Below are 112,655 nucleotides of genomic sequence, written 5' to 3'. Positions count from 1 at the left end.
GCCGCAAGCTTGCCGGCAATGTCGCCACCATTGGCGGCGTCGCGGCCATCGCCGGCCTCGGTTATCTCGCCTACAAGAACTACAAATCCGGACAGACGCCGGAAGCCGCGCCGAAACCCGAGCCGGAGCTTCTTGCCCCGCCCGCCGATTCCGCCTTTCACCCGCAGTCGCCGGCCCTTTCCAACGATTTCGCGCTGAAGCTCATCCAGGCCATGATCGCCGCCGCCAAGGCAGATGGTCATATCGATGAGAAGGAGCGCGCCAACATCATGGAAAAGGTGCAGGTCTCCGGTCTCGACACGGAGGCCGAACGTTTCCTTGAAAAGGAACTGGCCGATCCGCTCGACATCGACGCGCTGGTGGCTGCCGCCCGGACGGAAGAGCAGAAGGTGGAAATCTACACCGCCTCGCGGCTTGCCATCGAGGCCGATTCACGCGCGGAACGCGGTTATCTCGACCTTCTCGCCGGGCGTCTTGGGCTGCCGGATGCGCTGGTCGATCATATCGAGACGACAGTGGTGGCGGCGAAGGTTTGAGGTTGGAGGCGGAGGGCGTGGCTTCACCCCCTCTGCCCTGCCGGGCATCTCCCCCACAAGGGGGGAGATCGACAAGCGGTTAGGTCTCGCCCATCTCAACCTTTGCGAATGAAGTGGTGGTAGCGCCTCCTGCTGATCTCCCCCCTTGTGGGGGAGATGCCCGGCAGGGCAGAGGGGGGTGAGCGCCACCCGACAAGCTCACCGCATCGCCCCCCACATCCACTGTTGTCATCCCGCCCCGCTTGCCCTAATCCTTCTCCCAGCAAATGGGGAAGAGAATGCGTGATCTGAGTGATTTCAAGGGATGCCCGGCGCCGCAGCCGGTGGTGCTGAAGGGTCGTTATGTGACGGCCGAGCCGTTTGATCGCGCAAAACATCTCGCAAAGCTCTGGGCCGCACTGGGCGGCGAGGGCGTGAATGCGCTTCTCAAATATTTCCCGCAAAGCGCCTTTCCTGGTGCCGATGCCTTTGGCGACTGGCTCATCGGCGCGGGTGAGAAGCTCAACTGGGTCACGCTCATCTTTATCGAAAACACCACCGGCGACGTCGTCGGCATGGCGAGCTACATGCGGCCCGATCCCGCCAATGGCGTGGTCGAGGTCGGTTCCGTCGCCCATGGCGCGAAGATGAAGCGCTCGCCCCTTGCGACGGAAGCCCATTACCTGATGGCGAAACATGTGTTCGAGGATCTGGGGTATCGCCGCTACGAGTGGAAGTGCCACAACGAAAACGAACCTTCCAAGATCACCGCGAAACGTTACGGCTTCAGCTTCGAGGGCGTTTTCCGCCAGCATATGATCTCGAAGGGTGAGAACCGCGATACGGCGTGGTTTTCGATGATCGACGGCGAATGGCCGCTGATCGGCAAGGCCTTCGAGGCCTGGCTTTCGCCGGAGAATTTTGCGGCCGATGGCACGCAGAAGCGCAAGCTCGAGGATATTCGCGCGGAGCTTGCTCATGCCGGGAAATGAGAAGCAAACGCCAGCGAAGAAGGATCGGTCGCCGGCCATTGCCGCCGCCGCCATCATCATCGGCTTCGGGCTGATATTCTTCATCATGCCGAAAATCATGCTGTGGCTGGGTGAATATTCGCCCTGGCTGGCGGCGGCCTTCGGCACGGTGGCGGTGCTGTGTTTCTTCCTGCTGTTCTGGCTGCGCGCGCGTTATCAGCGCCGCCGCGACGGTCAGGACTGAAGCGACGCGCCGAGCAGCATCAGGCCCATCAACAGCACGAACAGCGCGCCGGCGATTTCGATCGCGTGGCTGATGCTGGCTGCCTTGCGGCTGCCGGGGCCAGCGAAACGCACGGCGAGGCCCTTGGCCGACACGGCCATGGTGGCGAGCAGCGACACCGTGATGGCGGTGCCGAGCGACATGGCAAGCACGGAGAGCACGCCGCCGAGAAAAAGCCCGTTCAAAAGCGCGAAGCTCATGACGATGATTGCGCCCGAACAGGGGCGGAGCCCTACGGCGATGATGGCCGACCAGGCTTCCTGCAGGCTGAAATTCCGGCCCTTCAACAGCATGGGATCGGGCGCATGGGATTTGCCGCAGGCCGCGCAGAGATCACCGGTGCCGTCATGGTCGTGATCGGCAAAAACCGGTTTTCCCTGAAATCTGAGCCCCGTGCCCATGCCGGTGGTTCTGCCGGCCGGGGTTTCGCCCGCCGTGGCGAAGACGGCGACGGGTTCGCGCCGGATGCGCAGCGACCAGAGTTTTCGCACCAGAAGCCAGGCGCCGAACAGGGCGACCATGGCGAAACTGGCGATTTCCATCGCCTGCGTCGCTTTCGTCATGGTGATGGAGGTGCCGCGCAGCACGAGCCATGCGGCACCGACGAGGCCGATGGCGACGGCGCCCTGAATGAGCGCCGAGACGAAGGAAATGAGAATGCCGCGTTTCAGCTGCGTTTCATTGGCGATCATATATGACGAGATGACCGCCTTGCCGTGGCCGGGGCCGGCGGCATGGAAAACGCCATAGGCAAAAGAAAGGCCGATCAGCGAACCCAGCGCCCAGCCATCCTCACGCATGGCCTTCAACGCGCCGGTCAATGCGCGATAAAACATCTGCTGGTGCACATTGATCCATTGCATCAGCGGTCCAAACGGCCCGCCGACGGAAAAGGACGGCTCGGCCGAGCCGATGCCGAGCGGTGACTGCGCATGGGCGGCGCCGGCTGCCGCAAGCAGGCCGATGGCGACGGCGAAGAGGCTTGCCGTCAGGCCCGCCCTGCGGCTCAGCATGTCACCTCCAGCCGGGTGGCGAAGAGCTTGGTCATGTCGGTGCCGGTCGGGTCGTTGAAGAAGGCATCGGTGAGCGTGCCCTGGTTCTGCGAAATCACCTCGTCGGGATCGGGCCGGACGATATGGTGTTTGCAGGCATTGAGGTCCTTGCCTTCGGTGGCGATATCACCGTCCTTGGCGAAGTCGATCGCCGTATACATGGTCGGATCCCAGGCGCCGAAACTCAGCTTGCCCTTGATGGCGAGAGGTTTGTTCGGCTTCACGGAAAAGAACATCAGGATCTGCTGATCCTTGTAATCGACGTGAATGGCGTCGGGTTTTCCGAACTCCACCGGTTTTCCATTGGCGGTGATGAAGGTGTAATAGGAATATTCGGCAAGCGATTCCAGAACCGTATTGCCGATATCGGCGAGCTCGTCCTTGTCCAGCTTCAGATCGCTGTTCTTGTCGTAATCCATCACCACGCTTGCCGAGAACATCTCGTCGAAACGCCAGATGTTGCGCACTTCCTGAACGGTGCCGTTCGGTCCCTCGACAATTTCCATGCGCGCTTCGGCAAAGATATGCGGATGCGCGGAGGCCGCGACGGGAATGCAGGCAAGGCCGGCCGCGAGGAGCAAAAATCGTCTGTTCATTATCCGGTCTGTCCTGCCTTCGAATCTCGACGGCCCGACTGTAACAGAAAATGGGACCGAATTTCGACCTGCCGTGCCGTTTGATGCGTCGCGCGGGCGGGGCGGTCTATCTCAGAAGGTGCCGCTGAAACGGGAGGTGATGCTGGAGCCGCTATAGGAGAAGTCGGTGTCCCGCTCGCCATGCAGAAGACGGTTGAATTCCACTTCCAGCTTGCTGTTCTTACCGGTGTCGAAAGACAGCGTGGCGACCAATCGGCGCTCGCTGCTGTCATAGTTATAATAGATCCAGTCCTTGTGGACACGGTGCAGGGCAAGATCGAGCCCCACTTTCTCGGAAAGCCTGCTTTTTACGACGAATTGCCAGCGGCGGTGAAATTCGGCAATGGGATCATCCGGATCGAAAAGCGCGTAATCCTGCGAAAAGCCGACGCCGAAGGCGATGCGGTCGGTGGCCTTCATCTCCGCTTCCGCCCTGAGATAGGGCCGCGAGCGTTTCACCTTGTCGCTGATCTCGTCACCGGCGATGGTCGTCAGGCCCGCTTCGGCCAGAACCGCGAAACGGTCGGAGAACCTGTAGCCATAGGCCAAAGAACCGCGCAGCGTATTGGCCTGGAACCGCTCATATTTCTCCCGCTGCCCTTGCGGCACGAGAATGCGGTCATAGGCAATCGTCAATCCGGCTTCGCCGCCGGTCAGCGGCCGCTCATATTCGGCCTTGAGGGACAGAAGCGCCTCGTTGGCCTCCAGCCGCGTGGGCTCGAAATAGGCCGGGCGGAAACGCGCCTTGCCCTTCATCAGGCTGGCAAGGCTCGCCGTCAGCGTGGTCTTGCCGCCAAGCGCAAGCAGGCCGAGCCGGGAAGAGGCCTCCAGCTTGTGATCCAGCTGCCGGTAGCCGATGTCTTCCTCGGGCAGATGCAGGAATATATCGCCGGCATCGCTGCGGGTGCCGCGCAGTTCCACGGCCCATTCCAGCTTTTCGGAGAAGCGTTTCGTCAGCCCCAGCGAGGCGATGGTATTATGTTCGTTGGCGAAACGGTAGCGGGGCAGGCGGACTTCCTCCTGTTCCAGCGAATAACGCAGCTCCGCCCCCTCCAATGCGATCTTGCCGTTGAGCCCAAAGCCGGCGCGCAGCGAAATTGCGCTCAACCGGTTGGTGTCGGCGAAATAATTGGTGTCATAGACGATACCGGATTTATAGGTGATGTTGTGCTCATCGGCCTTTTCACCCGCCCGCGCGCCGCAGGCGCAGGCAAGCCAAAGAACAAGCGCGATGTATCCCCCCAGCCGCATTCGCATCTCCGGTCTCTAATTAAGCAATATCTTATATTTGGATGGTTAATAAAGTTTCGCTGCGCCACTTTACTGTCGCGGCACGGGTGGTGACTGGAAATGTGCGGAAAGGGAGGGAAGATGCGGATGGATGGACTTTAAAATTTAATTAAAATTACAAGTATTAGTGTTAATCGTTTATTGTAATATTAGCCTTTGCTTGAATTAGAATCCTCTAAATATACAGTTCAGTTACGCCAGATGGCGTGATCAAACATAGAGGAGAGAGAAATGATTGCTAAATTTGCTTGTGTCGCCGCTATTCTTACTGTCGCTTCCGTTGGTCAGGCCAATGCGGGCGGTCTTCTGGGTGGCATCCTGTCCGGAAACAGCAACAAGGGCGGCGCACTTGTCGTCGTCTCGCCGAGCATCGATCTCGGTGTCAGCGGTATCCTGTCCAATAACGGGATTCTGAATGGCAACAAAACCGGTATCCTGAACGGTGTGCTGAACGGCAACAAGACCTCCGTTGATGTCATCGACAACAAGAATGACGGCGGCAAGAAGCGCCGGCACTAAGGGACGAAGAACGGGATGGCGAAACCGCTGGGCATTTCGCCATCCTGCTCCCATGGGGCAATTCGAAAACCGACAGGGGTTTTCGACGGAAACGATGCGCGTAGCGCATAAGCCGGAACACTCCCCGAGTTGCGTGTGTATGGCGCAGGGCGTGGCCGGCAAGAACAAACGGCGCATCGCATGACTGGAAGGGAGCCCCCCGAGGCTCCCTTTTTTTCGGCGTGGCCCGCCAGCGCGGTGCAACGACAGGCATGCATGCCGCGCCTGCCGGTCCGAGCGAGGGCGGGGATTGATCTGTCGGGAAATACGTATCGACAATTACTAATTTATTGCTTTATAAACTTAATAATATTTCGGATATTCAAGCCTTTATTTTTAAATACTTCAAATTTTCTGTTTTTGTTACTTGCTTTTAACCTTTGAATGTTTCCATTGCTACGTGCCTCCGACTCGCCATTTGCGATTGTGCTTTCGGTGGTGGGTTCGTTTGCGGCCCGCGTTTTGTCGGGCAAGGAAATTTTGAAGGAGTTATTTCATGTTGAAACAGTCATTTCTTGCACTTGCCGTGCTCGGCATTCTTTCCAGCGCGGCTGTTGCCGCTGATGCCGTGAGCGATGTTCCGGCGGCGCCGGTCGTCGATGATGGTGCGCCCTCCTTCTCCTGGGATGGTTTTTATGCCGGTGTTTCCGGAGGTTATGGCTGGAATCGGTTGAAGTCGACCGAAGGCGGCGATACCGCAAAGCATAGTTTCGACGGCGGACGTTTTGCAGGTTTCGCCGGTTATAATGCCGAGGTTGCACCGTCGGTCATTCTCGGCGTTGAGGGCGATCTCGGTTACGCCTGGGGCAAGAAGACCATCGAGCTCAGCAAGGTTTCCGCAGGCCTGAACGGCTCTGCCCGCCTGCGCGCCGGTTACGCCATGGACCGCGCGCTCATCTACACCGCCGGCGGTTACACCGCGACGGACAGCGAGATCAAGACACCCATCGGCAATGCCAGCAAGGTGCTGAATGGCTGGACGATCGGCGCGGGCATTGATTACGCTTTCACCGACAATGTCTTCGGCCGTCTCGAATATCGTTACAACGATTTCGGTAAGGAAACCTACACGGTCCAGGGCATTTCCGCCGATGGAAAGCTTAGCGACCACGTCGTTAATGTCGGCCTCGGCGTGAAGTTCTGATCCACGGCACGTCGGTCCCGCAGCAGGTGTCTGTCGCCACGGCGCCTGCACGGGGGCAGTCTCGCCGCAACATTGATTCCCCCGCTCGCCCGGTGGAAACCATCCTCCGGGCGGGCGGGGCCTCTGGTCCGCGTCGCGCCTGAAAGGTGACGTCTGGCCGTCAGTGAATGGCGGTTTGGTTTCATCCGGACACGAAACTGCGCCGCGTCCCTTCAGGCGGCCTTGAACAGCAGGCTGTTTTGGTGTGATGTTGGGCTTCAACCCACTGCCGTCTCCAGTCGATTCCCATGCTACAGAGAAGTACTTCGCCCGGCGCTTTTGATCGTCAGGCCTATATGATCGCGTTGCTGGTTTTCGTTGCCGGCAGCACCAATGCGGCCATCGTGCCGTTTATCGGTTTTTATATCATTCAGGTGCTTGGCCACCCGCCTGCTACGCTCGGTCTTTACAGCGTGACGGCGATGGTAGCGTCCATTGTGGCCAGTCGCCTTTATGGCGAAAGGGTGGATGCCGGGGTGCGGGTGCGGCCGCTGCTGTTGCTTTCCGCGCTCGGCGCCTTCGTTGCGGCGGCGGCTGCCAGTTTCGGGCATCTGGCGCTGCTGGTGGCGGTAACGGCGACGGGCATGGGGCTTTCCAACGCCGCCAGCACCCTCGTCTTCAGCTACGGGCGCTATCACGGGCGGGTGAAGGCACTCGATACGGCCTCCTATAACGCCTTCCTGCGGATGATGGTGTCGCTGGCTTGGATGCTGTTTCCGGCCGCCGCCTTTCTGATCGTCGATCTTGCCGGGGCGAAGGCCGTCTTCGCCAATGCCATGCTGATGACGGCGATCTGGGCCGGGCTGGCGCTTGCCATCGTGCCGCGCGGCCAGACCTGCCCGATGGAGCGGCGCGAGGACGGCGGAGCCGATGCCGGGCGTAACCTGCCGCTGTTGATGGCGGCGACGGCGAGTTTTTGCATGTCCTTCGCCCATGCGCTCTGCGCTTCGGCGCTGCCGGTGTTTCTGGTGCGCGAGGTCGGCCTGCCGGATTACGCGCCGGGCCTGTCGCTCAGCGTCAAATGTGCCATGGAGGTGTTGTTGATCCTGCTTGCGCCGCGGATGATGCGCCGGGTCAGCGCCCGGCTGCTTCTGTGCGTTGCGGCGGTGATGGCCATCATCGCCTTCAATGTCATCGCTTCGGTAACGACATTGCCGGCCATGCTGGTCGGTGCGGCCATGGAAGGGGCCTATTACGGCCTTTGCGCCGGCGCATCGCTGACCTTCGTGCAGGGCTTCGCGCGTGGCCGCATGGCGCGCGCAACGGCGCTCTACATGAATTCCATCTTCCTCGCCGCGCTTTTTGCGGTGCCGCTGATGGGCTTCGTGGCGCAATATGCAAGCTTCGGCGCGGCGATCCGGCTGGCTTCCGTCGGGGCCGGCGCGGCATTGCTGCTCTTGTTCCTGACGCGGCGGCAGGTGGCGGAATAGGGCAATCGCGCGGCTGTTTCGGCGCAATAATTGCGTCCAGGTAAGCACATAAATGCCGTTGCACGGGTTCTCTCACCGCATACGACGTAAAGATCTCGCTGCCGGTACGTCCTTGCTTCCGTCATGTCAGTCTTCAGCCGGCATGCAGCCGGTGCGGGTCTGCGCGGCGCGAAAAATCCTTTTCAGCCCAAGGACTTGGGCTGGCCGGATTCCGGCTCTAGGCCGGAATGACGGGCGCTTCCGTGCCTCACGCCGAAATATCGATAATTCCGCAATCGCCCGCTTCCGAGGCAAAGGCCAGAAGCTTGCCGGTGGCGCTCCAGTCCATGGCCGTGATGGCGCCCTTGCCGGGGCGGCGCAGCAGGGCTTCCTTGCCGTCGGCGAGCCGCACGCCGAGGATCATGCCGTCGATGAAACCGATGGCGAGCACGTCTTCCACCGGGTGGAAGGCGACATTGGTGACCATGATATTGGCGCGGCTGCCGAGTTCTTCCGGTGCCTTGCCCATCGGGCCGTCCTTGCCGGCAAACGGCCAGACGATGGCGGCCGGCGCGCCGGAGGAGGCGAGCCATTTGCCCTTTGCCGACCAGGACACGGATTTGACCTTGGCGGGGTAACCCGTCATGCGCATGTGGCGGGCTTCCATGCCGCCCTTGGTGGCTTCCATTTTCCAGCCATGCAGGGCGTTTTCCTGCATGGTGGTGACGAGGAACTTGCCGTCGGGCGAGAAGGTGACGCCGGTATGGGCCCCCTTCCATTCCAGATCGACGGGATCGCCGGCGGTCGCCACCCAGTGCAGCGTCACGCCGTTATAACGGGCAACGGCAATGCGCAGGCCCTTCGGCGCAAAGGCGATTGCCTCCACCGTGCGTTCTTCCTTGAATTCCTTGACCGTGCCATCCGAAAGCCGCACGAAGCTGGACTTGCCGACGCCATAAGCGACCGCCTTCTGCGGTCCGCCGGCAACGACACCCACCCATTTGCGCGGCACATTGGCAATTTCGCTGATGCTGCCATCATGGCCGATGCGCAGCACGCGCCCGTCTTCACCGCCGGAAAGCAGTGTGGCGCTGTAGGGATCGCGTACGCAGGTCAAAAGCCCGTCATGCGCCTGCGTCACCTTCTCGCCGCCATCCAGCCGGTGAATGGTGCCGGCGGCGGTGGCAAACAGCGGAATGTCGCCGAGAAAATGGGTCGAGACCACGTGGCCTTCGATATCAAGCGGGGCAACAGTCGGCATGGGGCATCGGTCTTTCGTATCTGTGTCTGATGGGACGACATCGTGTCGGCCCGGCGGTCGCCATAGTTCTATGAGGATTGTTTGCGTCCGTCGAGTCGTAAGTCTTATCCGTCATTCCGGTGATCGGCCAGAAGCCGAAACGATCAAGTCATTGATTAGGAAAGGCTTATCACTCGTGGCACGGATGCGCCGCGGCGAAACCCCGGCTCAAGGCCGGGGTGACGGAGGCGAAAGTATCAGGCCGTCGCGAGGCAGGCGTTGAAGCTCTTTTCCAGCTTCTCGCGGTCCAGCTCGCGGCCGATGAAGACGAGGCGGCTTTCGCGCTTTTCATCTTCCTTCCACGGGCGCTGGTGATCGCCCTCGATGATCATGTGCACACCCTGCACCACGTAACGTTCCGCATCACCCTTGAAGGCGATGATGCCCTTGAGGCGCAGGATGTTCGGGCCATCGGTCTGGGTGACCTTCTGGATCCACGGGAAGAACCGCTCGGGGTTCATCTCGCCGCCGCGCAGCGAAACCGACTGCACCGTCACATCATGGATCGGGGAGGCCGCGCCGTGGTGGTGATCGTGGCCATGGTCGTGATCATGGTGATGATGCCCGTGATCATGGTCGTGGTCGTGATGATGATTGTGGTCATGGTCGTGGTGATGATGATCGCAATCGGGGCCACAGGCATGATCCTCATGTCCGTGCTCGAGGAAATGCGGATCGTTTTCCAGCGCGCGTTCCAGATTGAAGGCACCCTGGTCGAGAACCCGGGCGAGATCGACGCCGGAACGGGTGGTCTTGTAGATGCGGGCGGAAGGATTGATGGCGCGGACGATATCCTCGATGCGGGCCACTTCCTCCGGCGAAACGAGGTCGGTCTTGTTGACGACGACGACATCGGCAAAGGCGATCTGGTCTTCGGCCTCGCGGCTGTCCTTCAGGCGCAGCGGCAGGTGCTTGGCGTCAACGAGGGCAACGACGGCATCAAGCTCGGTCTTGGCGCGCACATCGTCATCCATGAAGAAGGTCTGGGCAACGGGCACCGGATCGGCAAGGCCTGTCGTCTCGACGATAATGCCGTCGAAGCGGCCCGGACGGCGCATCAGGCCTTCCACGACGCGGATCAGGTCGCCGCGCACGGTGCAGCACACGCAGCCATTGTTCATTTCGTAGATTTCTTCATCAGACTCGACGATCAGATCGTTGTCGATGCCGATCTCGCCGAATTCATTGACGATGACAGCGTATTTCTTGCCGTGGTTCTCGGAGAGGATACGGTTGAGAAGCGTCGTCTTGCCGGCGCCGAGATATCCCGTCAGGACGGTGACTGGAATGGGCTTGGCTATAGCTGTTTCGGTCATGGAAAACCCCGCGTGGAGAGAGGCCGGCAGGCCTCAGGAAGATGTGTCGTCGTCCATATAGGCGCGACGTCCGGGCAGTTCAAAGAGATTTTGGCCGAATTCGGCCATCGCACTCAAATTTTGTTATGAAATAACGTTATGTCAAAAGCGTGGACATCTTCAAGCAGTTCGAGAAGGCCGTTGACGGCATGGGAAATGAGCCTTTCGCCCTTTTCCGCAGTAGCGGCGGCGGCGTTTCCGGCAACGCCATCTGCGTTGAGATCGCTCATCAGCCAGCCGAAGGCATGCGGGCCATAGGCGCGCAGATGGCTGAAGCGCTTTGCGAAATCGCTCTGGCGCGAAGGGAAATTCGCGGCCTTTGCCATCGCCACACGTTCGGGATGAAGCGCCAGCATGACGGATGTTTCTATATCGCCGCCATGGATATCGACCGCCTTGTCCTCCGGCCTCACGATATCGGCCGGCACACCGAAGCGGGTCCAGCTGGTGGCGACCGCCAGCATGCCGAAACGGGCACGGGCTTCGGTGGCGACGATGGTCATCAGCGGTGAATTGCCGCCATGGGCGTTCAGCATCACGAATTTGCGCACGCCTTTTTCATATTCGGCCTTCGCAATGCCGAGCCAGCGCTCGATGGCTTCGTCGTAACGCAGCGTCTTCGTGCCCGGCACATCCATGTGCTCGATTGAATAACCGACGGGCTCCACCGGCAGGAAGGAAACCGGAAGATGAGTCGGCAAAACGGCGGCGAGGCGGGAGACGATGCCCGCCGCAATCAGCGTATCGGTCTCGAAGGGCAGGTGCGGGCCATGCTGTTCGTGTGCGCCGAGCGGCAGGACGGAAATTGCAGCTGTTGCGCGAAGATGAGGGTCTGTTACGTTTTCGTCGTGATAATGCGTGTATGAGTTTGGCATCTGGCAGTCCGCGCGTGCATTCGGTAAGGATTTCCAGCAACATATATCGGTTCCGCCACAGGGTAAAAGGCACTCGCATATGAGCAAGGACAAATCCGGGCATAAGGACAAAGGCGCCAAGAAGGAAAAGGGCAGCAAGAAGGTAAAGGACGCCAAAAAAAGGGATGAGAATTTCAACCCCGAGGAACTGGCGCAATCCATCACCCAGGCCGCCCGCTCCATGCGCACGGCGCTGAGCCACAGCCTTTCCGAAAGCGGGCTTTATGCCGGGCAGGACGGCGTTATCCTGGCGCTGGCGCAGGAAGGCAGCCTGACACCGGGGCAGATCGCCCAGAAACTCGGTGTCAAGGCACCGACCATGACGCGCACCATCGGCCGCATGGAAGCCCAGGGTTTCGTGGAACGCAGCGGTGACGACGAGGACGGTCGTGTGACGCTGGTGAAGCTGACGGAGGCCGGGCTGAAGAGCGTCGACCACATCAACACGTCCATTGCGGATTGCGGGGCAAGGGCCATAGAGGGACTTTCGGCCAAGGATATTCGCAACGTCGTTAAACTTCTCAAGGCAATCGACGCCAATCTTCAATAATTTGTTGAAATTTTTAAATGTGCCCTCTGTTTTTATGGGTATTCCTTAAACGGGTTGCGGATTTTGTTTAAATTGTTTAATTGCGATTTAAACAGGGACATCCGTCGCTGACATGCGTTTGGGGAGGAATGCCATGGCACAAAAGGTTAAACTGTCGACGATTGCTGAAAGCCTCGGTCTTTCGACCGCCACGATTTCGCTGGCATTGCGCGACAGTCCGCTGGTTGCTTCCGATACGCGCGACAAGATCAAGGAACAGGCGCGGGCGCTGGGTTATATCTACAACCGCCGCGCCGCCAGCCTGCGCACCTCGCGCTCCGGCATTGTCGGCGTGGTGTTCCATGATGTGATGAACCCGTTCTATGGCGAAATCCTGAAAGCCATCGAAAGCGAGCTGGACCGCAGCCGCCAGACCTTCATTCTTTCCAACCATTATGATTCGGTGGAAAAACAGCGCACCTTCATTGAAACGCTGCTGCAGCTCGGCTCCGACGGCATCATCATGTCGCCGGCTATCGGCACGCCGATAGAGGACATGACGCTTGCCGAAGAAAACGGCATGCCGGCCATCCTCGTGGCACGCTCCCTGGATGGTGTCGACATGCCCACCTACCGCGGCGACGACAGCTACGGCATTTCGCTCGCCACCAACCATCTTATCAGCCTTGGCCATCGCACCATCGCCATGGTGGGCGGCACCGACCAGACATCGACCGGGCGTGACCGTTACCAGGGTTATGTCAACGCATTGCGCAAGGCCGGCATCGAGGTCGATCCCAATCTGCGCATTCCCGGCCCGCGTTCCAAGCAGGGTGGCTTTGAAGCGGCAGTGCATTTCCTCTCCCTGCCTCAGAAGCCCACGGCTGCCGTCTGCTGGAACGATCTCGTCGCCATCGGTCTCATGAACGGTATTTCCCGCGCCGGTCTGGTGCCGGGCGTCGATATTTCCGTCACCGGCTATGACGATCTGGAGGAGGCGGCAATCGCCACTCCCGCGCTGACCACCGTTTCCAACGGCCAGGCCGAGGTCGGGCGCTTGGCGGCGCGTGCGCTGCTGGACCGGCTGGCGGGCAGCCATGAGCCGGATGGCATTCACCTCATCAAGCCGGAAATGCGTATCCGGCAATCGACCGGGCCGGTGCGGCCGCGGGTGTGAGTATATCGCTCCGGGGCATGGATGCGGCAGGCTGCATGTTCCTGATCGTTCACGATGTTTCCTCCTTCCGTCATTCCGGCCTTGAGCCGGAATCCAGCCACCGCGTGTCTACGCGGTGAAAAGACCTCTCAGCCCAAGGACTTGGGCTGGCTGGATGCCGGTTCGGGTCCGGCATGACGGCCTTGCAAGTGCCGCAAAAAAATCGGCATGACGGTAGCGGACGCGTCAAAAAAATCGGCATGAAACTTCGATCTGCCCCCATAACATCCCCTTATTGCCCTTTTCACGGCCGCCGTTGTTTGAAAAGATCGCCGCCCAGAGGAGCGGTTCGCCTGCAACCCGCTCCGGCTATCGGAATGTTATCTGGAGGAATATCCACCCATGTCTGACAAAAAGGCCGTCGTTCTCGTTCCCGGCAAGATAAACCCGCGCGTTCTCGAACGCCTCGAAGGCAAGGTCGAGATCGTTGCCGTGCCTGCCGGTGCCGAGCCGGTTCTGCCCGAGGGTGCGGCCGCGCGCATCAATGCCATCGCCGTTTCCGGCGTGGTCAATGCCAAATGGATCGATGCGCTGCCGAAGCTCGAGATCATCGCCAATTTCGGCGTGGGTTATGACGGCGTTGACGCCAAACACGCCGCCACACGCGGCATCGTGGTGACGAATACGCCCGATGTGCTGAACGACGAAGTGGCCGATACGACGATTGCGCTGTTGATCAACACCGTGCGCCGGCTCTATCAGGCCGAGACCTGGCTGCGCGATGGCAAATGGGTTGGCGAAGGGCCGTTTGCGCTCTCGCCATTCTCGCTGCGCGGCCGCAAGGTCGGCCTCTTCGGCATGGGCCGCATCGGCCAGGAAATCGCCAAGCGGCTCGAGCCTTTCAAGGTGGAGATCGGTTATCACACCCGCAGCAAGCGTGAGGAACTCTCCTACACCTATTACAGCTCGCTGAAGGAGATGGCTGAGGCCGTCGATACGCTGATCTGCATCGTGCCCGGCACGCCGGAAACGCACAAGGCGATCAATGCCGAAATCCTGACGGCGCTCGGGCCTGAGGGCGTGTTCATCAATGTCGGCCGAGGTTCCAGCGTCGATGAGGATGCGCTTCTGCAGGCGCTTAAGAGCGGCGTTTTGGGTGCTGCCGGTCTCGATGTGTTCTATGCCGAGCCGAAGGTGCCGGAAGCGTTTCTTGCGTTGCCGAATGTCTCCCTGCTGCCGCATGTCGCCTCCGCCTCGATCCCGACGCGCAACGCCATGGCCGATCTGGTGGCGGATAATATTCTCGGCTGGTTCAGGGACGGCACGGTGCTGACACCGGTGCCGGAAACGCCGGTCAAGGGGTGAGGCTTTTGGCAAGCCCTGACCCATCACCCTTTGGTGAGGCGAATGGCTTTGCCCGCTCACAAACCCCGCGCACCGTCACCCCGGACTTGATCCTGGGTCCAGCGCGATCAAGTCCTTGATCGCCAAAGACTCTGTTCACGGCGCAGACGCGCCGTGGCTGGATGCCGGATCAAGTCCGGCATGACGGAAGGGAGGTTTGTGATGACGGCGGCTAACTCCGCGCGGCATCCGCGCCTATTCCGCAACCTCCTCTGTCCCCACCCAGCGCCCTTCGGCAAACGACCGGGCCATGGCGTGAATGCTGCGCTCGATCTTCAGCCCTTCCTCGAAGTCGATGATATGGGCCTTCTTGCCCTCAATCGCCGCAATCAGCTCCCGGCATTCGATGACCTTCAGGTCGTTGAAGCCGAGGCCGTGGCCGGGGGCGGGGATGAAGCGGTCATAGGGCTTGTGATGGGGGGCGGTGAGGATGGTTCGGAAACCCTGTTCTTCCGGGCGTCCATCCGTGGTGTAAAGCTGGAACTCGTTCATCCGCTCCTGATCGAACAGAATCGAGCCTGTTGAGCCATAGATCTGGATGGCGATGCGGCCCTTGCGGCCCCAGGCGGAGCGGTTGGCGATGAGCACGGCGGAAATGCCGCCTTCAAGCTTCAGGAGAACGCTGGCGAGATCATGTGTCTCGACCGCGCGCTCGCCACCGCCGGCAAGCGGGCGGGTCTTGTAAGGTTTCACCATGTCCGTGATGGCGCTTTGTGCGTGACCGAAGAGGGCATAGAGCAATGACAGCGGGTGCACGGCAAAATCATCCAGCGCGCCGTAACCGGAGGACGCTTCGCTCTTCCAGTAGAAAGGCTGGGTGGCATCGGCCATGAAGTCCTCGTCCATTTCGGCGCGGACGTGATAGACGTTGCCGATCGCGCCTTCGTCGATCAGGCGGCGGATATGGCGGATGACGGGGTTCTGAATGTAGTTGTAACCCATCGCCGCTGCCTTGCCGGACCGGCGGGCCGCATCGCGCATCTTCACCGCATCGGCAAAGGCGGGCGCCATCGGTTTTTCGCACCAGACATGTTTGCCGGCCTCAAGGGCGGCAATGGCCATTTCCGGGTGGAAGGCGTTCGGCGTGGTGACCGAGATGACGTCGATCTCGGGATCGGAAAGCAGGTCGCGCCAGTTGCCTGTCGAGCGGGCAAAACCGAACTCGGCGGCTTTCTTGGCCGCCAGCTCCGGGTTGACTTCCGCGAGCGTCACGAGGCGGGGGCGTTCCACATCGCCGAAGACGCTCGTGACGTTGTTCCACGCCAGCGCGTGGCATTTGCCCATGTAACCGGTGCCGATAAGGCCCACGCCAAGAGCGGCCATGGTATTCTCCTCCCGAGAATTTTAGAATGAAATCAATATTTTGAGCATTTTCTTAAATGCGGCGCGCGAAACAAAATCCCGCGTCCCTCATCCCTATGCTTGTCACAGGGGACCAGCCAGCCCAAGTCCTTGGGCTGGGTAGACTCTCCCCACCAACAGACACGCGCAGGTTGGATTCCTGTGACAAGCACAGGAATGAGGGAAGTGGATGCCTTACGGGTTATCCCGCTTGAAAATCCAGTCATGATCCGGGTGGTTCTTGAAACGCCATTTGCGCATCGGCCCCGCCATCACGTTCAGATAATACATCTCATAACCATAGGGCGCGCCGCAGGGGTGGTGGCCTTTGGGCACCAGCACGACATCGCCATCCGACACCGCCATCGTCTCATCAAGCGAGCCGTCCTCGGTGAAAACGCGCTGGAAACCGAAACCCTGCGCCGGGTTGAGGCGGTGATAATAGGTCTCTTCCAGATAGGTCATGTCGGGGTAGTTATCCTCGTCATGCCGGTGCGGCGGATAGGAGGACCAGTTGCCCGATGGCGTGAAGACTTCCGTTACCAGCAGGCTGTCGGCCACGTCGCGCTCCTCCATGGCGATGGGGAAGATGTAACGCGTATTGGCGCCCTTGCCGCGTTCCGTCAGTTGCACGCCATTGGGGCCGATCTGCTGTGCCTCGCGGCTGCCTTTTTCGCCGGGTGCGGTGCAGACGCCGACGGTGCAATCACTCGTGGCCGTCAGCGACCATTCGGAACCGGCCGGAACATAAACGCAATGTGGCGGCTTGCGCTCGAACACGTTCATGCGGTCGCCGAGTTCACCGAAATCCTTGCCGCCTGCGGAAATCGTCGCCTTGCCTTCGACCAGCACGAGGATGACTTCGGTATCGCCGGTGTTTTCCGCCGCCGTCTCGCCCGGTTTCAGGCGGTAGAGGCCGAAACCGACATAACCCCAATCCGCGCTTTGGGGCGTGATATCGTGCACCTTGCCGCTGGTCGCGACCGGCTTGCGCAGAAGTGAGGTCATGGTGGTGTTCCTTTTTGTAGGTAACGCAGACATGTCATTCAGTGGTTTTGCGTATTTCCGTCACCCCGGGGCTAGATCCGGGGTCCAGCCGACGCGCGTCTGCGCGGCGGAGAGGTTTTCAGCCCAGAGACTTGGGCAGGATGAATTCCGGCTCAAGGCCGGATGACGGGCGCGGGAAGGCCGCGTCCCGTTCGTCAGCTCAACTCAAGCAGCCTGAGCCTTGTCCAGCCCCGCCTCGCGTGCAAAAGCCTTCAGCGATTTCAGGCCCAGGCTCTGATATTCGAACGGATTGCGCACGTCCGGATCCTGCTCGGCCTCGATCACCAGCCAGCCGCTGTAACCATGCTCGGCCGCCACTTTCAGCACCGGCGGGAAGTTCACGCCGCCTTCGCTGTCGCCCGGCACGGTGAACACGCCGCGGCGAACGCCTTCGAGGAAGGAGAGCCGCTCGTTGCGTACCTGATCGGCAATGACCGGACGCACGTTCTTGGCATGGATATGGCCGACGCGACCCATATATTTCTGTGCGACGCGCACGGGATCGCCGCCACCGAACAGGCAATGGCCGGTATCGAGCAGCAGATGCGTCTTCGGGCCGGTGTGCTTCATCAGAAGGTCGATTTCCTCTTCGCTCTCCACCACCGTGCCCATGTGGTGGTGATAAACGAGGGTGATGCCCTGTTCGGCGGCAAAGGCGGCCAGTGCCTCGACGCCCGCACCGAACTTCGCCCAGTCCTCGGCCGCAAGGCGCGGACGGTCGACCAGCGCCGTGTCGTCAGCGCCGTGAATGGCGTTGGAGGTTTCGCAGACGATGATGACCTTCGAGCCCATGGCCTTCAAGAGATCAAGCGCTGGCTGCATGGCCTTCTTCTCGGATTCGATGTCGTCGGTCAGAAGGTTCAGTGAATGCCAGCCGGAGACGAAGGAGAGGCCGCGCGGCGAAAGCACGCCCTTCAGGCCTTCCGGCTCCGTCGGGAACTTGTGACCCTTCTCGATACCGTCGAAACCGATCTTGGCGGTTTCATCAAGGCATTGCTCCAGGCTGATATGGGCGCCGAGCGTGCGGTCATCGTCGTTGGACCAGGCAATCGGGTTGGTACCGTAACGGATCATCTTATTGTCTTTCCTTGACATGGTTTTCATAACGGGCGCGGGCCGGGCCGATTTCGGCGCGGTCGGATACTTCAGGCACCGCGACATCCCACCAGTGGCCGCCGGCGCGCGGCGTCGGGTAAGGGTCGGTATCGATGACGATGACGGTGGTGCGGCTGGAGGCACGGGCGGCAGCGAGCGCCTCTTCCAGCTCGGTTATGGTGGAGACCTTGCGTGCATCCGCCCCCATCGAGCCGGCATGGGCCACGAAATCGATGGCTATCGGGTTGACGTTGGTGTGGGCGTAGAGGTTGTTGAACTCCGCGCCGCCGGTTTCCATCTGCAGGCGGTTGATGCAGCCGTAACCGCGATTGTCGGTGATGACGAGTGTGATTTTCACGCCCATGGCGACCGATGTCGCAAGCTCCGAATTCATCATCATGTAGGAGCCGTCGCCGACCATGACGATCACATCCCGGTCCGGTTCCGCCATCTTGATGCCGAGGCCGCCGGCCACCTCATAACCCATGCAGGAGAAGCCATATTCCATGTGATAGGAGAGCGGCAGCTTGGATTTCCACAGCTGGTGAAGCTCGCCCGGCATGGTGCCCGCCGCGCACATGACGACGGTGTTGTCCCGCGACTGGCGCTGCACCGCGCCGATGACCTGCATGTCTGTCGGCAGGCTGTTCACATGCTCCTCGCCCGGTGCCGCCGTATCGGCATCGGCCTTTTCGAACCATGCCGCCTTGAGCTTGGCATCCGGGGCCGCATAACGGTGGCTGCCGAGGGCGGCGGAGAGCTTTTCAAGCCCGATCTTTGCATCCGCCGTCAGGCTGATCGCATCGTGCTTTGCGCTGTCATAGGGCTGCACGTTGAGCGCCAGGATCTTGCGGTTCGGGTTCTTGAACAGCGCCCAGGAGCCGGTGGTGAAATCCTGAAAACGGGTGCCGACACCGAAGACCAGATCGGCCTTTTCGCTGATGATATTGGCGCTTTCCGCACCGGTAACGCCGACGGGACCGAAATTCAGATCATGGTCCCAGGCGAGCGCCGATTTGCCGGCCTGCGTTTCAACGACGGGAATGGAATGGGTTTCGGCAAAACGTTTCAGCGTCTCGGTTGCGCCGGCAAAATGCACGCCGCCGCCGGCGACGATGATCGGGTTCTTCGCAGCCTTCAGTGCTGCAACCGCTTCTTCGAACTCGACCACATCAGGTTCCGGGCGGCGTTGGCGCCAAACGCGTTTTTCGAAGAAGCTTTCGGGGTAATCATAGGCTTCCGCCTGCACATCCTGGCAGAAGGCGAGCGTGACGGGGCCGCAATCGGCCGGGTCCGTCATGGTGCGCATGGCGCGGGGAAGGGCCGTCAGCAACTGTTCCGGCCGCATGATACGGTCGAAATACCGGCTGACCGGGCGGAAGCAGTCATTCACCGTCATGGTGCCGTCGCCGAAATCTTCGAGTTGCTGCAGCACCGGGTCCGGGCCGCGATTGGCGAAGACATCGCCGGGGATCAACAGAACCGGCAGGCGGTTGACATGCGCCAGCGCTGCCGCCGTCACCATGTTTGCCGCACCGGGGCCGATGGAGGAGGTGACCGCCATGGCGCGTCTGCGGCGCAGCTGCTTGGAATAAGCGATAGCCGCATGGGCCATGGACTGCTCGTTCTGGCCGCGATAGGTCGGCAGTTCGTCGCGGATGCCATAAAGCGCTTCGCCGATGCCGGCGACATTGCCATGGCCGAAAATGGCCCACACGCCGGCGATATAGGTTTCGCCGTGCTCATTCATCTGCGCTGCCAGGTAACGAACCATGGCCTGCGCAGCCGTCAATCTGATTGTCTTCACGCTGCCTCTCCCTTTTTGGCGCGCGCCTCATCCCAAATGCGGCACAGGCTGGTGTAACGCTGCGCCATATCCTTCACCGCTTCCTCGTCGGTTATCTTGCCCGAAAGCCAGCCGCGGGCGGCTTCTGCAAAGATCGTACGGCCAACGGCGAAACCTTTGACCAGATCGAAACCGGCGGCAAGGCGGAAGCTTTCCTCCAGCTCGCTTTGCGGTGCGTCGAGACCGAGAACGACGATGCCCCGCACGTAAGGATCGTTGCGATTGACGGCGTCGCAGGCATTTTTCCACGCGGCGCGGGTCTTCATCGGCTCCAGCTTCCACCAGTCGGGGTAAACGCCGATCTCGTAAAAGCGCTCGATGATGCGGGCGGCGGTCAAATCGTCGGTCGGGCCGACCTTGGAGGGAATGATCTCCAGCAGCATTTCCAGCCGGTTGCGCCGTGCCGCCTCGAACAGGCGCGTCACGGTCTCTTCCTGCGCAGCGCGCATCTCGTCCGTGTCATCGGGGTGATAGAAGCACAGAACCTTGACGACGTTTTCAAGCGGCCATTCCGAAAGTCCGCCGAAATCCTTGCCGAGATCGGGTTCCAGCGTCAGCGGGCGTGAGCCCGGCCATTCCACCGGACGGCCGATCCAGAGGCCGGAGCCGCTGGCGGCAAACAGCGCATCGCGGCCAAGGCGGCCGTCGCAGAGTATGCCGTAACCCGCCTCGCCACCGGAAACTTTCTGCGCGGCCTGAAGGCAGAGCTTCTTGAAAGCGCCGATTTGCTCATGCTTGATGCCAAGTTCGTCGGCGATGGCCTCCAGCTGCATGCGGTGGTCGAAAGCGAAGACGCGCATCGTCTCCCAGTCGCCCTTGCGGTTGGTGGACCAATGCACCTGCTCCAGCGCCTCGTCCTTGCGCAGCGCCTTGTTGCGGATGCCGGCCTTGAAGAAATATTGCAGCTCTTCCCAGCTTGGATAGGCCGGTGTGCAGCCATGGCGGGAAACGGCGAAGGCGCCACAGGCATTGGCGTATTTCAGCGTCGTCGGCCAGTCTTCGCCGCGCAGCCAGCCGCGGAAGAGGCCGGCCATGAAGCCGTCACCCGCACCGAGAACGTTGAAGACCTCGATCGGGAAACCTTCGCCGGTCTCACCCTCGTCGAGGCTGGCAGGAATATCGCCGGCGAAAACCGAAGCGCCCATGGGCCCGCGCTTGCACACCAGCGTCGCGTTCGAAACCTTACGCACGGCATTCAGTGCGGTCAGCGTATCGGTCGAGCCGCCGGCAATGTGGAATTCTTCCTCGGTGCCGACGATAAGATCGAACAGGTGTAGTGTGGATTGCAGCTTGGCGGTGACCTTCTGCGATTCGACGAAACGGCTTTCGCCATCGCCATGGCCGGCCACACCCCAGAGATTGGGGCGGTAATCGATATCGAGCGCGGTCTTCGCGCCATTCTCGCGGGCGAGTTTCAGCGCCTTCAGCACGGCCGCTTCCGTTTTCGGATGCGACAGATGCGTGCCGGTGGCGCAGACGCAGCCGGCGTCGGCAATGAAGGCGGGATCGATGTCGTCTTCGCTGAGCGCCATGTCGGCACAGTTTTCGCGATAGAAGATCAGCGGGAATTGGTTCTGGTCGCGAATGCCGAGCAGCACCAGCGCGGTCAGCCGCTCGGGGTCTGTCTTCACGCCGCGCACGTCGACGCCTTCGCGCACCAGCTGTTCGCGGATGAAACGGCCCATATGTTCATCGCCCACACGGGTGATGACGGCGCTGTTCAATCCAAGGCGGGCGGCACCGGCGGCGATATTGGTGGGGGAGCCGCCAATATATTTGGCAAAGGAGGCCATGTCCTCCAGACGGCCGCCGACCTGCGAACCGTAAAGGTCGACAGACGAGCGCCCGATCGTGATAAGATCAAGTTTTTTCAAAAGGTTCCTCCTTAGCACCGCACGCTGGCGCGGTCTGCCTCATGTGTGTCGAGCGGATCAGGCAACCATGCCGCCAGCTATCGCCATCCCGCTCCGGTGAGCCTCCTCCGCTCACTTGTCCCGTCACGAGACGGACAGTCGTGGAATGCCCGTTTCATGGATTTGGATCATAAATTCTATTTTTCTCGTTTTCAATAAAAATATTCAGGCCGTCTTGCGTGTTCCCACAGCAACCGCCAGCGTGATGGCGAGACAGAGCGTGGCCGAAAGCGAGCGGAATGCGCCGAAATCGATTTCCGTCACCGTCAGAAGCGTCGCGCCGGACTTCCGGAGCGGATTGACCGCAGAATCGGAAAGCGCCACGACCGGAATGCCGTTGGCGCGGGCGTTTTCCGCCAGTTCCAGCGTCTCAGTGGAATAGGGGGAGAAAGTGATGGCGATCAGCGCGTCTTCGCGGGAGATGGCGCTGATATTGCCGAGCCCGCCAACGGCGCTGTGCAGCACGGCCGGCACCTTCATCTTCTCGAAGGCATAGGCCAGATAGCTGGCGATGGGGAATGAGCGGCGCAGGCCCATGATATGCACGGTTCGCGCCTTTGAGAGCGCCGAAACCGCCTCGTCAAGCTGCTTGGTATCGACCGATTTCAGCAGCATTTCGAGCGAAGAACGGCCGGCTTCGACGAATTCCGCCAGCAGGCCGGAGGCGCTTTCATCGCCTTTTTCGCGCAGATGGTCGAGCCGCGTGGCATAATCCGGCCAGCCGCCGACATAGGAATCACGGAACAGGCGCTGCATTTCCGAAAAGCCGGAAAAGCCCATGATCTGACAGAAGCGCATGAAGGCCGAGGGTTGCACGCCAGCCCCTTCCGCCATTTCGGCGACGGTGGAAACGGCGATGCGATCCTGATTGGAGGCGACATAATCGGCGCATTGCCGCAACCGCTTCGGCAGGCCCTCCGCCACCTGGAGCAATCGCTCCTCAAAAGCCTTTACCGAATCTGGCGCCTCGATTGCCGTCATTGTCATTCCTTTGTGCAGACTGAAATTATGTGCACATTAGCTGCAATGGAATTTTTATTCCATTGGGTTTTTTGAGGGGCTGGGGAATGAGGGCGGCTGGCTTATCTCATCCTTGTGCTGGTCACAGGGATCCAGCGTGATCAAGGGCTTGATCACAAGAGGGCCCTTTCACGGCGCCGACGTGCCATGGCAGGATTCGGCGACATCCTAAGCCGCCGCCGCGCGCATATCGCGCCGGAAATCGGATGGCGACATGCCGGCGATCTGGCGAAAGGCCTTGTTGAAGGCGCTGACCGACCCGAAGCCGCTTTCCATGGCGATCTGCAGGATGTTGTCCTTGCCGGTCATCAGCATCGCCTGCGCGCGGGAAAGCCGGAGCAGGGTCAGATATTTGATCAGCGTCATGCCGGTGGATTTGCGGAACAGGTTCATCGCATATTTCGGATGCAGCGAGGCGGCGCGGGCGATGTCGGTCGCGTCGATATCATCGAGGAAATTGGCGGCGATAAAATCGCACATGCGCACGACGCCGATGGAGGGCGCCATGCCTTCCTCATCCTCTTTGCTTTTTCCATCGGTCGCCGATGAGATGACGGAATAGGGTTCGAGAAACATCCGCTCCACCCTGAGCAGCAATTCCTCCACCGCATGCTGGGCTTTCGCCGGATCACCGGAGGTAACATAACGGAACCATCGGCCGAAATTTTCCGCATCGGCCCTGTCTGTCTCGGCGCTCACCATGGTTGCGCCGCCCATCAGCTGGCTGGAGACGGCGGCCGGCAGGCGCATGCGGAAGAAATGCACGAGCGGCAGATGCGCGCCGGCATAAAAGGAATCGTCGGAGGATTGGTCCATCTGGTGCGGCTGGCCGCCCCAGAAAATGCACATCTGGCCGGCATGGAGTGTCAGCTCATGATCGCCCATGCGGTAATGCACCGATCCCGACATCACATAATTCACCTCCACCTGCGCGTGCCAATGGGGGCGGAGCATGATGGGCGGGTGGTTATGGAAAAGCTGAAGCGTGGTCGGCATGCCTTCGATGCTGCTCGCACCCGGCTGGTAAAAGGCTCTTTCGGCAATCTTACTTTCCGCCAAATCGATGTTCCCTTTTTACGAGACAGATTTCCTGCCGCCGCTAATGTGCCCATGTTCGCTGAAGAACGGCAATTGAAAAAGGGAGGTTTTCAATGTGCTTGAAATTTCTTGGTGCGTCTACGGCTCTGCTGCTTCTCGCAGCCCCCGCTTTCGCGCAAACCGAGACCGTTACCATCTGGAGCTGGAATGTCGCCGCCTCGGCGCTGAAATCCACGGTCGAGGGTTTCAACAAGCAGAATCCTGACATCAAGATCGTCGTGGAAGACCTTGGAAACGGTCAGGTTTTTGACAAGACCCTGGCCGCCTGCGCAGCCGGTGGCGATGGGCTTCCGGATATCGTGACCATCGAGAATTTCGAGGCGGAACTGTTCTGGAGCCGCTTTCCGGATTGTTTCGCCAATCTGACCGAGCTTGGCTATACCCCTGAGAAACAGGCGCTTTTCCCGGATTTCAAACGCACCGAACTGGAGGTTGATGGCGTTGCCTATGCCGTGCCGTGGGATTCCGGCCCGGTGGCGGTGTTTTATCGCCGCGACTTCTATGAAAAGGCGGGCGTTGACCCGGCTACCATAAAGAGCTGGGACGATTTCATAGTCGCCGGCAAGAAGGTCATGGCCGCCAATCCCGGCACCGTCATGGCGCAGGCCGATTTCAACGGCGACAGCGAATGGTTTCGCATGATCGCCAATGAGCAGGGATGCGGTTACTTTTCGACCGACGGCCAAAGCATCACCATCAACAAGCCGGCCTGTGTGGCGACCCTTGAAAAGATCAAGGAAATGAAGGGTGCGGGCATCATCACGGCCGCGATCTGGGATGAGAAGATCCAGGCCAACACGGCCGGCAAGGCCGCAAGCCAGATGTATGGCGCCTGGTATGAGGGCACGGTCCGTTCCGGCTCTCCCGATCTTTCCGGCAAATGGGGCGTCTATCTGATGCCGAGCCTGACGTCGGATGGCCCGCATGCGGCCAATCTCGGCGGCTCTTCGCTGGCAGTCAGCTCCACGTCCCAGCACAAGGAAGCCGCGTGGAAATATATCGATTATGCGCTGACCACCAATGAAGGTCAGGTGACGATGCTGAAGTCCTTCGGCCTCGTTCCTTCGCTGCTCTCCGCCATCGACGATCCTTTCGTCAAGGAAAAGCAGCCCTATTGGGGCGGGCAAGCGGTGTGGACCGATATTCTCGCCACCCTGCCGAAGATCGTGCCGAGCCGTGGCACGGCGTTCCAGTCGGATGCGGATGCGATCTACAAGGCGACGCAGACGAAATATTTCGCGGGCGGATATCCCGATGCGAAAGCGGCGCTCGATGATGCCGCCAAGCAGATCGAGACGGCGACGGGGCTCCCGGCCTCGGAGTAATCGGGCGGCTGTTTTATGGACCGAGAGGGTGCCGCACGTTTCTTCTCCCCGAGGGGGGAGAAGTCCGCGGCAGCGGGATGAGGGGGCGACGTCAGCGATGGACCGAGAGCTTGCCCCCTCATCCGGCCCTTCGAGCCACCTTCTCCCCCTCGGGGAGAAGAAATACGCCGTGCCGTCTTGCGATGGCCTCGTCCTCAAACGGGGGCAGGCCTCTTCCAAGCTTTTCCATTTATCCGGCCGAACCGCCGGCATCTGGAGGTCGTCATGCCGTCAAGGAACAGGATCGCTTATGCGTTCCTTGCGCCCTATCTCCTGATTTTCGCCACCTTCTGGGTCTGGCCGATCATCAGTTCGTTCATGCTGTCGTTCCAGAATACGCGCATCAATCCGTGGCGGTTCGCGCCCTCCGTGAACTGGGGGCGGCTCGTTTCCGATCCAGCCTTTTATAATGCGCTCTACAACACACTGATCATTCTGGTCATTCAGGTGCCGGTGATGATTGCGCTCGCCACCATCATGGCGGTGCTGCTGAATTCGCCGCTCTTAAAGGCACGACCGCTCTACCGCTTCGCCTTCTTCGCGCCTGTTGTCGTTGGAGAGGTCGCCTATGCGGCGGTGTTCCGGCTGATGTTCAGCGTCGATTTCGGCATCATCAACAAGCTCATCACCGCCGTTGGCCTTTCGCCGGTCTCGTGGTTCGACAATGCCAATGCGGCCATGGCACTCGTCATCATCGCCGTCACCTGGCGCTGGGCGGGGTATAACGCCATCATCATTTTGGCCGGGCTGCAATCCATTCCGGGTGATGTCTACGAGGCGGCGACGCTGGACAAGGTGAGCAAGCGCCAGCAATTTTTCCACATCACGTTGCCGCTCCTCAAACCCATCATCCTCTTCTGCGTCGTCCTGTCGGTCATCGGCACCATGCAGCTGTTTGCCGAACCGTTCCTCATCACCAATCGCGGCGGGCCGGGTGGCGGCACGGAAACGCTGGGGCTGTTCCTCTATCGGCAGGGCTTTACCTCGCTCAATTTCGGTTACGCTTCGGCCATTGCCTACACCATGGCGGCGCTCGCCATCGCCATTTCACTTCTCAATCTCTGGGTCGGGAGGGAGCCGAAATGAGGTCGAAATCCAGATCGCTTTTCTGGCAGAAGATCGCGCTGCATGCGGCGCTGACGCCGCTCGCCATCATCTGGCTGTTTCCGCTGTGGATGATGTTCGTATTTTCGACCATGCCGGATTACGGCATTTTCAGCCCGGATATCGTGCTGGTGCCGTCCACCAACTTCATTGAGAATTTCAACAATCTACAGGCGGACACCAATTTCCTGCGGGCCATGTTCATCTCGATCACCGTCGCCGTTATCTACACGGTTCTTTCGGTGTTCCTGACGTCGATGGCGGGCTGGGCGCTGGCGCGTTACCGCTTTGCAGGACGCGGGGTGGTGATCGCCATCATTTTGGGCACCATCACCCTGCCTTTCGCGGTCGTTGTCATTCCACAATTCATCATGGTGGCGCGGGAATTCAAGCTGGCCAATAGCTGGATCGCGCTCATCGTGCCGCCGCTGTTCAATTCGCTCGGCGTGCTGTTCATGCGGCAATCCTTCTCGATGATGCCGACCGAGCTTTTCGATGCGGCACGGGTGGAAGGCGTGAAGGAATGGCAGATATTCCTGCGCATCGCCTTGCCGCTGGCGCGTCCCACGATGGCGGCGCTGTCGATCATTCTCTTCCTGGCCTCGTGGAACAATTACCTCTGGCCGCTTCTCATCAATTCCCGCCCAGGAATGATGACCGCACCCGTGGCGCTTGGCACCCTCATCGGGCTCACCAAGGTGTCATGGGGCGGCATCATGGCCGGCGCGGTGCTGCTCACCGCACCCATCCTCGTGGTTTTCGTGGCTCTGCAGCGTCACTTCATCGCCGGCATTTCCGCCGGGGCAGTCAAGTAAGGGAGGCTACATGGCGGAACTTTCGCTCAGGAACGTGCTCAAGCGTTATGGCGCGCTCGAAGTCATCCATGGCGCAAATCTGGAGGTGGAAGACGGGGAGTTCGTCGTTTTTGTCGGCCCGTCCGGCTGCGGCAAATCCACGCTTCTCAGAATGATCGCCGGGCTGGAAGATATCTCCGGCGGCGATATCGTGATCGGCGGCAGAACGGTGAGCGATGCCGATCCGGCCGATCGCGGCATCGCGATGGTGTTCCAGTCCTACGCGCTTTATCCGCATATGACTGTCGCCGAAAACCTGTCCTTCGGCCTTCGAATGAACGGCAACCCCAAAGCAGATACGCAGAAGCGTGTCAGCCGTGCCGCAGAAATCCTGCAGATCAACGAATTGATGGAACGCCGCCCGAAACAGCTTTCCGGTGGCCAGCGCCAGCGTGTGGCCATCGGCCGCGCCATCGTACGCGAACCGCAGGTCTTCCTGTTCGATGAGCCGCTGTCCAACCTCGATGCTGAACTGCGGGTACAGATGCGCGTGGAAATATCGCGGCTGCACAAGCAGCTTGGCACCACGATGATCTATGTGACCCATGACCAGACCGAGGCGATGACGCTCGCCGACAAGATCGTGGTTTTGCGGGCGGGCAATATCGAACAGGTCGGCGCGCCGCTCGATCTTTATGACGATCCCGCCAATCGTTTCGTCGCCGGTTTCGTCGGCTCGCCGAAGATGAATTTTCTCGACGCCACCATCATCGGCAGCGGTGCGGAAAGCGTCACGCTCTCGCTCGACAGCGATCCTGCGGTGCGGCTGACCCTGCCGGTCAAGGCCCGTTTGAACGACGGCGCCAGGGTTTCGCTCGGCATCCGGCCCGAACATTTCGCCGATGCGGGGCAAGGCGATGCCGATCTCACCGTTCATGTCGATGTCGCTGAACATCTCGGCAATACCAGCTATGTCTATGCCCGCGCGCAAGGCGGCGAACAGCTCATCATCGAGCGGCCGGAATCGCGTGATGTCGGCAATCGCGACCGGCTGACGGTCGGTCTTTCCGCCCCCAAGGCTTTCCTTTTCGACAGCAAGGGCGAACGCCTGCGCTGAACCCTTTCCCAAGCACCCAATGTAAGACGAGGATTTCATGACGACCGAACAACCGATCCGCTGGGGCATCATCGGCCCGGGCACCATCGCCAAAACATTCGCGGACGGCATTGCCCATTCCCGCACCGGCAGGTTAGAGGCCATCGCCACCCGCAATCCGGACAAGCCCGGCCTTGCCGAAGCTTTTGCCGGCGCGCGCATCATCCATGGTTACGACGCGCTGCTTGCCGATCCCGATATCGACGCGGTTTACATTGCCACCCCCCACACCGGCCATGCCGAATGGGCGATCAAGGCGATCCGCGCCGGCAAGAACGTGCTGGTGGAAAAACCCATCGCGCTTTCCGCCTATGACGCCGATGCCATTTTCCACGAGGCGAAAAAGGCAGGCGTCTTTGCCGGCGAGGCCTATATGTATCGCCTGCACCCGCAGACGGCGAAACTGCTGGAACTGGTGAAAGCCCGCGCCGTCGGCGATATCCGCATCATCCGTTCCAGCTTCGGTTTCAACATGGGCTCCTTCCGGGCCGATCACCGGCTCTTTGCCAATGAAATGGCGGGCGGCGGCATTCTCGATGTCGGCGGTTATCCGGTCTCCATGGTGCGCATGATTGCCGGTGCGGTAGACGGAAAATCCTTCGCCGAGCCGGAAAAGGTGGCGGGTGCCGCCCATCTCGGCCAGTCGGGCGTCGATGAATGGGCCTCGGCGGTGCTGAAATTCCCCAATGGCATCGTCGCCGAAGTCTCATGCTCGATCATGGCGGGGCAGGACAATGTGCTGCGCATCATCGGCTCGGAAGGTCGCATCGAAGTCAAGGATTTCTGGTTCGCCGCTGGCCACAAGGGCGGCACCGGGCGGATCGACATCATTCGCGGCGACAAGGTGGAAACCATCGAAGTGCCGGAAGATCGCTGGCTTTATTCCTTCGAGGTCGATGCGGCCGGCGAGGCTATCCGGCAGGGCAAAAAGGAATTCGATGCACCCGGCATGGGCTGGGCCGACAGCCTCGGCAATTTGCGGGTCATGGATCAGTGGCGCGCTTCCGTCGGGCTGGAATACAGCATTGAGAAGGCAACGTCGCGCGTTGCGAATATTGCCGGCGGCAAGGTGGTGGCCGGAAACGCGGTTCCGAAGCGGCAGATACCGGGCATTGCCAAGCCGGCTTCCGTGGTCGCGCTCGGTTTCGAATTTTTCCCCAATTTCGCCTCCGCATCGCTGACGCTCGATGCGTTTTATGAAGCGGGCGGCAATCTCTTCGATACGGCCTATGTCTATGGCGGCGGCAAGACGGAGGCGATTTTTGGTGACTGGCATAGGAGCCGCAATGTGCCGCGCGAGGAGATCGTGCTGATCGGCAAGGGCGCGCATTCGCCGCTCTGCTATCCCGACATGATCGCCAGGCAGCTCGATCAGTCGCTGGAGCGATTGAAGACGGATTATGTCGATGCCTATTTCATGCATCGCGATAATCTGGACGTTCCGGTCGCCGAATTCGTCGATGCCATGGATGCCGAAGTCCGGCGCGGGCGCATTCGCGGCATTTTCGGCGGTTCCAACTGGACACGGGAACGCATGGATGAAGCTGCCGCCTATGCTGGGAAGAACGGCAAGCAGGCCCCGGGCGCGCTTTCCAACAATTTCTCGCTCGCCGAAATGCTCGATCCCATCTGGGCGGGCTGTGTCGCTGCGTCGGATGACGAGTGGAAGGAATGGCTGAGATCCCGCCAGATCCCCAACTTCGCCTGGTCGAGCCAGGGGCGGGGTTTCTTCACCGATCGGGCAGGGCGGAACAAGCATGATGACGAGGAGATCGTCCGTGTCTGGTATTCCGACCGCAACTTCGTTCGCCGCGATCGGGCAATCGAGCTTGCACAGAAACTCGGGCGGCACCCGATCCATATCGCGCTTGCTTATGTCATCGCCCAGCCTTTCCCGGTCATTCCGCTGATCGGGCCGCGCACCATCGCCGAGCTGGAGGATAGTCTTTCGGCGCTGGATATTGCGCTGACGGGCGAGCAGGTGAAGTGGCTGGAGGCGTACGGCCGGTCAGGAAGGCGGCGGATAAGTCCGCCGCCATTCGGATAGGACGAAGCGCTGCGGCATATTTCTTCTCCCCGCCGGGGAGAAGATGCCCCGAAGGGGCAGATGAGGTGGCAAACTCTCCGAATATCTCTGCCGCCGCCCCCTCATCCGGCGCTGCGCCACCTTCTCCCCCGGCGGGGAGAAGAAACAGGCGGCACCCGCTTATTCCATGGCGATCCTGCGGAGGGCGCTATCTTTCATCTTCTTTCCTTTTCCGGTGACTGCTAAAGCCTAGGTTCATAGACGCGTCGCGAAACAATCACCGGAGTTCCCATGGGCGATATCGACCGAAACCGTGCGCATGAGCTGATGCGGGAGGCGGATATCGACGCGCTGGTGCTGTTCCAGCCCGAAGCCTTCCGTTATGCGGTCGGCGCTCACGCCGGCGTGGCGACCATGTGGGGCAGGGCGGGCTCGGCGATTGCGCTGGTGCCGGCCGATGTGGGGGCGAGACTTGCCGCCGTCGTCAGTGATCATGCCGCCCCGCTCGTCAGACGGGCCGCACCGGACGTTGAACTGTGCTGCCATCGCATCTGGATCGACATGGTCGATCTTTCGGGTGTGGAAACCGTCGCGCAGGTGGATGACGCCTATCGCCGTAGTGCTTCCGGCGGGTCGAGACCGGAGACATTCGATCGTGCCGTCTGTTTCGGCCTGTTGGCTGACTTGCTGCGGGAGCGCGGGCTGTCTGCGGCGCGCATCGGCGCCGATCTCGAATTCATGCCGGCCGCCGATTTTCTGGCCCTGCGTCAGGCCCTTCCCGATGTGAACTGGATCGATGGCTCGGCCGTGTTGCGGCGTCTGCGCGCGGTGAAATCCGAACGCGAGATCGAGCTTCTGCGGCGCGCGGCAGCGGCGGCTGAGGCGGGGCTGGTCGCGATGGCGGCGGCCGTCAGGCCGGGGGCGGCGCTCGGCGGGCTTTCCGCCGCCTGGAAGGCCGGCGCGCAGGCGCATGCCGCGACATCCGGTTTTTCACTGAGCGGGCACTGGGATTACATATCCGTCGGGCCCGCCCTGTCGGATATGGCGGCCGTGGTGACGCCGGGTGCGCTCATCAAGGCTGATGTCGGCACGCTGGTCGATGGTTATTCTTCCGATGGTGCAAGAACCTTCTCATGGGGGCCGGTCTCGCCTCTGGCAGCGGATATCTTCAAGGCGCTGGAAGCGGCTTTTGCCGCCGGGCTTGAATCGATCCGTCCGGGCAACAGCTTCGGCGCGGTGCACGCCGCCATGCTGGCCTCGATGCGCAGGGACGGTTTCGGCGAATATTATCGCGGCCATTTCGGCCATTCCGTCGGGGGCGGCGTCGGCATCGAGGAATGGCCATTCTTTTCCCATGACAATCCGGAAATCATTCTTCCCGGCATGGTGGTCGCGCTCGAAGCGCCTTTTTACGGCGAGGGGCTGGGTGCCTTGATGATCGAGGACCAGTTCCTCGTCACATCGTCAGGCGCGGAGTGCATGAACACGCTGCCCCGCACTCTGAGAGATTTATTCAGAAGCTGAGTGCCGTCTCAGAGGAAATCGTCGCGGCGCGGGGTGAAGCAGTCGATCAGCTCGCCCTCTTCCAGACACAGGCAACCGTGTTCGATATGGCCGGGCACCACAAGGCTGTCGCCTTTCTCAAGGTCATAGGCTTCGCCATCGCGGTAGAAACGGAAACTGCCGCTGGCGACATAGGTGGATTGCACATGCGGATGGCTGTGCAGCTTGCCTTCCGCGCCGGTCTTGAAACGGAAAGACACCACCATCAGCTCGGGTGCTTCGGAAAGCACGGTGCGTTCCACGCCATCGTCGGGCGAAACGGTGGGGAATTTGGGAAGCTGCTGCATGGGTTTCTCCTCGGTCTTGTAATGCGCTTCAGGGCGGTTCAGGCGGGCAATTTCAGCGTGGTGCGCGCAACATGGCGCGGTAACGCGTCTGGCTGCTTTTCAGGTGCTGGCGCATGGCGCTTCGCGCCGCATCCTCGTCGCCATCCTGAATGGCGATCAGGATTGCCTCGTGCTCGCCGACCAGCCGTTCGAGATCGGCAGGCGAAAGCACCGTTTCCGTGCCGTTGTCAGTCACGGCACGGCGCGGAATGACGGTCGGGCCAAGCACCTGAAGGAACTCGCTGAAACGGGGATTGTTGGTCGCTTCGGCCACGGCCAGATGAAAGGCGAAATCGGCCTCGGCCGTCGGGATACCCCGGGCGGCGCTGGCGCGGAAGGCATCAAAGGCCTCGATGATCTTTTCTTCCTGCGCCGGCGAGCGGCGAATGGCGGCAAGGCCGGCGGCATCACCTTCCACGGCGGTGCGCAACTCCAGCATCTCGATCAGCGAGGACACACGCGCGAGATCGACATTGTGAAATGGCCGCCGCTCCACGGGCGCGGGCTCCAGCACGAAGACGCCGGCGCCCTGACGCGGCTCGACCAGACCATCGGAGCGCAATGAGGCGATCGCCTCGCGCACCACGGTGCGGCTCACGCCGAATTCTTGCGTCAGCTGCGCTTCGGAGGGCAGGCGGTCGCCGGTCTTGTAACGGCCCTTGGCGATCTGGCTGCGCAGTTCCTCCGAAACCTTCACCACAAGCGTTCTGCCCTGGGGCGCTGCCGGTTCCGAGCTCGTCGCTTTTGTCATTTTCATCGCCGTTCTAAAAATTCGGTTGCATGCGTGTTCCTCGATACGTCATTCGCGGCCCCGCTTGCAATCCCGCCGCTTGGGCGGGCGTTTCGTCTGGCAGCTCACGTCGCCTTGAAGATCGGGTTGTCGACGAAGACTCCGCCCTGAAAACGGACAAGTGCATCGTCGGGGTCTGGCGTCGGGCTGGTCTGCGCGATCTGTTCGCGGAAGGCTTCGGCATTGTCCCTGGGTTTCCAGCCGAGGTAACCGAGATGGGAATTGTCCCACCAGCCGGCATCATTGGCCGAAGCGCCCCAGACGACCGGGCAGCCGAGCACCGGCGCACGAAACACCGCCATAATCAGCGACACGAAATCATCCTGCGAGAACCAGGTAGATAACATGCGGTAATTGGTGGGTTCCGGCGTGCAGGAGCCGATGCGCACCAGCGCCGTCTCCTGTCCGAATTTCTCGAAATACATGCGGGCGAGGTTTTCGCCGAAACATTTGGAGACGCCGTAAAGCCCGTCCGGGCGGACGGGAACATCGGGGCCGAGACGCTCGGTCTGGGGATAATAACCGATCGTATGGTTGGAACTCGCAAAAACGATGCGTGGCTGCCCATGGGCGCGGGCGGCCTCGTAGAGATTATAAAGCCCGATGATATTGCCCTGCAAAATCTGCTCGAAGGGCCGCTCCACCGATATGCCGCCGAGATGCACGATGCCATCGCAACCGGCAACCATGGCGTCCACGGCGGCCGCATCGGCAAGGTCGCATTGCACACATTCCTCGTTCGGCCCGGCCGGATCGAGCGGGGAGAGGTCGGCAAGGCGCACTATCTCGGCCATCGGTGCAAGGCGTGCGCGCATGACACGGCCAAGTTGGCCCGCCGCACCGGTAACAAGAAGCCGTTTCATCGCCATTCTCCCAAGTCATTTCTGCATCCGCGCTGTGGTCAGAAGTGTCGCCACCTCTTGACCTTGTCATACAGATCGTACAAAAAGCGGATAACATATATTATGTGCCATACGCAACAATCATGAAGGATGAGTTTGATGTTGACCGTCGAAACCAGGCAGGCCGTGAACCCGGACTATGCAAAAACGCTGGATACCGAGGGGCTTCGCCGGCATTTCCTTGCGAACGACATGTTCCGGTCGGGTGAAATCAGGCTGATCTATACCCACTATGACCGCTTCGTCATGGGCGGCGCGGTGCCGAATGGCGCGCCGCTGACGCTGGACAAGGTGGAAGAAACCAGGACCCCGTCCTTCCTCGACCGGCGTGAAATGGGCATCGTCAATATCGGCGAAACCGGCACCGTCAGCGCCGGCGGCGAAACCTATACGCTCAATCGCGGCGACGTGCTTTATCTCGGTGCCGGCAGCGGCGCGGTGACCTTTGATGGCGCGGGGCGATTCTACATCACTTCCTGCCCGGCCCATCGCAGCCTGCCGGCAAAGCTCGTCAGCCTTGCTGACAGCAAGGAGGTCAAGCTTGGCGCGGCCGAGACCTCCAACAAGCGCACCATCAACCAGTTCATCCATCCGCTCGTCATGGAAAGCTGCCAGCTGGTGCTGGGTTATACAACGCTTGAGGATGGCTCCGTCTGGAACACCATTCCCTCGCATATCCACGACCGCCGCATGGAGGCCTATCTCTATTTCGGCATGGATGAGAAGTCGCGCGTGCTGCACCTGATGGGTGAGCCGCAGGAAACCCGGCATCTGTTCATTTCCAACGAAGAAGGCGCCATTTCGCCGCCCTGGTCGATCCATTCCGGCGCGGGTATCGGCTCTTATACCTTCATCTGGGCCATGGCCGGCGACAATGTCGACTATACCGATATGGACTTCATCCAGCCGGGGGATCTGAAATGAAAAATCCCTTCTCTCTCGAGGGCCGCAAGGCGCTCGTAACCGGCGCGAATACGGGTCTCGGCCAAGCCATTGCGGTGGGTCTTGCTGCCGCCGGTGCGGAGGTGGTCTGCGCCGCGCGCCGCGCGCCGGATGAGACGCTTGATATCATCGCGAAGGAGGGCGGCAAGGCCAGCGCACTGTCGATCGATTTTTCCGATCCACTGGCGGCGAAGGACAGTTTTACCGAGGCCGGTTTCGACATTCTCGTCAACAATGCCGGCATCATCCGTCGCGCCGATTCCGTCGAGTTTTCCGAACTCGACTGGGATGAGGTGATGGACGTCAATCTCAAGGCGCTGTTTTTCACCACACAGGCCTTTGCGAAGGAGCTGCTGGCGAAAGGCAGGTCCGGCAAGGTGGTCAATATCGCTTCGCTCCTGTCCTTCCAGGGCGGCATTCGCGTGCCATCCTATACGGCCGCGAAACATGGTGTCGCCGGCCTCACCAAACTCCTCGCGAATGAGTGGGCGGCAAAGGGCATCAATGTGAACGCCATTGCCCCCGGTTATATCGAAACCAACAATACCGAGGCCCTGCGCGCCGATGCAGCCCGCAACAAGGCCATTCTGGAGCGCATTCCGGCCGGCCGCTGGGGGCACTCGGAAGATATCGCCGGGGCGGCGGTTTTCCTGTCATCTGCGGCTGCGGATTATGTGCATGGCGCCATTCTCAACGTCGATGGCGGCTGGCTGGCGCGCTGATTTGCGCCAGTTCTGAAAATTCATCATATAACTTGTATGATGACTTGTTGACAAATATGAGGCGAGCGGTTTAGGTGGCTTTCAGTCAATGAACCTGCAGAGGAATTTCGGTCATGAACCCTGAACAAATCAAGACGGCGCTTGGCTCCGGCCTGTTGTCCTTCCCGGTCACCCATTTCGATTCCGAGGGCCGTTTCGCCGCCGATAGCTACAGGGCGCATGTGGAGTGGCTCGCCGGTTACAAGGCGCCGGTGCTGTTTGCCGCCGGCGGCACGGGTGAGTTCTTCTCGCTGAAGCCGGATGAAATCCCGACCATCGTTTCGGCCGCCAAGGAAGTGGCCGGCGAAACGGCCATCGTTTCCGGTTGTGGTTACGGCACCGAGATCGCCGTCGATATTGCCCGCTCCGTGGAAAAAGTCGGTGCCGATGGCATCCTGCTCCTGCCGCATTATCTCATCGATGCGCCGCAGGAAGGGCTTTACGCCCACATCAAGAAGGTATGCCAGTCGGTCGGCATCGGCGTCATGGTCTATAACCGCGACAATTCCGTGCTGCAGGCCGATACGCTGGCGCGTCTCTGTGACGAATGCCCGAACCTCGTCGGCTTCAAGGACGGCACGGGCGATATCGGCCTCGTGCGTCAGATCACCGCCAAGATGGGCGACCGCCTGATGTATCTCGGCGGCATGCCGACGGCGGAACTGTTTGCCGAAGCCTATCTCGGTGCCGGTTTCACCACCTATTCCTCGGCCGTCTTCAACTTCGTGCCGGGTCTCGCCAATGAATTCTACGCGGCCCTGCGTGCCGGCGAGCGCGCCACCTGCGAACGCATCCTGACGGAGTTCTTCTATCCGTTCATGGCGATCCGCAACCGCGCCAAGGGTTACGCCGTCTCCGCCGTCAAGGCCGGTGTTCGTCTGCAGGGCTTTAATGCCGGTCCGGTGCGCGCGCCGCTGAAGGATCTGACCAATGAGGAAATCGGCATGCTCGATGCCCTGATCGGCACACATAAGCGCAAAGCCTGATTAGGGGGCTGATCGGGACAAACGGGAGGGGAGCCATGAAAATCACGGCGGTGCGCACGCATCTGCTCGAACACCGGCTGGACACGCCATTTGAAAGCGCATCCATGCGCTTTGATCGGCGGGCCCATGTTCTGGTGGAGATCGAATGCGACGACGGTACCGTCGGCTGGGGTGAATGCCTCGGCCCGGCAAGACCCAACGCGGCCGTGGTTCAGGCTTACTCGGGCTGGCTGATCGGCCAGGACCCGCGCCAGACCGAAAAGATCTGGGCCGTGCTTTATAATGCCCTGCGCGATCAGGGCCAGCGCGGCCTCAGCCTCACCGCCTTGTCCGGCATCGATATCGCGCTCTGGGATATCAAGGGCAAGCATTACGGCGCTTCCGTCTCCATGCTGCTTGGCGGGCGCTGGCGCGAAAGCGTGCGGGCCTATGCCACCGGCAGCTTCAAGCGCGATGGCGTTGACCGCGTCTCCGACAATGCCTCCGAGATGGCCGAGCGCCGGGCGGAGGGTTTTCACGCCTGCAAGATCAAGATCGGTTTCGGCATCGAGGAAGACCTCCGGGTCATCGCTGCGGTGCGTGACGCGATCGGGCCGGATATGCGGCTGATGATAGACGCCAATCATGGTTATACCGTCACCGAAGCCATCACGCTCGGCAATCGCGCGGCCGAATTCGGCATCGACTGGTTCGAGGAGCCGGTGGTTCCGGAACAGCTTGATGCCTATGCCCGGGTGCGGGCCGGCCAGCCGATCCCGGTTGCGGGCGGCGAGACCTGGCATGGGCGTTATGGCATGTGGCAGGCGCTTTCCGCCGGTGCCGTGGATATTCTCCAGCCTGATCTCTGCGGCTGCGGCGGTTTTTCCGAAACCCAGAAGATCGCCACGCTCGCCACGCTGCACGGCGTGCGCATCGTGCCGCATGTCTGGGGCACCGGCGTGCAGATCGCCGCCGCGCTGCAATTCATGGCGGCGATGGTGCCCGACCCGGTTCGCGTCAATCCCATCGAGCCGATCATGGAATTTGACCGCACCCATAATCCGTTCCGTCAGGCCGTGTTGCGCCAGCCTCTCGAGGCGGTGAACGGCGTTGTCGCCATCCCCGATGGTCCCGGTCTCGGCATCGAGATCAACCGTGACGCATTGACCGAATTCAGGATGCCAGACCCGTGAGCGAACTCGTCAGAAAACTGAGCGGCACGGCGCCGAACCCCGCTTTCCCAAAAGGGGCGGTCGATACGCAGATGCATATGTATCTGCCCGGTTATCCCGCCTTGCCGGGTGGTCCCGGCCTGCCGCCGGGCACCCTGCCGGGACCGGAGGATTATCGCCGCCTGATGTTATGGCTCGGCATAGACCGGGTCATCATCACGCAGGGTAACGCCCATCAGCGCGATAATGGCAACACGCTTGCCTGCGTTGCCGAGATGGGCGAGGCGGCCCGCGCCGTGGTCATCATCGATGCGACAACGACCGAAAAGGACATGGAAAAGCTCACCGCTGCCGGTGCGGTTGGCGCGCGCATCATGGATCTGCCGGGCGGTGCGGTGAACCTTTCCGAGCTGGAAGTGGTGGACGAGCGGGCACATGCGGCCGACTGGATGGTGGCGGTGCAGTTCGACGGCAATGGTCTTCTTGATCATCTGCCGCGGCTTCAGAAAATCCGCGCCCGCTGGGTGTTCGATCATCATGGCAAGTTCTTCAAGGGCATCAGGACGGATGGGCCGGAAATGGCAGCACTTCTGAAGCTCATCGATCGCGGCAATCTCTGGTTCAAATTCGCCGGCGTTTATGAAAGCGCCCGTGAAAGCTGGCCCTATGCGGACGTCGCCGCCTTTTCGCGGGTGATCGCCGCCCATGCGCCGGAGCGCATCGTCTGGGGCACTAACTGGCCGCATAATTCGGTGCGCGAAACGGTCGCCTATCCCGATGATGCCCGTCTTGCGGAACTGACGCTCGGCTGGTTGCCGGACGAGGCGGCGCGCCATCGGGCGCTGGTCGAAAACCCGGAAGCTCTGTTCAAGCTGTCGCCGGTCAAGGTGGCCTAGTTTTATCCGGGATGGTTGGGGAAGGGAGGCCCCGTCATCCTTTTCAACTGAAAGGACTTTGCATGCCGGCCCGGATGGGCGTCAAAAAAATCGGCCCGATAGCCTTGGAGGGGCTGGGCCGTTTCAACAATGGAGGAGGAAAGCATGAAAAAGATTGCAAGCATGATGTGCGTCGCGATGGGGATCGCGCTGTCAGGTGTTTCCGCCAGCGCGCAGGAAATCACCCTGCGCTCCGCCGATATCCACCCGGATGGTTATCCGACCGTCGAGGCCGTGAAATATATGGGTGAGCTGCTGGCAGAGCGCAGCAAGGGCCGCATCAAGATCCAGGTGATGAACAATTCCGTTCTCGGCGGCGAGAAGGACACCATCGAGCAGACCCGCTTCGGCGTCATCGACATGAACCGCGTCAACGCCGCCCCCTTCAACAATCTGGTCAAGGAAACCACCGTTCTCGGCCTGCCTTTCCTGTTCCGCTCGACGGAGCACATGCACAATACGGTCGACGGCCCGATCGGTGATGAGGTTCTGGCGGCCTTCGAACCGCATGGCCTCGTCGGTCTTGCCTTTTACGATTCCGGCGCGCGTTCCTTCTACACCACCAAAAAGCCCATCGAAAAACTGGCGGACCTGAAGGGTCTTAAAATCCGCGTGCAGCAGTCGGACCTGTGGATTTCGATGATGCAGGCCTTTGGCGCCAACCCGACGCCGATGCCGATGGGCGAAGTTTATTCCTCGCTTGAGACCGGTGTGGTCGACGGTGCCGAAAACAACTGGCCGTCCTACGAATCCGCCCGCCACTATGAAGTCGCGAAGAACTACTCGCTGACGGAACATTCCCTCAACCCGGAAATCCTCGTCATTTCCAAGATCTCCTATGACAAGCTCTCGCCGGAAGACCAGAAGCTGCTGCGCCAGGCGGCCAAGGATTCGGTCGGCAAGATGCGCGAACTCTGGAGCGCCCGCGAAAAGGCGTCCGAAGAAAAGGTTCGCGCCGGTGGCGTCAACGTCATCAAGGTCAACAAGGAGGAATTCGCCGCGGCGATGGGTCCGGTCTACGACAAGTTCGTCACCGATCCGAAGATGAAAGACCTTCTGGAGCGTGTGAAAGCGGTCAAGTAACGCGCGAAAACCGGCCTTGGAAACAGGGCCGGTTTTCTTTTGTCGCCGTTGACGCGGGAGGAACAGACAATGCGAAATTTCATGCGGGCAATCCGCCCCTTTCTCGGCGCGCTCAGCCACGCGTCGCTTTATATTGCCGGTATCGGCATGATCGCCATGACGCTTATCGTCGGCTGGCAGGTCTTTGCGCGGTATATCCTCAATGATTCACCCAGCTGGTCGGAGCCGCTGTCGCTGCATCTCATGTCGTGGTTCATCATGCTGGGGGCAGCCGTCGGCGTGCGCGAAAGCGTGCATCTGGGGCTCGACATCCTGCGTTACATGATGCCGCCGCGCGTGCAGAAGGGCATGGACCTGACGAGCCTTGCGCTCATCTTCTTCTTCGGCGTCGGCATGGCCTGGTATGGCACCTCGCTTTCCATGGGCACCTGGACAGCGACGATACCCGTTCTCGGCTGGCCGGGCGGCACGGATTTCTTTCCGCTGATCGGCGGCGGTTTCCTCATCGCGCTGTTTTCCGCAGAACGTTTCATCGATCTTGCCATCGGTGAGGACATCGCGGCTGACGTCATCGCGCAGGAGGCCGCATAATGGCTTACACCATTCTTTTCGGGGTCTTTACCCTGCTGATGCTGATCGGCACGCCGATCGCCTTTTGCCTCGGCATCGCTTCCTTCGCCACGGTTCTTTATCTCGGCCTGCCACCCATCGTGGTGTTCCAGCAGATGAATTCCGGCATGAATGTCTTCGCGATGATGGCGATCCCGTTCTTCATCTTCGCGGGGGACCTGATGGTGCGCGGTGGCATTGCCCATCGCCTCATCCGGTTTGCCGCCGGTCTCGTCGGGCACCTGCGTGGTGGCCTCGGCCAGGTCAATATCGTCGCGTCCACGTTGTTCGGTGGCATTTCCGGCTCGGCCGTCGCCGATGCCTCGGCCGTCGGCGGGTTGATGATCCCGCAAATGGCCAAGCGCGGTTATGACAGGGACTATGCCGTCAATGTCACCGTCAATGCCGCCATCATCGCCCTGATGATCCCGCCCTCGCATAACATGATCCTCTATTCGATCGCGGCGGGTGGCAATGTCTCGGTGGCCGATCTCTTCACCGCGGGCATCATTCCGGGCCTGCTTCTGGCCGCAGCGCTGATGGTGACGGCCTATATCGTTGCCCGGCGCAAGGGTTATCCATCCGAGCCGTTTCCGGGTTTCTCCAAGCTGATGTATTATCTGCTGGCCTCATTCCCCGGCATCCTGCTGATCGGCATCATCTTTGGTGGCGTGCGGTCGGGCATCTTCACAGCGACGGAAAGCTCGTGCATCGCCGTGCTTTATGCATTCCTTGTCGCCATGCTGGTCTATCGCGAGCTCAACTGGGACGGTTTTGTGGAAGCGGTCATGGGGGCCGTCCGCACCACGGCCATGGTTCTGCTCGTCATCGGCACGGCGGCATCCTTCGGCTGGCTGATGGCCTTCCTGCAGGTGCAGACGCTGATGATTGCGGCAATCAGCGCGATTTCGGACAATCCGATCATCGTGCTGCTCGTCATCAACGTCATCCTGCTGCTGCTCGGCACCTTCATGGACATGGCGCCGATGGTCATCATCTCAACACCGGTGCTTCTGCCTGTCGTGAAGGCCTTCGGCATCGATCCCGTGCATTTCGGCGTGGTGATGATCCTGAACGCCGGGATCGGCCTCAACACGCCGCCGGTCGGAACGGTGCTCTTCGTCGGCTGCGCGGTGGGCGGCATATCTATCAGGGAAGCGATGCGGACGATCTGGCCGTTCTTCGGCGCCAGCATCGCCGTGCTGCTCGCCGTCACCTATATTCCTTCGCTTTCCCTGTGGTTGCCATCGCTTTTCCGGTGACTTCCACAACTTCCGCAAGAGGAGGCCCCGCTATGCCGGGGCCTTTTCCGTTTCGGTGGCAAGCAGCCTCTGCTGTTCGTGTTCATCAAAGGCCATCAGATTGCCATGCCGGCTGCGGCGTATCCGGTTCATATGGTCACGCGGACTAAGTCCCAGTGTCCGTTTGAACATGCGCGAGAAATAATACGGGTCGCCATACCCCACTTCGGCTGCCGCTGCCGAAACCGAAAGCCCAGCCTCAAGAAAATGCATGGCGCGTTCCATGCGCTTGAACTCCTGATATTTCCGCGGTGTCCGTCCCACGCGCTTCTGGAACTCCCGCAGGAAATAATCGCGATTATAGGGCGCCGCATCGGTCGCCCGGCCGGCAATATCGGGGTCGAGTGGATTGGCCGAAATCATGGTGATCGCCTTCATCACCGCAAGGTCCAGCGCCTCCGCCCCCTCGGGCTGGAAACTTGGGCGGTCCACCCATCCAAGAAAGGCGTCATCGATGAAAGCGATCAGAAGCACCATGAAGAGATGGTGCTGGCCGAGTGTCACGGAGGAGGGCGGGGCGCTCTGCCGGTAGTGGCGCACCAGCGGTTCCAAAAGCGGCCAGCGGCTTAGCCGCAGTTTGGGCTTCAGGTCCATCTGCGCGATAAGGTTGTGGCGGCCATAAATATCCAGCGTGAAATGCTGCGCCACGCCGCGATAGGTCACGGCCTGCTCGTTCCAGCCGACAAAACGCTGCCCTCTCAAAATCAGCATCGCGTCACCGGGGTCCAGTACCCGAGCCTCGCCATCGACGAGATAATGCCCGCGCCCTTCAAGGCAGATAACGAGATCATCCACCTGGTTGGATTTGTCGATCTGCCAGGTGCGCGAATGCTCCATCTTGATCGTTGCGCGTGTCAGGTTGAGGTTGAGCGCCGCAGGCGGAACGGAAGACAGAATGCCACCTTCGATTTCGTCCATCTTTTTCCTCGTCTTTGTTAATTCACCTTGGCGCGGAAATTTGGTTTTGTCACCGCATAAATCGCTTTTACGCGCCGCATCAATGAGGGAGGAGATCGGCCGCGGTGAGAAATTGCGCCATCACGCGCCCGCCGCCCGCCGTTCCGGGAGAATCACTTGTACGAAATTGTATTCTGTCATTCGCGTTCCGCCGGGGCGCGGGGAGGAGCATCATGAAATCTCAGCGCTTCCTCGGGCTGGGATATCTGACGCCTTACATCATCGGGCTTTTGGTCTTCACGGCTATCCCGTTCCTCGGCTCACTCTATCTCAGCTTCACCCGTTACGACCTGATGAGCGATCCAAGCTGGGCGGGGCTTGCGAATTACGAGCGGCTGTTCACCCGCGACCGCACCTTCATGAAATCGCTGAACGTCACCCTGTTCTACGTGTTTCTGACGGTGCCGCTGAAGCTTGCCTTTGCGCTGTTCATTGCGGCGATACTCAATTACAAGCTGCAATTCATCAACTTCTTCCGCACCGCATTTTACGTGCCGTCCATCCTCGGCGGCTCGATCGCGATAGCGGTTCTGTGGCGTTATATCTTCGCAAGCGAGGGGCTCGCCAATATGGCGCTGGCCGCCGTGGGCCTTTCGCCCGTAGACTGGTTCGGTGATCCCGGCAATGCGCTTTTCACTATAACGCTGCTGCGCTGCTGGCAGTTCGGTTCGGCCATGGTGATCTTTCTCGCCGCGCTGCAATCCATCGACAAGTCGCTTTACGAGGCCGCAGCCATCGATGGCGCAGGCAAGGTGAGGACCTTCTTCTTCATCACGCTGCCGCTTCTGACGCCTGTGATCTTTTTCAACCTCATCATGCAGATGGTGCAGGCGTTTCAGGAGTTCAACGGCCCTTACATCATCACCCAGGGTGGGCCGCTGAAGTCCACTTACCTCTTGCCTCTCTACATCTACGACGAGGCCTTCAAGAAGTTCAACATGGGCTATGCCTCCGCGATTGCCTGGGTGCTCTTCACCATCATCACCGTGCTGACCCTCGTGGCCTTCTGGTCGTCGAAGAAGTGGGTCTATTACGCCGGCGACAAGCGGAACTGATGCCATGACCGATATCGCAACCCTAAACGACATGCAGGCGGCCCGCCGGGCGCGGCTGAGGCTGCTCTCCACCTCCGTGCGTTACGTCCTTCTCTTCGCGGTCGGCCTCGTCATGCTTTATCCGCTGGTCTGGCTGGTGGGCGCTAGCTTCAAGACCAATTCGGAAATCTTCTCCGGCGCCGGCTTCATCCCCGACAACCCGACGCTGGACGGCTATATCCGCGGCTGGGAAACCTCGACGCCCTATACGTTCGGCCGGTTCTTCTGGAATTCGTTCCTGATCATCCTGCCGAAGGTCATCGGCACGGCGATTTCCTGCACCATGGCGGCCTATGCCTTTGCCCGCTTCGATTTTCCGCTGAAGAAAATCCTGTTCGGCTCGGTCATCGCCATCCTGCTTCTGCCGAATGTCGTTACCCGCATTCCGCAATATATCCTGTTTCGCGATCTCGGCTGGCTGGACAGTTTCCTGCCGCTCTGGGTGCCCTCGGCTTTCGCCGGCGATGCCTTCTTCGTCTTCATGCTGGTGCAGTTCCTGCGCTCGCTGCCATCGGACATGGAAGAGGCCGCCCGGGTGGATGGTGCCAACAGCCTGCAGACGCTGATTTACATCGTCGTGCCGATGCTGGCGCCGGCGCTGATCTCGGTCTGCCTGTTCCAGTTCATGTGGACGATGAACGACTTTCTCGGGCCGCTGATTTACCTGTCCTCGGTCGATAAATATCCGGTGAGCCTTGCGCTCAAACTCTCCATCGACACCACCGAAGCCTTTGAATGGAACCGCATCCTGGCGATGTCGGTGTTGACGATCGCGCCTGCGCTGATCGTGTTCTTCGCGGCGCAACGGTATTTCATTGAAGGGATCTCGTCTGGCGGGGTCAAGGGCTGAAAATGGCTAGCGTTCAACTTAAAAATCTCGAAAAAATCTATGGCGGCAGCTTCAAGGCCGTGCATGGCATCAATCTCGATGTCGAGGATGGTGAGTTCATGGTGTTCGTCGGCCCTTCCGGCTGCGCCAAATCCACGACGCTGCGCATGGTGGCGGGGCTGGAGGAAATCACCGGCGGTGAAATCCTGATCGGCGACCAGCGCGTCAACGACCTGCCGCCCGGCAAGCGCTCCATCGCCATGGTGTTTCAGAATTATGCGCTTTATCCGCATATGAAGGTGCGTGGCAATCTCGCCTTTGGCCTGAAGATCGCCGGTGTCGCCAAGCCCGAGATCGAAAAGGCCATAGACAATGTCGCGCGCATTCTCGAAATCGAGCCGCTGCTCGACCGGCTGCCGAAGCAGCTTTCCGGCGGGCAGGCGCAGCGTGTGGCGCTTGGCCGCGCGCTCATCAAGAAGCCCGGCGTGTTCCTGTTCGATGAGCCGCTGTCCAATCTCGACGCCAAGCTGCGGGCCTCCATGCGGGTGCGCATTACCGATCTGCATCGCCAGCTGAAGGCGGAGGGCCTGTCCTCGACGGTCATTTACGTCACTCATGACCAGACGGAGGCCATGACCATGGGCGACCGCATCTGCGTCATGCAGGCGGGGCGCATCATGCAGGTCGCGACGCCGAAGGAGCTTTATAACCATCCCGCCAATCTCTTTGTCGCCGGTTTCATCGGTACGCCGGAAATGAACCTGGTGGATGTGACAATCGACAGCGCCGAGTTCGTCATCGCCGGCCAGCGCCTGCCGATCGGCGCCCATCTGGAACAGCGGCTTTCGGCCAGACCCGCAGATGCCGTCATCGGCATCCGCCCGCAGCATCTTTCGCTCGCGGTGGCGACGGATGGCCCGGCGTTGCAGGCGAAACTCACCAATGCGGAGTTCATGGGCCACGAGGTCTATCTGCACGCCGATCTTGGCGGCCAGAAGGTCGTCAGCGTCGTCGGCGCAGCGGAATTCGAGGCGCTCGGGCGCGACGGCATCCTGCGGCTGAAACCGGATCCGGAGAAGCTGCATATTTTCGACAAGGCCGATGGTCGCAACGTCTCGCTGTGAGGAGGGGACGGGCGTGCCTGATTTTTTGAGGAGGAGAAGAAAAATGAAGACGATGACAAGAATGATGGCGATGCTTGCCGGTGCCGCTTATGTGGCGATGGCAACCGCCCCGGCGGCAGGTGCTGCGGAACTGCGCATGTCATGGTGGGGCGGCGAAAGCCGCCACGTCGCCACCCAGAAGGCCATTGCCGCCTGCGGCGAGAAATATGGCCACACGGTGAAGGGCGAATTTACCGGCTTCGATGGCTATCTGGAAAAGCTCACCACGCAGATGGCCGGCAAGACCGAAGCCGATATCGTTCAGGTCAACTGGCCTTGGCTGCCGCTCTTCTCCAGGAACGGCGAGGGCTTTGCGGATCTGCGCCAGCTGAAGCCGCTCGATCTTTCGCAATGGGCCGAGAGCGATCTGGGCGCAGGCTCGATGAACGGCGTGCTGCAGGGGCTTTCCGTCTCCACCACCGGCCGTGTTTTTTTCTTCAACGCCACCACTTTCGAAAAGGCCGGCGTGGAAATCCCGAAGAGCTGGGATGAGTTTTTCGCGGCAACCAAGACCATCAAGGAAAAGCTCGGCAAGGGCTATTACACCTTCAATGCCGTGAAGGAGACTGCCCAGCTTCTGGTGACGCTGGCTGTCGTGCAGAAGACCGGCAAGGATCTGGTCGATCCCAAGACCAACCGCGTGGCCTGGACGCCGGAGGAGCTGGCCGAGGGTATCTCTTTCGTCGGCAAGCTGGTCGAAACCGGCTCCATCCGCTCCCAGAAAGAGGAAGCGGCCGATGGCAACGTCAATCTTTATGAAAAGCCGTCCTGGTCGGAAGGCCGGATTGCCGGCTCCTATGAATGGGATTCGACCTATTCGAAATATGCCGATCCGCTCAAGGAAGGGCAGGTTTTGAAACCCGTGCCGATGCTGAAGCGTGCCGATGCCGTGACAGAGGGCGTCTATCGCAAACCTTCCATGGTGTTTTCCATCTCGAAAAACTCCAGGAACCCGGAAGCGGCCGCGCAAATCCTGAACTGCCTGCTGAACGAACCTGAGGGCATCGATGCGCTCGGCACCTCGCGCGGCCTGCCCGCCTCGAAGGCCGCGGCTGCACGTCTGGGCGACAAGGGCGAGCCGGAGGTGCGGGCCGCCAACGCCATCGTCATGGCGGCATCGGGGCCGGTGGTGTCACCCTTCAACGAACATCCTGAAATCCGCTCGGGCTTCATCGATACGCTTGAGGAATATGCTTATGGCCAGTTGACGGCGGAAGAGGCGGCCGAGCAGATCATCGATACGACCAACGATGTTCTTGCCAAGTTCGATTGACGACAATCGCCCGCCGCCTCCATGGCGGCGGGCTCGCTAACCGACTACCGGAAGATGTGAGGCATGTCCGCCAAGGCCGGATAGGCACGAAAGACGAGAAAAGAACATGAACGAACCCATCATCATCGCGTCTTCGGCGCGAACGGCAGCGCTTTGCCTTGCCGTGCCTGGCGCGCGCTATTTCCTTCCGTCCAAAACGGAATGGCATCTGACGTCGGCGGATGGCGACGAAAGGAGCGGCGAAACAGCGACCGTGGTGACGCTGCTGCATGATCTCTCCCCGGATACCCGCTATGTCTTCGAAGCGGAGGGGTTAGGACGGCTGGAGTTCGGAACCGCCCCCTGTGCCGGGCTTGTCGAGGCTTTGGAATTCTCCCTTATGCCGGATGTTGCGCTCGATGATGAGACACGCGCGCGCGCCAATGCGCAGGCGCTGGAAAGGGCAGTGGCTGCGGTGCCGCAGGGCGGCACGTTGCGTCTCGGGGCCGGTCTCTGGACGGCCTTTCCCGTACGCCTGAAAAGCAACATGGTCCTTCAGCTTGCCGAGGGAGCCGTGCTGCGCGCGCCTTCCAGCCGCAAAGGCTGGCCGATCCTGCCTGCCCGCGATGATGCAGGCCGCATGCTCGGAAGCTGGGAAGGCTTGCCGGATGCCTGTTTCGCCGCGCCCGTTCATGCCATCGGGGCGGATAATCTGGTCATCGAGGGTAGGGGCATTCTCGATGGTTCGGGCGACAGGGGCGACTGGTGGAGCTGGCCGAAAGAAACCCGCGACGGGGCGCGCCGGCCGCGCGGCCTGCATCTCGTTTCCTGCCGCAAAACCCGGCTTCTCGGTTTCACGATCCAAAACGCCGCCTCCTGGACGATCCATCCCCAGGGCTGTGAAGATTTGATCGCTGCCGGCCTCAGCATCGCCGCGCCGCATGACAGCCCGAACACCGATGGTTTCAACCCTGAAAGCTGCCGCAACGTCACAATATCGGGCGTGCGTTTTTCCGTCGGCGACGATTGCATCGCGGTGAAGGCGGGAAAGCGCGGAGCTGATGGCGAGGACGACCATCTTGCGGAAACCCGCGGCGTTCAGGTGCGTCATTGCCTGATGCAGCGTGGCCATGGCGGGCTGGTGATCGGTTCAGAAATGTCCGGCGGCGTGCATGACGTAGCGGTTGAGGATTGCGACATGGTCGGCACGGATCGCGGCCTGCGTCTCAAGACACGGCGCGGGCGGGGTGGTACCGTCAGCAACATCACCATGCGCCGGGTGCTGCTGGATGGCGTGCAGACCGCGCTTTCCGCCAATGCCCACTATCATTGCGACGCCGATGGGCACGATGAATGGGTGCAATCGCGAAAACCCGCACCGGTCGATGGCGGCACGCCCTTTATCGACGGCATTACCGTGGAGGACGTCGAAATTCGCAATCTCTCCTATGCGGCCGGCGCTTTTCTCGGCCTTCCCGAAGCGCCCATCCGCAACGTCGCCATCCGCAATCTCACCATCGTCTCGCACGATCCGTCGGCCATCACGACGCCGCCAATCATGGCCGACCGGCTGCGTCCCATGCGCCATGAGGCGATTGTTTTCGAGCAGGCGCATATAGTCTGCGATAATCCCGCCCTGTTGAGCGATGCTTCCGTTTCCATTGTGTCAGATTCCGATTGAGAAAACCGATGAAAGTCACTGAATATTTTGACCAATTCTCCAGTCGCTATAAACATTACAAGGGCGGAAGCTGGTGTTATGAGGATGGATGTGTCTATCGCGGCCTGCAGCAGCTGTTCGAGGCCACCGGAGAAGTGCGCTGGAACGACCATCTGCACCGTCTGGCCGATGCACAGATAGCACCAGACGGCACGCTCGCCGGTTACGATCCGCAGGAATATAATATCGACCATATCCTCGCCGGCCGTATCCTCTTTCCCATTGCGGTGGAAACGGGCGATCCGCGTTACCTCGCTGCGGCGGAACATCTGGCGGGGCAACTACGCAGCCATCCGCGCATCGCATCCGGGAATTACTGGCACAAGAAGCGTTATCCGCATCAGGTCTGGCTGGACGGACTTTATATGGGGCTCCCTTTCCAGATCGAATATGCGCAGGCGACGGGCCGGGCGGAACTGATCGACGATGCGCTACGGCAGTTTTCAGCGGCGCTCGCGGCGACGGCGGATAGCGGTGGGCTCTATGCCCATGGTTATGACGATAGCCGCAGCCAGCGCTGGGCCGATCCTCAAAGCGGTAAGTCTCCCGCTATATGGGCGCGCGCGGTGGGTTGGCTCGCCATGGCGCTGGTGGACGCGTTGGCCATCCTGCCGGAGGACGGCGCGACGGCGGCGCTTCGCAAGAAGACGCAGTTGCTTTTGGGCGGAATCATCGCACGGCAGACCGAGGCCGGCCTCTGGATGCAGGTTCTCGACAATTCGGGCCTTGCGGGCAATTACGAGGAAACATCCGCCTCTGCCATGTGTGCCTATGCCTTGCTGCATGCGGTGCGGCTGGAGCTCGTACAGGGCGATGAGGCTAATGCCGCCCTTTCGGCGGGTCGCCGCGCGCTTGAAGCGCTTCTGGAAACGCGGCTGAAAGCCGATGAAGCGGGTGTGATGCGCCTCATCGGCATTGTGCATGTGGCGGGCCTTGGCGGTTTCGAGGGTAACTATCGCGATGGAACGCCGGAATATTATCTGACCGAGCCGGTGGTGTCCGACGATGCCAAGGGCGTCGGGCCGCTGATGATGGCCTATGCCGAAAACCTGCTTCTGGCCAAGCAGTAGAGGCAGGCTGTTTCAGCGGCGTGACATCACGCCACCCTTACGAAGATCACGGTCTGGATCAGGCCTTGTTTCTTGTGGTTGGCAATGGTGATCGTGCCGCCGAAGCGCTCGATGATTTCCTTGGCGATGGCAAGACCCAGCCCCACGCCGGGGATTGACTTGCGCCGCGCGAGGTCCACCCGGAAGAAAGGCTCGAAAACCCGTCCGAGAAGCTCCTGCGGAATGCCGGGGCCTTCGTCGCGGATCGTCACGACGATTTCCCTATCGTCCCCGGTCAGATCGATATACGCCTTCTTGCCGTGGGTGACGGCGTTCAGCACGAGGTTGCGCAGGGCTCTCTTGAGCGCAAGCGGGGCGGCCTTGATGGTCATGGGCGCGTCCGGCGCGGTAAAATCGAGCGCGCCGGCATGGCCGAGATCGGAAAGTTCGCTGACGATTTCGCCAAGCAGCCTGCCGATATCGATGGTCTTGATGCTGTCCTGGCTTACTTCCTCGCGCACCAGCAGAATGGCACTATCGGCGATGGCGTCGAGTTCCTCGAGGTCCGCCAGCCATTTGGCGCGCTCCTCGTCGTTTTCGATGAATTCTGCCCTGAGCCGCAGACGGGTCATCGGTGTGCGAAGGTCGTGGCCTGCGGCGGCGACGAGGCGCATGCGGCTTTCCATCGCCGCCTTCAGGCGGCGGGCAAGTTCGTTCAGCGCCCGCGCCGTGGCGCGGATTTCGCCCGAGCCGGTTTCCGGCAGGTGCGGCAGCGAACCGTCCGGGCCGATGCTGGCGGCGGCATTTTCCAGCATGTCGAGCGGGCGGGTGATCTTGCGGGCGGCAAAGATGGACACCGCCGCACTGCCGAGAATGATGAGGCCGATCCACATGCCGAAACTCTTCCAGCCGCCGGGCGGTGGACCCATATGCGGAATTTCCGCAATCAACCATCCATCGGTTTTTAGCGCAATTGCCGCAACGGGAGCGGGGTTTCTTCGCATACGGAGGACCATGGTGGTGCGCGGCTCGCCAACGCGGGCCAGCGACTTTTCCAGAAAGTCCGACAGCAACGGGTCCAGATCGCCTTCCGGCGATTTTCGCTGGATTTGGAAATAACCCGGCTGACGCAGGGAAGGATCGCGCTCGGCCATGGTCACGGCAAAGGCGAGGCTGCGGGCCAGCGGTTCCATGGCGCGATCGGGCGGCGGCGGTTGCAATGTCCGGTCAGCCACCACCGTCGCAAGCGCGATGACGGCGACGATGGAGACGATCAGCAGGGCGGCGATGCGGTTTCTGAGCGAGCTCATCGCTGCACCGGCAGGGTTCTGACCTGAACCGTCATCTGGTAACCGCCATTGCGCACCGTCTTGAAGATCGGCGCGCGGGCGTCCGCATCCAGCTTCCTGCGCAGCCGGCTCATCAGTACGTCGATGGAGCGGTCGAAGGGGCCGCGATCCTTGCCCTGTGTCAGATCGAGAAGCTGATCGCGGGAAAGAAGCCGGCCGGGCCGGTCGAGAAACACCTTCAGCAGATCGAATTCCGCCCCCGTCAGCTCGATCTTCTCACCGCCGGCGCGGATGACGGAGCGCTGTTCCGGATCGGCGGTGAAATCCGCGAAACTATAAGTGGCGGATGGGGGGCGGGGTGCTTCATGCGGTGTCGTGCGGCGCAACACGGCTTTGATGCGCGCCGTCAATTCACGCGGATTGAAGGGTTTGCCGAGATAGTCGTCGGCGCCGATTTCCAGCCCGACGATCCGGTCGACATCTTCTTTCAGCGCGGTCAGGAGGATGACGGGCATGCGCGGCCGCCGGCCCTGCAGGTCGCGGCAGATATCGAGGCCGGAGCCGTCGGGCAGCATCACGTCGAGCACGATGAGATCGGGATCGGAGCTTGCGATCCGTTCCTCGAATTCCCGCCTGTCGGCCGCCATCGAGACGCGAAATCCCTGCGAGCCGAGATATTTGGCGAGCAATGTGCGTATTTCCGGATCGTCATCGACGATCAATATATGTGTCACCGAAACCGTTGTCATATCGTCCAGCCTTTTGACGCCACTATACATAAGCGCTGCAAGTGGACGGCGGATTTTTGCAACGAAAGCTTTCCGAAGCCGCTTCGGCAACATTCGGTTACAAATCAGCCAGCCGCGGAACAGGGCCGGAAACATTCGGACCAAAGCCGGAAACGCGGCGCTCCTATCGTCCTTCCATGTTGGAAAACGGAAGGAAGGTAAAATGAAACACGCACTACTGGTTACCACCGTCATCGTGACAGCTTTTCTCGGTGCTTCCGCCGCCGCGCAGGCTGAGGAGCCGAATGGACCTCCGCCGCCGCACGCCGCAGAGCGCGCAGCGCCGCCGCCGGTCAATCCGGATTTCGGTCACGATTTCGGCCCGGACCTCGGCCCCGATTTCGGCCCGAATCCCGGTTTGGCGCGCGGCCCGGAGCATGGTCCGGATCGTCGGCCGCTGCCGCCGCACATGCGCGGTATGCCGGGGCGGCCGGATGTTCTCGGACTGGCGACGAGGCTTTCGGCAGCCGAAATCTATCTCGGCATCACGCCGGAGCAGCTTGGTCCGTGGCGCGCCTATACCACGGCGCTGATTGATCTCGTGTCACCTGTTGCGGAACAAAATCCGCCACCGCCGCCGCCTGTGCCGGGTGACAGCAAGGCCAGACCCGAGCCGCGTCTTGCCGGTGAGGAACTGGCGGGTGACATCGTGCGGAGGGCGGAAAAGGCGAAAGTCCTGCAGGACGCCGCCGCCGCGCTGAAACCGAAGCTGTTACCGCAGCAGGTGCTGAAACTTGCCGAACTGGAGCGTGCGCTGATACCGCCGCCGCCGCCCGGCCCGCGCCACGGGCCTGCCGAACGTGATCGTCTTGCTCCCCCGCATGACGCGATGACGCCGCCGGTTCCCGAAGTGGACCGGGGCTGACGCAACGCTTCGAAATTTCCTCCTTGATCTGCCCCCCGGTAAAGGAGGAAATCAGCCGGCAACGGCTGCAGCCGGGGGATCGCTCGCCTGCGATCCCCCGTGTGCTCTTTATGAGGGGATGGAATATTTCGGCTGCCCGGCACTGATCGGCGTCGTTTTCGGTTCTCTGCCGGCCGGCGCGGCGGGGTGATATCCGCCGCTGCCGGTCACGCCTTGCTTTTTTCGACGAAACGGATGGCGTCGCCCACGGTCAGAATCGTATTCGCGGCGGAATCTGGAATTTCCACGCCGAACTCTTCCTCGATTTCCATGACGATCTGAACGGTCTCCAGGGAATCCGCACCGAGATCGTCAGCAAAACTGGCGTCGTCCACGATCGTGGCGGGGTCTGCGCCAAGCTGGTCCACGATGATTTTTCTGATACGCTCTGCAATGGTGGGCATGAAAAGGCTCCGCAAAAGTTGCTTGCCGCCGAACGTGCCCCATTTTGAATTCGCCGGATGATCCCTGCAAATCACATCGGATTTTTGTGAGGACAGCGCGGCGGAGTCAAAGGGGCAAGACATCGATGACATCCGGACGTAGCATGGCTTTCGCGAGTGTGAAAGGGTGCAGGCCTCCGGCAAGCGCGAGGCAAAATATCCGCGCGCCCGCAGCGTTGAACAGTTTTTGACTGGAATCTGTGAACCGCGACGCGGTAAAGCTCGTTTGTCTTGAACAAATTCGCCAAATCGCCGAGCATCACGCCATGGTCCAGTCGTTTCCGGAACGTTTCATCTTGCTCGATGGCATAAGGGGTGTGGCCGCCCTTTTTATCGTCCATCGTCATGCCGAGGCGCTGTTTGGAAAAAGCACGGCTTCGAGCTATCTCGCCGTGGACCTGTTTTTTGCACTCAGCGGGTTCGTGCTGGCGCATGCCTATGGCAGGAAGCTGGGCGAAGGGGTCATCACACCCGGCTTTTTCATGAAGGCGCGGTTTGCCCGTCTTTACCCGCTCTATGTGCTGGCGCTGGCCCTGATGGTTGCCTATTTCATCTGCCTTTACGTGCTGGGCCTGCCGACGCCGATCGACGATCTGCATCGCATGATCGATCCCGGCGAACTTGCCTTCGCGCTGGTGACGGGACTGCTGTTCTTGCCCGCGCCCTTCACGCTCACCCTGAACGGCGCATTGTTTCTCGTCAGCCCGGCATGGTCGCTTTTCAACGAGCTGGTGGTGAATGCGGCCTATGCCCGCTGGGGTGTGCGGGCCACGACGAAACAGACGGCCGTGGTGCTCGCCATCAGCGCCCTTGTGCTGATGGTGGCGGCGGCCGAGTTCGGCCGGCTGCACGCCGGTTTCCGCTGGCATGAAATGTATGCCGGCATGGGAAGGGTGTTCTTCTCGTTTTTTGCCGGTGTGCTGATTTATCGTTTCCGCAATCGCATGCCGGCGCTGAAGCCCGTGCAGGCGGCACTTTGTCTTCTGCTGGTCTGTTTCATCCTCGCCGTACCCATGTCGCGCGAGCTGCGGCCGTTTTTCGATCTTGTGGTCGTGCTGCTCGTCTGGCCGCTGCTGCTGTTCGTGGCCAGCAAGACGGTTCCGGGGCGCCGCGTGGAAATGGTGTCGGTATTTCTCGGCACGGCGTCCTATGCGGTCTATGTGCTGCATATCCCGCTTCTGGCCTGGATGGAGCTTCTCATCCCGGCGGTGCACAGGGAGAATTTCGGCCTGCCCGCCGGCATCGTCTTCCTGATCGCGACGACCTGCCTTTCATGGTATCTGACGGTCCATTACGATCAGCCGGTGCAGACATGGCTGAAGAGCCGGCTGAGAAGACGAACGGAAATCCGCCAGCCGGTGTGATCCTGTATTAGGCATTTCCAGGAAAAGCAGCTTCTGCTTTTTTCGTCGGAAAATGCAATGAAACAAGAAGTTGGAGTGTTTTCTCAATTTGGGAAAAAGTGAAAACGCTCTCGTTGCATATCCTCAATAATGGGCGAAGATCGGGGCCGTCAGCACAAAAGCCGCAACGAGGCTGATGATCGTCAGTTTCGCCGCTCGCATGCGCCGCATTCTGCGGCCACTCCAGTCATACGTCATACTCACTCTCCACGCAGACGCAAAACTTACCGGCATGGAACCCTCCGGACCTCTTCGCAGGGCCGGTCAAGGTCCCGCAATTCAGCCTTCCATATGTCCATACCCAAGCCTCCCTGTCGCACCTGATCGCACGCGGGACGCTCAATTTGAGTGTTGCCTGATATATGGCATTTGCCAAGCCGTTATTTTCATCGGTGATTTTGAAGGCCGCTTTCGCGTGGGCGTTACGGGAAGGAGGGCCATCGCATCACCGGTAAAGAGGCGGCAGGCCCTGGATCGCATACCGCGGCAGCGGCTTCCATGGTTTCACGCGCTCATGTTTGTGAACGCCGAACAGAAACAGCATTTCCTCTGAAAGATCGGCGGGGTCCGTCACACCGTCCTGAAAGAGCTCGATCACCTTTCGGGCCGCATTGTTGTAGAGTTTCACCTCTTCATCCATGGTGTGGCGGTCATAACCGAGACCTTCGAGCACGGACTGAAGCATGTTGAGATCCTGCGACGTGATGATGCAATTTTCATATACGGAAGACATGACGTCCTCCTTTCTTGTGGGGCTTACAAAAGCCGGAGCATCGAACGCCCGCTCGGACGCCGTGCCGACGCTTCAACGCCTTGAAACGGGGCGACGCAAGGCAAACCGTTCCCGGCCCGTGCCGCTATGAATGTCGCGTAAATGCCGGATCGTTTCTGCCGATCGATGAAAAGGGGCAGAACAGGGCTCAAGGACGGCAAACAGGCCAAACGGCGGTAACGCCCTTCAACTACCAAAAAAAAGAGTGCGCCCTTTGCGGGGAATAGGCAAGTTAATTCCGGGATAGGTGCAGGGCATTCGCCGGCCAGACTGCAGGCAACAAAAAAGGCCGGGGCAATATTGCACCGACCTTCTCATATCGCTCTCAACACCAGTGCCAGTACATCCGTGGTCAAAAGTCTGAAGCGACTAAAACAACTGCGAACGACGATTTCATTCGCGCTCACCAGCAGTTGCTGTGAGTGTCATATAGATGGGCAATGTGGCCAAAACAAGTCCAGCGCCTTTGCAGACGCTTTTATTCATCGCGACCTGTCTGCCCGAACCAAGAACGACGTTACTTCTTTTTGCCATCCGCCGTCGTGGCGTTGGCAAACTTGACCTGTGATCCCGCCGGTGTCGCTGCGGGGGCTTTGGTCTTGTCCTTTTTCGGTTTGCGGATTTCCTTGTTGCTGCGCAATTGACCTTTGGCCATGGGTGTTCTCCTCACACTGGGCTTGACGTCGGGCGAAAGCGGTTATTTCTCCGCCCGATCGAGCTTCTGCCGGTCCCGCAATGATCGATGCGGCCCGGTTACGTCTTTCCGGACCGCTTCTTGCCGGGAACAGGTTCGGTCGGGACAATCGCCGCTTCCTGTGCTTCGCGAAGCTGGCGAAGGCGTTCCGTTTTGCGGGCGCGCTGGTCGGCTTCGGCATTTATGATCTGTCTGGCGGCGCTATCCGTCAGTGATGCCTTGTCTTGCGCGGATAGTTTACCGGGTTTGAAAAACACCTCTTTCGTCGCGGCCATGGCATTCTCCTTTACGGAAGAGCGGTATCGAACGGTTACCGGGGGCGAACAACCTTCTTGGGGGCGGGCAGCAGCCCTTCGCGTTGCATTTTCTTCCTGGCCAGCTTGCGGTGGCGACGTACGGCTTCGGCTTCTTCACGAACGCGCTTTTCCGACGGCTTTTCATAGGACTGCCGGGCCCGCATTTCGCGAAGGATGCCCTCGCGCTGCAATTTCTTTTTCAGGACGCGAAGCGCCTGCTCCACATTATTGTCTCGGACGAGTACCTGCAAGAATATCTCCTTTAAGCAGCCTCCGCCGCTATTTTCTGATTTTAATCGTATTCAGATTGATCCAGCTCGATCCGGCTTCGCGCGGCGAGGGGCTTTCGCTCCTGCCCGGCCGGGTTGGGGGCGAAGTGGGCACATCTATCTCATCGAGCGCGATGCTGCGCTCGAAATTTTCATGCTGGAAACGCACCCTGTAGCGAACCGCCCCCTGCGCCTCCGGCATGACCGATACGATCCGGCCGGGACCGTCGGGCTGGTTGCCGCCCAGCACGCCCGGCTTCAGAAAGACAGCGTCGCCGCAACGGTAGGGATTTTTGCGCATGAGAACCTCCAGGGCCCAAAAACAAAAGGCCGGGCTTTGACCCGACCTCTCACAATCATCCAAACCTCCAGCCAGTACATCCGTGGTCTGGAGCTCAAATGATGAATATCAAGCTGCCTGAAGATTGTCGGCAGAGCTTTTTCCGGACCGGCGGTCCTGAACGATCTCATAGCTGATCTTCTGGCCGTCGTTGAGCGAACGCATACCTGCGCGCTCTACAGCGGAAATGTGAACGAAAACGTCCGCACCGCCATTGTCAGGCTGAATGAAGCCGAAGCCCTTGGTGGCGTTGAACCACTTTACAGTACCAGTGTTCATAACGATTTCCTTTCGTAGAATCGTTGGGGTTCCCGCGATACCTTGCGGAATTAGATCGATTATTTGAGAGGAAATCCGACGGGGAACATAGTGTTCCAGAAACGACGTCACAAGCAATGGTCGATGAAGGGAATATAGGCTCAATTTTTGATTTTGCAATGGGCCGGGAATGAAAAACCGGTCGCCGACAATCGCGTGCAGGGCAAGCGGTTGTTTTCACGCGCTTTTCTCCATCGTTTCCGTCTGCCCGCGTAGCTGCGGGCCTTTGGCGCGCAGGCGCATCAGCCGCCGCCGGGAGATACGTCCTTCGCACCCTCGTCCGGCAGGCTGCCCGCACCCGGCGTCTTGTCGTAATCTGTAAGGGACGGTTTGGCATGCGGACCGGCGGGGGGAATTTCGCTCGGTCTGGAAGCTTCCTTTCCGGTCTTTTTCGGTTTGTTTTTTTTTGTCATATCCGCGTTCTCCTTCTGGAGGAAAACGCCGGAGAGAAGGTGAAGTTCCGCCGCCCCGCTGCCTGCCATGCGGGCTTTTGCCGTCAGCGGCGGGAGCGCGGTTTTTTCTCTTCGCGGTTCATGTCGCGTCCGACCCATTTGAAAAACAAAACGAGGCTGACGCCGATGATGATGAGCGGAACGAAGGATTCAAAACTGGACATGACTCACTCTTTCTTACCCCGGCGATCATTTTATCGGCAAGGAAGAAGCGCGTAATCTGCGGAATATCGTCCGTTCTTTTTGGCAGTTTCAGCGTGCAGCCCGCGATCGAGGGACTGCACGCCGACATGGGTTACAGGGGCAACGATTTTACCGGCTGGGAGCCACCCTCGCGGGCGCTTTTCAGCGCCGCGACGCCACAGAGGACGGACATGGCGCCGGCGCGTGAACCCGCCCGCTGACGCAGCCGGTCGTTGGAGCCCGGCTTGAAGATCATGTCGCGCATGCGGTTGTCACCGCCATAATGGCCGCCGGGCTCATGCGGCACCCAGATGCGTTCGACACCGCCGCCGAAACTTTTCACCAGCAGGATTTCATCGGCCGGCGGCTCCGTCCACGGCTGCTTTTCATATTGGCGCATCTCGATGCGGCCCTTATGGCCGTTGAAGGCGATGTGGTGGCCCTCGATCGGCATGTAGGTGTTCAGCGAATAGGAGACCTGCACGCCGCTGGCGTAACGGATCGACGCACTCATCGTATCGGGGATGTCGATCTCCTCACGGAAGACGCAGGCGTCCCGCATATAGCCATCGATGCTCGACGGGTCTTCATAGAGTGCGTCGAGGAAGGGATCGGCACCGAGATCCATGAAATAATCGCACTCGCCTTTGTGCGGACAGGTGCGACAGCGCGTTCCGCGGAACGGCCCGTTCCTGCCATAATGCAGTAATTGCCCGAAGCCCTTTACCTCCACGGGATCGGAATCGAGATACCAGTTCAGGAGATCGAAATGGTGGGTGGCCTTGTGCACGAACAGGCTGCCGGAATGTTCGGTGAAGGCATGCCAGCGGCGGAAATAATCCGCGCCGTGCTGGTTATCGAGATACCAGTGAAAATCGACCGAGGTAACCGTGCCGATGGCGCCGTCGTCTATCAGTTCCTTGATGCGGGCGGCGGTGGGAGAGAAACGATAATTGAAGGAGACGTCGACCCGGCGGCCGCTTTTGGCTTCGGCTGCGCGAATGCGGTCGATCTTTTCCGGGGTGGTGGTCATCGGTTTTTCGCTGATGACATCTGCCCCGCCCTCAAGCGCGCGGATGATGATGTCGTCATGGGTATCGTCCGGCGTGCAGACGATCACCAGTTCGGGCCGCTGCTCCACCATCATCCGCTCGAAATCATCGTAAAGCGGCGCGTTCGATCCCATCATGGCGCGGGCGCGTTCGGCGCGCATCAGGTTGAGGTCGCAAATGCCGACAAGCTCGACATAGTCGCTCCAGCCCGCCAGCAATTCGCGGCCCCACATGGTGGTGCCGCGATTGCCGGTGCCGACCAGCGCATAGCGTTTGCGTTTCACCCTTTCAGGCATTGTCTCTCTCCCGGATAATCAACAAACAGTCTTGAAACGCTCCACCACGGTGGCGAGAACCTCGTCCATCGGGCGGGCCTGCCAGCGGTGCGAAAAGATTTCCACTTCCTGCGGGCCGTGGAAGCCGGCGGCCTCGATCATGGCGCGAAACGCCTTGAGGTCAATCACGCCGTCACCCATCATGCCGCGATCATTGAGCGGATCGGTGGTCGGCACCAGCCAGTCGCAGATATGGTGGGCGAGGATTTGCCCGTTCCTGCCGGCGCGCGCCACCTGCTCCTCCAGTTCCGGGTCCCACCAGACGTGGTAGACGTCGATGGCGACGCCGGTGCCTGCACCCAGCCGGTCGCAGAGATCGAGCGACTGTTTCAGCGTGTTGAAGCAGGCCCGGTCGGCGGCATAAAAAGGGTGAAGCGGCTCGATGGCCAGCGGCACACCGGCGGCCCGTGCATAGGGCAGAAGCTCAGTCATGCCGTCCTCCACCATCTGCCGCGCACCCTTGAGGTCACGCGAGCCGGCAGGCAGGCCGCCGACAACGAGCACAAGGCAATCGGCCTTCATGGCGGCGGCCTCATCGACGGCGCGTTTATTGTCTTCGATCGCCAGGCGGCGGCCTTCCGCAGTGGGGGCAGGGAAAAAACCGCCGCGGCAATGGCCGCTGAGGCGCAGACCGTTCTGTTCGACGATGCGGGTCGCTTCGGCGAGCCCGACGCCGTGCACCTGCTCGCGCCAGGGCGAAATGGCGGTGATGCCATGTGCAAGGCAGGCATCAACGATGGCGCCGAAATTGCCGCCCTGCCGCACGGTGGCGAAATTGATGGAAAGGCCTTCAAGGCTCATGTCGGTATCTCCCCTCGTTCTGCTTCAGCTGATGCCCCGCACAGTCAGGAACGTCTTCATGCGGTGGGTGGCGAGATCGGGTTCGGCCAGCACATTGGCCTTGTCCGCCAGCCGGAAAAGTTCCGCGAAATGCCGGGTGGAGCGGGTGCTTTCCTGCCCGCCGACCATGGTGAAATGGTCCTGCAACCCGTTGAGGTAGGCGAGGAACACCACGCCGGTCTTGTAGAAGCGGGTCGGGGCCTTGAAGATATGGCGCGACAGTGCCACCGTCGGCTCGAGAATGTCGAAAAATTCATTGTCCGCGCCGCGTTTCAGGCTGGCCAACGCCTTGGAGGCCGCCGGTGCGATGGCATCGAAGATGCCGAGCAGCGCGTCCGAATGGCCCTGCTCGTCGCCGGCGATCAGTTCGGCATAATTGAAGTCGTCGCCGGTATACATGCGCACGCTTGATGGCAGACGGCGGCGCATCACGATTTCCTTTTCCTTGGAGAGGAGCGAAATCTTGATGCCATCGATCTTTTCGGCATTCGCCTCGATCATGGCAAGGCAGGTTTCCATGGCCTGCATGTGGTCGCCCGAACCCCAGTAACCCTCAAGCGCCGGATCGAACATTTCACCCAGCCAATGGATCACCACCTTCTGGTCCGCGCGGGAAAGAACCCTGGCATAGGCCTCGAGATAATCATCCGGCGAGCGGGCGGCTGCGGCCAGCGCGCGGCTGGCCATCAGGATCACGCGCCCACTTTCTCCCTGAACAAAATCAAGCTGTTCGAGGTAGGAGTCTACAATATGGTTGAGGTCATGGCCGCCGCCATTCAGATGGTCGGTGCCTACCCCGCAGGCAATCAGCGCATCCTTGCGGCTGGCTGCTTCCTTCAGCGAGCGGGAGATGAGTTCCTGCGCCTGCGGCCATGCCAGCCCCATGCCGCGCTGCGCCGTATCCATGGCCTCGGCAACGCCAAGGCCGAGATCCCAGAGCCGGTGACGGAAGCGCAAGGTCGCGTCCCAGTCAATGGCGGGCGTCAGCCACGGGTCGTTATCGGCAAGCGGATCGGCCACCACATGGGCGGCGGCAAAAGCGACACGGTTGAAATCCGCGGCACTTCGTTTTTCAACCGCGACCGGCGTACCGGACAGTTTGTAGACCTCGATGCTGCGATCTTCTTTTGGAAGCTTGAGTTCGCTCACGGCCGCCTCCTCAGGAAAGGGCTGGAACGTCGAGCCAGCGGCGTTCCTTCCATGATCTCAGTCCAAGCTCGGCAAGCTGCACGCCCTTCACGCCTTCCATCAGCCCATAGGGCCACGGGTCATTATCGACGAGGTGGCGCACGAACATCTCCCACTGCGCCTTGAAGCCGTTGTCGTAAACGACATTGTCCGGCACTTCCTGCCAGGTCTTGTAGAAATCGATGGTCTGCGGCTGGTCGGGGTTCCACACCGGCTTTGGCGTGTTGGTACGGTGCTGGGTAAAGCATTTTGTAAGGCCCGCCACCGCCGAACCATGGGTGCCGTCCACCTGGAAGGTGACGAGATCGTCGCGGCGCACGCGAACGGCCCATGAGGAATTGATATGGGCGATGGCGCCGCCTTCGAGCTCGAAGGTCGCATAGGCCGCATCATCCGCGTCCGCCTTATAGGCTTTGCCCTGCTCATCGAAACGTTCCGGAATGTGAGTGGCGCCAAGGCAGCTTACGGATTTTACCGGCCCGAACAGATTGTCGAGCACGTAACGCCAATGGCACAGCATATCGAGAATGATGCCGCCGCCATCCTTCAGGCGGTAGTTCCACGAAGGGCGCTGCGCCGGCTGCCAGTCGCCCTCGAAAACCCAATAACCGAACTCGCCGCGCACCGAGAGGATCTTGCCGAAGAAGCCGCTGTCGCGCAGCATGGCCAGCTTGCGAAGGCCTGGCAGGAACAGCTTGTCCTGCACCACGCCGTGTTTGATGCCGGCGCTTTCGGCGAGCCGGGCAATCGCCAGCGCCTCTTCCATCGTGTCGGAAATCGGCTTTTCGCAATAGACATTCTTGCCGGCCTTGATGGCCTTCTCCAGCAGGCTGCCGCGCATCTGCGTCGTGCCGGCATCGAAGAACAGCGTATCATCAGGGTTTGCCAATGCCGCATCGAGGTCGGTCGTCCACCGGGCGACATTGTGCTTTCTGGCGATTTCTTCGATCTTCGCGCCGTTGCGGCCGACGAGGATGGGGTCGAGCATGACCCTTTCGCCGCTCTTCAAAAGCACACCGCCCTGATCGCGAATGGCGAGAACGGAGCGCACGAGATGCTGGTTGTAACCCATGCGGCCGGTGATGCCGTGCATGATGACGCCGATACGTTTCATGAATTTCCTCCCAAGGCGACCTTTTCCGCAAGGTCGCTTCCGTCAAACATGGCAATTTGTAACCATTTGGTTATTTGTGGTCGCGAAGAAGGCGATCTGTCAAGGTGTTTTCGGCAGGAGAAATTCGGATATCGCATGCTGCGGCCATTGCGTGTCTTCACTGCGCCGCAAAAGAAAACGACGCGCTTCGCGGGTGCGAATGGCGCGTCGTTGCTGTTGTTAAAAGAGAATTCGGCCCGACTGGCTCAGACCGGCCGCACCGCAGCAAGCAGGGTGTTGACGATGTGCTGGCCCCAGCGTTCCAGCTCGGCCGGGTCGGTCAGGTCGCGCTGGAAGATTGTCGACAGCGTGAACCGGTTCGAAAGATAGAAAGCGCCGAGCGAAGCGATGGTCAGATAGACGTCGATCGGATCGAGGCCATCACGGAATTCGCCAGCCTCGCTGCCACGCCGCAGCACGTCTTCAAGTTCCGAAATGAAATTCGAATGCATAGCCGTAATTGTAGGAGATTGCCTGAGATAGCGGGCTTTATTGAGGTTTTCCGTGGCGAGAATGCTCAGGAATTCCGGGTGGTCGAGGAAGTAGTGCCAGGTGAAAAGCGCAAGTTCCCGCAACCCATCCGAAGGGGCCTTGCGGGTTAGGTCAAGCCGCCGTTCGGTTTGGCGGATATGGCGATAGGCATCCTCCAGAACCGCAAGGTAAAGCGCATCCTTGTCGCCGAAATAATGATAGATCATCCGCTTGTTGGTGCCGGCGCGACGGGCGACGACATCGATTCGTGCCCCCGCCAACCCCTTTGCCGCCACCTCGCGGCGGGCCGCCTCAAGGATCGCGGCCCGGGTTCTTTCCGGGTTTCTGACCTGTGTCGTCGCGCGTTTGCGCTTGGGCGCCGGCGTTTCTTCCGTGGCCGTGTCGAGTGGCTGGTTTTTTGTCGTTTCTTCCATTTCAGCACCCGCTTGACAATGTTGGTGATCGGTGTTCCCATGTAACCAATTAGTTATAAAACGGCAAGTGTCGTTTACGTTCATCATCAATTGGCAGTCAATAGGGAGGAGTTGCCAATGCCCATGATGCTTAAGAGGAGAACTGTACTTTCAACAGGGCTTGCGGCCCTGTCGCTTGCAACATTGGGGGGAGGGTCGGCACAAGCGCAGGCCGCGCGCCTTCGCATGTTGTGGTGGGGGTCACAGGAACGTGCCGATCGTACCAACAAGGCGATTGCGGCTTACAAGCAGGTGAAGCCCGATCTCGACATTGCCGGCGAATTTGCCGGCTGGAGCGATTACTGGCCGCGCCTTGCCACGCAGGTGGCGGGCCGCAATGCGCCCGACCTGATCCAGATGGATTATCGTTATATCTTCGAATATGGCCGTCGCGGCGCGCTGGCGCCGCTCGACGACTATATCGGCAAGGGCCTGAAGATTGAGGATTTCGGCAAGATGAACATCGATTCCGGCCGGGTCGATGGCAAGCTTTACGGCATCAATCTCGGGGTCAATTCGAGTGCGGTCTTCTTTGACAAGGCGGCCTGGGAAAAATCCGGCGCGACACCGCCGTCCATCGGCCAGACCTGGGAGGAGTTTGCCGAAAACGCCGCCAAGCTCAGCAAGAACAAACCGAAACCCGGTTATTATGCCACGGCCGATGCGAGCGGCGTGGAGCCGAGCTTCGAAAACTGGCTGCGCCAGAATGGCAAGTCGCTTTATACGCAGGATGGCGCCATCGGTTTCGATCCGACCGATGCGACCAAATGGTTCACTCTGTGGGCGGATCTGCGCAAGAGCGGCGCCTGTGTGCCGGCCGACGTGCAGGCGCTGGACCAGCTCAATATCGAAACCAACCCTCTGACGACCGGCAAGGCGGCCACCGCTTTTGCCCATTCCAACCAGTTCGTCGGTTATCAGAAGCTCAACAAGTCCAAGCTTGCGATAAGCTCCTATCCGAAGAGTACGAAGGATGGTCCTTCCGGCCACTATCTGAAACCCTCCATGCTGATCAGTGTTGCCGCCGGCAGCCCCGGCATCGAGCAGGCGGTCGGTTTCATCAACTTCCTCGTCGCCGAACCGCAGGGCATCGATATTCTCGGTGTCGAGCGCGGGGTTCCTGCCTCGGAATCCATGCGCAGCCAGTTGAGCAGCAAGCTCGACGAGGTCAGCAAGATCATGGTGGATTATATCGCCGAGATTACCCCCGGCGTCGGCGATCTGCCGCCGGCGCCGCCTCCGGGCGCGGGCGAATTCGCCTTCGTTTTGAAACGCACGGCGGAAGAAGTTGGCTTCGGCAAGATCACGCCGGAAGAGGGCGGTGACCGCCTCGTCAAGGAATCCGAAACCGTTATCAAACGGAAGTGATGGTTTATGGCCTTTCGATCTGAAACTCTTGTGGGGGAGAGCCGTGGCGCGGCTCTCCCGAAGCGGGGCGGCGTGAAGCGGATGTTCGACCGCAACATTCATGCCTACCTGTTTCTTCTGCCCTGGCTGATTGGCTTTTTCGGCCTCACGCTGGGCCCGGCGCTTGCGTCGCTTTATCTGTCCTTCACCAATTACGACCTGTTGCAGTCGCCGGACTGGGTGGGGGCGGCCAATTATGTGCGCATCGCCACCGCCGACCCGAAATTTGCCGCCGCCATGCAGGTGACGTTTACCTATGTGCTGCTGTCGGTGCCACTGAAGCTGATCTTCGCGCTTCTCGTGGCGCTCGCTTTCAATCGCGGCATCAAGGGGCTCACGCTTTACCGGGCGATCTTCTACCTGCCGTCGCTGCTGGGTTCGAGTGTCGCTATCGCCGTTCTCTGGCGCCAGCTTTTCGCTTCGGACGGTCTCGTCAACATGGTCCTCTGGCAGGCCTTCGGTTATGAAGGGCCGAGCTGGATTTCCAATCCGGATTATTCGATCTACACGCTGGTCATCCTGTCCGTCTGGCAGTTCGGTTCGCCGATGATCATCTTCCTCGCGGGTCTCAGACAAATCCCGCAGGATATGTATGAAGCCGCCGAAATCGACGGTGCAAGCAAGGTGCGGCAGTTCTTCCGCATTACCCTGCCGCTCCTGACGCCGGTGATCTTCTTCAATGCCGTGATCCAGACGATCGATGCCTTCAAGGCCTTCACCCCTGCCTTCATCATTTCCGAAGGCACCGGCGGGCCGATCAACTCGACGCTGTTCTACACGCTCTACCTCTATCAGGAAGCCTTTGGTTTCTTCCGCATGGGTTACGCCTCGGCGCTTGCGTGGATTTTGGTGATCATCATCTCGCTGTTCACGGCCTTCTCGTTCCTCAGCGCGAAATACTGGGTGCATTACGATGACTGATGCTGTTACCGCCCCCCGGCCGGGCCAAGGCCCGCAACGCTCGCCGCTGAAATCGGTGATGCTCCACACGGCGCTGATTATTGCGTCTTTCGCGATGCTCTATCCGATCCTGTGGATGATATCCGGTTCCTTCCGGCCGCAGGATGAGCTGTTCGGCTCCTCCTCGCTCATCCCCTCTGCGGTCGATGTCGGCGGTTATATTCGCGGCTGGACAGGGCTGCAGGTGAGCTTCGGGCAGTTCTTCTGGAACTCCTTCTTCATTTCGGTGCTCGCCACCATAGGAAACGTCGTCGGTTGTTCGCTCGCCGCCTTCGCCTTCGCAAGGCTTCGCTTCGGCGGTCGCAATTTCTGGTTCGCGTTGATGCTCGGCACCCTGATGCTGCCCTATCACGTCGTGCTCATCCCGCAATATATCCTGTTCCTGGAAATGGGCTGGGTGAACACTTCGCTGCCGCTGATCGTGCCGAAGTACCTCGCGACGGACGCTTTCTTCATCTTCCTGATGGTGCAGTTCTTCCGTGGCATTCCGCGTGAGCTCGACGAGGCGGCCGTCATGGATGGCTGCTCGCCCTTCCGCATCTACTGGAAGATCATGCTGCCTTTGTCGCTGCCGGTGCTGGCGACGGCCGCCATCTTTTCCTTCATCTGGACCTGGGACGATTTCTTCGGGCCGCTAATCTATCTGAACGACATCAATACCTACACCGTGCAGCTCGGCCTCCGCTCTTTCGTGGATTCCACCGGCAGCTCGGACTGGACCTCGCTTTTCGCCATGTCCAACCTGTCGCTGGTGCCGGTCTTCCTGTTCTTCCTGTTTTTCCAGCGGCTGCTGATCGAAGGCATCGCGACCACGGGAATGAAACGCTGAACGGAACCCGGATCGGGAACGTATTTTATAAAGATATCAACACTGTCGCCGCCGCTCTTCATGCGGCGCGGCAGTCGGGAGAAACAGCATGGCAAGCAGCATTACGCTCGAAAAAATCGTCAAGCGGTTCGGCGCTTTTCCGGTCATCCATGGCATCGATCTGAAGATCGAGCCCGGCGAGTTCACCGTTTTCGTCGGTCCTTCGGGCTGTGGCAAATCCACACTCCTGCGCATGATCGCCGGGCTTGAGGAAATCTCCGAAGGCGATCTGCGTATCGATGGCGAAAGGGTCAACGAGACCGCGGCCTCCAAACGCGGCATTGCCATGGTCTTCCAGTCCTATGCGCTTTATCCGCATATGAGCGTTTACAAGAACCTCGCTTTCGGCCTCGAAACGGCGGGTTACAAGAAGCCTGAAATTCAGGCGCGGGTGCAGAAGGCCGCCGATATCCTGCAGATCGGCCCGCTTTTGCAACGCAAGCCCAAGGCGCTTTCCGGCGGTCAGCGCCAGCGTGTCGCCATCGGCCGCGCCATCGTGCGCGAACCGAAAATCTTCCTGTTCGATGAGCCGCTCTCCAACCTCGATGCCGAACTGCGCGTGCAGATGCGCGTCGAAATCGCCAAGCTGCACCAGACGCTCGGCAGCACCATGATCTATGTGACGCATGACCAGGTGGAAGCCATGACCATGGCCGACAAGATCGTCGTGTTGCGTGACGGTCGCATCATGCAGGTCGGCCGGCCGCTCGATCTTTACAACAATCCGGCCAACCAGTTCGTGGCCGGTTTCATCGGCTCGCCGAAGATGAATTTCCTCTCCGCAAAGGTGGCCTCCGGCGACAGTTCCAACCGCACCATCGAAGTGGCCGGCCGGCGCATCGTATTGGAAAAACCGGTTGCCGCCCAGCAGGGCGAGCCGCTCACCTTCGGCGTACGCCCGGAGCATGTGAACCCGCAGGCACAATCGGCCTCGCTTGGTGACGCCTCGATCCAGCTTGTCGAACATCTCGGTGGCTCGACGGTGGTCTACACCGCTACCCCCGACGGCCAGCCCGCCACCGTGTTGCTGGACGGCCAGCGCCATATCCGCATCGGCGAGACCATTCCTTTTGCGTTTGATCTGGCGAAAACGCACCTGTTCGGGGCGGATGGGCGTCGGATATGAGGGGTGTGTGGGTGGAGCCGTTCCACCCATTTTAGTCATTTGCCGCATCAGGCTCTGATGAAAGATTGGCGAAGCTGTGAACATGAGGTGGCCGACAAAGTCACAAAGCTCGCGTTCGTCATCCTCGGGCTTGTCCCGAGGATCTGCAACCTTTTGATTTTACGAGACGTTGGTAGATCCTCGGGTCAAGCCCGAGGATGACGTCGCGTGTGAGGTTACATTTTGGGCGAATTGGCTATTCTATGAGCCGGCAAGGATCTTGCTCAGCGTCGCTGCATCTTCCGCAAATTGCCCAACATCGTCACCCCTGACGAATTCCAGCATTGCATAAGCCGGTTTATCCCAACCGCTTTCCGGCAGGGCCGCAAGGCAGGCTCGCCAGAAGTCTGCTCGCTCACCAAGCGGCAGGCGGCTGGCATCGGCAAGCCAGGCGAAGACGTGCAGGTGGCAGATGCGCGGGCCGAGGGCGGCGATTTCCTTGAGCGCGTCGGAAAGCGGCAGGCCGGGTGCCGGCTGCCAGTAGAAGAAGAGATTGGGTGCGGTCAGGTCCTGTGCCAGTTGCAGGGCCGAGGGCAGGGTGTCGGTGAGCGAATTGGGGTGATATTCGAGGCCGATCGTCATGCCGTAGTCTTCTGCCTGGCGGGCGATATTTGCCAGCGCCTGCGTCGCCATGTGGCGCTCCTGCGGTGAATAATCCGTCGAGGGGCGTTTGCGGTGGCCGGGCCAGATGCGGATGTGACCGGTGCCGAGCGCCCTGGCGGTTTCCAGAACGGCCGTCACATCTTCCGGCCTGTAATCCGGCGCGAAGATATAGGAGCCGTAGGAGGAGACGGTGAGGCCGGCTTTGGCCGTGCGTTCCGCCACATCCCTTGCATTATCGAAATCGCCCGGTGGCACATGGATATCCGCGCCCCATTCGATCGCCTTGATGCCCTTTGCCGCGGCAAGGTCGATGACCGCCTGCGGCGACAGGGAACGGAAGGTGACGGAACAGAGGCCCGGCTCGAAAATCCTCATGCGATCAGTTCCAGATGTTCAGGCCGAACCTCCTGTTCCAGCGCCCTGCCCATGCAGAAACGTTCGATCTCGGCAATCGCCATGTCGCCAAGACGTGCACGCTCAAGGCCGGTCGCGCCGGCGATATGCGGTGTCAGAAACACATTCGGCAGGCTGTAGAAAGGTGAATCCGGCGGTGGCACTTCCGGATCGGTCACGTCGATGACGGCTTCGATGCGGCCCGTCTTCAGTTCCCTCAGAAGCGCGTCCTCATCCACCAGCGCGCCGCGCGCGGTGTTGATGAGTGTCGCGCCATTCTTCATGCGGGCGAGTTCCTGCGCGCCGATCATATGCCGGGTTTGGGGCAGGGAGGGCGCATGCAGGGATATGACATCGCTTATCGCCATCAGCTCATCGAGCGGTACGAGGCGCACGCCGAGCCGTTCGGCCTCCGCCGGGCTTAGAAAAGGGTCGAAGAGGGCAAGATCGAGATCGAAGGGGCGCAAAAGAGCGATGACGCGCCGTCCGATCCGCGACGCCCCGACGATGCCGACCGTCAGGCCGAGATTGCCGATGGGCTCGGATTGCAGTTGCTCGACATTGCTCCGACCGCGATCCCTTTCGTAAAGGCGCCTGAAGCCGAAGGTGCGTTTGCCCGCAAGCAAAATCATCGCCAGCGAAAATTCGGCCACCGGCTGCGCATTTGCCTCTGCCGCGCTGCACACGGTGATGCCGCGCTCGAAGACCGCTTGCGAGAGGAAATATTTGACCGTGCCGGCGGCGTGGGAGATCAGCTTAAGCCGCGGCATCAGCGCCAGTTCCCGGGTGCCGATATCGGGGCAGCCCCAGCCGGTCAGAAGAATATCCGTCTGTTCCAGCTGATCTTTCACCGAGGCGTCGTGAAAGTCGCAGATGCGTGCCGTATCAAGGATTTCGACACTCTGCGACAGCCTGTCGAGGGCCTGCGGTGTCAGAACATGCTGCGTCCGGTTCGGGTCCATGGCAAGGCTGAGACGCGGAAGCCGCACCGTCATTGCGGCTCTCCCGCCATGGCGCTGACGGGAACGCCCGTTTCCCCAAACAGACGGTCGAGCGCCTCAAGATCCGGGCATGCGGGAACGGCGGCAAGTGTTTTTTCGCTCTCCGCTCCGGCCACGCCCGCAAAGACGGCGCAGGCAAGCAGGGTTTCGCCCGCCGGAATCTCGCCGCGCAATTGCGGCACCGTGGTCTTGGCGTTGATGAGATTGGTATTGGGCAGCGCCTTCAGCGCCACGCCCTGACGGCTCACGCTCGATCCGAGATCAACGATGGCGGACAGGTCGGTGCCGCAATCGGCCGTCGCCCGTCCGGCTGTCTCGCTCACCGCATCGCGGTCGCCATCGTTGCGGTTGATCGCAAAGCCGCCTTCGGCAACGGAAAGCGCGCGCGCGGAGGTGATCCGGTGCAGCCGGACATGCCAGTCACCGGCGGCAACCAGCGTCGTTTCAACCGTCACATCCGGAAATGGCTTCCATGTGGCCCGCAGATTTGCTCCGGCCAGCAGAACCTTACGGTTGGTCTCCCGCACCCGGTAATGAAGGCCGTCGTCGGAGAAGGCCAGCATATTGTCAAAACCATTGGTCTTGAAACCGCGCTCGTCCACCTCGACGCCAAAACCGTAACGGGAGGAATAGGCGAATTTGGCATATTTCTCCGGCCCGCCGCGCATGGAAAGGTTTTCCTGCCCGCTGGAAAGTGCGGTGACGTTGCCCTTCGCCCGCATCATCACCATGCCGGGATGAATGAGCGGCCGCGGTTTGGTTGACACTTCGGGCAATGTCTCCTCCGCCTGCCAGAAGGGGTGGCTTTCGGGAAGCGCTAGCGGCAGGAAGGCCTTGAGGGCCCAATACGGCGAACCGGCGGAACTATAGCTTTCCGACATGGTGAGCTGCGGATAGGCATAACCGATGGAAAGCACGCCATCGCGATCCGCGATCGGTTTGTCCGCCCACCAGCGCAGATGGCTCAGATAAAGCCCCTTGATCTCGCCCCAGGGCAAGGCTTCCTCATCCGCAAAGGCAAGGCCGGCCCAGAAGCCGCCGCAGGCGAAACGATAGGTCATGGAGCGGCCGAAGGCGAGGGTGCCGCCATCCTCGTCGAACCAGCTGGCGAAATCTCCGGCGAAGAGGCGCGCTCGCTCGCGATACCGTTTGGCGGAGGCATCGTCAGGCTTGCTAAGCCTGGCATAAATCAGCCCGTAAAAATGCATGGCGAAGGCGATATAGTGGTCGATGCGGCGATAGTTGCCATCGCGATACCAGCCATCGGCAATGTAGAAATCGTCCAGTTCCCTCTGGAATGTCTCGGTCAGGCTGCGGTCGAAACCGATGCCGAGATGGTCGAGTGCCATATCGACCATAACCCGGAAGAACTTCCAGTTATTGTCGGCATAATTGCGCTCGCGCGCCGTCAACAGGTAACGGCTTACATTATCCTTCTGCACGTCGGACAGGGGCTCCCAGAGGTGTTGCGGCGCAAGCCGCAGGGCAAAGCCAAGTGCTGCAAGCTCCACCAGCCGCTGGTCCTTCTGGCGCACATCACCCCAATAATCGGGATGGGCGGGGTCGGTGCCATTGGCAATGCCTTTCGCCAGAAGCGGCCAATGGGCGAATGTATCGCCGCTCAGCGCAAGCGGCGCGATGCCCCAGAGCGGCCGGGCAAATCCTTCCAGATCGGCCGCCGCCCGGTCGAAATGTGCGGCCGTGCCGCTCAGCGTCACCCTTGCTCCGCCCGGTGAAAAATAGGGCAGCAGCGGCGCGAAACTGTCATCCAGAGCGCGCCGGACATCGGCGCGGGTCTTGAGCGGATTGCCGTGCAGCGGGTTGAATCTTGCCATGTCGCGTCTATTCACAGTGTCATGCATCGCGTGCTGCCTTCCCGGTCTTTTTTGCCTGTCCGGCGGTCTGCCCTTCCACCAGTTGCACGCCCAGCTGCACATGACGGGCATTGGCGGAGGGTTCCGTCATCCGGCGCCGCAGCAGCTCCACCGCTTCGCGGGCAATTTCACGGCGGTCGACCCTGATCGTGCTGAGCCTCGGGGTGGAGAGTTCGGCAAAGGGCAGGTCGTCGAAGCCGATGATGGAAAGATCGTCAGGCACGCTGAGGCCAAGTTCCTGCGCCGCACCCAGCGCGCCGAGCGCAATCGCGTCGTTCATGCAGAAAATGCCCGTTGTCTCAGGGTCTTTGGCAAGCAGCTGGCGAACCGCATCGCCAGCCTGTCCGAAGCCGCTCTCGGCCGTTGAAAGCAGGAATTCCTCATAGCTGGCTCCCTCTTCCTCGATCGTCTGCCGGAAACCGCGCATCCGCTCCCTTATGGTGTGGCGGTGATGCGGGCCGATATAAGCAACCTTGCGGTGGCCGAGTTCCAGAAGCCGCCGCGCCGCCATCGCGCCGCCGTAAAAATTGGAAGGCGAAATACAGTCGAGCAGCATTGCGGGATCGGCACTGTTGACCAGAACCGGTTGCAGCACACCCTGCGTGATGCGGTGAATGATCTCCTCTTCGGGGTCGAGACCAATGGCGAGCAGGCCGTCCACCTCGCAGACCCGCTGCGTGAGTGCCTCGTCGATCTGCTTCTGGTGCAGGAGCCGGATATCGAGTTCGAAACCATCCGTCTGGGCAAGGCTGCGCAGCGTGTCGAAAATATCGTGATAAAAGGCGCCGATATCGCCGGTCGCCCTTTCCGCAGCCATCAGCGCCAGGATTTTTTTGCCCTCCAGCGTCATGCCGCTCGCCTGGTTTCCGGCCGGGCGCAAGGGATAACCAAGTTCGGCGGCGACACCCAGAACCTTCGTCTGGATAGAGGCGCTGATGCCTTTTTCACCCGCCAGAACACGCGAAACGGTGCTGATGGAGACGCCGGCACGCTGGGCGATATCCGACTGGCGCGGGCGGCTGATGTCGGGCGTATCGTTCATATCGTCTCCTGCGCTTGCAAAAAAATCTATTGTGATGCAAATATTGCAAACTAAGAAAATTTGCAAGAATTTAAGTGCCATCTGAAAAATTTGCAAAACGCGGGAGGAGCAGATGCAAATGTTGGATAGACGTGGATTTTTAGTGACGGCGGCGCTGGCCGGTCTCGGTGTAGCGGCGGGCGGCTTTCGCGCGTCCGCGGCCGAAACCCGGCTTCGCTGCGTATGGTGGGGATCGGCCGACCGCAGCAAGCGCACCAATGATGTGATCGCCCTTTACCAGAAGGCTAATCCGCAGACGGAGATCAGCGGCGAAATGATCGCCGGTTCCGATTACTGGACCAAGCTTGCGACTTCGATGGCGGGACGGAATGTCGCTGACATCTTCCAGCTGGAGCCTTCCACCATTGCCGATTATTCCGGTCGCGGCGCCTGCATGGAACTGGACCAGTTTGTCGGCAAGTCGCTTGATCTTTCCACCTTCGGCAAAAGCGAGGTTGATCTCTGCCGCATCGACGGCAAGCTTTATGGCGTTGGTCTCGGGCTGAATTCCTTCTGCATGATGTATGATGCCGATACGCTGAAGGAAGCCGGTGTTTCCGTGCCGAAGGACCAGATCACCTGGAAGGCGCTGGCGGAACTGGCGCGCGATTTCAAAAAGAACGCTCCGGCAAAACGGAACTATTGGGCGGTGCCGTATGGCGCGCGTTACCACTACGTTTTTGATGTCTGGCTGCGCCAGCGCGGCAAGCTTCTGTTCCAGGACGGCACCATCGGCTTCAACAAGGAAGATGCGAAGGAATGGTTCGCCTATTGGGAGGACCTGCGCGAAAACAAGCTCTGCGTTTCCGCCGATATCCAGACACGAGACGACAATACGATTGAATCCAACGCCCTGACGCTCGGCAATTCCGCCATCGGTTTTGCCTATTCCAACCAGCTCGTCGGTTATCAGAAGCTCAATAAACAAGTGCTGTCCATCGGCATGTTGCCGGGTGAGGGGCCGGGCAAGCCAACCGGGCATTATTACCGGCCGGGCCTCATCTGGTCCATTTCGTCCACTTCGACCAATGCGGAAGCGGCGGCGAAATTCATCAACTTCTTCGTCAACGATCTCGAGGCAGGCAAGGTGCTCGGCGTGGAGCGTGGCGTGCCGCCGGCCAAGGTCGTGCGTGAGGCATTGTTGCCGAGCCTCAACGAGACCGAGCGCAAGACGGTGGACTATATCGAAAGCCTGTCGGGCAAGCTCGATTCCTATCCGGAACCCGCCCCGATCGGCGCCAATGAATTCGACCGTGGTGTGATGCGCCCGATTGCCGATTCGCTCGCCTTCGGTCGTGCCAGCGTCGATGAGGCGGCGCAGAATCTTGTCGACACCGGCACGCGGACCCTGCGCAAGCGCGGTTGACGACAAAAAAGGGCGCCGCCACGCGGTCTCGCAGCCGTGTGGCGGTGCCTTTTTCATTGGTCGTGATGGGCGCACGAGGGAATGAGCGGCGCTTTACGCCCTCTGCTACAGCTTTATGACAAACAGGACTGGACAAGGGCAGGGCATTTAAGCCAGAAATTCTGATCTGGATCGATAAATCTGAAGATTAGACCATGGCGCCCAATTTCCTCCTCGTTGATGCTGAAAAAGAATTCGATGTGCTGAAGGCGGCCGCGTCGCTGATCCGCGTGCAGATATTGAAACTGCTGCATGAGGCCAATGGCCTGAACGTCAACGAGATCGCCCAGAGACTGGAACTGCCGCAATCCACTGTCTCTGCCGGTGTGGCGGTTCTCGAAGAGGCGGGATTGCTGCGAACGGAGACGCGCAAGGCGCGCAAGGGAAACCAGAAAATCTGCTTCGCCACCTGCGACGAACTCATCGTTTCCTTTCGAAAACCGGAGACGCCGGCGGCTTCCAATTACATTGCGGTGGCCATGCCGCTCGGCCTTTATACGCAGAGTTCGGTCACCGCGCCCTGCGGCATCTGCTCGCCGGAGGGCATTATCGGGCTGCTCGATGTGCCCGATACATTCATGGATCCGGACCGTATGAAAACGGCGCTGCTGTGGCTCACCTCGGGTTTCGTGGAGTATCAATTCCCCAATAATGCCAAGATTCAAGGGCGGGACGTCGAGGAAATCGAGTTTTCGATGGAAGTCAGTTCCGAGGTGCCGGGCACCCACAGCAACTGGCCGTCCGATATCACGCTGTCCGTCAACGGCAAGGAAATCGGTGTCTGGACCTCGCCCGGAGACTTTGGCGACAAGCGGGGCGTCTTCACGCCGGACTGGTGGAAACTGTCCGGTTCCCAATATGGCATGCTGAAGACCTGGCGCATCACGCCCCAGGGAACCTATGTCGACGGTACGCGGATTTCCGATGTCACGCTTGCGGATATCGACCTCGTCAGCCACCGTTCCATCCGGTTGCGCATCGAGGTCAAGGCTGATGCAAAACATCCCGGCGGGTTGAATATATTCGGCCGCGGTTTCGGCAATTACGATCAGGACATTGTCCTGCGCCTGCGCACCGCGGGCTGAACCCCTCAATTTTCAAAAGTATGATTTTCGCGGTTGACAGGCGCGGATTCCCTCGGCAACTATATTATCAAATATGGTTCATATCATATTTTAAGATATAAATGCGCAGGGAGGAGAACCTATGAAAGCGCGGGTTTCAGTCCACCGGGATTTCCGGATTGGGCGTATCGATGATCGCCTGTATTCCGCCTTCATCGAACATATGGGGCGTGCGATCTATGGCGGGATATATGAGCCCGGCCATCCGCAGGCGGATGCGAACGGCTTTCGCAAGGACGTCCTGAAATTCGTACAGGACCTGAAAATCCCCGCCATCCGTTATCCCGGCGGCAACTTCGTTTCGGCCTATCGCTGGGAAGACGGCATCGGCCCGCGCGACCAGCGCCCCATCCGTCTCGATCTTGCCTGGCGCTCGAAGGAAACCAACCAGATCGGCATCAACGAATTCGCCGACTGGGCGCAGATGGCCGGCATCGAGATGATGCTTGCCGTCAATCTCGGCTCCCGTGGTCTGGATGATGCCCGCAACTTCCTCGAATATGTGAATTTCCCGGGCGGTACTGCGCTTAGCGATCTGCGCCGCAGCCACGGCACCGAAAAGCCGCATGGCGTGAAGATGTGGTGCCTCGGCAACGAGATGGACGGCCCCTGGCAGATCGGCCACAAGACCGCGGTGGAATATGGCCGTCTGGCCAACGAAACTGCCAAGGCTTTCAAGGGCTTCGACCCGACAATTGAAGCGATCGTCTGCGGCAGCTCCAATGACGGCATGCCGACCTATCCCGAATGGGAGCGCGAGGTGCTGGAGGAATGCTACGAGAATGTCGATCACATCTCGCTGCACAAATATTTCGGCAATAACAGCCGCGACACGCTGAATTATTTCGGCAAGATCGAAGAAACCGGGCGCTACATCCAGACCATTGCCGGGGTCATCGACTACGTGAAGGCGAAGAAACGCGCCAAGAACGAAGTGTCCATCTGCTTTGACGAATGGAACGTCTGGTATCACATTCGCGAAGAAGACGGCAAACGCATCAAGAGCTGGGACTGGCCGGAAGCGCCGGCACTTCTGGAAGAGACTTACAACTTCGAGGACGCGCTTTTTGTCGCCGGTCTGCTCAATGAGTTCATCCGCCGTTCGGATCGCGTGCGCATCGCCTGCATCGCCCAGCTCGTGAATGTCATCGCCCCCATCCGGGCGGAAAAGAACGGTCCGGCCTGGCGCCAGACGATCTATTATCCTTATCAGTTCGCCTCGCTTTATGGCCGTGGTGTCGCGCTGAATGTCGCGGTCGATTGCCCGACCTATGATTGCAACGCGGCCGATGACGTCAAATATCTCGATGTCGCCGGCGTTTATGACGAAGCCGAAGGCATGGTGACGCTGTTCGTGCTCAACCGGCATCTCACCGAGGCGGCCGATATCAATGTCAGCCTCACCGGGTTCTCGTCGGCCACGCTCGACCTGCATCTTGCCATGGCGGGATATGACCTGCGCGTCGGCAACGGCCCGGATCAACCGGATCGCGTCGTGCCGGTGCCGGGCAGCGGCGTTGGTGTCGAGGATGGGGCGCTGAAGGGGTCCGTGCCGGCACTGTCCTATCATGTGCTGCGGCTGAAGGTTCAGTGAGGCGGCCATGGGTGTCCGTCTCAACAATATAGCCAAGTCCTTCGGATCCTTCGCAGCGATCCGGGATGTCTCGATGGAAATCCCGACCGGCAGCTTTGCGGTCTTTGTCGGGCCTTCCGGTTGCGGCAAATCCACGCTGCTGCGGATGATCGCCGGCCTTGAAGAGACCAGCGGCGGCCGCATCGCCATCGATGACCGTGATGTCACGGCCGTCGAGCCGGCCGAACGCGGCGTCGCCATGGTGTTCCAGAACTATGCGCTTTATCCGCATCTCAGCGTGTTCGAGAACATGGCTTTCAGCCTGCGGCTTGCCCGCAGGCCGAAATCCGAGGTGAATGAAAGGGTGGGCGAGGCTGCCCGCATCCTGCAGCTTGAAGACCATCTGCATAAAAAACCGTCGCAGCTTTCGGGCGGTCAACGGCAGCGCGTGGCGATCGGCCGCGCCATCGTGCGGCAGCCGAAGGTCTTCCTTTTCGACGAGCCGCTTTCGAACCTCGATGCGGAGCTGCGCGTCCAGATGCGGCTGGAACTGACGCGCCTTCACCGCAAGCTCGGCGCCACGATGATCTATGTCACGCACGACCAGGTGGAGGCCATGACGCTTGCGGACAAGATTTTCGTGCTGAAGGGCGGCGTCGTGCAGCAAGCGGGTGCGCCGCTCACCCTTTATGACGATCCGGATAATCGGTTCGTGGCCGGCTTCATCGGCTCTCCGGCAATGAACTTCCTGCAGGCGGCGATTGTCGAACAGCGAAACGGCGTCGTGACGCTTTCGCTCGATGGTGGGGAGAGACATCTCGAAGCACGGCTTTCACAACCTGTTTCCACCGGCCAGCGGGTCGAAATCGGCGTTCGGCCGGAGCATCTGACGATAACGCAGGACGGTGCCCTGCCTGTCAATGTCGAGGTGGCGGAGGAGCTGGGGGATGTTTCCTATCTCTACACGCGCGCGCCCTCGGGCAAGGAAATCATCGTGCAGCGGCAGGGCTCGCGTGAAAGTCTGGATGGCCGATCCGTCCTGCTGAGCGCCTCGCCCGACCACATTCTGGTTTTCGATAGCGACGGCAAAAGATTGCGATAGGCGCGAGGAGGCGCCTTTCGATGCAGCAGACCGCCCCATCAGGGGTGTTTCCACATAAACGGGAGGAGTGAACGATGCGACTGATCAAGACATTGTTTGTTGGCACGGTTCTGGGTTTGACCGCCCTGCCGGCGCTGGCCAAACAGGATATCGTCTGGTGGGACTTTCTGTCGGGCGGTGACGGCGTGCGCATGAAGGCGCTGATCGATGCCTTCAACAAGGAGCACCCCGATATCCAGGTCAAGGGAACGACGCTGGAATGGGGTGTGCCCTTCTACACCAAGGTGCGGACCGCCTCTGCCGTCGGGGAAGGACCCGATGTCATGACCTACCACCTGTCGCGTGCGCCGCTTGCCCTGCAGGAAAAGGTGCTGAGCGAGATTACCGACAAGGACTTGGAGGAAGCCGGCCTGAAGAAAGACGATTTCTTCAGCGCGCCGCTCGAGGCGGCCACCCATGACGGCAAGCTTTATGCCGTGCCTTTCGATATCCACGCACTTGTTCTTTATTACAATGCCGATCTTCTCAAAGGCTCGCCCTATCTCGATACCGAAGGCAAGCTGACCGGCATCAAGACGATGGATGATTTCGAAAAGGCGCTGGCCTGGGCAAAGGAAAAGGGTGTTGAAACGCCTGTCACCTACCAGTCCGGCGGTGAAGCCGGTGTCTGGCGTGTCTTTTACACATTGTTCTCGCAACAGGGCGGCGAACTCGTCACCAATGGCGAGGTGCTGGCCGGCGACAATGCAGAGAAAGCCGCCAAGGCGATCGACACCATGTCGAAATGGCGCGAAAACGGCTGGGCACCGGAACAGGCGGAATATGCGGCATCTGTTGCGCTGTTCTCCGCCGGAAAATCTGCGTTCCAGCTGAACGGCGTCTGGGAGGTGCCGACCTACAAGGATCTGGAGAAAAACAACAAGCTGGGCTTCAAGTGGAGCGCGGTTGAAGTTCCGCCCTTCATGGGCAAACGCGCCACCTGGGCGGATTCGCACGCCTTCGCCATCCCCAACCAGGGTGACAAGACCGTTTCCGGCGAGAAGCGCGCTGCCGTCATGAAGGTGATCGGCTGGATGGAAAAACACGCCATCAGCTGGGCCGATGCCGGCCATATCCCGGCCTATAAATCGATCACCGAAAGCAGCGAATACAAGGCGATGCAGCCGAACGCCACCTATGCATCACTGGCGGAAGCGGCGGTGTTCGATCCGAAAACCACGATCACCGGTGTGGCCTCGCCAGCCTATGATGCCGCTCTCAACGTTATCGCTCCGGCCATTCAGGGCTTCATGAGCGGCACGGATGCGGTGGCGCAGATCAAGGACGAGCTGCAAAGCAAGCTGAAGTAACGGAAACCTGCCCTCCGGCTTCTCACCGGAGGGCAGCACGCAATGCGCAAGGTCCCGGAGACATACCATGGCTATGATTGAAAACCGGCGCAAGAAATCGCTGATCGCGCTGTCGATGGTGACGCCGTTCATCGTGGTCTTCGTCACCTTCTTCCTTTATCCGCTGATTGAGATGGTGCGCATCAGTTTCACCGATGCGCCGCTGATCGGTGACGGAAACTGGGTCGGGCTGGCGAACTACGCAAAACTGCTGAGCGACAACCTCTTTGTCACCTCTTTGAAAAACAATGGCTATTTCGTGCTTTTGACCGTCGTGCCGACGACCGTCATCGCGCTCATGATTGCTCTTGCCGTCAGCCGCCTGTCGGGCGTGAAGCAGACGATCGCCATGAGCCTGTTTTTCCTGCCCTATGTTCTGCCGGTTTCGGTCGTCACGGAAATCTGGGCATGGATGCTCGATCTGCAGTTCGGAATTCTCCAGCCTGTCATTTCACTCATTGCAGGCAAGCCGGTTGCTGTTTTCAAGAACCCCTATTGGGTGATGCCAATGGTGGCTGTCGTGACCATCTGGTGGACGAATGGCTTCAACGTGCTGCTGTTCATCGCCGGGTTGCGCAATATCCCGGCCGAGCTTTACGAGGCTGCCTCACTTGACGGCGCAACGACGTGGCAGCGCTTCTGGCGGGTGACGTGGCCGCTTTTATGGCCCGTCACGGCACTGGTTCTCACTTTGCAACTGATCCTGCAGCTGAAGATATTCGATCAGATCTATCTCCTGAGCGGCGGTGGGCCCTTCAATTCCAGCTTCGTGCTTCTGCTCAAGGTCTATCGTGAGGCGTTCCAGCTGAACAATGGCGGTTACGCTTCCGCCGTTTCCACCGTGTTGTTCCTGCTGATCGTCATCGTTTCCATTCTTCAGTTCCAGTTGCTGCGCATCCGGAGGAATTCATGAGCTTCACGAAAAGACTGGAAAACGTCGTTCTGACCCTGCTGACATTTTCGGCGGCGCTCGTGTGGATATTTCCGCTCTACTGGGGTTTCGTGACGTCGTTACGCTCGGACAATAATGTTGCGGGCAACATGTCGATTTTGCCGGATGAATTCCAGCTGGGCGCTTATGTGAATGCCATCTTCAACACGCGGCTGTTGACCTGGTATGTGAATTCCATCGGCACCGCCGCAATCGTCACGGTTTCCGTGCTGCTGATTTCGATGTTGTGCGCCTACGCCCTGTCGCAGATCCGTTTTCCGGGACGTCGCCTGCTTTATGGCATCGTGCTGGCGAGCTTCATGGTGCCGGCGCAGACGCTTGTGGTCACCCAGTTCATCCTGATGAAGAACCTCAACCTCATCAATACCTGGGCGGGCATCATCCTGCCGCAGCTCATCACGCCCATCGTCATTATCGTTTACAAGCAGTTCTTCGACAGCGTGCCCAAGGAAATGCGCGAAGCCGTGGTTCTGGATGGCGGCGGCGAATACACCATTCTTTTCAAGGTCTATCTGCCGCTGAACTGGGGCATCACCACCGCTCTCGCTATCGTGACCTTCATCACGGTGTGGAACGCCTTCTTCTGGCCCTTCCTCGTGATCACCTCTGAAAACATGATGACGATCCCCGTCGGCATCACGCAGGTCAACGATACTTTCGGCATTGTTTATGCGCGCCTGATGGCCATTGCCATGCTGGCGGCCCTGCCGGTCATCATCGCTTATGTCGTCTTCCAGCGCCGCGTGACGGAAGCGATCATGATCTCGTCCGGCGTGAAAGGGTGAGGGCGGCACTCTTTGCATATGCGGCGGGCAGCAAATGACATCGACGCTGCCCGCTTCGTCGTGACCAAGCCATCCCTTCGGCTCATCCGCCACGCCTGTTCGTTCGGGCAAAGGTGAAGCCCCCATAGGCGGCTGGTCTGGTTGCCGCCATCGACACATGCAGGTCCGGCACGAACGGACATTTATCCGAAACCGTGCCGGACCTGTCTCAGGGGAAGATCAAACCGCGAGCAGCTTTTCGTTGTTGCTGCGGGCAGTCTCCGCCGTTCCTTCCGTTTCGATCCGTTTTCCGGTGGCCGGGTCGAAGAAATGCATATGGGCGGCGGGAAGCTCCATGTGGATGCGCTGGCCGGGTTTTACCGAGAGATCCTCACCGATGGCGGCCGAGAAGGTTTCTCCAGCTATATCCGCATGCACGATGCGACCGGAGCCAAGTTCTTCGACGAAATCCACCACGGCCGGTACGCCCGGACCATCCATGCTCACCACGCATTGTTCCGGGCGGATGCCGACCGTCACGTTGCGGCCGCGCAGCTCCAGCGCGGTTTCGGGGAAGAGTTTCACCGGCGCGCCGGAAAGCATCACGGCAGGGGTTTCCACCTCCACCTTTGTGGTGAAGAGGTTCATGGCGGGAGAGCCGATGAAGGAGGCGACAAAGGTGCTGGCCGGGCGGTGATAGATATCGAGCGGATGGCCGACCTGTTCGACATTGCCCTTGTTCATCACCACCAGCCGGTCGGCCAGCGTCATGGCTTCCACCTGGTCATGGGTGACGAAGATGGAGGTGGCGGAGAGGCGCTGGTGCAGCTTGCGGATTTCGGCGCGCATGGACACACGCAGCTTGGCGTCGAGGTTGGAGAGCGGCTCGTCGAAAAGAAACACGGCGGGTTCGCGGATGATGGCGCGGGCCATGGCCACGCGCTGGCGCTGGCCGCCGGAAAGGGCGGCCGGCTTGCGTTCCAGATAGTCGGAAAGCCCGACGATCTTGGCGGTCTCCTCGATGCGTCGCTGGCGCTCGGCCTTGGGAACACCGGCGACCTTCAGCGCATAACCGATATTGCCGGCCACCGACATATGCGGATAAAGCGCATAATTCTGGAACACCATGGCGCAGCCGCGTTCACGCGGCTCCAGCGTGTTGACCACGCGCCCGCCAATGGCGATTTCGCCGGAGGTGATTTCCTCCAGGCCGGCGATCATGCGCAGAAGCGTGGATTTGCCACAGCCCGAAGGGCCGAGGATGACGACGAATTCGCCGGAGTCGAAAGAAAGATCCACCCCGTGCAGGGTCTGCGTCTTGCCATAGGATTTGCGGACCTGACGAATATCGATCTGAGCCATGATAGAAAACCTTGTTGTTGAAAGCCGCGCGTCACTTGTCGGACGAGACGAGGCCACGGACGAACCAGCGTTGCAGGAAGGCCACGACGAAAAGCGGCGGCAGGATGATGATGAGGGAACCGGCCAGCGTGACGTTCCAGTCCGGCGTGCCGTCATCGGCGGGCAAAAGCGCCCTGAGCGACATCATCACCGTCTTGTAGGAAGGGTCGGTGATCATCAGCAGCGGCCAGAGATACTGGTTCCAGGCATAAACGAACATGATGGTGGTGAGCGCCAGCATGTTGGTGCGCGAGAGCGGCAGCAGCATGTCGACGAAGAAGCGCGCTGCACCTGAACCGTCCATGCGGGCGGCCTCGGCCAGTTCATCCGGGATCGTCATGAAGAACTGCCGATAAAGAAAGGTGCCGGTGGCGGTGGCGACGAGCGGTAGCGTCAGGCCGGCATAGGAATTCAGGAGGTTCCATTCCAGCGTCACCTCGATGCCGAACAGGCCGAGAATGGAGCGCAGCGGCTGAAACAGATCGGCGGCGACCGAATAGGTCGGGACCACGCGCACTTCGAGCGGCAGCATCAGGGTGATGAAGACCGTCCAGAAGAACAGATGTTTCAGCGGCGAGCGGAAGAAGACGATGGCAAAGGCGGTGAAGGCGGAGAGCGCCACCTTGCCGATGGTCACCAGCACCGCCATGATCAGGCTGTTGAAGAGAGCATTGCCGAGATTGGCGCGTGCCCACGCGGCCTTGGCATTGGTGAAGAATTCACCCTGCGGCATGAAGTTGAAGGGTACGCTGTTAACCTGCTGGACCGTCTGGCTGGCGCCGGAAATGACGACGAGGAAGGGGCCGATGAGCAGGAGAAAACCTGCCACCATGATCGCATAGGTCAGGGCGTTGGCATAGGGAGTGCGCTGGATCATGGCCGCCTCACTTGTAATGGACTTGCCGCTCGACAAAGCGGAACTGAACGAAGGTGAAGACCATGATGAGGCCGATGAGGACGAGGCTCTGCGCCGAGGCGCCGGAATAGTTCAGCCCCTCGAAGGCCTCGCTGACGATGCGATAGACCATCACTTCCGTGGCGTGGTTGGGGCCGCCCTCGGTGGTGGAGGCGACGATGCCGAATGTATCGGCGCCGACGAAACCCTCCGTCATCATGATGACGGTCAGGAAGAACAGGGTGGGCGCAAGCAGCGGCACCTGGATGTCGATGGCGCGGCGGATCGGTCCGGAACCGTCCATGGCGGCGGCTTCGGTCAGCGAGCGCGGCACCGATTGCAGGCCGGCGAACAGGAAGATGAAGGTGTAGCCCGCCCATTTCCAGATGAAGATGACGATGATGAGGATCAGCGCATGTTCACCATATTTTGCCGGGTTCCAGATATCGGGCCACCAGGCGTTCAGGGAGGCGGCGAGACCGCGTTCCGGTGACAGGATGAAGCGGAAGGCCATACCGGCGGCGGGACCGGCAATCGCATAGGGCAGGATATAAAGCACCCGGAAGAAACCGGAGCCGGGAAGCTGGCGATCAACCGCCAAAGCGAGGACGAGGCCGATGAGAATGGCAAAAAACGGTCCGACGATTGCAAAGGTCAGGCTCGTGACGATCGATTGCCAATAAAGCGGATCGCCGAAGGTTTCCACGAAATTGGCGAGGCCGACAAATTCCGCTGGGCCGCCGAAGGGCGGTTCGAGGGTGAATGCCCAGTTCAGCACCGCGACAACCGGCCAATAGAAGAACAGAAGGATGAGCAGGAACTGCGGCAGGGCGAAGAGCACAGGCAGCCATGTGCTTTTGAAAACGGTACGTTTTTCCATTGGAGACCGGCAATGTTCGAGATTTCGGCGGGCCTGCCCGGAGGATGTCCGGACAGGCCTTGTGACAGCAATGAAAGCGGGCTTAGTTCAGCTTGGCGCCTTCATAGGTCTTTTCGAAGCGGCGCAGACCGGCGTTGGAGCGCTCGACGGCCTTGTCGAGCTCGGCCTGGATATCGGCGTTCTGCATGAAGATGGCTTCGAGCGAGGTCGCAACTTCCTTGCGGATCTGCGTGAAGCCACCGAGGCGGATACCGCGGGTATATTCGGAAGGTGGCGTGAACGTCAGGCTTTCGATTGCCTTTTCGCGGCCCTTGTAGGGAGCCTTGTCGTAAAAGCCGTTGGCCTTCATGGCGTCGAAACCGGTCTTGGTGACCGGGATGTAGCCGGTGACCGTCGACCACCACTCAACCATCTCCGGCTGGGCGATGAAGTTCAGGAATGCGGCGGCACCCTTGTATTCAGCCTCCGGACGACCGGCCATGACCCACAGCGAAGCGCCGCCGACCAGCGAATTGTGACGCTCGGTGCCCTTCCAGATCGGCAGCATGGCGACGTCCCACTTCACGCCTTGCGGCATGCCCTTGCCGACCGTGCCGTGGCTGGCGATCGAGGACATGAACATCTGGCAGGTCTGCGAGGTGAAGGCGGGCAGGATGTCCATGCCGAGCTGCTTGGTCTTGACGACGAACAGCTTCTCATCCTGCATCTTCTTGAAGAATTTCACCTGGTCGACGAACTTGGTCTTGTTGATCGTCAGCTCGGCGTCGAGACCCTGATAACCATTGCCCTTGGTGGCGATCGGCTGGTTGTGGATGGCGGAGAATTGCTCCATCAGCATCCAGGTGTCGAAATTGAAGGCGAGCGGGCATTCAAAACCGGCGGCTTTCAGTTTCTTCGAAGCTTCTTCAACCTGTTCCCAGGTGTCGGGCTTGAAGGTGATGCCGGCTTTTTCAAAGGCATCGACATTGTAATAAAAGACGGCGGTGGAGGAATTATAGGGGAAGGAGTTCAGCTCGCCCGACGCCGTGGCGTAATAATTGGCGATGCCGGGGAAATAATTGTTCCAGTCGATCTTGTAGCCATTGTCGGCCATCAGTTTCTTGGCGGGAACGAAGGCCTTGGACAGCATCATGTCCAGCGTGCCGGCGTCGTAGATCTGGGTGATGGCGGGCTGCTTTTTGGCGCGATAGGCGGCAATGGTGTTCTGCAGGGTGGTTTCATATTCGTTCTGCGAGGTGCAGACGATCTCGAAATCGGCCTGGGAGTCGTTGAACTTCTTGCAGGTTTCCTGGACGCGGTCGCCGAGATCGCCGGAAAGGCCGTACCAGAATTCGAACTTGGTCTTTTCTGCGTGGGCGGCGGTGGCGCCGAAGGCGGCGGCAATGGCAACGCCGGCCACGAAGGAAGTCAGAGCGGAAGATTTCATGAGTTGAGCCCCGTTGATGGAATGATGGCCTGCTCGGGCAAGGACCTCATGTCCCCGGCACGAAGCCACGGGCTCTGCTAACAGCCGTTTTTGACGGATCGCTTACATTTTGTTGAACGTTTTATGATGACTGGCCGCGCAGCGCATTCTGCGCGGCTGAAAAAATGCGACAGATACTAAAATTCGCAGTTTAACCTTATTTTTCAGATGCTTGGATATTCGGCGCCGCTTCACTACTTGCTGCTGAATATCCTGTCTGCGTCAACCACGACATGCGGCTTCGATAGCGGCGACGTCGATTTTCTTCATATCCATCATCGCGTCGAAGGCGCGTTTGGCCTCCGCGCCACCGGCCGCCATGGCCTCCATCAGCACGCGCGGCGTGATCTGCCAGGAGACGCCCCATTTGTCCTTGCACCAGCCGCAGGCGCTTTCTTCACCGCCATTGCCGACGATGGCGTTCCAGTAGCGGTCCGTTTCTTCCTGGTCCTCGGTCGATATCTGGAATGAAAAAGCCTCACTCTGCTTGAAGACCGGTCCGCCATTGAGGCCGATGCAGGAAACGCCGGCGACGGTGAACTGCACCGTCAGCACATCGCCCTTCTTGCCGGAGGGATAGTCGCTCGGCGCATGGTGAACGCCGGTGACGGCGCTGTCCGGAAAGGTTTCGGCATAAAATCTGGCGGCGGCCTCCGCATCCTTGTCATACCAGATACAGATCGTGTTCTTTTCCATGTGCATGGTCCTCCCAGGTTGAAATCGTCCCCCTTGCCGGCGGGGGAACTTGCGGACCGCTGGCCCGTTCCCCATCAGGCATAAAATGCGGCTGCGGGACAAACGTTCCGAAAACTCCGTGCCACGGTCCCGCCGGCTTGGAAACCGGATCATGGATAGGGCTTTTGTATTGCATCGTTGCGACTGCGGGATTGGGGCCATGTCGAGGCTTTGAAAAGATACCGGGCAATTGCAGGTTTTACCGGCTGCGCGCTTCAATCCGCCTGACGAAAGTCAATATTATCCTTAAATATTATTTAACAATGCAATCATAATATTTGCGAATAATTTTCATTGAAAACATTCATTTCATCGGAGGACTGCGCGTGACTATTCTTGATCGTGGTGCCAATGCTGTGGCGGTTCTCGCCGCGCTTTCCAAATCCCAGGCCATCATAGAATTCGACCTTTCCGGAAAGATTCTGACGGCCAACGAAAATTTCTGTCGTGCGCTCGGTTACGAGCTTTCGGAAATCGTCGGTCGGCACCACAGCATGTTCGTCGAGCCCGCGGTCGTGTCCTCGCAGGATTACAGGGCCTTCTGGTCCAAGCTTTCGTCCGGCCAGTTTGATCAGCGGCAATATAAGCGCATTGGCAAGGCCGGCCGCGAAGTCTGGATCGAGGCTTCCTATAATCCGGTGTTTCGCCGCGGCAAGCCGGTGAAAGTGGTCAAGATCGCCACCGATATCACCGACCGCAAGCTGAAGGCGGCGGAAGATGCGGGTAAGATCGACGCGCTGTCGCGGGCGCAGGCCATCATCGAATTCTCTCCGAATGGCGATGTCCTGACCGCCAACGACAATTTCCTGGCGGCGCTGGGTTATTCGCTTTCGGAAGTGCAGGGCAGGCATCATTCCATGTTCTGCGAGCCGGCCTATACGCAGTCGGTGCAATATAAGCAGTTCTGGGAAAGACTGTCGGGCGGCGATCTCGTGGCGGATGAATTCATGCGGCTCGGCAAGGGTGGCCGCAAGGTCTTCATTCAGGCGTCCTACAATCCCATCTTCGATCTGAACGGCAAGGTGTTCAAGGTCGTCAAATTCGCCACCGACGTGACCGGCCGCGTCGAGAATGTCGAGAAGCTGGCACAATGTCTCACCGATCTGGCCGAGGGCGATCTTGCTCAGAGCATCGACAAGCCTTTCATTCCGTCTCTCGAAAGATTGCGCACGGATTTCAATGCGGCTTCGGAAAAGCTGAAGAGGGCGATGACGCTGGTATCTGAAAATGCCGGCGCGATTTCTTCGGGCTCGAACGAGATACGCTCCGCCGCCGATGATCTGGCGAAACGCACGGAACAGCAGGCCGCCTCCATCGAGGAGACGGCGGCCGCGCTTGAGGAGATCACCACGGCGGTCAATGATTCCAGCCGTCGCGCGGAAGAGGCCGGCAAGATCGTCGCTCGCGCCCGCGATCATGCGGAGCATTCCGGCCAGGTGGTGCGCGATGCGATTGGCGCCATGGACCAGATCGAAAAATCCTCGCGGGAAATTTCGAACATCATCGGCGTGATCGACGAAATCGCCTTCCAGACCAATCTTCTGGCGCTGAATGCCGGTGTGGAAGCGGCGCGTGCCGGTGAGGCGGGCAAGGGCTTTGCCGTCGTCGCGCAGGAGGTTCGTGAGCTGGCCCAGCGTTCGGCAACCGCCGCAAAGGAAATCAAGAGCCTGATCAATGCCTCGGGCGCGCAGGTGGAAAACGGTGTCGGCCTTGTCACCAGAGCCGGTTCGGCCCTGCAGGAGATCGCCGAGCAGGTGCGCGACATCAACACCAATGTCGTCGCTATCGTTGATGCCGCCCGCGAACAGTCCACGGCACTCGCCGAGATCAACCAGGCGGTCAACACCGTCGATCAGGGCACGCAGCAGAATGCGGCGATGGTGGAAGAGCAAACCGCCGCAAGCCACAGCCTTGCGCGGGAAGCGGCGGCGCTGTTCGAACTTCTCGGGCAGTTCCGGTTCGAGGACGCGCCGCGATCAGCGTCGCCCGCCTCGCGGAGCCACTTCGAGCAGCAGGCAGCGCCTGTTAGTCCGCGCCATAGCGCATCCCGCCCGCTTGCGGCACGCGGTTCGGCTGCGGTTGCTGTCAGCCATGAGGAGTGGCAGGACTTTTAAGGCAGGCTGAGTTGCCCTGAGTCGGCAATGAGGGCGCACATTCTCCTGACGTCATCCTCGGCCTCGTGCCGAGGATCCAATCATGTTGAATAAATCAATAGGTCGCAGATCCTCGGGACAGGCCAGAGGATGGCGCGGACTTGATTGGGTTGGGCCTTTTCGGTGTTCGATACGTGATGACAAGCCCGAAAGCTCGTCATATCTTCCCGATTGACCGATAATCGGCACATCGCGTTTGGAATTTTCGGGGACGCTCGCTTGGCAGGGATATCGACAGGCCGCACGGCTCTTGCCTTTTGTTTGCTGGTCGCAGCCTCTGGCGCGGGGAAGGCCGAAGAGCCCGCCAAGGAAAAACCCGCCTGCGCCTATACCCACGATGTCGCGCCGGAGCTATGCATCAATGCCGGCAGTTACAATAATGATCTCTGCCGCGCCATCGAGGTTCTGGCTGCCCGCCATGCTGTTCCGCCTGACTATTTCGCCCGGCTGATCTGGCGGGAAAGCCTGTTTCGGGCGAGTGCTATCAGCCCGAAGGGGGCGGAGGGCATTGCCCAGTTCATGCCGGGCACGGCGCGGTTGCGCGGTCTCGAAGACAGTTTCAACATCATCGCCGCTCTTGAGGCCTCCTCCCGTTACCTGTCGGAACTGAACGTGCAGTTCGGCAATTTCGGTCTTGCCGCCGCAGCCTATAATGCCGGGGAGGCGGGCCTGCGGAACTTCATCGCCACCGGCCGCCTGCCGATGGAAACCCGCGACTATGTGTTTGCGATCACCGGCTACCCCGTGGAGACATGGAAGGACAATCCGCCGGAGAAGGCGGCGCCGGCACTGGATGACGGCCGTCCCTTCCACGATGCCTGCGTGCGTCTCGCCGATACCCGCACCATGAACGATCCCGTCCTCATTGCTTCAGCCGACTGGGCGCCCTGGGGCGTGCAGCTTGCCGCCCATTATAATCCGGCGGTGGCGAACCGGCTTTTCACCCGCGCGATCGTGCAGCTTTCGGAACCGCTGAATGCCGAGAGGGCGCTGATCGTGCGGCAGCGGGGCGGCAATTTCGGCTCGCGGCCACGTTATGCAGCCCGCATCGGCCGCGAGACCCGCGCCGAGGCCAACACGCTGTGCGGCGAAATCAGGCGGGCGGGTGTTCCCTGCACCGTGTTCCGCAACCGGTAAAACGGCGAGCGCCGGGCCGGTCTGTTTTCTCTTCGCCAGGGGCGATCATAACAAGTTGATCGGCTTTGCGGCCGTCCCATCTTTCGGGGCGGGGTGATCCTGCATAGATTTGCCGCGAATGCCGGCCGACAGGGGCCGGCGGCATATGTGGGGAATGATCTGGAAATGAAATGGTTTGAAACCGGATGTCTGGCGGTCGTTCTGGTCGTCGTTGCGGCGTGCACCAGCACCGGGGAGACGCAGATTTCCCGCACGGTCGCGGGTTTTGTGGGCCAACCGCGTGAGGCCGCAATCGCCAGGCTTGGCCGCCCGAACAAGGTCATCATCGAAAACGGCGAAACCGAATCCTACTGGCTGAAGGTCGATGTGGAGACCTATGCCGGGCTCAGCAACCGGCGCGAAGTCAAGACCGTGGACGGGCAGGCGCGGATTTCGGAAACCGAGGGCATGAAGATCAAGGAACATCGCCGCGATTGCATCATCAAGATCACCGCGAATGCCGCCTCCACCATCAAGACGAGCGAGATCATCGGCAATCCGGCCAATTGCGAGGGCCTTCTCAATCGTCCGGCGTCCTGAGGCGGTCCGTCGCAACCGCCCCGGTTGCCGAATGCCTCAGAGCTCCATCTTGATGGTCAGCATATATTCGGTGCCCTTCGCCCGGTCGCGCGTGCGGGATACTTCCAGCGTGACCTTGTCCAGCTTGTGGCCGAGGCTTTCCTTGATCGTTCCGCCCGGCGTATCTTCGCGCCGGAACGAGGTGTTGCCGTAACCGACACCGATTTTGCGGGTTATGGCGTTTTCCGTATAGGTTCTTCCGAACATGGCGGAAGCCTGGCCGCTGCGTACCGTCGTCTCGAAACCGCGGGTTTCGATATCGCGATAGGCTGAGGCGGCAATCGAATTGTCCGAACTGCTATAGCTGCCGCCCGCACTTATTTTGGCGAGGCGATGGCCGTCGTGCTCGAGAGAGAAATTTCCGTCGGCCGAAGGTCCGTAACGACCGCCGCTCATGCTGTCCTTATAGGTGAAGCGGAAACGGCCGCTGCGCGCATCGACCTGATAATTATAGGAGGCGTCTCCGCTGCGGATCTGAATGCCCGGCGCCGGCTCGCTGCCGAGGATCGGCGAAACCTTGTCGGCGAACTGGAACAGCGGTTTCGTGACCTGATCGAACTCCGATTTCGACAATTGCACCGGCTTGCCATCCGGGTCGAACTTTCCGACCGCCAGGCAGGGGCGCTGGTTGATGATGCTCTTCAGGGCAAAGACCGTGCAATTGTCGCTGGTCGTGCCGGCAATGGCGGCATGCACAGAGTTGCGCAGGGTGTAACTGCCGCAGCAGGAGAAAGCTTCATTGTCCACGCTCGCATCGCGAGTATAACCCGTGAAGACAATGCCGCTTGCGCCGTTGGCCAGGCCCACATTGGCAAAATGCGGACCGCTTTGCAGCGGAAAGAGCTTCAACTGGCCCTGGTCGGCAAGCGTTTTCGGGTTGGAAGGTGATGGAAGCGGCATTCTTCTTCTCTCCTGAAACACGGGGACGGTGTTTTTTTACCATCGTAAATTGAAGCTGCAACCCTCAACTGTACCCCGTGAAATATCCCCTTTCTGTGGATGAGGGTGTGCGCTGTTGTTCCTGTGAGCCTCTGCGCATATGTTGGAGTACTGAATCTCGATTTCCGGGCAAGGCGGACAGGCGCATAATGACCTCCCAGTTGGATTTTTTCGCTTCCGCCACAGCGCGGCTTCCTCAGGCTGAAAGGGGGCGAAAGGCGGCTGGTCGCGAGGCCGCGCCCAAGATCGGCTTGGATGATGAGGCGCTCGCCACCCATCTTGAAGCGACCGGCAATTATCGGGTTCTGCGCAGGCTGCAGCCACGCCCGGTGGTCGACCGGCCAAGACCGGAATTTTCCCGCCGTGGCGTGATCCTCGATACGGAAACGACGGGGCTCAACCATCGCACCGACGAAATCATAGAAATCGGCGTCATAACCTTCACATTCGACGATCAGGGTGTGATCGGCGATGTGACCGGCGTCTATGGCGGGTTGCGGCAGCCGGCCATCGCCATTCCGGAAGAAATCACCCGCCTGACGGGGATAACCGATGAGATGGTTGCGGGGCAGGCGATAGACATGGCCCGGCTGACCCCTCTGATCGCCGGGGCCGATCTGATCATCGCCCACAATGCCGGCTTCGACCGTCCCTTTTGCGAGGCCTTCTCGCCGATCTTCCACGACAAGGCCTGGGCCTGTTCCGTTTCGGAAATAGACTGGCGGGCGCGTGGTTTCGAGGGCAACAAGCTTGGCTACCTGATCGGGCAATCCGGCTATTTTCATGACGGCCACCGCGCTGTCGATGACTGTTTCGCGCTGCTGGAGGTGCTGGAACAGACACGCCCTGGCCATGAGGGCACGCCTTTTGCGGAGCTTTACGAAGCGAGCCGGCGGTCAAGAGTGCGCATCTATGCGGAAAACAGCCCATTCGATATGAAGGATCATCTGAAAAAACGGGCTTACCGCTGGTCGGACGGTTCTGACGGCCGGCCGAAATCCTGGTGGGTGGAACTGCCGGAAGAGAAGCTCGAAGAGGAACTGCATTTCCTGCGGACCGAAATTTACCGTTGGGATGCCGATCCGATGGTCAAACATCTCACGGCCTTTGACCGGTTCAAGGCCGGTTAAATCGCGCCTGTCTCCGGGTTTTAAGATTGCATACAATTTCTGCAATGAATCGAAAACAATCGCTGCAAATTTGAGCAGAGCCGTGTCCGCACCCACGGAACTCTGAAAAATCTCCTTTTGCATCAATGGCAAAGCCATCTGGCACGGCTCCTGCATGACAAAGACGTCGCAGGAGAGTGTTTATGAGCAAAGCCGCAGCAATCGACATCGCGTCCGTATCCAAGATTTACGGCAATACCACAGCCGTGCATGCGATCAGCCTCAAGATACCGGCTGGAAGCTATTGCTGCCTGCTTGGTCCCTCGGGCTGCGGCAAGACCTCGACATTGCGGATGATTGCCGGCCACGAAAGCATTTCCAGCGGCGACATCAGGCTCGGCAATGTGGTGGTCACCGATCTGCCGCCGGCCCGGCGCGGTACTGCGATGATGTTCCAGTCCTATGCGCTTTTCCCGCATCTCGATCTTGTCGACAATGTCGCCTTCAGCCTCAAGATGAAAGGCACGGACAAGGAGAACCGGCGGGCCAAGGCGCTCGAGATGCTGCGGCTGATGCAGCTCGAACCCTATGCCAGCCGCCGCCCGGCCCAGCTTTCCGGCGGGCAGCAACAGCGCGTAGCGCTGGCGCGCGCACTCATCACCGATCCCGAGGCGCTGCTGCTGGACGAGCCGCTTTCGGCGCTGGACCCGTTCCTCAAGATCCGAATGCGCGCCGAGCTGAAGAAGCTGCAGACCTCGCTCGGCATCACCTTCGTGCACGTCACCCATAGCCAGGAAGAGGCGATGGCGCTCGCCGATATCATCGTCGTCATGAATGACGGCCGCATCGAGCAGGCGGCCACGCCGCGCGAGGTTTTCGAGCGCCCTGCAACCGCTTTCGTTGCCCGTTTCATGGGCGATCATAACGTCATTTCCGGCCGTTATCGGGAAAAGGCAGGCGATCTTGTGACACTCGAAGTGGCGGGCGGCGGCACATTTATCGCCGATGGAATGGCCCCGGATGACGGCGCGGTGGATATCGCGGTCCGCACCGACCGGGTGCGCGTCGGCGAAGCGGAGCAGCCGGGCCTCGGTTTCACCGGCATCGTCTCGAATGTCGAGTATCGCGGCGCAAGCATGAAAATCGCCGTCACCGGCGCCGGCATCGAGGATTTCAACGTCATCCTCAGCGATGCCGCCTTCTTCGAGAACCCGGTCAGGACCGGCGACGCCATACCGCTTTCATGGAATGCGGCCGATGCCATCGTGCTCGGCCGGGTAGAGAAGTGACCCAAAAATAACCAGAGGAGAACTTTGAAATGACCGATACCATCAACAGCAAGAGGGGCCTGTCCCGCCGCGGCCTTCTGAAGGCGGGCGCGGCTGCGACGGGGGCGGCGATCGGCTCCGGCCTCATCACCGGCTTCCCCACCATCTGGGCGCAGAACCCCATCACCATCCGTCAGTTCGGCACCGGCGTGTCGAACCTCAATGCCATTGCCGAAAAGTGCAAGGCCGATCTCGGCATCACGCTCGAGATGACAGCGACGGATTCGGATGCGGCGGCTCAACGCGCCGTCACCCAGCCGAATTCCTACGACATCGCCGATATTGAGTACTGGATCCTGAAGAAGGTCTATCCCGCCGGCGTCATCCAGCCGATGGAAATCAAGAAACTCAAATATTACGACAAGATCGTCCCGCTGTTCAAAAACGGCAAGCTGAAGCCGGACAGCGTCGTGGCGCAGGGCACCGCGCCGCACACGGTCGGTTTCGTCGAAAAGCCGGGTGACAAGACCTTCGCCAAGGGTGAGACCGATTATTTCACCATGGTTCCGACCATCTACAATGCCGATACGCTCGGCATCCGCCCCGATCTCGTCGGCCGCGATATTACCAGCTGGGCCGATATCATGGACCCGAAGTTCAAGGGCAAGACCTCGATCCTCAACATCCCGTCCATCGGTATCATGGATGCGGCGATGATCATGGAAGCCATGGGCAACATCAAATATGCCGACAAGGGCAACATGACCAAGGAAGAGATCGACAAGACCATCGATTTCCTCATCAAGGCGAAGAAGGACGGCCAGTTCCGCGCCTTCTGGAAGAGCTTCGACGAGAGCGTCAACCTCATGGCCTCGGGTGAAGTCATCATCCAGTCCATGTGGTCGCCGGCAGTTGCCGCGGTCCGCTCCAAGGGCATTGCCTGCAAATACCAGCCGCTGAAGGAAGGTTATCGCTCCTGGGGCGGCGGTCTCGGTCTCGCCAAGCATCTTTCCGGTGCGAAGCTCGACGCGGCCTATGAATATATCAACTGGTACACTTCCGGCTGGGTCGGTGCCTACCTTAACCGTCAGGGTTATTATTCAGCCGCCATGGAAACGGCGAAGGAACACATGTCCGCCGACGAGTGGGGTTACTGGGTGGAAGGCAAGCCCGCGCAGGGCGATATCATCGCGCCCGATGGCAAGGTCATGGAAAAGGCCGGTGCCGTGCGCGACGGCGGCTCTTTCGAGGAGCGCATGGGTAAGGTTGCCTGCTGGAACTCGGTGATGGACGAAGACCGCTACATGGTCCGCCGCTGGAACGAATTCATCGCCGCTTAGTACCCGAAACAGACAGGATCGGTGGCGTTGGCTGCCGATCTTGACAGCAACAGAGCCTCTAAACTCTCCGTCATCCTCGGGTTTGACCCGAGAATCTAACGACCCACCACATCAAACGTGGTTCGATCCTCGGGACAAGCTTGAGGATGACGTCGCGTTTGAAGAGAGCTTTGTCTGACACACTATCCGGTGCGAAAGCTGCCGGTACTTCTGCAAATCCAGCGAAAGGCTCCCCCATGGTGACGGTTAGGCTCATCGGCGTCAGCGAGAAGAAGGATAGGCCGGCGAGCAGCTTCGCGCTGCCGCAGAAGCTTGTGTCCTATGTGCAGGCCCTGCCGCTTTTCCTCATCCTCGGCTTTTTCCTGCTGTTGCCGATCCTCATGATCGCCGTCGTCAGCTTCTGGGACTATGACTTCGCCCAGATGTATCCCGATTTCGTCACCTTCAATTATCTGGAGACGCTCGGCTCGTGGGTCACCTGGCAGACCTATCTCAACACGCTGAAATATGCCGCTATGGTCTGGGCCATCACGCTGTTCTGCGGTTTCTGGGTCGCCTATTTCCTTGCCTTCCACATTCGCACCACCACCATGCAGATGGTGCTGTTCCTCGTCTGCACCGTGCCTTTCCTGACGTCGAACATCATCCGCATGATCTCCTGGATTCCGGTTCTCGGGCGAAACGGCCTCGTCAACAGCGCGCTGGTTGGCACCGGCATCATTCCCGAGCCGATTGAATGGCTGCTCTATTCGGATTTCGCCGTGGTGCTGGCCATGGTGCATCTTTATACGCTGTTCATGGTCACGCCGATCTTCAACACGCTGATGCGCATCGACAAATCGCTGATCGAGGCGGCGCGGGACGCCGGCGCGACGGGCTGGCAGACGCTCGCCAACGTCATCATTCCGCTTGCCAAGCCCGGCATGGCCATCGGCAGCATTTTCGTCGTGACGCTGGTCATGGCGGATTTCTCCACGGTTCAGGTCATGTCCGGCGGCCAGAGTGCCTCGGTGGCGCTGATGATGAAGAACCAGATGTCGCTGCTGCAATATCCGGCCGCCGCTGCGAATGCCGTCATCCTGCTCATCCTCGTTCTTCTGATGGTCGCGGGCATTCTGCGCATCGTCGATATCCGCAAGGAGCTTTGATCCCATGCATCAGGAAAAACGCGGCCGCGAATTTTACATCCTCGCCTTCTTTTTCGCCCTCTTCGTGCTGTTTCTGTATGGCCCGCTATCGGCCATCCTCATCCTTGCCTTTCAGGGGCCGAATGGTGGCCTGACCTTCCCGCTGAACGGCGTGTCCCTGCACTGGTTCGGCAATCTCTTCGAACAGCAGGCCGTCGGTGATTTCGGCGGTTCCTTCCGACGCTCCTTCGGCCTCGGGCTGATGGTCATGGCCGTCACCGTCTTGGTTTCGCTTCTGGCAGGTCTTGCCTTCCGGCGCAAATTCATCGGCGCGACACCGCTGTTTTACCTGTCGGTCGCCAGCCTGGTGGTGCCGTCGATCATTATTTCGCTTGGTATTGGTGTTCTTTTCCAACAGCTTGGGCTTGAACCTTCATGGTATACATCAGCTTTCGGCGCGCATCTCACCTGGACGTTGCCTTTCGGTGTGCTCATCATGTTCGCCGTCTTCAACCGCTTCTCGCCTTCCTATGAAGAGGCGGCGCGCGATCTCGGCGCTTCCTCCTGGCAGACCTTCGCCCATGTGGTGCTGCCGATGATCGCGCCGAGCCTGATCGGTGTCGGCCTGTTCGGTTTCACGCTTTCTTATGACGAATTCGCCCGTACACTGATGACCGCCGGCACCTACAACACGCTGCCGCTGGAAATCTACGGCATGACCACCAATGTCACGACACCGGTGCTTTATGCGCTTGGGGCTGTTACAACCCTGTTTTCCTTCCTGGTGATTGCGGCCACGCTTGGCCTGATCGTTATGCTCAATCGCCGCCATTCACGCGGATAAAGAAACGTCAAATGCGCATTCTCGTCATCAATCCCAACACCACGCAATCCATGACAGCAACGATCGCCGACGCCGCGACACGCGCAGCCGGCCATGATACGGAAATTCTCGCCGTCACCTCTTCCATGGGCCCCGTCTCCATCGAAGGTTATTACGACGAGGCTTTTGCCGTGCCCGGCCTGCTCATGGAACTCGCCAAGGCCCCGACAGTGGGTGCGGATGCCGCCGTCATCGCCTGTTTTGACGATACCGGGCTCGATGCCGCCCGCGCTCTGGCCGACGTCCCCGTCATCGGCATCTGCGAGGCGGCGGTCTCGGCCACTGCCTTCATCGCGCAGAAATTCACCATCGTCACGACGATGGAACGCTCGCGGCTGCCGCTCGAACATCTCGTTCATCGGTATGGCATGTCAGCCCGCTGCAACGTGCGCGCCGCCGATATTCCGGTCCTGTCGCTGGAAGATCCCGCTTCGAATGCCCGCGACAGGCTGCGGCAGGAGATCGCGCTCGCCCTGAAGCAGGACCGGGCGGAGGCTATCGTTCTCGGCTGCGCCGGCATGGCAGACCTTACCGCCGAGCTGCGCGCCGAATTCGGTGTGCCGGTGATCGATGGTGTCGCAGCCGCCGTCAAACAGGCGGAATCGCTGGTGTCCATGGGGCTTTCGACGGCCAAGCGCGGTGCCTATGCCACACCGATCAACAAGCCCTATCGTGGATTGCTGGAGGCGTTCCAGCCGGAGAGGCTCTCCGGGACGTCGGTGGACGGTGGAGATCGTGAGGTTTTGGCGATCTCCATCCATAAGACGACGAATGCCAGCTGATAGGCCAGATCGCGCTGCACATCCTGTAATGTCGGGTCGCTCGGAATTATTCGCGATCCGTCTCGCCTCAAAATGTCTAACCGCTCGGCCCTGGCCACTATGGCGGTGACATGGGCGCGGCTGATCCCATAGGAGCGCGCAGCCGCCTTGCGGGAAAATTCGAAACCCGTGGCATCGGCCCCGCCTGTTCTGGCGGCGAACAGCAGATCCAGCAGCAATGGAAAACCGGGTGCATGTCCCAGGAACATCCGCATTTCCTCCGATGGCAGAGGCAGCTCCCCTGCGTGCCGCAGGAACCAGCCCACGCCATCGATAAGTGTCTGGATCGCCGCTTCCTCCGGTTCCGTTGCCGGGGAGATTTGCCACGGCGAGGCCGCAAGAAGATAGGTCCTGGCAAACGTCTCGACTGCGGCAATCAGCCAGCTGCTCAATGACCATGGCCGCTCGCGATTGTCGCCGCGCGGCGGGTGTCGCTGCGCGGCATTTTCCAGTTCCAGCCAGTCGATCAATGCGCGTGTCCTGCGGCTGGATACCCAACCGGACGGCACGGTGACGGCCTGAACGGCCGCCAGCGTGAATTGCCCGTCCGGCACCGATGCAAGGCCGACGGCGCACATGACGGTGGCGAATGCGCCGAAATCGCCGAGTGCGCGGACAAGGCGCTGTTCCTGCTTGAAGACGGCCGGGATGTGAGCGCAAAGCTGAATGACAGCATCGCCAAAGGCGTCGTCTTTCAGGATTCGGTCCGCAAGCGGGCCCAGCCTCTCTCGAAGCATGTCCGGCGTGGGCCGGACAGGGTCCCTTTTCGGGAGCTTCTTTGGATCCTGGGCGCCTGCTTTTCCGGATACCTTTCTCCCTTGGCTTCCTGGTCTTCGCTACTTTATGGCGAATTCCAAGGCATGAGCTATGCTGGCTGGAGGTGACCGCCGAAGGCGCGGGCATGGCAGCCGAAAGGTTCCGATTCGGAAGATGCGTGCAATTTGTTGCACTCCCCCATCGCCCTGTTGAGGGGTATTAAAAAACACTCTCATAAATTGAGTATTAAGGGGTGCGTTAAAATATGTGCCCTTTTGAAACGGTTTGCGGGAGCGGCATTAACGATGATTTTAATGACTGTTTTCATTGCATAATTTAATACTTCTTCGAATGCTCAATCTTTCGCTGGATTGCCGGAAGTACAATCTTTGAGGGTTGTTTTTTTCGGTCTTGACGGAATTGCGAAAGATGCATCCGAGGCTGCCTGATATCCGAATGTTTCCAGCAGATTTATGACCGGCCGACAGCGATGCCGGACGGAAGCCTCATGCCTTTTACCCACCCCGAATTCTCCGAAGGAGGTTGAGACAATGCAACTTCGACATGTTATTTTTGCCGGCCTTGTGGCCATCACGATGCAGGTTGACATCCCGTCCATGGGGCAGCCCACCCTTGCGAACGCCGCCGCCCTCACCAGCGAGCAGGCGGCCGCCTTCCAGTCCAAACTTGAACAGGCGGAAGCGAGCCGGGAACTGCTCGGCCGCCGATCCGTGTGCCTGATGGAGCATCTGACGGCGCAACAGCAGCTCAGCGCCGACCGCGAGCGGGCGCTGGGACAGGCCTTGTCCCTGCAGATCGAGCTGGAGCGGCAGGTGGTGCAATCCGAAGCCAGCGTGAAAGGTTATGAGGAGCTGGTCCAGTCTGAGAGCGACTATGTCAGAAGCCGCTATGCCGCTTTCGAAAAAGCCCGAAGGGAAACGGAGGAACAGGCTAAAAGAGTAAAAATCTGCAGCCAGGTGCTCATCTTCCTGCCCGGGATTTGCCAGGCCGGTGAAGCCATGGTCAAGGCGCTGGGCTGGATGAACGATGCGGAGCGGGAGCTCCGTGCCGCGCAGCCCCGGTTGCGCAGTGCCGAGGAAGCCCTTGCGGGCGTTCACAAGCAGCTGGAAGACACTCGCCGCCAGCTTGAGTCAGCGCGGCAGAGCCACGCGGAAAACCAGAACGCCGTGAATCAGCTCGAAGAGCAGATCATCAAGCTCAAGGCGGCGATTTCCACCATCAACGTCAAGGTTCAGGACTTCAACATCAAGGTCGGCAACTTCACCAATGCCCTCCAGGAAGCGCGTGAAGTCAATCCCGACGATGCGCAGATACGCCAGGTGACGCGGCTGTCCGAGGAAATCGCGGGTCTGACCGATAGCGTGCCGCAATTCATTTCCTCCACCGAAGCCGGCCTGCCGGACGAGGCGAAGCGTCGATGCTCGCCGTGAGCAATCACATGCCCATCGGAAACCAGTCACACATCAACAGGAGTCTTTAAAAATGAACAATGTCGTTAATTTTGAAAGCCGGGCCGCCCAGATCAACAGCGCGATCGACGCCGACGTCGAAGCGATCGTTTCGCAGCCGAACTTCAGCCTTCCCAAGTCGAATACGGCGCTCGTCCGATCCTATGTCGACAAGATTCAGGGAACCTACGATGTCGAGCGCGCCAAGCGCGATACCGACAACGCGATCGATCTGCTCTACATAGCCTACAACACCACGCCGCAGGAGGAGAGCGAGATTCGAAATCGCATCACCGCGATCATGAACGGCTTGATTACTTCGCAGCAGAAGAGCGAAATGGTCATGAGGCACGCGATAGATGTCGCCAACCGTATCGGCGTATCCGTCGCCGATCTTTTCCCGGAATGGCTCGATGTCCGGGAGGGAAATGACCAGGCCGAGGTCAAGGCGTTCGTCTCCAGCAAGTTGATAACACTGGCACGGAATATCCGCGATAAAGCACTGGATGTGCGTGACGACCTCATTTCCGTTGCGAAATCCTATGACGCCATCATCGAAAAAATAACCCAAACCACGAGCATGAGCGAAACGGCCTTGAGCCGGCGTCTCGAGGACAAGGCGGTGATGGAGCGGGAGATCCGGGAGGCCGATGCTCGGCGCGAGCAGCTTGAATCGCTCGTGAAGGAACTGACGGCGGAGGTCGCGGAATTCGAAAAGAAGGCCCGTGAATATGAAAAGCGGGCCAATACGGCAGAAGACCGCGCTTTTGTCATGTCGATCGTCCGCGTCGGGGCGCAGATGATTTCAGGCGTCGTTCCCGCCATCGCCATGGTCGCCGGTGGCCCGGCCTCCATGCTGGCCTCCTCGGTCGGTGGCGCGCTTTCGGGACAGTCCAAGGGTGGCCAGGGTGCTGACGAGCAGGGGCAGGGTGGCGGCTCCCGCACGCCGACGGGCGGCGACAAGGCGGATGCCGCCGCAACGCAGAGCAAACTTTCCGAGCAGAAAGCCGAATTGCGCAAAAGCGAGGAAAAGCGCGATACCTTGAAGAAGGATATCAAAGTGTTGGAGGACAACAGGTCGGCGCTGGCGAAGGACGCCAAGGGTGCCGATCCGGAATCGAGCAAGGCGGTCGAGCTTGCTGAACTCGATAAACGCCTGACCGCGCGCGCTGCGGAGCTGAAGGCGCAGGAGGAAAAGATTGCAGGTCAGCAGACCCTGGTTTCCAGCCTGCAGGCTTCACTCGATGCGCTCGACAAGGGGCTGGGCAAGCTTACCGATGAGCAACAGCAGCAGGCGGCGAGTCTGCGTGAAATCCAGATGCAGATGATCGACAAGGCGGAAGCATATCAGAAGGAGCGCCGCAACCAGACCGCTGAACTCATAAAGATCAATGCGCTCCTGAAAGGAAAACAGGCCGAGGACGACAAGATCAAGCTCGCGGTTCAGTCGCTCAATGTCAGCATCACGGCGCTGAAACGCATGAAGGAGATCATTCAGGAAATCGCCTTCTTCTTCAAAGGCTTCGCTGATTTCATGCAGGCCGTTGCCGATGATGCCGAGCACCAGATCAAGGCTATCGACAATGTTGCCGAGCTGGAGGTCATTCGCAAGAACCGCTTCGCCCAGCTCGTTCGCTCCGTCGACGAGTTCTTCGTCAGGCAGACCGCCCAGTGGCATGCGGTGGTGATCGTCTCCGACCTGTTCAACCGCAGCTTTGCAGATGGGTGGTCGACGCTGAACAAGCTGCAGGGCACCTATATCCCTAGCGGCGAGTTGCCGAACTATCTTGCCGGGATCGCGGGGAAACTCAGCGCCATCGTCGCCGAACGCGAGGCCGCTGCGGACGCAAAAATCGCGTCTTTGCAGGCCTATCGCAAGGACCTGAGCAAAACGGGCTGATCCCGCGAGCCTGCCGTTCCTTTTCCGGCCCGGCAGGAATCGCCACCATGGTCCGTACCGGAAGACGTCCCCTTCGGCAAAAGGGATCATGGACAATGCCCTGCCGGCGCAGATGCCGGCAGGGTGGCCACCGAAACCTCAGCATTCACCCCACCCGGAATCAGTGACGGGCATCCGGTTGCCATCGCAGCCACCGCCCGCAATTTTCAAGGAGAAGGCCATGCCGATAGTCAACGACCCTCCCGTTCTGGTCCCCCAGGACACACCCGCCTGGTGCTTTGCTGCCGTCGAACAGATGGTGCGGGCCTTTTATGGGCTTCCCGCAGCTTCGCAATACGATATTGCACGGCGCAACACCGAGGCGCTCGCGACCGTCGATCCTCAGGTTCGGGAAAGCTGGGAACTGGCGCAGGTTCTGGATCAATCCGCCGGCATCGATGAAATGGGCGGAGCCAATCCGGACAGTAATATCGTCAAGCTTGTGTCGAGCCAGTGGAACGCCTTCGATCACACAACGACCGGCGGTCACTTCGTCGACGCTCTGACGGCCGACATCGTCAGACACGAGATCGATGACAACCGCGTCTTCGTGATCGGAACGGAGCACCACTACTACCTCGTCTACGGTTACACCGTGAAGGGCAAGGATCTCGAAATTCATATCCTCGATCCATGGCCGGCCGGGCGGGGCGGCGCCAGAACGCGCCTCGGCCTCCAGGAGTTTCTGGGCATGCCGGCCCGCGTCGCCATAACCTTCGGCTAAGCCGGCGGGCCGACCGCAATCCCATCGATCGCGGGCCATATCCCGGCACCCAATCAACACCAAATCTCATCATGCGATCCCGCACATCAAAGTCCGGGAACAGATGGCTCATATCCAAAAAAGGAGATACACATGCCACTTCTCAGCAATTTCGTGGTCAAGCATATCCGGCCCTTCGGTGAAGCGGGCTATAATGCCTTCGGCAATGACCAGACCATCGAGTTCCTCTCAAGCCTCGGGCTGGATACGGAGGAAATCACCAATATCTTCGCCGCATGGCGTCTGGCCGCCCTGGCCGATCCCGTCGGCGAGAGCAACCTTCTCGTTGCGGCAGCAAACGCGCTGGCGCAGGCGCGATGGGAGTACCTCTATGAGACCCAGATGAGCACGGTGCTTTTCCTCGACGATGTCCAGCTTGAATCGCTCAGCCATCTCGCGCCGGGGGCAAACCGCAATTTTTCCTGGCGATCCCCGACGCCCATCGCCGCCGCGGTGACCATTCGCAACGGCAGCAACCAGCATCACATCATCTGGGAGGCAACGGGTTTCTCCGGCGGCACCGATGAAAATGGCTGGATTTCGCACTTTGCCGATCTGTTGCCGACCGGGCGATAGGCCCTTCGCCGGATAACAGTCAGAGACGCCGGAAAGTGCGCGCGACTTTCCGGCGTCGGTGCAAGCAGCCCCTTCATATCCCTGTCATAATGGTGTCTGATACCGAAATCGTTTTGAGGCCGATATGTGTTGACGAATTGCCGTTGCACGCAGGGAGTTCTTCGTGAAATCGTCGACACAGGTAATGCGCACCGAAGCGGACAGCCGTAAACAGGGAACCCCCGGCGAGGTTTTCGCTGCCTTCCTGAAGCTCGGCGTCACCTCCTTCGGCGGGCCGATTGCCCATCTCGGTTATTTTCGCGATGAGCTGGTCGTGCGGCGCAAATGGATCGATGAGGCCGGTTATGCCGATCTCGTGGCGCTCTGTCAGTTTCTGCCTGGCCCGGCGTCCAGCCAGGTGGGCTTTGCGCTGGGGTTGCTCAGAGCCGGGCCGCTCGGGGCGCTGGCGGCCTGGACGGCGTTTACCCTGCCATCCGCCATCCTTCTTCTTCTCTTTGCCACGGTCGCGGCCTCCATCGAAGGCCCGGTCGGCACAGGCCTCCTGCATGGGCTGAAGATCGTCGCCGTTGCCGTGGTGGCACAGGCGGTGTGGGGCATGGCGAAAAGTCTTGCGCCGGATCGTGAGCGCGCCAGCATCGCGCTGGCCGGCATCGTCTGCGTGGTGTTCGTCGCCGGTGCTTTCGGGCAGATACTGGCGCTCGCCGTCGGCGCCGTGGCCGGGCTTGTCTTCTGTCGCTCCGATGCCGCAGGGCAGGCCACCCATCTCGCCTTCCGGGTGCCGAAAAGCGTTGGATATGTCGCGCTTGCCAGTTTCGCCCTGCTTCTCGGCCTGCTGCCGCTGCTTGCGGCGGTGGCGGCATCACAGGGCCTCTCTTTGTTTGATGCCTTTTACCGCGCCGGCGCGCTGGTCTTCGGCGGTGGCCATGTGGTGTTGCCGCTGCTGCAATCGGAAGTCGTCGCCACCGGCTGGGTCACAAAAGATGCCTTCATCGCCGGTTATGGCGCCACCCAGGCCGTACCCGGCCCGCTCTTCACCTTTGCCGCCTATCTGGGTGCTGTGGTGGGGCCGCAGCCCAACGGCATCGCCGGCGCGGCCATCGCCCTTGTCGCGATCTTCCTGCCGGGCATGCTGCTGCTGGTCGGCGCGCTTCCCTTCTGGGAAGGTTTCCGCAAATACCGGCTGGCGCAGGCTGCCATGCGCGGCGCCAATGCCGCGGTCGTCGGCATTCTCGGCGCAGCCCTTTATGATCCGGTCTGGACAAGCGCGATCTTCACGCCGAAGGATTTCACCCTTGCGCTTGCGGGTTTCATCCTGCTGACGGTCTGGAAAACCCCGCCATGGGCCGTGGTCTCGCTCTGCGCGGCCGGCGGCGTCCTGCTTGCCTTGATATAGGATCGCTCACGCGCCGCCGATGGTCTCGAACATCCAGTCGGAAAATGCCTGCATCGCGGGTGTGGGTGGTTTTGATTGCAGCCGGGTCAGCCAATAGCTTCCAAGCGAGATGGTCACGGGAAAGGGCTGAATGACCTCCCCTGAGGCCAGATGCCGCGAAAACATCGATGGCGGCGCGAGCGCCACGCCCAATCCCTGCAACGCTGCCTCCATCATGCCGAGCGACGTATCGAAAACAATGCCGGCATTCACCTGCGCCGCCGGCGTCACCCCGGCTGCCGCAAACCAGTTGCTCCATTCATCGGCCCTGTAGCTGCGCAGCAGCGTTGCTTCCATCAGGTCGGCGGGCGATTTCAGCGCCTCGGCCAGCTTCGGTGTGCAGAGCGGCGAAAGCGGCGCCTCGAAAAGCCGGAAGGCATCCGTGCCGTGCCAGGAGCCCTGGCCGAAACGAATGGCGAAATCCAGTCCTTCAGCTGCCATATCCACCCGGTTGTTATTGGTGGAAACCCTGACGTCGATGAAGGGATGGCGTTTTTGAAACGCCTTCAGCCGGGGCAGCAGCCAACCCACGGCAAAGGTTCCGACAACGCCCAGAAACAGCAATTCGCGTACCTGTCCGGCCTCGATCCGGTCGAGCGTCGTCGCCATCTGGTCGAAGGAACTGGTTACCGTCGGCAGCAGGGCCTCACCCTCGGCGGTGATCTTCAGGCCGCGTGGCAACCGCTGGAAAAGGGCGACGCCCAGCCGCTTTTCCAGCCCCTTCACCTGCTGGCTCACGGCCGCCTGCGTTACGCACAGCTCAATGGCCGCGCGCGTGAAGCTGAGGTGCCGGGCCGATGCCTCGAAAGCCCTCAGGCCGTTCAGCGGAAGAAATTGACGTACCATTCAAGACCTAGATTTTCTTGTGTCTCTTCCGAGATATCATGATTTGTTCGTGCAATGTAGGGCGGTTAAACGTTCTTTCGCTGGGGATGGCGAACAGCCGAAAAATCCACCTGAAGTTTTGGAGAACGCGAAAGATGAAATTTAATCGCAGACATATCGCGCTGGCTGCGCTGCTCTCGACGGGTCTGTTCACGCAGGCTTCCGCCGCCGATGATGCCCGGTTGAAAGCGATAACGGATGCCGCGATCAGGCCCGTCATGGAGAAAAACGGCATTCCGGGTCTCGCCGTCGGCATCAGCGTCAGTGGTGAAAACCACATCTTTACCTATGGCGTCATGTCCAAAAGCACCGGCCAGCCCATTACCCCGCAGACGCTTTTCGAACTCGGCTCCATTTCCAAGACCTTCACCGTCACCCTCAGCACCTATGCTGAAATGAATGGCCAGCTTTCGTTGTCCGGCAAGGTTGAAGATTATCTTCCCTCCATGAAGGGTAGACCCTTTGGCGATGTCGCGCTGATGCATCTTGGCACCCACACCGCCGGCGGCTTTCCGCTTCAGGTGCCGGATAGTGTCGAGACGGAACAGCAGCTCCTGGCCTATCTCAAGGCCTGGAAACCCTCCTACAAGCCCGGAACCCACCGGACCTATGCCAATCCCAGCATCGGAATGCTCGGATATATCACCGCAAAGGCCATGGGCCAGGGTTTTGACAGCGCCATGCAGGACACGCTGTTTCCGGCGCTTGGCCTGAAGAACACCTTCACCGTGGTGCCCAAGGCAAAGATGGCCGATTATGCGCAGGGTTACAAAAGAAATGGCGATCCGGCCCGCGTGACACCGGCCATTCTCTCTTCGGAGGCCTATGGCGTCAGGTCGACGGCAGAGGACATGATCCACTTCGTCGATGCGAATATGGGGCTCGAAAAGCTGGATGGAAAAACCCGGCAGGCGGTCCTCAACACCCATACGGGATATTTCAGCGTCGGCGCCATGACGCAGGACATGATCTGGGAGCAATATGCCCAGCCGGCCGTGTTGAAAACGCTGACCGAAACAAATTCCGGCGCCCTGCTGAAGACGGTCCCGGTCTCCGAGATCACGCCCCCTTTGAAACCGAGCGAGGATGTCTTCATCAACAAGACCGGTTCCACCAATGGTTTTGGTGCCTATGTGGCTTTCATTCCGAAGCAGAAACTTGGCATCGTCATTCTGGCCAATAAAAACTATCCCAATGAGGAACGTGTCTCCGCAGCCTATGAGATTTTGACGGCGCTGGGCGCGACTAAATAGGCCCGCTCCGCTGAGCCATGACGAAATGCGACCGGTGCAGGAAGATATCATTCCTGCGCGGTTGCGCTGCTTTTGACGGTGAGACAGTCACGGTAATCCGGCCCTATCGCAGCAGTCTTGCAACCTGGCCGAACACGATGATCGCCAATCCGCCGAGTGCCGCCGTGATTGCCAGCGACGCGGTGATGCCGATCCCTGACATGGCCAGTGCCAGCACGAAAGGCGCAAGGGCGGAGAGGATCAGGCGGGCCGCCATCGTTTTTCCCTGAAGCTGTCCATACCCCTCGCTTCCGAACAGGTATAGCGGCAGCGAACCGCTGACGATGCTGAGCAGGCCATTGCCCATGCCGAAGATCACCGCAAACAGCATGGCGCCCGGCACCGAAGGAGCCGTCAGCAGGAGGACGACCACGCCTGCCGGGATGAGCCCGGCTGCGATCAGGGCGAGATGGGTCGCTTTGACATTCCTTCCCAAAACCATGTTGATCAGCCGGCTCGCAACCTGTGACGGACCAAATAACGTTCCGACGACGGCTGCGGTCGCGCCGAGCCCAAGCCCCGACAGGAGCGGGACCATGTGGACGAGCACGGCGGAACTAACCAGCGACATGAGGGAGAAGCCGGAAACCATCAGAAGGAACCCGAGTTTGCGGCGTGCTGCCGGCAACGCCCCTTCGATCCGGGCGGCGGCCTGTCTTCCCGCTGCCCGATATCTGGAGGCACTCCGCGCGAGCCAGGCGTGGATTGGCAGGCATAACAGCAGGTTGAGGCCGGCGAATACCAGATAGACCTGTTGCCACGACATATGGGCGTGCAAGGCCGTTGTGATCGGCCAGAACAAGGTCGATGCGAACCCGGCGATAAGCGTCAGATATGTGATGCTGCGCGATGCGGCCTGAGGCTGGAGCTGAACGAGAAGCGCAAAGGCTGCCCCATATTGCACGAGGTTGGCCGCGACTTCCACGGCGATCAGTGCCGCGACGTAGGATGCTCTGTTCGGCGCATAGGCGCAGGCCATCAAAGCCGCTGCCGCCACTGCCGAACCCATGGTCATGACCCGCCCGGCTCCGAGCAGGTCGAACAGCCTGCCGAGCCAGGGCGCCGTCAGTCCGCCGATCAGCAGCGCGGCCGACAGGGCGGCGAATATCCATTCGGGCGACAGCGCAAAATGGCTTGCCATGTCGGGGGCGAGAATACTGAAGCTGTAATAGAGGGTGCCATAACCGATGTTCTGGGTTATCCCCAACAGCAAGATCGCAATAACGGGCACCCGCTCAGGCGGCATGGCAGCCTCCGGGCGCTTCAGCGGCAGGCATGTGGCGCGCGAAACTGTTCATTGAACCTCATCCGTCGCGGATGTGCCGCAGGGGGCATCGGGCGCCGTAACCCAACTCTTCGGGTGTCCGCTGCAACATTCTTCCATCAGAAAGCGTGCCAATCCGCTGAGAGCATCGAAATTTGCCGCATAGATGATCGAGCGGGCTTCCCGCCGCTGGCCGATAAGTCCGGTGCGATCCAGTTCCTTGAGGTGGAAGGAGACATTTGACGGTGAGACCTCCAGACTTTCCGCTATGGAGCCCGCAGACATTCCATCAGGACCGGCCACCACCAGCATCCTGACGATCTGCAATCGTGTCTCCTGGGACAAGGCACCGAAGGATGCGAGGGCCTGACGCTCATCCATATTTCAATAGTCCTTTAAATATTGAAGGGATACGTAGCCCGGATGATCGCCCCCGGCAAGGCCCTGTCTTGGGAGAAGGCTTGGCCTTCACCACTTTTTGCGGTAACCAGACGGAATGATAAAAACATCGAGTATCACCTGCATCTAGCTCCCGCCTGAGCGCGAGGAGCATCGGGCGCAAAACCGGTCGGTTTCGCGCCTGGCTTATGCTTGCCTGAAGGCAGGCGAATGCGAACAGATGCAGTGAGACAACTCCAATGGAAAACTATTTCGAAAGCCCGTTCCGGGGCATTACGCTCGACAGACAGGTGAAGAGCCCGAACCTCGTGGTCGGGAAATACAGCTATTATTCCGGCTATTATCACGGTCATAGCTTTGAGGATTGCGCCCGTTATCTGTTGCCGGATGAGGGTGCCGACAGGCTGGTGATCGGAAGCTTCTGCTCGATCGGCTCGGGGGCTGCCTTCATCATGGCGGGCAATCAGGGCCATCGCAACGAGTGGATCAGTACCTTTCCGTTCTTCTTCATGCCCGAAGTGCCGGAATTCGAGAATGCCGCCAACGGTTATCTGCCGGCGGGCGACACCGTCATCGGCAACGATGTGTGGATCGGTTCGGAAGCGATCATCATGCCCGGCATCACCGTCGGTGATGGCGCGGTGATCGGAACGCGGGCGCTGGTGACGAAGAATGTCGAACCCTACGCCATCGTCGGCGGAAATCCCGCAAAAACGATCCGCAAGCGGTTCGATGAGGATAGCATCGCCCTGTTACTCGAGATGAAGTGGTGGGATTGGCCGGCGGAGCGGCTGAAAGCCGCGATGCCGCTGATGACCAGCGGCAATGTCGCGGAGCTCTATCGTTTCTGGCGGTCCGATAAGTCCTAACGGTCAAAATTGCCGGCCCGCCTCAACGGGGCGGGCCGGTGTTCCTGTCAGATCAGGACAGATGATGCGGCTTCTGCAGCCCGTAGACGGGCGTCTTCAGCCCTGCCTGTCTGGCCTTGAGCTGGAGCGACAGATATTGCGAATAGTGCCGTGACTGATGCAGGTTGCCGCCGTGGAACCACAGGGCGTCCTGCCGGGTCGGTTTCCACATGTTGCGCTGCTCGCCCTCCCATGGGCCGGGGTCCTTGGTGGTTTCGGAGCCGAGCCCCCAGCATTTGCCAACCTTGTCCGCCACTTCGCGGGAAATGAGATCGGCCGCCCAGCCATTCATCGAACCGTAACCGGTGGCATAGACCACCAGATCGGCGGGCAGTTCCGTGCCGTCCTTCAGCACCACGGCATTTTCGGTGAGATGGGAGACATCCACGCCAGATTTCAGCTTGATAGAGCCATCAATCACCAGATCGCAGGCCCCGACATCGATGTAATAACCCGAGCCGCGACGCAGATATTTCATGAAGAGACCTGACTCGTCGTCGCCGAAATCGAGCATGAAGCCAGCCTTTTCCAGTGCCGCGTAAAAATCGGCATCCTGTTCGCGGATCCGGTCGTAAATCGGAACCTGGAATTCATGCATGATCCTGTAGGGCAGGGAGGCGAAGATGAGGTCGGCCTTGCGCGTGGTCATGCCGTTCGCAACCGCCCGCTCGGAATAGAGATCGCCGAGACCGATCTCCATCAGCGAGTCAGACTTGACGATATGGGTGGAGGAACGCTGCAGCATGGTGACGTCAGCGCCCGCTTCCCAGAGCGCCGCGCAGATATCATGCGCCGAATTGTTGGAGCCGATCACCACGACCTTTTTGCCGGCATAGGCATCCGGGCCGGGATGTTGCGAGGAATGCTGCTGTTCGCCCTTGAAGACATCCTGCCCGGGGAATTTCGGTACATTGGCCTTGCCGGACATGCCGGTTGCCAGCACCAGCTGTTTCGGCCGCAGCACGACCTCTTTTCCGGCGCGATCGACAACCACCGTCCATTCGCCCGTCGCCTCGTCATATCGCGCCGATTTGCAGGTGGTGGAACCCCAGTAATTCAGCTCCATGACATGGGTGTACATTTCCAGCCAGTCGCCCACCTTGTCCTTCGGCGTGAAAACCGGCCAGTTTTCCGGGAAGGGGATATAGGGCAGGTGGTCGTACCAGACCGGGTCATGCAGGCAGAGCGATTTATAGCGCTTGCGCCAGCTATCGCCGGGCCGCTCGTTCTTTTCGATGATGATCGTCGGCACGCCGAGCTGGCGAAGGCGCGCCCCGAGCGCGATGCCACCCTGTCCACCGCCGATAATGACGACATAGGGCTGCTCCGAATAGCCGAGTTCGGCGGCCTCGGTCTCACGCTTTTCCTTCCAGGTCGTGCGGTTGCGGCCATGGCCGTGTTCTGCGCCCATGGGGCGGCGAATGCCCTTTGGCTCCTCGTGGCCTTTCAGTTCGCTCATGGTGGTGAGCAGGGTCCAGATCAGCCCGTCCTTCAGGCGGATGTGGCCGTAACCGCGAGCGGCCCCGGTCTCGAATTCGAACCAGCCTTCGGTGACGCCATTGCCTTCCGAAGCCTGCTCCTTCACATCCTGCACGAAACCGGAGGGCTTGATCGCGGAAAGCTGGCTGGTCAGCATGTCGCGGATCTGCTCGCGGCCTTCCAGCGTCTTCAGGTTCCAGGTGAAGGTCACGAGATCGCGCCAGTAACAATCGGCCTGAAACAGGTTGACGGCGGCGTCTATATCGCCGGCTTCAAGCGCGTTGCCGAGCTTCAGAAGAACCGTGTCGATTTTGGTGGCGGGACTGACATCAAGCATATTCATCTCCTCCATGGTGCTTGGTCTGATGGTGGAACGGCGATGTCGCCGCTCCTAAAGCCGATGGCCTGCGCATGCCGGGCTCCTCTTCCCGGCAGGCGCAGACTGAAGGCTATTTCGAAAGGTCGATCAGAATTTTCAGATGCGTGCCGGCCGGATCGAGCAGCGCATCGAAGCCCTCGGTCACCGCCGTATCCAGCGTGATGCGTTTGGTGACGATCTTCGTCGCCGGCAGCAGGCCGGAGGCAATGAGCCGGATGACGCGTGGCCAATAATGGGTCGGATAGGCCCAGGAGCCCTTGATCTCCAGATCACGGAAGGTCACCTGGAACCAGTCGATCGGGTTTTCATGCGGGTGCAGCCCGGTCTGGACGACGACGCCCTGCTTGCGCACGGCGTCAACGCAGGCCTTGAGCGCATGTTCATTGCCCACACATTCGATCGCCACATCGCAGCCGACCTTGCCTTCGGTTGCCGAGCGGACGACGTCTCCGACATTGTCGCGCTTTGGGTTGATGGTGATGACGTCAGGGATGACGTTACGGGCAAGCTCGAGGCGGGCATCATTGAGATCGGAGACAAAGAGCTGGGCAGCGCCGGCTGCGCGTGCGGCCAGAAGCGTCAACATGCCGATGGGGCCGGCACCCGTAACCAGAACGCTGTTTCCGGCGGTAACGCCACCGCGATCACAGGCATAAACGGCAACGGCCGAGGGTTCCACCAGTGCGGCCTCTTCGTCGGTCATCTCGTCCGGAATTTTCTGGACGTTGTATTCGTTGACCAATGCGGATTCCGCCATGCCGCCGCCATCCCAGCTGAGGCCGACCAGTGCCAGCTGCGTGCTGAGGTGGAAAAGGCCACGATCAGCGAAATAATCGCCGGATCGCGGCATGACGAGCGGCTGGATGGAGACGCGGTCACCGACACTGACGGAGGTGACGCCTTCGCCGATCGCCTCAACCACGCCGCCGAATTCATGGCCCAGAATTTGCGGGCCATGGGCACCGGTAAAAGGATGCGGTTCGGTGGGAATGAAGATCGGGCCATAGCTATATTCATGCAGATCGGTGCCGCAGATGCCGACGAAACGGTTGCGGACGAGGACCTGCCCCGGGCCGGGCCGTTTCGGCTCGGCAATGTCTTCGATCCGCAAATCCCTGGCTGCATGAAATCTGAGCGCGCGCATGTTTTCTCCTCGATGGCACTTGATGCCAGAGAAGCTGCAATGCCCATGCCAGCAGGGTTTTCCCCACCGGAGGCCTGAAATTGCTGGGTTTTACGGAATGGCCAT

General features: G+C 60.1%; 107 protein-coding genes (1 of these 107 cut by a window edge). 59 read left to right on the top strand and 48 right to left on the bottom strand.

The features are described from left to right. From QD336_RS13820 to QD336_RS13810, 3 genes are all read left to right on the top strand, one after another. On the top strand, positions 1-536 hold the 3' portion of the coding sequence (locus QD336_RS13820) for a tellurite resistance TerB family protein (protein WP_269345404.1). It extends 160 nt beyond the left edge of the window; the window shows 536 of its 696 coding nt (coding positions 161-696); the start codon falls outside the window, past its left edge; its stop codon occupies positions 534-536. A gap of 278 nt (positions 537-814) precedes the next feature. After that, a complete protein-coding gene (locus QD336_RS13815; RefSeq protein ID WP_269345406.1) occupies positions 815-1,507 on the top strand; it encodes a GNAT family N-acetyltransferase in 693 nt (230 codons plus the stop codon). Further along, positions 1,494-1,730, top strand: coding sequence for a hypothetical protein (locus tag QD336_RS13810; protein WP_269345408.1), 237 nt, complete (start codon positions 1,494-1,496; stop codon positions 1,728-1,730). The genes QD336_RS13815 and QD336_RS13810 overlap by 14 nt, the downstream gene beginning before the upstream one ends. On the opposite strand, the gene QD336_RS13805 is transcribed toward QD336_RS13810, so the two are convergent. The 3 genes from QD336_RS13805 to QD336_RS13795 form a co-directional block, all read right to left on the bottom strand. Next, the gene (locus QD336_RS13805) at positions 1,721-2,782 is read right to left on the bottom strand and encodes a nickel/cobalt transporter (protein WP_269345410.1); all 1,062 of its coding nucleotides are present in this window, start codon (positions 2,780-2,782) and stop codon (positions 1,721-1,723) included. The two genes, QD336_RS13810 and QD336_RS13805, sit on opposite strands and share 10 nt — an antisense overlap. Next, positions 2,776-3,417, bottom strand: a complete 642-nt coding sequence (locus tag QD336_RS13800; RefSeq protein ID WP_269345412.1) for a DUF1007 family protein — start codon at positions 3,415-3,417, stop codon at positions 2,776-2,778. The genes QD336_RS13805 and QD336_RS13800 overlap by 7 nt, the downstream gene beginning before the upstream one ends. A gap of 111 nt (positions 3,418-3,528) precedes the next feature. Next, entirely contained in the window at positions 3,529-4,707 is a 1,179-nt protein-coding gene (locus tag QD336_RS13795) for a hypothetical protein (protein WP_269345413.1), read from the bottom strand. Between the two features lie 270 nt (positions 4,708-4,977). Here QD336_RS13795 and QD336_RS13790 point away from each other — a divergent pair, with 270 nt between their 5' ends. The 3 genes from QD336_RS13790 (at position 4,978) to QD336_RS13780 (ending at position 7,917) form a co-directional block, all read left to right on the top strand. Further along, the gene (locus tag QD336_RS13790) at positions 4,978-5,265 is read left to right on the top strand and encodes a hypothetical protein (RefSeq protein WP_004433441.1); all 288 of its coding nucleotides are present in this window, start codon (positions 4,978-4,980) and stop codon (positions 5,263-5,265) included. Between the two features lie 535 nt (positions 5,266-5,800). Then, complete coding sequence (locus tag QD336_RS13785; protein WP_269345415.1) at positions 5,801-6,448, top strand: outer membrane protein; 648 nt, start codon at positions 5,801-5,803, stop codon at positions 6,446-6,448. Between the two features lie 287 nt (positions 6,449-6,735). Further along, on the top strand, positions 6,736-7,917 hold the full coding sequence (locus QD336_RS13780; RefSeq protein ID WP_269345417.1) for an MFS transporter: 1,182 nt from the start codon (positions 6,736-6,738) through the stop codon (positions 7,915-7,917). A gap of 247 nt (positions 7,918-8,164) precedes the next feature. On the opposite strand, the gene QD336_RS13775 is transcribed toward QD336_RS13780, so the two are convergent. The 3 genes from QD336_RS13775 to QD336_RS13765 all read right to left on the bottom strand — a co-directional run bounded on the left by QD336_RS13775 (position 8,165) and on the right by QD336_RS13765 (position 11,426). Continuing rightward, complete coding sequence (locus QD336_RS13775) at positions 8,165-9,157, bottom strand: WD40 repeat domain-containing protein (protein WP_269345419.1); 993 nt, start codon at positions 9,155-9,157, stop codon at positions 8,165-8,167. Between the two features lie 236 nt (positions 9,158-9,393). After that, positions 9,394-10,512 carry a CobW family GTP-binding protein gene (locus QD336_RS13770; RefSeq protein WP_269345422.1) on the bottom strand — a complete coding sequence of 373 codons (1,119 nt, stop codon included), beginning with the start codon at positions 10,510-10,512 and terminating at the stop codon, positions 9,394-9,396. 113 nt (positions 10,513-10,625) lie between these two features. Beyond that, positions 10,626-11,426 carry a creatininase family protein gene (locus QD336_RS13765; RefSeq protein WP_269345424.1) on the bottom strand — a complete coding sequence of 267 codons (801 nt, stop codon included), beginning with the start codon at positions 11,424-11,426 and terminating at the stop codon, positions 10,626-10,628. A gap of 79 nt (positions 11,427-11,505) precedes the next feature. Between QD336_RS13765 and QD336_RS13760 the strand changes: the two genes are divergently transcribed. From QD336_RS13760 to QD336_RS13745, 4 genes are all read left to right on the top strand, one after another. Then, a complete protein-coding gene (locus tag QD336_RS13760; RefSeq protein ID WP_269345426.1) occupies positions 11,506-12,015 on the top strand; it encodes a MarR family winged helix-turn-helix transcriptional regulator in 510 nt (169 codons plus the stop codon). A gap of 133 nt (positions 12,016-12,148) precedes the next feature. Beyond that, complete coding sequence (locus QD336_RS13755; protein ID WP_003499171.1) at positions 12,149-13,171, top strand: LacI family DNA-binding transcriptional regulator; 1,023 nt, start codon at positions 12,149-12,151, stop codon at positions 13,169-13,171. Continuing rightward, on the top strand, positions 13,168-13,290 hold the full coding sequence (locus tag QD336_RS13750) for a hypothetical protein (RefSeq protein ID WP_499171083.1): 123 nt from the start codon (positions 13,168-13,170) through the stop codon (positions 13,288-13,290). Before QD336_RS13755 ends, QD336_RS13750 begins: the two co-directional genes overlap by 4 nt. A gap of 262 nt (positions 13,291-13,552) precedes the next feature. Further along, positions 13,553-14,515 (top strand): 2-hydroxyacid dehydrogenase, encoded by a 963-nt coding sequence (locus QD336_RS13745; RefSeq protein WP_269345429.1) that lies wholly within the window; start codon positions 13,553-13,555, stop codon positions 14,513-14,515. 234 nt (positions 14,516-14,749) lie between these two features. Here the strand turns inward: QD336_RS13745 and QD336_RS13740 are convergent, their stop codons facing one another. The 7 genes from QD336_RS13740 to QD336_RS13710 all read right to left on the bottom strand — a co-directional run bounded on the left by QD336_RS13740 (position 14,750) and on the right by QD336_RS13710 (position 23,875). Further along, on the bottom strand, positions 14,750-15,877 hold the full coding sequence (locus tag QD336_RS13740; protein ID WP_269345430.1) for a Gfo/Idh/MocA family protein: 1,128 nt from the start codon (positions 15,875-15,877) through the stop codon (positions 14,750-14,752). Positions 15,878-16,090: 213 nt separating this feature from the next. Next, positions 16,091-16,903, bottom strand: coding sequence for a 5-deoxy-glucuronate isomerase (iolB, locus tag QD336_RS13735; RefSeq protein ID WP_269345432.1), 813 nt, complete (start codon positions 16,901-16,903; stop codon positions 16,091-16,093). A gap of 204 nt (positions 16,904-17,107) precedes the next feature. Further along, the gene (iolE, locus tag QD336_RS13730; protein ID WP_269345434.1) at positions 17,108-18,016 is read right to left on the bottom strand and encodes a myo-inosose-2 dehydratase; all 909 of its coding nucleotides are present in this window, start codon (positions 18,014-18,016) and stop codon (positions 17,108-17,110) included. 1 nt (position 18,017) lies between these two features. Beyond that, positions 18,018-19,844 carry a 3D-(3,5/4)-trihydroxycyclohexane-1,2-dione acylhydrolase (decyclizing) gene (gene iolD / locus QD336_RS13725; RefSeq protein ID WP_269345436.1) on the bottom strand — a complete coding sequence of 609 codons (1,827 nt, stop codon included), beginning with the start codon at positions 19,842-19,844 and terminating at the stop codon, positions 18,018-18,020. Continuing rightward, on the bottom strand, positions 19,841-21,757 hold the full coding sequence (locus QD336_RS13720; RefSeq protein WP_269345438.1) for a bifunctional 5-dehydro-2-deoxygluconokinase/5-dehydro-2-deoxyphosphogluconate aldolase: 1,917 nt from the start codon (positions 21,755-21,757) through the stop codon (positions 19,841-19,843). The genes iolD and QD336_RS13720 overlap by 4 nt, the downstream gene beginning before the upstream one ends. A gap of 204 nt (positions 21,758-21,961) precedes the next feature. Beyond that, positions 21,962-22,777, bottom strand: a complete 816-nt coding sequence (locus QD336_RS13715) for a MurR/RpiR family transcriptional regulator (protein ID WP_269345440.1) — start codon at positions 22,775-22,777, stop codon at positions 21,962-21,964. A 207-nt stretch (positions 22,778-22,984) separates the two neighbouring features. Further along, positions 22,985-23,875 (bottom strand): helix-turn-helix domain-containing protein, encoded by an 891-nt coding sequence (locus tag QD336_RS13710; protein WP_269345442.1) that lies wholly within the window; start codon positions 23,873-23,875, stop codon positions 22,985-22,987. A 92-nt stretch (positions 23,876-23,967) separates the two neighbouring features. On the opposite strand from QD336_RS13710, the gene QD336_RS13705 reads away from it, so the two are divergent. The 6 genes from QD336_RS13705 (at position 23,968) to QD336_RS13680 (ending at position 31,882) form a co-directional block, all read left to right on the top strand. After that, positions 23,968-25,239, top strand: coding sequence for an ABC transporter substrate-binding protein (locus QD336_RS13705; RefSeq protein WP_269345444.1), 1,272 nt, complete (start codon positions 23,968-23,970; stop codon positions 25,237-25,239). A gap of 264 nt (positions 25,240-25,503) precedes the next feature. Then, complete coding sequence (locus tag QD336_RS13700) at positions 25,504-26,364, top strand: carbohydrate ABC transporter permease (RefSeq protein WP_269345446.1); 861 nt, start codon at positions 25,504-25,506, stop codon at positions 26,362-26,364. Next, on the top strand, positions 26,361-27,197 hold the full coding sequence (locus QD336_RS13695; protein WP_269345448.1) for a carbohydrate ABC transporter permease: 837 nt from the start codon (positions 26,361-26,363) through the stop codon (positions 27,195-27,197). Before QD336_RS13700 ends, QD336_RS13695 begins: the two co-directional genes overlap by 4 nt. Positions 27,198-27,207: 10 nt before the next feature. Further along, positions 27,208-28,293, top strand: a complete 1,086-nt coding sequence (locus QD336_RS13690) for an ABC transporter ATP-binding protein (RefSeq protein ID WP_269345449.1) — start codon at positions 27,208-27,210, stop codon at positions 28,291-28,293. Between the two features lie 37 nt (positions 28,294-28,330). After that, complete coding sequence (locus QD336_RS13685) at positions 28,331-30,379, top strand: aldo/keto reductase (RefSeq protein ID WP_269345451.1); 2,049 nt, start codon at positions 28,331-28,333, stop codon at positions 30,377-30,379. A gap of 270 nt (positions 30,380-30,649) precedes the next feature. Next, the gene (locus QD336_RS13680; protein ID WP_499171082.1) at positions 30,650-31,882 is read left to right on the top strand and encodes a M24 family metallopeptidase; all 1,233 of its coding nucleotides are present in this window, start codon (positions 30,650-30,652) and stop codon (positions 31,880-31,882) included. Between the two features lie 8 nt (positions 31,883-31,890). Here the strand turns inward: QD336_RS13680 and QD336_RS13675 are convergent, their stop codons facing one another. The 3 genes from QD336_RS13675 to QD336_RS13665 all read right to left on the bottom strand — a co-directional run bounded on the left by QD336_RS13675 (position 31,891) and on the right by QD336_RS13665 (position 33,900). Beyond that, positions 31,891-32,208, bottom strand: coding sequence for a cupin domain-containing protein (locus tag QD336_RS13675; RefSeq protein ID WP_269345454.1), 318 nt, complete (start codon positions 32,206-32,208; stop codon positions 31,891-31,893). 52 nt (positions 32,209-32,260) lie between these two features. Next, positions 32,261-32,998 carry a FadR/GntR family transcriptional regulator gene (locus QD336_RS13670; protein WP_269345456.1) on the bottom strand — a complete coding sequence of 246 codons (738 nt, stop codon included), beginning with the start codon at positions 32,996-32,998 and terminating at the stop codon, positions 32,261-32,263. A gap of 104 nt (positions 32,999-33,102) precedes the next feature. Next, positions 33,103-33,900: an NAD-dependent epimerase/dehydratase family protein gene (locus QD336_RS13665; RefSeq protein ID WP_269345458.1), complete on the bottom strand. Its 798-nt coding sequence runs from the start codon at positions 33,898-33,900 to the stop codon at positions 33,103-33,105. A gap of 138 nt (positions 33,901-34,038) precedes the next feature. On the opposite strand from QD336_RS13665, the gene kduI reads away from it, so the two are divergent. The 8 genes from kduI (at position 34,039) to QD336_RS13625 (ending at position 41,668) form a co-directional block, all read left to right on the top strand. Further along, positions 34,039-34,863 (top strand): 5-dehydro-4-deoxy-D-glucuronate isomerase, encoded by an 825-nt coding sequence (gene kduI, locus QD336_RS13660; RefSeq protein WP_269345459.1) that lies wholly within the window; start codon positions 34,039-34,041, stop codon positions 34,861-34,863. After that, positions 34,860-35,603, top strand: a complete 744-nt coding sequence (kduD, locus tag QD336_RS13655; protein ID WP_269345460.1) for a 2-dehydro-3-deoxy-D-gluconate 5-dehydrogenase KduD — start codon at positions 34,860-34,862, stop codon at positions 35,601-35,603. Before kduI ends, kduD begins: the two co-directional genes overlap by 4 nt. 113 nt (positions 35,604-35,716) lie before the next feature. After that, a complete protein-coding gene (gene kdgD, locus QD336_RS13650) occupies positions 35,717-36,628 on the top strand; it encodes a 5-dehydro-4-deoxyglucarate dehydratase (RefSeq protein WP_026372457.1) in 912 nt (303 codons plus the stop codon). 35 nt (positions 36,629-36,663) lie between these two features. Further along, positions 36,664-37,800, top strand: a complete 1,137-nt coding sequence (locus tag QD336_RS13645; RefSeq protein WP_269345463.1) for a D-galactarolactone cycloisomerase — start codon at positions 36,664-36,666, stop codon at positions 37,798-37,800. After that, entirely contained in the window at positions 37,797-38,675 is an 879-nt protein-coding gene (locus QD336_RS13640; RefSeq protein WP_269345465.1) for a D-galactarolactone isomerase, read from the top strand. Before QD336_RS13645 ends, QD336_RS13640 begins: the two co-directional genes overlap by 4 nt. Before the next feature lie 144 nt (positions 38,676-38,819). Continuing rightward, on the top strand, positions 38,820-39,797 hold the full coding sequence (locus tag QD336_RS13635; RefSeq protein WP_269345468.1) for a TRAP transporter substrate-binding protein: 978 nt from the start codon (positions 38,820-38,822) through the stop codon (positions 39,795-39,797). A gap of 69 nt (positions 39,798-39,866) precedes the next feature. Further along, the gene (locus QD336_RS13630; RefSeq protein ID WP_269345470.1) at positions 39,867-40,388 is read left to right on the top strand and encodes a TRAP transporter small permease; all 522 of its coding nucleotides are present in this window, start codon (positions 39,867-39,869) and stop codon (positions 40,386-40,388) included. Further along, positions 40,388-41,668: a TRAP transporter large permease gene (locus QD336_RS13625; RefSeq protein WP_269345472.1), complete on the top strand. Its 1,281-nt coding sequence runs from the start codon at positions 40,388-40,390 to the stop codon at positions 41,666-41,668. The genes QD336_RS13630 and QD336_RS13625 overlap by 1 nt, the downstream gene beginning before the upstream one ends. Positions 41,669-41,698: 30 nt before the next feature. Here QD336_RS13625 and QD336_RS13620 read toward each other — a convergent pair whose 3' ends face one another. Then, positions 41,699-42,625: a helix-turn-helix domain-containing protein gene (locus tag QD336_RS13620; protein ID WP_269345474.1), complete on the bottom strand. Its 927-nt coding sequence runs from the start codon at positions 42,623-42,625 to the stop codon at positions 41,699-41,701. A gap of 212 nt (positions 42,626-42,837) precedes the next feature. Here QD336_RS13620 and QD336_RS13615 point away from each other — a divergent pair, with 212 nt between their 5' ends. The 6 genes from QD336_RS13615 to QD336_RS13590 all read left to right on the top strand — a co-directional run bounded on the left by QD336_RS13615 (position 42,838) and on the right by QD336_RS13590 (position 49,792). Further along, entirely contained in the window at positions 42,838-43,719 is an 882-nt protein-coding gene (locus QD336_RS13615; RefSeq protein ID WP_004444977.1) for a carbohydrate ABC transporter permease, read from the top strand. A gap of 4 nt (positions 43,720-43,723) precedes the next feature. Continuing rightward, entirely contained in the window at positions 43,724-44,608 is an 885-nt protein-coding gene (locus tag QD336_RS13610) for a carbohydrate ABC transporter permease (protein WP_269345485.1), read from the top strand. A gap of 2 nt (positions 44,609-44,610) precedes the next feature. Then, the gene (locus tag QD336_RS13605; protein WP_269345487.1) at positions 44,611-45,711 is read left to right on the top strand and encodes an ABC transporter ATP-binding protein; all 1,101 of its coding nucleotides are present in this window, start codon (positions 44,611-44,613) and stop codon (positions 45,709-45,711) included. A gap of 43 nt (positions 45,712-45,754) precedes the next feature. After that, positions 45,755-47,023 carry an ABC transporter substrate-binding protein gene (locus tag QD336_RS13600; protein WP_499171081.1) on the top strand — a complete coding sequence of 423 codons (1,269 nt, stop codon included), beginning with the start codon at positions 45,755-45,757 and terminating at the stop codon, positions 47,021-47,023. Positions 47,024-47,129: 106 nt separating this feature from the next. Then, entirely contained in the window at positions 47,130-48,683 is a 1,554-nt protein-coding gene (gene pglA, locus QD336_RS13595; protein ID WP_499171080.1) for a polygalacturonase PglA, read from the top strand. Positions 48,684-48,691: 8 nt separating this feature from the next. After that, on the top strand, positions 48,692-49,792 hold the full coding sequence (locus QD336_RS13590; RefSeq protein ID WP_499171079.1) for a glycoside hydrolase family 88/105 protein: 1,101 nt from the start codon (positions 48,692-48,694) through the stop codon (positions 49,790-49,792). 26 nt (positions 49,793-49,818) lie between these two features. Here QD336_RS13590 and QD336_RS13585 read toward each other — a convergent pair whose 3' ends face one another. Both QD336_RS13585 and QD336_RS13580 read right to left on the bottom strand, forming a co-directional pair. After that, a complete protein-coding gene (locus QD336_RS13585; protein WP_499171078.1) occupies positions 49,819-51,081 on the bottom strand; it encodes an ATP-binding protein in 1,263 nt (420 codons plus the stop codon). Continuing rightward, a complete protein-coding gene (locus tag QD336_RS13580; protein WP_499171077.1) occupies positions 51,078-51,809 on the bottom strand; it encodes a response regulator in 732 nt (243 codons plus the stop codon). The genes QD336_RS13585 and QD336_RS13580 overlap by 4 nt, the downstream gene beginning before the upstream one ends. A gap of 202 nt (positions 51,810-52,011) precedes the next feature. On the opposite strand from QD336_RS13580, the gene QD336_RS13575 reads away from it, so the two are divergent. Beyond that, positions 52,012-52,713, top strand: a complete 702-nt coding sequence (locus QD336_RS13575; RefSeq protein WP_499171076.1) for a hypothetical protein — start codon at positions 52,012-52,014, stop codon at positions 52,711-52,713. A 206-nt stretch (positions 52,714-52,919) separates the two neighbouring features. On the opposite strand, the gene QD336_RS13570 is transcribed toward QD336_RS13575, so the two are convergent. Then, entirely contained in the window at positions 52,920-53,156 is a 237-nt protein-coding gene (locus tag QD336_RS13570) for an acyl carrier protein (RefSeq protein WP_269345500.1), read from the bottom strand. A gap of 305 nt (positions 53,157-53,461) precedes the next feature. Between QD336_RS13570 and QD336_RS13565 the strand changes: the two genes are divergently transcribed. Beyond that, positions 53,462-54,559: an acyltransferase family protein gene (locus QD336_RS13565; RefSeq protein WP_499171075.1), complete on the top strand. Its 1,098-nt coding sequence runs from the start codon at positions 53,462-53,464 to the stop codon at positions 54,557-54,559. 484 nt (positions 54,560-55,043) lie between these two features. Here QD336_RS13565 and QD336_RS13560 read toward each other — a convergent pair whose 3' ends face one another. The 12 genes from QD336_RS13560 to QD336_RS13505 all read right to left on the bottom strand — a co-directional run bounded on the left by QD336_RS13560 (position 55,044) and on the right by QD336_RS13505 (position 63,395). Then, positions 55,044-55,331 carry a hypothetical protein gene (locus QD336_RS13560; protein WP_269345505.1) on the bottom strand — a complete coding sequence of 96 codons (288 nt, stop codon included), beginning with the start codon at positions 55,329-55,331 and terminating at the stop codon, positions 55,044-55,046. A gap of 556 nt (positions 55,332-55,887) precedes the next feature. Continuing rightward, positions 55,888-56,025: a hypothetical protein gene (locus QD336_RS13555; protein WP_269345507.1), complete on the bottom strand. Its 138-nt coding sequence runs from the start codon at positions 56,023-56,025 to the stop codon at positions 55,888-55,890. A gap of 98 nt (positions 56,026-56,123) precedes the next feature. Further along, positions 56,124-56,339 (bottom strand): hypothetical protein, encoded by a 216-nt coding sequence (locus QD336_RS13550; protein ID WP_499171074.1) that lies wholly within the window; start codon positions 56,337-56,339, stop codon positions 56,124-56,126. Between the two features lie 35 nt (positions 56,340-56,374). Next, entirely contained in the window at positions 56,375-56,611 is a 237-nt protein-coding gene (gene rpsU, locus QD336_RS13545; RefSeq protein ID WP_269345511.1) for a 30S ribosomal protein S21, read from the bottom strand. Positions 56,612-56,639: 28 nt separating this feature from the next. Then, the gene (locus QD336_RS13540; protein ID WP_499171073.1) at positions 56,640-56,930 is read right to left on the bottom strand and encodes a cold-shock protein; all 291 of its coding nucleotides are present in this window, start codon (positions 56,928-56,930) and stop codon (positions 56,640-56,642) included. A gap of 108 nt (positions 56,931-57,038) precedes the next feature. After that, a complete protein-coding gene (locus tag QD336_RS13535; RefSeq protein ID WP_003520191.1) occupies positions 57,039-57,248 on the bottom strand; it encodes a cold-shock protein in 210 nt (69 codons plus the stop codon). A 281-nt stretch (positions 57,249-57,529) separates the two neighbouring features. Further along, positions 57,530-57,700: a hypothetical protein gene (locus QD336_RS13530; RefSeq protein ID WP_499171072.1), complete on the bottom strand. Its 171-nt coding sequence runs from the start codon at positions 57,698-57,700 to the stop codon at positions 57,530-57,532. Between the two features lie 334 nt (positions 57,701-58,034). Next, positions 58,035-59,270 carry a Gfo/Idh/MocA family protein gene (locus tag QD336_RS13525; protein ID WP_499171071.1) on the bottom strand — a complete coding sequence of 412 codons (1,236 nt, stop codon included), beginning with the start codon at positions 59,268-59,270 and terminating at the stop codon, positions 58,035-58,037. A gap of 18 nt (positions 59,271-59,288) precedes the next feature. After that, positions 59,289-60,110, bottom strand: coding sequence for a sugar phosphate isomerase/epimerase family protein (locus QD336_RS13520; protein ID WP_499171070.1), 822 nt, complete (start codon positions 60,108-60,110; stop codon positions 59,289-59,291). A gap of 24 nt (positions 60,111-60,134) precedes the next feature. Beyond that, positions 60,135-61,298, bottom strand: a complete 1,164-nt coding sequence (locus tag QD336_RS13515; RefSeq protein ID WP_499171069.1) for a dihydrodipicolinate synthase family protein — start codon at positions 61,296-61,298, stop codon at positions 60,135-60,137. 10 nt (positions 61,299-61,308) lie between these two features. Beyond that, the gene (locus QD336_RS13510) at positions 61,309-62,451 is read right to left on the bottom strand and encodes a Gfo/Idh/MocA family protein (RefSeq protein WP_499171068.1); all 1,143 of its coding nucleotides are present in this window, start codon (positions 62,449-62,451) and stop codon (positions 61,309-61,311) included. Positions 62,452-62,696: 245 nt separating this feature from the next. Next, positions 62,697-63,395: a TetR/AcrR family transcriptional regulator gene (locus QD336_RS13505; protein WP_499171067.1), complete on the bottom strand. Its 699-nt coding sequence runs from the start codon at positions 63,393-63,395 to the stop codon at positions 62,697-62,699. A 117-nt stretch (positions 63,396-63,512) separates the two neighbouring features. On the opposite strand from QD336_RS13505, the gene QD336_RS13500 reads away from it, so the two are divergent. From QD336_RS13500 to QD336_RS13485, 4 genes are all read left to right on the top strand, one after another. Then, positions 63,513-64,802 carry an ABC transporter substrate-binding protein gene (locus QD336_RS13500; RefSeq protein WP_269345526.1) on the top strand — a complete coding sequence of 430 codons (1,290 nt, stop codon included), beginning with the start codon at positions 63,513-63,515 and terminating at the stop codon, positions 64,800-64,802. Positions 64,803-64,883: 81 nt separating this feature from the next. Then, the gene (locus QD336_RS13495) at positions 64,884-65,762 is read left to right on the top strand and encodes a carbohydrate ABC transporter permease (RefSeq protein WP_269345781.1); all 879 of its coding nucleotides are present in this window, start codon (positions 64,884-64,886) and stop codon (positions 65,760-65,762) included. After that, positions 65,755-66,630 (top strand): carbohydrate ABC transporter permease, encoded by an 876-nt coding sequence (locus QD336_RS13490; protein ID WP_020809242.1) that lies wholly within the window; start codon positions 65,755-65,757, stop codon positions 66,628-66,630. Before QD336_RS13495 ends, QD336_RS13490 begins: the two co-directional genes overlap by 8 nt. Positions 66,631-66,718: 88 nt before the next feature. Then, on the top strand, positions 66,719-67,795 hold the full coding sequence (locus tag QD336_RS13485) for an ABC transporter ATP-binding protein (protein WP_269345530.1): 1,077 nt from the start codon (positions 66,719-66,721) through the stop codon (positions 67,793-67,795). Positions 67,796-68,035: 240 nt separating this feature from the next. Here the strand turns inward: QD336_RS13485 and QD336_RS13480 are convergent, their stop codons facing one another. The 4 genes from QD336_RS13480 to QD336_RS13465 are packed head-to-tail and all read right to left on the bottom strand — an operon-like array spanning position 68,036 to position 72,747. Beyond that, a complete protein-coding gene (locus QD336_RS13480; RefSeq protein WP_499171066.1) occupies positions 68,036-68,812 on the bottom strand; it encodes a sugar phosphate isomerase/epimerase family protein in 777 nt (258 codons plus the stop codon). Further along, on the bottom strand, positions 68,809-69,825 hold the full coding sequence (locus tag QD336_RS13475) for a hydroxyacid dehydrogenase (protein ID WP_499171065.1): 1,017 nt from the start codon (positions 69,823-69,825) through the stop codon (positions 68,809-68,811). Before QD336_RS13475 ends, QD336_RS13480 begins: the two co-directional genes overlap by 4 nt. Further along, positions 69,822-71,693 carry a DUF2264 domain-containing protein gene (locus tag QD336_RS13470; protein WP_499171064.1) on the bottom strand — a complete coding sequence of 624 codons (1,872 nt, stop codon included), beginning with the start codon at positions 71,691-71,693 and terminating at the stop codon, positions 69,822-69,824. The genes QD336_RS13475 and QD336_RS13470 overlap by 4 nt, the downstream gene beginning before the upstream one ends. Beyond that, positions 71,686-72,747 (bottom strand): LacI family DNA-binding transcriptional regulator, encoded by a 1,062-nt coding sequence (locus QD336_RS13465; protein ID WP_499171063.1) that lies wholly within the window; start codon positions 72,745-72,747, stop codon positions 71,686-71,688. Before QD336_RS13465 ends, QD336_RS13470 begins: the two co-directional genes overlap by 8 nt. A 112-nt stretch (positions 72,748-72,859) precedes the next feature. Here QD336_RS13465 and QD336_RS13460 point away from each other — a divergent pair, with 112 nt between their 5' ends. The 7 genes from QD336_RS13460 to QD336_RS13430 all read left to right on the top strand — a co-directional run bounded on the left by QD336_RS13460 (position 72,860) and on the right by QD336_RS13430 (position 81,115). Next, complete coding sequence (locus tag QD336_RS13460) at positions 72,860-74,152, top strand: ABC transporter substrate-binding protein (protein ID WP_499171062.1); 1,293 nt, start codon at positions 72,860-72,862, stop codon at positions 74,150-74,152. Positions 74,153-74,346: 194 nt separating this feature from the next. Beyond that, on the top strand, positions 74,347-75,276 hold the full coding sequence (locus QD336_RS13455; protein ID WP_499171061.1) for an ArsR/SmtB family transcription factor: 930 nt from the start codon (positions 74,347-74,349) through the stop codon (positions 75,274-75,276). Positions 75,277-75,397: 121 nt separating this feature from the next. After that, the gene (gene arfA / locus QD336_RS13450; RefSeq protein ID WP_080827711.1) at positions 75,398-76,909 is read left to right on the top strand and encodes an arabinosylfuranosidase ArfA; all 1,512 of its coding nucleotides are present in this window, start codon (positions 75,398-75,400) and stop codon (positions 76,907-76,909) included. 7 nt (positions 76,910-76,916) lie between these two features. Further along, entirely contained in the window at positions 76,917-77,990 is a 1,074-nt protein-coding gene (locus QD336_RS13445) for an ABC transporter ATP-binding protein (RefSeq protein WP_499171060.1), read from the top strand. A gap of 74 nt (positions 77,991-78,064) precedes the next feature. Beyond that, positions 78,065-79,339 (top strand): extracellular solute-binding protein, encoded by a 1,275-nt coding sequence (locus tag QD336_RS13440; RefSeq protein ID WP_499171059.1) that lies wholly within the window; start codon positions 78,065-78,067, stop codon positions 79,337-79,339. Between the two features lie 67 nt (positions 79,340-79,406). Further along, complete coding sequence (locus QD336_RS13435) at positions 79,407-80,291, top strand: carbohydrate ABC transporter permease (RefSeq protein ID WP_269345551.1); 885 nt, start codon at positions 79,407-79,409, stop codon at positions 80,289-80,291. Next, positions 80,288-81,115, top strand: a complete 828-nt coding sequence (locus QD336_RS13430; RefSeq protein ID WP_269345553.1) for a carbohydrate ABC transporter permease — start codon at positions 80,288-80,290, stop codon at positions 81,113-81,115. Before QD336_RS13435 ends, QD336_RS13430 begins: the two co-directional genes overlap by 4 nt. A gap of 219 nt (positions 81,116-81,334) precedes the next feature. Here the strand turns inward: QD336_RS13430 and QD336_RS13425 are convergent, their stop codons facing one another. The 5 genes from QD336_RS13425 to QD336_RS13405 all read right to left on the bottom strand — a co-directional run bounded on the left by QD336_RS13425 (position 81,335) and on the right by QD336_RS13405 (position 86,431). Then, a complete protein-coding gene (locus QD336_RS13425; RefSeq protein ID WP_499171058.1) occupies positions 81,335-82,456 on the bottom strand; it encodes a sn-glycerol-3-phosphate import ATP-binding protein UgpC in 1,122 nt (373 codons plus the stop codon). A gap of 31 nt (positions 82,457-82,487) precedes the next feature. Next, a complete protein-coding gene (locus QD336_RS13420; RefSeq protein WP_499171057.1) occupies positions 82,488-83,372 on the bottom strand; it encodes an ABC transporter permease subunit in 885 nt (294 codons plus the stop codon). Positions 83,373-83,379: 7 nt separating this feature from the next. Beyond that, positions 83,380-84,270 (bottom strand): carbohydrate ABC transporter permease, encoded by an 891-nt coding sequence (locus QD336_RS13415; RefSeq protein ID WP_269345559.1) that lies wholly within the window; start codon positions 84,268-84,270, stop codon positions 83,380-83,382. An 82-nt stretch (positions 84,271-84,352) separates the two neighbouring features. After that, positions 84,353-85,696: an extracellular solute-binding protein gene (locus QD336_RS13410; protein WP_499171056.1), complete on the bottom strand. Its 1,344-nt coding sequence runs from the start codon at positions 85,694-85,696 to the stop codon at positions 84,353-84,355. 261 nt (positions 85,697-85,957) lie between these two features. Next, positions 85,958-86,431 (bottom strand): VOC family protein, encoded by a 474-nt coding sequence (locus QD336_RS13405; RefSeq protein WP_499171055.1) that lies wholly within the window; start codon positions 86,429-86,431, stop codon positions 85,958-85,960. A gap of 365 nt (positions 86,432-86,796) precedes the next feature. Here QD336_RS13405 and QD336_RS13400 point away from each other — a divergent pair, with 365 nt between their 5' ends. The 3 genes from QD336_RS13400 to QD336_RS13390 all read left to right on the top strand — a co-directional run bounded on the left by QD336_RS13400 (position 86,797) and on the right by QD336_RS13390 (position 90,339). Beyond that, a complete protein-coding gene (locus QD336_RS13400; protein ID WP_499171054.1) occupies positions 86,797-88,584 on the top strand; it encodes a methyl-accepting chemotaxis protein in 1,788 nt (595 codons plus the stop codon). Between the two features lie 258 nt (positions 88,585-88,842). Then, a complete protein-coding gene (locus tag QD336_RS13395; RefSeq protein WP_499171053.1) occupies positions 88,843-89,760 on the top strand; it encodes a transglycosylase SLT domain-containing protein in 918 nt (305 codons plus the stop codon). A gap of 165 nt (positions 89,761-89,925) precedes the next feature. Beyond that, on the top strand, positions 89,926-90,339 hold the full coding sequence (locus QD336_RS13390; RefSeq protein ID WP_499171052.1) for a hypothetical protein: 414 nt from the start codon (positions 89,926-89,928) through the stop codon (positions 90,337-90,339). A 36-nt stretch (positions 90,340-90,375) separates the two neighbouring features. On the opposite strand, the gene QD336_RS13385 is transcribed toward QD336_RS13390, so the two are convergent. Further along, positions 90,376-91,278 (bottom strand): hypothetical protein, encoded by a 903-nt coding sequence (locus QD336_RS13385; protein ID WP_269345571.1) that lies wholly within the window; start codon positions 91,276-91,278, stop codon positions 90,376-90,378. A gap of 188 nt (positions 91,279-91,466) precedes the next feature. Between QD336_RS13385 and QD336_RS13380 the strand changes: the two genes are divergently transcribed. The 6 genes from QD336_RS13380 (at position 91,467) to QD336_RS13355 (ending at position 97,826) form a co-directional block, all read left to right on the top strand. Further along, complete coding sequence (locus tag QD336_RS13380) at positions 91,467-92,447, top strand: 3'-5' exonuclease (RefSeq protein ID WP_499171051.1); 981 nt, start codon at positions 91,467-91,469, stop codon at positions 92,445-92,447. A 182-nt stretch (positions 92,448-92,629) separates the two neighbouring features. Continuing rightward, positions 92,630-93,715, top strand: a complete 1,086-nt coding sequence (locus QD336_RS13375) for an ABC transporter ATP-binding protein (RefSeq protein WP_499171050.1) — start codon at positions 92,630-92,632, stop codon at positions 93,713-93,715. 29 nt (positions 93,716-93,744) lie between these two features. Continuing rightward, a complete protein-coding gene (locus QD336_RS13370) occupies positions 93,745-95,034 on the top strand; it encodes an ABC transporter substrate-binding protein (protein ID WP_499171049.1) in 1,290 nt (429 codons plus the stop codon). A 236-nt stretch (positions 95,035-95,270) separates the two neighbouring features. Then, positions 95,271-96,182, top strand: coding sequence for an ABC transporter permease (locus QD336_RS13365; RefSeq protein ID WP_499171048.1), 912 nt, complete (start codon positions 95,271-95,273; stop codon positions 96,180-96,182). Between the two features lie 4 nt (positions 96,183-96,186). Further along, positions 96,187-97,005, top strand: a complete 819-nt coding sequence (locus tag QD336_RS13360) for an ABC transporter permease (RefSeq protein WP_499171047.1) — start codon at positions 96,187-96,189, stop codon at positions 97,003-97,005. Positions 97,006-97,016: 11 nt separating this feature from the next. After that, positions 97,017-97,826 carry an aspartate/glutamate racemase family protein gene (locus tag QD336_RS13355; protein WP_499171046.1) on the top strand — a complete coding sequence of 270 codons (810 nt, stop codon included), beginning with the start codon at positions 97,017-97,019 and terminating at the stop codon, positions 97,824-97,826. Here QD336_RS13355 and QD336_RS13350 read toward each other — a convergent pair. Then, positions 97,712-98,602: a hypothetical protein gene (locus QD336_RS13350; RefSeq protein ID WP_269345585.1), complete on the bottom strand. Its 891-nt coding sequence runs from the start codon at positions 98,600-98,602 to the stop codon at positions 97,712-97,714. The two genes, QD336_RS13355 and QD336_RS13350, sit on opposite strands and share 115 nt — an antisense overlap. Positions 98,603-99,172: 570 nt before the next feature. Between QD336_RS13350 and QD336_RS13345 the strand changes: the two genes are divergently transcribed. From QD336_RS13345 to chrA, 5 genes are all read left to right on the top strand, one after another. Next, complete coding sequence (locus QD336_RS13345) at positions 99,173-100,072, top strand: hypothetical protein (RefSeq protein WP_499171045.1); 900 nt, start codon at positions 99,173-99,175, stop codon at positions 100,070-100,072. Between the two features lie 52 nt (positions 100,073-100,124). Beyond that, positions 100,125-101,990 (top strand): tyrosyl-tRNA deacylase, encoded by a 1,866-nt coding sequence (locus tag QD336_RS13340; RefSeq protein ID WP_499171044.1) that lies wholly within the window; start codon positions 100,125-100,127, stop codon positions 101,988-101,990. A 220-nt stretch (positions 101,991-102,210) separates the two neighbouring features. Further along, complete coding sequence (locus QD336_RS13335) at positions 102,211-102,753, top strand: hypothetical protein (RefSeq protein ID WP_499171043.1); 543 nt, start codon at positions 102,211-102,213, stop codon at positions 102,751-102,753. Positions 102,754-102,885: 132 nt separating this feature from the next. After that, positions 102,886-103,368, top strand: a complete 483-nt coding sequence (locus QD336_RS13330) for a hypothetical protein (RefSeq protein WP_269345592.1) — start codon at positions 102,886-102,888, stop codon at positions 103,366-103,368. A 184-nt stretch (positions 103,369-103,552) separates the two neighbouring features. Then, complete coding sequence (gene chrA, locus QD336_RS13325; protein ID WP_499171094.1) at positions 103,553-104,761, top strand: chromate efflux transporter; 1,209 nt, start codon at positions 103,553-103,555, stop codon at positions 104,759-104,761. Between the two features lie 6 nt (positions 104,762-104,767). Here the strand turns inward: chrA and QD336_RS13320 are convergent, their stop codons facing one another. Further along, entirely contained in the window at positions 104,768-105,646 is an 879-nt protein-coding gene (locus QD336_RS13320; protein WP_499171042.1) for a LysR family transcriptional regulator, read from the bottom strand. A 134-nt stretch (positions 105,647-105,780) separates the two neighbouring features. On the opposite strand from QD336_RS13320, the gene ampC reads away from it, so the two are divergent. Further along, positions 105,781-106,938 (top strand): class C beta-lactamase, encoded by a 1,158-nt coding sequence (gene ampC, locus QD336_RS13315; protein WP_499171041.1) that lies wholly within the window; start codon positions 105,781-105,783, stop codon positions 106,936-106,938. A 103-nt stretch (positions 106,939-107,041) separates the two neighbouring features. Here ampC and arsK read toward each other — a convergent pair whose 3' ends face one another. Together arsK and QD336_RS13305 are read right to left on the bottom strand one after the other, a co-directional pair. After that, on the bottom strand, positions 107,042-108,223 hold the full coding sequence (gene arsK, locus QD336_RS13310; RefSeq protein WP_499171040.1) for an arsenite efflux MFS transporter ArsK: 1,182 nt from the start codon (positions 108,221-108,223) through the stop codon (positions 107,042-107,044). A gap of 48 nt (positions 108,224-108,271) precedes the next feature. Continuing rightward, positions 108,272-108,622: an ArsR/SmtB family transcription factor gene (locus QD336_RS13305; protein ID WP_499171039.1), complete on the bottom strand. Its 351-nt coding sequence runs from the start codon at positions 108,620-108,622 to the stop codon at positions 108,272-108,274. A 257-nt stretch (positions 108,623-108,879) separates the two neighbouring features. Here QD336_RS13305 and catB point away from each other — a divergent pair, with 257 nt between their 5' ends. Continuing rightward, a complete protein-coding gene (catB, locus tag QD336_RS13300) occupies positions 108,880-109,509 on the top strand; it encodes a type B chloramphenicol O-acetyltransferase (protein ID WP_499171038.1) in 630 nt (209 codons plus the stop codon). Positions 109,510-109,561: 52 nt separating this feature from the next. On the opposite strand, the gene QD336_RS13295 is transcribed toward catB, so the two are convergent. Continuing rightward, entirely contained in the window at positions 109,562-111,364 is a 1,803-nt protein-coding gene (locus QD336_RS13295; RefSeq protein WP_499171037.1) for an NAD(P)/FAD-dependent oxidoreductase, read from the bottom strand. Positions 111,365-111,476: 112 nt separating this feature from the next. Next, positions 111,477-112,550: a 2,3-butanediol dehydrogenase gene (locus QD336_RS13290; protein WP_499171036.1), complete on the bottom strand. Its 1,074-nt coding sequence runs from the start codon at positions 112,548-112,550 to the stop codon at positions 111,477-111,479. Between the last annotated feature and the right edge of the window lie 105 nt (positions 112,551-112,655).

This window comes from Rhizobium sp. BR 250 (assembly GCF_047445855.1).
Taxonomy (GTDB): Bacteria; Pseudomonadota; Alphaproteobacteria; order Rhizobiales; family Rhizobiaceae; genus Agrobacterium; species Agrobacterium tumefaciens_I.
This window is presented reverse-complemented; position numbering and strand designations above follow the sequence as displayed.

What these genes read in the sequence shown, in the direction of transcription:
- QD336_RS13815 (WP_269345406.1), top strand. Translation starts at nt 815, where the DNA reads ATGCGTGATCTGAGTGATTTCAAGGGATGCCCGGCGCCGCAGCCGGTG.
- QD336_RS13810 (WP_269345408.1), top strand. Translation starts at nt 1,494, where the DNA reads ATGCCGGGAAATGAGAAGCAAACGCCAGCGAAGAAGGATCGGTCGCCG.
- QD336_RS13805 (WP_269345410.1), bottom strand. Translation starts at nt 2,782, where the DNA reads ATGCTGAGCCGCAGGGCGGGCCTGACGGCAAGCCTCTTCGCCGTCGCC.
- QD336_RS13800 (WP_269345412.1), bottom strand. Translation starts at nt 3,417, where the DNA reads ATGAACAGACGATTTTTGCTCCTCGCGGCCGGCCTTGCCTGCATTCCC.
- QD336_RS13795 (WP_269345413.1), bottom strand. Translation starts at nt 4,707, where the DNA reads ATGCGGCTGGGGGGATACATCGCGCTTGTTCTTTGGCTTGCCTGCGCC.
- QD336_RS13790 (WP_004433441.1), top strand. Translation starts at nt 4,978, where the DNA reads ATGATTGCTAAATTTGCTTGTGTCGCCGCTATTCTTACTGTCGCTTCC.
- QD336_RS13785 (WP_269345415.1), top strand. Translation starts at nt 5,801, where the DNA reads ATGTTGAAACAGTCATTTCTTGCACTTGCCGTGCTCGGCATTCTTTCC.
- QD336_RS13780 (WP_269345417.1), top strand. Translation starts at nt 6,736, where the DNA reads ATGCTACAGAGAAGTACTTCGCCCGGCGCTTTTGATCGTCAGGCCTAT.
- QD336_RS13775 (WP_269345419.1), bottom strand. Translation starts at nt 9,157, where the DNA reads ATGCCGACTGTTGCCCCGCTTGATATCGAAGGCCACGTGGTCTCGACC.
- QD336_RS13770 (WP_269345422.1), bottom strand. Translation starts at nt 10,512, where the DNA reads ATGACCGAAACAGCTATAGCCAAGCCCATTCCAGTCACCGTCCTGACG.
- QD336_RS13765 (WP_269345424.1), bottom strand. Translation starts at nt 11,426, where the DNA reads ATGCCAAACTCATACACGCATTATCACGACGAAAACGTAACAGACCCT.
- QD336_RS13760 (WP_269345426.1), top strand. Translation starts at nt 11,506, where the DNA reads ATGAGCAAGGACAAATCCGGGCATAAGGACAAAGGCGCCAAGAAGGAA.
- QD336_RS13755 (WP_003499171.1), top strand. Translation starts at nt 12,149, where the DNA reads ATGGCACAAAAGGTTAAACTGTCGACGATTGCTGAAAGCCTCGGTCTT.
- QD336_RS13745 (WP_269345429.1), top strand. Translation starts at nt 13,553, where the DNA reads ATGTCTGACAAAAAGGCCGTCGTTCTCGTTCCCGGCAAGATAAACCCG.
- QD336_RS13740 (WP_269345430.1), bottom strand. Translation starts at nt 15,877, where the DNA reads ATGGCCGCTCTTGGCGTGGGCCTTATCGGCACCGGTTACATGGGCAAA.
- iolB (WP_269345432.1), bottom strand. Translation starts at nt 16,903, where the DNA reads ATGACCTCACTTCTGCGCAAGCCGGTCGCGACCAGCGGCAAGGTGCAC.
- iolE (WP_269345434.1), bottom strand. Translation starts at nt 18,016, where the DNA reads ATGATCCGTTACGGTACCAACCCGATTGCCTGGTCCAACGACGATGAC.
- QD336_RS13715 (WP_269345440.1), bottom strand. Translation starts at nt 22,777, where the DNA reads ATGACGGCAATCGAGGCGCCAGATTCGGTAAAGGCTTTTGAGGAGCGA.
- QD336_RS13705 (WP_269345444.1), top strand. Translation starts at nt 23,968, where the DNA reads ATGTGCTTGAAATTTCTTGGTGCGTCTACGGCTCTGCTGCTTCTCGCA.
- QD336_RS13700 (WP_269345446.1), top strand. Translation starts at nt 25,504, where the DNA reads ATGCCGTCAAGGAACAGGATCGCTTATGCGTTCCTTGCGCCCTATCTC.
- QD336_RS13695 (WP_269345448.1), top strand. Translation starts at nt 26,361, where the DNA reads ATGAGGTCGAAATCCAGATCGCTTTTCTGGCAGAAGATCGCGCTGCAT.
- QD336_RS13690 (WP_269345449.1), top strand. Translation starts at nt 27,208, where the DNA reads ATGGCGGAACTTTCGCTCAGGAACGTGCTCAAGCGTTATGGCGCGCTC.
- QD336_RS13685 (WP_269345451.1), top strand. Translation starts at nt 28,331, where the DNA reads ATGACGACCGAACAACCGATCCGCTGGGGCATCATCGGCCCGGGCACC.
- QD336_RS13680 (WP_499171082.1), top strand. Translation starts at nt 30,650, where the DNA reads ATGGGCGATATCGACCGAAACCGTGCGCATGAGCTGATGCGGGAGGCG.
- QD336_RS13675 (WP_269345454.1), bottom strand. Translation starts at nt 32,208, where the DNA reads ATGCAGCAGCTTCCCAAATTCCCCACCGTTTCGCCCGACGATGGCGTG.
- QD336_RS13670 (WP_269345456.1), bottom strand. Translation starts at nt 32,998, where the DNA reads ATGACAAAAGCGACGAGCTCGGAACCGGCAGCGCCCCAGGGCAGAACG.
- QD336_RS13665 (WP_269345458.1), bottom strand. Translation starts at nt 33,900, where the DNA reads ATGAAACGGCTTCTTGTTACCGGTGCGGCGGGCCAACTTGGCCGTGTC.
- kduI (WP_269345459.1), top strand. Translation starts at nt 34,039, where the DNA reads ATGTTGACCGTCGAAACCAGGCAGGCCGTGAACCCGGACTATGCAAAA.
- kduD (WP_269345460.1), top strand. Translation starts at nt 34,860, where the DNA reads ATGAAAAATCCCTTCTCTCTCGAGGGCCGCAAGGCGCTCGTAACCGGC.
- kdgD (WP_026372457.1), top strand. Translation starts at nt 35,717, where the DNA reads ATGAACCCTGAACAAATCAAGACGGCGCTTGGCTCCGGCCTGTTGTCC.
- QD336_RS13645 (WP_269345463.1), top strand. Translation starts at nt 36,664, where the DNA reads ATGAAAATCACGGCGGTGCGCACGCATCTGCTCGAACACCGGCTGGAC.
- QD336_RS13635 (WP_269345468.1), top strand. Translation starts at nt 38,820, where the DNA reads ATGAAAAAGATTGCAAGCATGATGTGCGTCGCGATGGGGATCGCGCTG.
- QD336_RS13630 (WP_269345470.1), top strand. Translation starts at nt 39,867, where the DNA reads ATGCGAAATTTCATGCGGGCAATCCGCCCCTTTCTCGGCGCGCTCAGC.
- QD336_RS13625 (WP_269345472.1), top strand. Translation starts at nt 40,388, where the DNA reads ATGGCTTACACCATTCTTTTCGGGGTCTTTACCCTGCTGATGCTGATC.
- QD336_RS13620 (WP_269345474.1), bottom strand. Translation starts at nt 42,625, where the DNA reads ATGGACGAAATCGAAGGTGGCATTCTGTCTTCCGTTCCGCCTGCGGCG.
- QD336_RS13615 (WP_004444977.1), top strand. Translation starts at nt 42,838, where the DNA reads ATGAAATCTCAGCGCTTCCTCGGGCTGGGATATCTGACGCCTTACATC.
- QD336_RS13610 (WP_269345485.1), top strand. Translation starts at nt 43,724, where the DNA reads ATGACCGATATCGCAACCCTAAACGACATGCAGGCGGCCCGCCGGGCG.
- QD336_RS13605 (WP_269345487.1), top strand. Translation starts at nt 44,611, where the DNA reads ATGGCTAGCGTTCAACTTAAAAATCTCGAAAAAATCTATGGCGGCAGC.
- QD336_RS13600 (WP_499171081.1), top strand. Translation starts at nt 45,755, where the DNA reads ATGAAGACGATGACAAGAATGATGGCGATGCTTGCCGGTGCCGCTTAT.
- pglA (WP_499171080.1), top strand. Translation starts at nt 47,130, where the DNA reads ATGAACGAACCCATCATCATCGCGTCTTCGGCGCGAACGGCAGCGCTT.
- QD336_RS13590 (WP_499171079.1), top strand. Translation starts at nt 48,692, where the DNA reads ATGAAAGTCACTGAATATTTTGACCAATTCTCCAGTCGCTATAAACAT.
- QD336_RS13585 (WP_499171078.1), bottom strand. Translation starts at nt 51,081, where the DNA reads ATGAGCTCGCTCAGAAACCGCATCGCCGCCCTGCTGATCGTCTCCATC.
- QD336_RS13580 (WP_499171077.1), bottom strand. Translation starts at nt 51,809, where the DNA reads ATGACAACGGTTTCGGTGACACATATATTGATCGTCGATGACGATCCG.
- QD336_RS13575 (WP_499171076.1), top strand. Translation starts at nt 52,012, where the DNA reads ATGAAACACGCACTACTGGTTACCACCGTCATCGTGACAGCTTTTCTC.
- QD336_RS13570 (WP_269345500.1), bottom strand. Translation starts at nt 53,156, where the DNA reads ATGCCCACCATTGCAGAGCGTATCAGAAAAATCATCGTGGACCAGCTT.
- QD336_RS13565 (WP_499171075.1), top strand. Translation starts at nt 53,462, where the DNA reads ATGGTCCAGTCGTTTCCGGAACGTTTCATCTTGCTCGATGGCATAAGG.
- QD336_RS13560 (WP_269345505.1), bottom strand. Translation starts at nt 55,331, where the DNA reads ATGTCTTCCGTATATGAAAATTGCATCATCACGTCGCAGGATCTCAAC.
- QD336_RS13555 (WP_269345507.1), bottom strand. Translation starts at nt 56,025, where the DNA reads ATGGCCAAAGGTCAATTGCGCAGCAACAAGGAAATCCGCAAACCGAAA.
- QD336_RS13550 (WP_499171074.1), bottom strand. Translation starts at nt 56,339, where the DNA reads ATGGCCGCGACGAAAGAGGTGTTTTTCAAACCCGGTAAACTATCCGCG.
- QD336_RS13540 (WP_499171073.1), bottom strand. Translation starts at nt 56,930, where the DNA reads ATGCGCAAAAATCCCTACCGTTGCGGCGACGCTGTCTTTCTGAAGCCG.
- QD336_RS13535 (WP_003520191.1), bottom strand. Translation starts at nt 57,248, where the DNA reads ATGAACACTGGTACTGTAAAGTGGTTCAACGCCACCAAGGGCTTCGGC.
- QD336_RS13530 (WP_499171072.1), bottom strand. Translation starts at nt 57,700, where the DNA reads ATGACAAAAAAAAACAAACCGAAAAAGACCGGAAAGGAAGCTTCCAGA.
- QD336_RS13525 (WP_499171071.1), bottom strand. Translation starts at nt 59,270, where the DNA reads ATGCCTGAAAGGGTGAAACGCAAACGCTATGCGCTGGTCGGCACCGGC.
- QD336_RS13520 (WP_499171070.1), bottom strand. Translation starts at nt 60,110, where the DNA reads ATGAGCCTTGAAGGCCTTTCCATCAATTTCGCCACCGTGCGGCAGGGC.
- QD336_RS13510 (WP_499171068.1), bottom strand. Translation starts at nt 62,451, where the DNA reads ATGAAACGTATCGGCGTCATCATGCACGGCATCACCGGCCGCATGGGT.
- QD336_RS13505 (WP_499171067.1), bottom strand. Translation starts at nt 63,395, where the DNA reads ATGGAAGAAACGACAAAAAACCAGCCACTCGACACGGCCACGGAAGAA.
- QD336_RS13500 (WP_269345526.1), top strand. Translation starts at nt 63,513, where the DNA reads ATGCCCATGATGCTTAAGAGGAGAACTGTACTTTCAACAGGGCTTGCG.
- QD336_RS13495 (WP_269345781.1), top strand. Translation starts at nt 64,884, where the DNA reads ATGTTCGACCGCAACATTCATGCCTACCTGTTTCTTCTGCCCTGGCTG.
- QD336_RS13490 (WP_020809242.1), top strand. Translation starts at nt 65,755, where the DNA reads ATGACTGATGCTGTTACCGCCCCCCGGCCGGGCCAAGGCCCGCAACGC.
- QD336_RS13485 (WP_269345530.1), top strand. Translation starts at nt 66,719, where the DNA reads ATGGCAAGCAGCATTACGCTCGAAAAAATCGTCAAGCGGTTCGGCGCT.
- QD336_RS13480 (WP_499171066.1), bottom strand. Translation starts at nt 68,812, where the DNA reads ATGAGGATTTTCGAGCCGGGCCTCTGTTCCGTCACCTTCCGTTCCCTG.
- QD336_RS13475 (WP_499171065.1), bottom strand. Translation starts at nt 69,825, where the DNA reads ATGACGGTGCGGCTTCCGCGTCTCAGCCTTGCCATGGACCCGAACCGG.
- QD336_RS13470 (WP_499171064.1), bottom strand. Translation starts at nt 71,693, where the DNA reads ATGCATGACACTGTGAATAGACGCGACATGGCAAGATTCAACCCGCTG.
- QD336_RS13465 (WP_499171063.1), bottom strand. Translation starts at nt 72,747, where the DNA reads ATGAACGATACGCCCGACATCAGCCGCCCGCGCCAGTCGGATATCGCC.
- QD336_RS13460 (WP_499171062.1), top strand. Translation starts at nt 72,860, where the DNA reads ATGCAAATGTTGGATAGACGTGGATTTTTAGTGACGGCGGCGCTGGCC.
- QD336_RS13455 (WP_499171061.1), top strand. Translation starts at nt 74,347, where the DNA reads ATGGCGCCCAATTTCCTCCTCGTTGATGCTGAAAAAGAATTCGATGTG.
- arfA (WP_080827711.1), top strand. Translation starts at nt 75,398, where the DNA reads ATGAAAGCGCGGGTTTCAGTCCACCGGGATTTCCGGATTGGGCGTATC.
- QD336_RS13445 (WP_499171060.1), top strand. Translation starts at nt 76,917, where the DNA reads ATGGGTGTCCGTCTCAACAATATAGCCAAGTCCTTCGGATCCTTCGCA.
- QD336_RS13440 (WP_499171059.1), top strand. Translation starts at nt 78,065, where the DNA reads ATGCGACTGATCAAGACATTGTTTGTTGGCACGGTTCTGGGTTTGACC.
- QD336_RS13435 (WP_269345551.1), top strand. Translation starts at nt 79,407, where the DNA reads ATGGCTATGATTGAAAACCGGCGCAAGAAATCGCTGATCGCGCTGTCG.
- QD336_RS13430 (WP_269345553.1), top strand. Translation starts at nt 80,288, where the DNA reads ATGAGCTTCACGAAAAGACTGGAAAACGTCGTTCTGACCCTGCTGACA.
- QD336_RS13425 (WP_499171058.1), bottom strand. Translation starts at nt 82,456, where the DNA reads ATGGCTCAGATCGATATTCGTCAGGTCCGCAAATCCTATGGCAAGACG.
- QD336_RS13420 (WP_499171057.1), bottom strand. Translation starts at nt 83,372, where the DNA reads ATGATCCAGCGCACTCCCTATGCCAACGCCCTGACCTATGCGATCATG.
- QD336_RS13415 (WP_269345559.1), bottom strand. Translation starts at nt 84,270, where the DNA reads ATGGAAAAACGTACCGTTTTCAAAAGCACATGGCTGCCTGTGCTCTTC.
- QD336_RS13410 (WP_499171056.1), bottom strand. Translation starts at nt 85,696, where the DNA reads ATGAAATCTTCCGCTCTGACTTCCTTCGTGGCCGGCGTTGCCATTGCC.
- QD336_RS13405 (WP_499171055.1), bottom strand. Translation starts at nt 86,431, where the DNA reads ATGGAAAAGAACACGATCTGTATCTGGTATGACAAGGATGCGGAGGCC.
- QD336_RS13390 (WP_499171052.1), top strand. Translation starts at nt 89,926, where the DNA reads ATGAAATGGTTTGAAACCGGATGTCTGGCGGTCGTTCTGGTCGTCGTT.
- QD336_RS13385 (WP_269345571.1), bottom strand. Translation starts at nt 91,278, where the DNA reads ATGCCGCTTCCATCACCTTCCAACCCGAAAACGCTTGCCGACCAGGGC.
- QD336_RS13380 (WP_499171051.1), top strand. Translation starts at nt 91,467, where the DNA reads ATGACCTCCCAGTTGGATTTTTTCGCTTCCGCCACAGCGCGGCTTCCT.
- QD336_RS13375 (WP_499171050.1), top strand. Translation starts at nt 92,630, where the DNA reads ATGAGCAAAGCCGCAGCAATCGACATCGCGTCCGTATCCAAGATTTAC.
- QD336_RS13370 (WP_499171049.1), top strand. Translation starts at nt 93,745, where the DNA reads ATGACCGATACCATCAACAGCAAGAGGGGCCTGTCCCGCCGCGGCCTT.
- QD336_RS13365 (WP_499171048.1), top strand. Translation starts at nt 95,271, where the DNA reads ATGGTGACGGTTAGGCTCATCGGCGTCAGCGAGAAGAAGGATAGGCCG.
- QD336_RS13360 (WP_499171047.1), top strand. Translation starts at nt 96,187, where the DNA reads ATGCATCAGGAAAAACGCGGCCGCGAATTTTACATCCTCGCCTTCTTT.
- QD336_RS13355 (WP_499171046.1), top strand. Translation starts at nt 97,017, where the DNA reads ATGCGCATTCTCGTCATCAATCCCAACACCACGCAATCCATGACAGCA.
- QD336_RS13350 (WP_269345585.1), bottom strand. Translation starts at nt 98,602, where the DNA reads ATGCTTCGAGAGAGGCTGGGCCCGCTTGCGGACCGAATCCTGAAAGAC.
- QD336_RS13345 (WP_499171045.1), top strand. Translation starts at nt 99,173, where the DNA reads ATGCAACTTCGACATGTTATTTTTGCCGGCCTTGTGGCCATCACGATG.
- QD336_RS13340 (WP_499171044.1), top strand. Translation starts at nt 100,125, where the DNA reads ATGAACAATGTCGTTAATTTTGAAAGCCGGGCCGCCCAGATCAACAGC.
- QD336_RS13335 (WP_499171043.1), top strand. Translation starts at nt 102,211, where the DNA reads ATGCCGATAGTCAACGACCCTCCCGTTCTGGTCCCCCAGGACACACCC.
- QD336_RS13330 (WP_269345592.1), top strand. Translation starts at nt 102,886, where the DNA reads ATGCCACTTCTCAGCAATTTCGTGGTCAAGCATATCCGGCCCTTCGGT.
- chrA (WP_499171094.1), top strand. Translation starts at nt 103,553, where the DNA reads ATGCGCACCGAAGCGGACAGCCGTAAACAGGGAACCCCCGGCGAGGTT.
- QD336_RS13320 (WP_499171042.1), bottom strand. Translation starts at nt 105,646, where the DNA reads ATGGTACGTCAATTTCTTCCGCTGAACGGCCTGAGGGCTTTCGAGGCA.
- ampC (WP_499171041.1), top strand. Translation starts at nt 105,781, where the DNA reads ATGAAATTTAATCGCAGACATATCGCGCTGGCTGCGCTGCTCTCGACG.
- arsK (WP_499171040.1), bottom strand. Translation starts at nt 108,223, where the DNA reads ATGCCGCCTGAGCGGGTGCCCGTTATTGCGATCTTGCTGTTGGGGATA.
- QD336_RS13305 (WP_499171039.1), bottom strand. Translation starts at nt 108,622, where the DNA reads ATGGATGAGCGTCAGGCCCTCGCATCCTTCGGTGCCTTGTCCCAGGAG.
- catB (WP_499171038.1), top strand. Translation starts at nt 108,880, where the DNA reads ATGGAAAACTATTTCGAAAGCCCGTTCCGGGGCATTACGCTCGACAGA.
- QD336_RS13295 (WP_499171037.1), bottom strand. Translation starts at nt 111,364, where the DNA reads ATGCTTGATGTCAGTCCCGCCACCAAAATCGACACGGTTCTTCTGAAG.
- QD336_RS13290 (WP_499171036.1), bottom strand. Translation starts at nt 112,550, where the DNA reads ATGCGCGCGCTCAGATTTCATGCAGCCAGGGATTTGCGGATCGAAGAC.